The 90,169-nt window shown below is 63.8% G+C and carries 68 protein-coding genes; 26 read left to right on the forward strand and 42 right to left on the reverse strand.

From position 1 onward, the window contains the following. The first annotated feature begins 652 nt into the window (after positions 1-652). From CHB97_RS21960 to CHB97_RS21970, 3 genes are all read left to right on the forward strand, one after another. Entirely contained in the window at positions 653-2,110 is a 1,458-nt protein-coding gene (locus CHB97_RS21960) for a HAMP domain-containing sensor histidine kinase (RefSeq protein ID WP_089290163.1), read from the forward strand. After that, a complete protein-coding gene (locus CHB97_RS21965) occupies positions 2,103-2,810 on the forward strand; it encodes a response regulator transcription factor (RefSeq protein ID WP_089290164.1) in 708 nt (235 codons plus the stop codon). Before CHB97_RS21960 ends, CHB97_RS21965 begins: the two co-directional genes overlap by 8 nt. 268 nt (positions 2,811-3,078) lie before the next feature. Beyond that, positions 3,079-5,088 (forward strand): methyl-accepting chemotaxis protein, encoded by a 2,010-nt coding sequence (locus CHB97_RS21970; RefSeq protein ID WP_160106146.1) that lies wholly within the window; start codon positions 3,079-3,081, stop codon positions 5,086-5,088. A gap of 223 nt (positions 5,089-5,311) precedes the next feature. On the opposite strand, the gene CHB97_RS21975 is transcribed toward CHB97_RS21970, so the two are convergent. Together CHB97_RS21975 and CHB97_RS21980 are read right to left on the reverse strand one after the other, a co-directional pair. Next, on the reverse strand, positions 5,312-5,842 hold the full coding sequence (locus CHB97_RS21975; RefSeq protein ID WP_089290166.1) for a nucleoside 2-deoxyribosyltransferase: 531 nt from the start codon (positions 5,840-5,842) through the stop codon (positions 5,312-5,314). After that, entirely contained in the window at positions 5,839-7,803 is a 1,965-nt protein-coding gene (locus CHB97_RS21980) for a bifunctional 2',3'-cyclic-nucleotide 2'-phosphodiesterase/3'-nucleotidase (protein ID WP_244559667.1), read from the reverse strand. Before CHB97_RS21980 ends, CHB97_RS21975 begins: the two co-directional genes overlap by 4 nt. 289 nt (positions 7,804-8,092) lie before the next feature. Between CHB97_RS21980 and CHB97_RS21985 the strand changes: the two genes are divergently transcribed. After that, on the forward strand, positions 8,093-11,338 hold the full coding sequence (locus tag CHB97_RS21985) for a TonB-dependent receptor (protein WP_089290167.1): 3,246 nt from the start codon (positions 8,093-8,095) through the stop codon (positions 11,336-11,338). 130 nt (positions 11,339-11,468) lie between these two features. Further along, positions 11,469-11,822, forward strand: coding sequence for a PilZ domain-containing protein (locus tag CHB97_RS21990; protein ID WP_143271128.1), 354 nt, complete (start codon positions 11,469-11,471; stop codon positions 11,820-11,822). Between the two features lie 16 nt (positions 11,823-11,838). On the opposite strand, the gene CHB97_RS21995 is transcribed toward CHB97_RS21990, so the two are convergent. The 7 genes from CHB97_RS21995 to CHB97_RS22025 all read right to left on the reverse strand — a co-directional run bounded on the left by CHB97_RS21995 (position 11,839) and on the right by CHB97_RS22025 (position 25,504). Continuing rightward, on the reverse strand, positions 11,839-15,336 hold the full coding sequence (locus CHB97_RS21995; RefSeq protein ID WP_089290169.1) for a PAS domain-containing hybrid sensor histidine kinase/response regulator: 3,498 nt from the start codon (positions 15,334-15,336) through the stop codon (positions 11,839-11,841). 278 nt (positions 15,337-15,614) lie between these two features. Further along, positions 15,615-17,564 carry a methyl-accepting chemotaxis protein gene (locus CHB97_RS22000; protein WP_160106148.1) on the reverse strand — a complete coding sequence of 650 codons (1,950 nt, stop codon included), beginning with the start codon at positions 17,562-17,564 and terminating at the stop codon, positions 15,615-15,617. A 212-nt stretch (positions 17,565-17,776) separates the two neighbouring features. Further along, positions 17,777-20,863 carry a beta-phosphoglucomutase gene (gene pgmB, locus CHB97_RS26915; RefSeq protein ID WP_089290171.1) on the reverse strand — a complete coding sequence of 1,029 codons (3,087 nt, stop codon included), beginning with the start codon at positions 20,861-20,863 and terminating at the stop codon, positions 17,777-17,779. Between the two features lie 137 nt (positions 20,864-21,000). Beyond that, positions 21,001-21,681 carry a hypothetical protein gene (locus tag CHB97_RS22010; RefSeq protein ID WP_089290172.1) on the reverse strand — a complete coding sequence of 227 codons (681 nt, stop codon included), beginning with the start codon at positions 21,679-21,681 and terminating at the stop codon, positions 21,001-21,003. Between the two features lie 155 nt (positions 21,682-21,836). Next, positions 21,837-23,249 carry a pyruvate kinase gene (gene pyk, locus CHB97_RS22015; protein WP_089290173.1) on the reverse strand — a complete coding sequence of 471 codons (1,413 nt, stop codon included), beginning with the start codon at positions 23,247-23,249 and terminating at the stop codon, positions 21,837-21,839. A 187-nt stretch (positions 23,250-23,436) separates the two neighbouring features. Continuing rightward, positions 23,437-24,885 (reverse strand): DEAD/DEAH box helicase, encoded by a 1,449-nt coding sequence (locus tag CHB97_RS22020; RefSeq protein WP_089290174.1) that lies wholly within the window; start codon positions 24,883-24,885, stop codon positions 23,437-23,439. Positions 24,886-25,045: 160 nt separating this feature from the next. Then, the gene (locus CHB97_RS22025) at positions 25,046-25,504 is read right to left on the reverse strand and encodes a MarR family winged helix-turn-helix transcriptional regulator (protein WP_089290175.1); all 459 of its coding nucleotides are present in this window, start codon (positions 25,502-25,504) and stop codon (positions 25,046-25,048) included. A 217-nt stretch (positions 25,505-25,721) separates the two neighbouring features. Here CHB97_RS22025 and CHB97_RS22030 point away from each other — a divergent pair, with 217 nt between their 5' ends. Next, positions 25,722-26,141 carry an organic hydroperoxide resistance protein gene (locus tag CHB97_RS22030; protein ID WP_089290176.1) on the forward strand — a complete coding sequence of 140 codons (420 nt, stop codon included), beginning with the start codon at positions 25,722-25,724 and terminating at the stop codon, positions 26,139-26,141. Positions 26,142-26,336: 195 nt separating this feature from the next. Next, entirely contained in the window at positions 26,337-27,698 is a 1,362-nt protein-coding gene (locus CHB97_RS22035) for a phytase (RefSeq protein ID WP_089290177.1), read from the forward strand. Positions 27,699-27,744: 46 nt separating this feature from the next. Here CHB97_RS22035 and CHB97_RS22040 read toward each other — a convergent pair whose 3' ends face one another. After that, a complete protein-coding gene (locus tag CHB97_RS22040; protein ID WP_200820073.1) occupies positions 27,745-28,914 on the reverse strand; it encodes an amino acid aminotransferase in 1,170 nt (389 codons plus the stop codon). 219 nt (positions 28,915-29,133) lie between these two features. Between CHB97_RS22040 and CHB97_RS22045 the strand changes: the two genes are divergently transcribed. Continuing rightward, positions 29,134-30,285: a DUF3667 domain-containing protein gene (locus CHB97_RS22045; RefSeq protein ID WP_089290179.1), complete on the forward strand. Its 1,152-nt coding sequence runs from the start codon at positions 29,134-29,136 to the stop codon at positions 30,283-30,285. Positions 30,286-30,345: 60 nt separating this feature from the next. Here the strand turns inward: CHB97_RS22045 and CHB97_RS22050 are convergent, their stop codons facing one another. From CHB97_RS22050 to CHB97_RS22065, 4 genes are all read right to left on the reverse strand, one after another. Continuing rightward, positions 30,346-31,335, reverse strand: coding sequence for a glucokinase (locus tag CHB97_RS22050; RefSeq protein WP_089290180.1), 990 nt, complete (start codon positions 31,333-31,335; stop codon positions 30,346-30,348). A gap of 60 nt (positions 31,336-31,395) precedes the next feature. After that, positions 31,396-32,442, reverse strand: a complete 1,047-nt coding sequence (locus tag CHB97_RS22055; RefSeq protein ID WP_089290181.1) for a LacI family DNA-binding transcriptional regulator — start codon at positions 32,440-32,442, stop codon at positions 31,396-31,398. Positions 32,443-32,524: 82 nt separating this feature from the next. Continuing rightward, a complete protein-coding gene (locus CHB97_RS22060) occupies positions 32,525-33,829 on the reverse strand; it encodes a sugar MFS transporter (RefSeq protein WP_089290182.1) in 1,305 nt (434 codons plus the stop codon). Between the two features lie 239 nt (positions 33,830-34,068). Further along, positions 34,069-35,694, reverse strand: a complete 1,626-nt coding sequence (locus CHB97_RS22065) for an alpha-glucosidase (RefSeq protein ID WP_089290183.1) — start codon at positions 35,692-35,694, stop codon at positions 34,069-34,071. A gap of 287 nt (positions 35,695-35,981) precedes the next feature. Between CHB97_RS22065 and CHB97_RS22070 the strand changes: the two genes are divergently transcribed. Further along, positions 35,982-38,396 (forward strand): glucan 1,4-alpha-glucosidase, encoded by a 2,415-nt coding sequence (locus CHB97_RS22070; protein WP_200820074.1) that lies wholly within the window; start codon positions 35,982-35,984, stop codon positions 38,394-38,396. A gap of 41 nt (positions 38,397-38,437) precedes the next feature. Here CHB97_RS22070 and CHB97_RS22075 read toward each other — a convergent pair whose 3' ends face one another. Then, entirely contained in the window at positions 38,438-39,364 is a 927-nt protein-coding gene (locus CHB97_RS22075) for a Gfo/Idh/MocA family protein (protein ID WP_089290184.1), read from the reverse strand. A gap of 148 nt (positions 39,365-39,512) precedes the next feature. On the opposite strand from CHB97_RS22075, the gene CHB97_RS22080 reads away from it, so the two are divergent. From CHB97_RS22080 to CHB97_RS22090, 3 genes are all read left to right on the forward strand, one after another. Continuing rightward, complete coding sequence (locus CHB97_RS22080) at positions 39,513-40,592, forward strand: aldose epimerase family protein (protein ID WP_089290185.1); 1,080 nt, start codon at positions 39,513-39,515, stop codon at positions 40,590-40,592. A 63-nt stretch (positions 40,593-40,655) separates the two neighbouring features. Further along, complete coding sequence (locus CHB97_RS22085) at positions 40,656-41,990, forward strand: amidohydrolase family protein (RefSeq protein WP_089290186.1); 1,335 nt, start codon at positions 40,656-40,658, stop codon at positions 41,988-41,990. A gap of 160 nt (positions 41,991-42,150) precedes the next feature. After that, the gene (locus tag CHB97_RS22090; RefSeq protein ID WP_160106150.1) at positions 42,151-42,978 is read left to right on the forward strand and encodes an enoyl-CoA hydratase/isomerase family protein; all 828 of its coding nucleotides are present in this window, start codon (positions 42,151-42,153) and stop codon (positions 42,976-42,978) included. 280 nt (positions 42,979-43,258) lie between these two features. Here CHB97_RS22090 and CHB97_RS22095 read toward each other — a convergent pair whose 3' ends face one another. Next, positions 43,259-44,605 carry an MFS transporter gene (locus tag CHB97_RS22095; protein ID WP_089290188.1) on the reverse strand — a complete coding sequence of 449 codons (1,347 nt, stop codon included), beginning with the start codon at positions 44,603-44,605 and terminating at the stop codon, positions 43,259-43,261. A 327-nt stretch (positions 44,606-44,932) separates the two neighbouring features. Between CHB97_RS22095 and CHB97_RS22100 the strand changes: the two genes are divergently transcribed. Together CHB97_RS22100 and CHB97_RS22105 are read left to right on the forward strand one after the other, a co-directional pair. Next, the gene (locus tag CHB97_RS22100) at positions 44,933-45,460 is read left to right on the forward strand and encodes a MarR family winged helix-turn-helix transcriptional regulator (RefSeq protein WP_160106152.1); all 528 of its coding nucleotides are present in this window, start codon (positions 44,933-44,935) and stop codon (positions 45,458-45,460) included. Between the two features lie 144 nt (positions 45,461-45,604). Then, positions 45,605-46,159, forward strand: a complete 555-nt coding sequence (locus tag CHB97_RS22105) for a nuclear transport factor 2 family protein (RefSeq protein WP_089290190.1) — start codon at positions 45,605-45,607, stop codon at positions 46,157-46,159. 252 nt (positions 46,160-46,411) lie between these two features. Here the strand turns inward: CHB97_RS22105 and CHB97_RS22110 are convergent, their stop codons facing one another. The 3 genes from CHB97_RS22110 to CHB97_RS22115 are packed head-to-tail and all read right to left on the reverse strand — an operon-like array spanning position 46,412 to position 47,724. Continuing rightward, on the reverse strand, positions 46,412-46,843 hold the full coding sequence (locus CHB97_RS22110; protein WP_160106154.1) for a nuclear transport factor 2 family protein: 432 nt from the start codon (positions 46,841-46,843) through the stop codon (positions 46,412-46,414). Next, positions 46,840-47,232 carry a hypothetical protein gene (locus CHB97_RS26545; RefSeq protein ID WP_160106156.1) on the reverse strand — a complete coding sequence of 131 codons (393 nt, stop codon included), beginning with the start codon at positions 47,230-47,232 and terminating at the stop codon, positions 46,840-46,842. Before CHB97_RS26545 ends, CHB97_RS22110 begins: the two co-directional genes overlap by 4 nt. 3 nt (positions 47,233-47,235) lie before the next feature. After that, entirely contained in the window at positions 47,236-47,724 is a 489-nt protein-coding gene (locus CHB97_RS22115) for a DUF3237 domain-containing protein (protein WP_160106158.1), read from the reverse strand. A gap of 157 nt (positions 47,725-47,881) precedes the next feature. Between CHB97_RS22115 and CHB97_RS22120 the strand changes: the two genes are divergently transcribed. The 4 genes from CHB97_RS22120 (at position 47,882) to CHB97_RS22135 (ending at position 53,949) form a co-directional block, all read left to right on the forward strand. Next, positions 47,882-49,546: a CocE/NonD family hydrolase gene (locus tag CHB97_RS22120; RefSeq protein WP_160106160.1), complete on the forward strand. Its 1,665-nt coding sequence runs from the start codon at positions 47,882-47,884 to the stop codon at positions 49,544-49,546. A gap of 52 nt (positions 49,547-49,598) precedes the next feature. Beyond that, complete coding sequence (locus tag CHB97_RS22125) at positions 49,599-50,081, forward strand: DUF3237 family protein (protein ID WP_160106162.1); 483 nt, start codon at positions 49,599-49,601, stop codon at positions 50,079-50,081. A gap of 467 nt (positions 50,082-50,548) precedes the next feature. Next, positions 50,549-52,201, forward strand: coding sequence for an NAD-dependent malic enzyme (locus tag CHB97_RS22130; RefSeq protein ID WP_089290195.1), 1,653 nt, complete (start codon positions 50,549-50,551; stop codon positions 52,199-52,201). A 68-nt stretch (positions 52,202-52,269) separates the two neighbouring features. After that, positions 52,270-53,949, forward strand: a complete 1,680-nt coding sequence (locus CHB97_RS22135; protein ID WP_089290196.1) for an aspartate:alanine exchanger family transporter — start codon at positions 52,270-52,272, stop codon at positions 53,947-53,949. 260 nt (positions 53,950-54,209) lie between these two features. Here the strand turns inward: CHB97_RS22135 and CHB97_RS22140 are convergent, their stop codons facing one another. The 5 genes from CHB97_RS22140 to CHB97_RS22160 all read right to left on the reverse strand — a co-directional run bounded on the left by CHB97_RS22140 (position 54,210) and on the right by CHB97_RS22160 (position 59,314). Continuing rightward, positions 54,210-55,472: a LysM peptidoglycan-binding domain-containing M23 family metallopeptidase gene (locus tag CHB97_RS22140; protein WP_160106164.1), complete on the reverse strand. Its 1,263-nt coding sequence runs from the start codon at positions 55,470-55,472 to the stop codon at positions 54,210-54,212. A 2-nt stretch (positions 55,473-55,474) separates the two neighbouring features. Further along, positions 55,475-56,155: a protein-L-isoaspartate(D-aspartate) O-methyltransferase gene (locus CHB97_RS22145; protein WP_200820075.1), complete on the reverse strand. Its 681-nt coding sequence runs from the start codon at positions 56,153-56,155 to the stop codon at positions 55,475-55,477. Then, positions 56,152-56,934 (reverse strand): 5'/3'-nucleotidase SurE, encoded by a 783-nt coding sequence (gene surE / locus CHB97_RS22150; RefSeq protein WP_089290198.1) that lies wholly within the window; start codon positions 56,932-56,934, stop codon positions 56,152-56,154. Before surE ends, CHB97_RS22145 begins: the two co-directional genes overlap by 4 nt. Next, on the reverse strand, positions 56,934-58,202 hold the full coding sequence (gene serS, locus CHB97_RS22155) for a serine--tRNA ligase (protein WP_089290199.1): 1,269 nt from the start codon (positions 58,200-58,202) through the stop codon (positions 56,934-56,936). Before serS ends, surE begins: the two co-directional genes overlap by 1 nt. 98 nt (positions 58,203-58,300) lie before the next feature. Next, a complete protein-coding gene (locus CHB97_RS22160) occupies positions 58,301-59,314 on the reverse strand; it encodes an esterase-like activity of phytase family protein (RefSeq protein WP_160106166.1) in 1,014 nt (337 codons plus the stop codon). A gap of 166 nt (positions 59,315-59,480) precedes the next feature. Here CHB97_RS22160 and CHB97_RS22165 point away from each other — a divergent pair, with 166 nt between their 5' ends. After that, positions 59,481-59,741 carry a hypothetical protein gene (locus tag CHB97_RS22165; RefSeq protein WP_089290201.1) on the forward strand — a complete coding sequence of 87 codons (261 nt, stop codon included), beginning with the start codon at positions 59,481-59,483 and terminating at the stop codon, positions 59,739-59,741. A 12-nt stretch (positions 59,742-59,753) separates the two neighbouring features. Next, on the forward strand, positions 59,754-60,068 hold the full coding sequence (locus CHB97_RS22170) for a hypothetical protein (protein ID WP_089290202.1): 315 nt from the start codon (positions 59,754-59,756) through the stop codon (positions 60,066-60,068). Between the two features lie 4 nt (positions 60,069-60,072). Here CHB97_RS22170 and CHB97_RS22175 read toward each other — a convergent pair whose 3' ends face one another. Then, on the reverse strand, positions 60,073-60,606 hold the full coding sequence (locus CHB97_RS22175) for a protease complex subunit PrcB family protein (protein ID WP_089290203.1): 534 nt from the start codon (positions 60,604-60,606) through the stop codon (positions 60,073-60,075). A gap of 4 nt (positions 60,607-60,610) precedes the next feature. Next, on the reverse strand, positions 60,611-61,792 hold the full coding sequence (locus CHB97_RS22180; protein WP_089290204.1) for a M20 aminoacylase family protein: 1,182 nt from the start codon (positions 61,790-61,792) through the stop codon (positions 60,611-60,613). 205 nt (positions 61,793-61,997) lie between these two features. On the opposite strand from CHB97_RS22180, the gene CHB97_RS22185 reads away from it, so the two are divergent. Continuing rightward, the gene (locus CHB97_RS22185; protein ID WP_089290205.1) at positions 61,998-62,786 is read left to right on the forward strand and encodes a MipA/OmpV family protein; all 789 of its coding nucleotides are present in this window, start codon (positions 61,998-62,000) and stop codon (positions 62,784-62,786) included. 204 nt (positions 62,787-62,990) lie between these two features. Here the strand turns inward: CHB97_RS22185 and CHB97_RS22190 are convergent, their stop codons facing one another. The 3 genes from CHB97_RS22190 to CHB97_RS22200 form a co-directional block, all read right to left on the reverse strand. Then, positions 62,991-64,484 carry a peptide ABC transporter substrate-binding protein gene (locus CHB97_RS22190; RefSeq protein WP_089290206.1) on the reverse strand — a complete coding sequence of 498 codons (1,494 nt, stop codon included), beginning with the start codon at positions 64,482-64,484 and terminating at the stop codon, positions 62,991-62,993. Further along, on the reverse strand, positions 64,481-65,833 hold the full coding sequence (locus tag CHB97_RS22195) for a winged helix-turn-helix domain-containing protein (RefSeq protein ID WP_160106170.1): 1,353 nt from the start codon (positions 65,831-65,833) through the stop codon (positions 64,481-64,483). The genes CHB97_RS22190 and CHB97_RS22195 overlap by 4 nt, the downstream gene beginning before the upstream one ends. Before the next feature lie 66 nt (positions 65,834-65,899). Continuing rightward, a complete protein-coding gene (locus CHB97_RS22200) occupies positions 65,900-66,727 on the reverse strand; it encodes an alpha/beta fold hydrolase (RefSeq protein WP_089290208.1) in 828 nt (275 codons plus the stop codon). A 195-nt stretch (positions 66,728-66,922) separates the two neighbouring features. Here CHB97_RS22200 and CHB97_RS22205 point away from each other — a divergent pair, with 195 nt between their 5' ends. Beyond that, positions 66,923-69,415 carry a winged helix-turn-helix domain-containing protein gene (locus CHB97_RS22205; protein WP_160106172.1) on the forward strand — a complete coding sequence of 831 codons (2,493 nt, stop codon included), beginning with the start codon at positions 66,923-66,925 and terminating at the stop codon, positions 69,413-69,415. A gap of 109 nt (positions 69,416-69,524) precedes the next feature. On the opposite strand, the gene CHB97_RS22210 is transcribed toward CHB97_RS22205, so the two are convergent. Beyond that, on the reverse strand, positions 69,525-70,595 hold the full coding sequence (locus tag CHB97_RS22210; RefSeq protein WP_089290210.1) for an LLM class flavin-dependent oxidoreductase: 1,071 nt from the start codon (positions 70,593-70,595) through the stop codon (positions 69,525-69,527). A 47-nt stretch (positions 70,596-70,642) separates the two neighbouring features. Further along, complete coding sequence (locus CHB97_RS22215; protein ID WP_371333131.1) at positions 70,643-71,656, reverse strand: aldo/keto reductase family oxidoreductase; 1,014 nt, start codon at positions 71,654-71,656, stop codon at positions 70,643-70,645. On the opposite strand from CHB97_RS22215, the gene CHB97_RS22220 reads away from it, so the two are divergent. Next, entirely contained in the window at positions 71,619-72,710 is a 1,092-nt protein-coding gene (locus CHB97_RS22220) for a Gfo/Idh/MocA family protein (protein WP_244559668.1), read from the forward strand. The two genes, CHB97_RS22215 and CHB97_RS22220, sit on opposite strands and share 38 nt — an antisense overlap. 166 nt (positions 72,711-72,876) lie before the next feature. On the opposite strand, the gene CHB97_RS22225 is transcribed toward CHB97_RS22220, so the two are convergent. The 5 genes from CHB97_RS22225 to CHB97_RS22245 all read right to left on the reverse strand — a co-directional run bounded on the left by CHB97_RS22225 (position 72,877) and on the right by CHB97_RS22245 (position 78,811). Beyond that, positions 72,877-73,626 (reverse strand): ABC transporter ATP-binding protein, encoded by a 750-nt coding sequence (locus CHB97_RS22225; RefSeq protein WP_244559669.1) that lies wholly within the window; start codon positions 73,624-73,626, stop codon positions 72,877-72,879. 8 nt (positions 73,627-73,634) lie between these two features. Next, positions 73,635-74,411 (reverse strand): ABC transporter permease subunit, encoded by a 777-nt coding sequence (locus CHB97_RS22230; RefSeq protein WP_089290214.1) that lies wholly within the window; start codon positions 74,409-74,411, stop codon positions 73,635-73,637. Next, a complete protein-coding gene (locus tag CHB97_RS22235; RefSeq protein ID WP_089290215.1) occupies positions 74,408-75,388 on the reverse strand; it encodes an aliphatic sulfonate ABC transporter substrate-binding protein in 981 nt (326 codons plus the stop codon). Before CHB97_RS22235 ends, CHB97_RS22230 begins: the two co-directional genes overlap by 4 nt. A 1-nt stretch (position 75,389) precedes the next feature. Further along, positions 75,390-77,732, reverse strand: a complete 2,343-nt coding sequence (locus CHB97_RS22240) for a TonB-dependent receptor (RefSeq protein WP_089290216.1) — start codon at positions 77,730-77,732, stop codon at positions 75,390-75,392. Positions 77,733-78,046: 314 nt separating this feature from the next. Beyond that, positions 78,047-78,811: a phytanoyl-CoA dioxygenase family protein gene (locus tag CHB97_RS22245; protein ID WP_089290217.1), complete on the reverse strand. Its 765-nt coding sequence runs from the start codon at positions 78,809-78,811 to the stop codon at positions 78,047-78,049. A 105-nt stretch (positions 78,812-78,916) separates the two neighbouring features. Here CHB97_RS22245 and CHB97_RS22250 point away from each other — a divergent pair, with 105 nt between their 5' ends. Further along, positions 78,917-79,822, forward strand: a complete 906-nt coding sequence (locus CHB97_RS22250) for a LysR substrate-binding domain-containing protein (RefSeq protein ID WP_089290218.1) — start codon at positions 78,917-78,919, stop codon at positions 79,820-79,822. Here the strand turns inward: CHB97_RS22250 and CHB97_RS22255 are convergent. From CHB97_RS22255 to CHB97_RS22280, 6 genes are all read right to left on the reverse strand, one after another. After that, positions 79,814-81,145 carry a 2-hydroxycarboxylate transporter family protein gene (locus tag CHB97_RS22255; RefSeq protein WP_089290219.1) on the reverse strand — a complete coding sequence of 444 codons (1,332 nt, stop codon included), beginning with the start codon at positions 81,143-81,145 and terminating at the stop codon, positions 79,814-79,816. The two genes, CHB97_RS22250 and CHB97_RS22255, sit on opposite strands and share 9 nt — an antisense overlap. Before the next feature lie 253 nt (positions 81,146-81,398). Beyond that, the gene (gene lldD / locus CHB97_RS22260) at positions 81,399-82,547 is read right to left on the reverse strand and encodes an FMN-dependent L-lactate dehydrogenase LldD (protein ID WP_089290220.1); all 1,149 of its coding nucleotides are present in this window, start codon (positions 82,545-82,547) and stop codon (positions 81,399-81,401) included. Continuing rightward, positions 82,544-83,296 carry an FCD domain-containing protein gene (locus tag CHB97_RS22265; RefSeq protein ID WP_089290221.1) on the reverse strand — a complete coding sequence of 251 codons (753 nt, stop codon included), beginning with the start codon at positions 83,294-83,296 and terminating at the stop codon, positions 82,544-82,546. Before CHB97_RS22265 ends, lldD begins: the two co-directional genes overlap by 4 nt. 115 nt (positions 83,297-83,411) lie before the next feature. Beyond that, a complete protein-coding gene (locus tag CHB97_RS22270; RefSeq protein ID WP_089290222.1) occupies positions 83,412-84,686 on the reverse strand; it encodes an NADH-quinone oxidoreductase subunit F in 1,275 nt (424 codons plus the stop codon). 5 nt (positions 84,687-84,691) lie between these two features. Then, a complete protein-coding gene (locus CHB97_RS22275) occupies positions 84,692-86,338 on the reverse strand; it encodes an FAD-binding protein (protein ID WP_244559670.1) in 1,647 nt (548 codons plus the stop codon). A 5-nt stretch (positions 86,339-86,343) separates the two neighbouring features. Continuing rightward, entirely contained in the window at positions 86,344-86,976 is a 633-nt protein-coding gene (locus CHB97_RS22280; RefSeq protein WP_089290223.1) for a 4Fe-4S dicluster domain-containing protein, read from the reverse strand. Between the two features lie 568 nt (positions 86,977-87,544). Between CHB97_RS22280 and CHB97_RS22285 the strand changes: the two genes are divergently transcribed. Together CHB97_RS22285 and CHB97_RS22290 are read left to right on the forward strand one after the other, a co-directional pair. Further along, positions 87,545-89,431: an ATP-binding protein gene (locus CHB97_RS22285; RefSeq protein ID WP_089290224.1), complete on the forward strand. Its 1,887-nt coding sequence runs from the start codon at positions 87,545-87,547 to the stop codon at positions 89,429-89,431. Then, positions 89,424-90,080, forward strand: a complete 657-nt coding sequence (locus tag CHB97_RS22290; protein ID WP_200820076.1) for a sigma-54 dependent transcriptional regulator — start codon at positions 89,424-89,426, stop codon at positions 90,078-90,080. The genes CHB97_RS22285 and CHB97_RS22290 overlap by 8 nt, the downstream gene beginning before the upstream one ends. Positions 90,081-90,169 lie beyond the last annotated feature (89 nt).

Below are 90,169 nucleotides of genomic sequence, written 5' to 3' on the forward strand. Positions count from 1 at the left end.
GCTCCCATTGTCCGTCGCTCAAAACTGATCGATCCAAGGCTATCCTCCATTTGGTAGTCTTGAATCAGAATTTCAGCGGCGGGGGAATCCCCAATGTTATGCCGAATGTCAACAGACCCTAGAGTCCGTCTGAAATTTTTTCCTTATTTTTCAAAATGTTAATGTTTTAATCCCGTCACCCATGCTGCGGCCGGGGTCCAGTTCGTGGAGCAAAGCGCCTGTGATTCTGGACCCCGGCCGCAGCATGGGTGACGGTGGAGAGAAGTATAAAATCGCGTAAGACGTTGAAAAAAGGGAAATTTCCGGACATACACCAATGGATATTGGAGAAAGGAAGCGTTAACGGCCGGGATAAAATTAAAAAATGATCAGTTTTGCGGTTAAAAATGGATTTTTCTCGCATTTCTTCTTATATGCCATTCAAATAGTTGTGTGTATTCTAAATATTCTGCGAATTGAAAAATAAGTAGAAATTTTTGTCTCATTTCTAAACTTATTAATAATTTTAACGCGTTAATCTAAGTCAATGGCATCGAAAATGGGATGTTTCGACGTTAAAATTTGAAAATTCTTTGATCTTGTCCTTTATAATAAAAAAATTAGTGATATACATAGACAATCTTCCACCAATGATATCATAGTCTTATATGCTATGAACGCCCTGCTGATCCTGCTGTTCATCATGACCATGCTGAACGCTGCCATATCGGTGGCGATCTGGGGGGCGTATCGACATTTGGCGGGGGTTCCCCTGATTGCAGGGGGGTTCATCTTGGGGGCCCTGGCGGCGATTGCCGGGATTTTCTACAACCCGGCAGCGGGCTTTCTAACAGGAATGACGGGTTATGTTCCGGCATTGCTGATCTCTGCCTCTGTGCCCCTGTGTGTGAATGGGGTGATGGTTTTTCTGGGCGCGCCCCCCCGTCGCTGGTTGGTGCCGTTCAGCATTATCTTCACGGCGATTTACTGGCCCGCGACTCTGTTGATCAATCCGGCAGATGGCGCGCTGCGCTCCATCTGCGCAGGCAGCCTGGGGCTCATCTGTTTTGGTTCGGCTCTGCCTGTTCTCTGGCGGTTGCGGGGGGATTGCGGCTGGTTGCGCTACACGCTGCTGCCGGCCATTATTATTCATCTGGGGATACAGTATGGCTGGTCGCTTTACCGTTTGGCGCTGCGTCTGGATGGGGTGATTGACCCGCGCATGTTCTTCCCCTGGACGGTGATCGAATCCGCCATTGCCCATCATCTCTGGTTCATCTGTTTTCTGGCCATGTTGGGCGCGCGGCTGCAGCACAGCCTGCGCCAGCGCAATGCCGAGCTGGCGCACGAGGTGGAGCATCGCCGCCATCTGGAACAGCAGCTGGCGGCTACGCTGGCGGCGGAGCGCCAGCTGCACGCCGAGCATCGCCAGCTGCTGCACATTGTTGCCCATGAGATACGCACCCCCCTGGCCGGGATCGACCGCGCGACGGAGATGCTGCAGCTGACCTGCCAGGAACTGCCCCCCACCGGCCAGCGCCGGCTGACGGATATCCGCGATGGGGTGCGCCGGGTGGGAGGCTTGGTTGAACGGGTGATGGATGAGGAGCGGGCGGGGCATGTCCGCCCCCGGCCAGAGATGCTGGACGTGTCGGCCCTGCTGGGCACTGTGCTGGAAGGGCTGGCCCATATGGGGGCGGCCACGCGGGTGCAGCTGACCGCCACTTCGGCCAGCTTGCCCCTGATGGTCGATCCGGCCCTGCTCAGCGCCGTCCTGCGCAATCTGTTGGAAAATGCCCTGAAATATTCCCCTTCTGACAGTCCTGTGCTGGTCACCCTGGCCCGCGACGGCAATGGCCTGCTGTTGACCATCGCAGATCGCGGCATTGGCATTCCGCCGCTGGAACGCGCTTCCATCGGCCAGCGCTTCTATCGTGCCTCCAACACCAACCGCCAGGCCGGGACCGGGTTGGGGCTCTTCATCGTTCGCCGCTTTCTGACCGAGATGGGGGGCGACATGCGCCACGATTCCGGCCCGGATAATTGCGGCACCCTGGTCACCCTGCGCCTGCCGCCGCACCCGCCAGTGTGGACGGCCCCCCAACCGGAACGGGAGCTTGCCCATGCCTGAGATCCTGGTGGTCGAAGATGCCGACGGTCCGCGCAACGACCTGATCGATTATCTCTGCCTGAAACAATATGGCGCCAGCGGGGCCGCCGATGGGGCAGAGGCCCGCGCCCTGCTGGCGCAGCAGCGTTTTGATCTGGTCATCCTGGATATCGGGCTGCCGGATTGCCATGGCTTTGATTTGGCGCGGGAAATCCGTGACCGGTACGGGCTTTCCTGCGGCATCATCATGCTGACCGGCATGGGGGGCGTGGATGACAAGGTTGCGGGGCTGGCCAGCGGTGCCGATATCTACCTTGTCAAACATGCCAGCCTGCGGGAGGTGGAGGCCAACGTGCGCAGCCTGCTGCGCCGCCTGTCAGAGACGGTGACGGTTGCTCCTAAGCCCGCCCATGCCCGCCCCGTCACGGATTGGCGGCTGGAGGATACCAGCTGGTGCCTGACCAGCCCCCACGGCGCCCAGGTACAACTGACGGCAACGGAATTTGCCTGCATTGCCAAGTTGATGAAGGCGCGCGGCAGCGCCATTCCCCGGCAGGATCTGATCGCTGCTCTGGATCGTCCTTCCATGCGCTATAATGAACGCAATCTTGACGGGTTGATCAGTCGTCTGCGCCGAAAGGTCGCGCAATTCTGTGGGATGGAACTGCCGATCAGCGTTGTCTATGGGGTGGGATATGTATTCCGGCCTATTGCGGCCTGATGATATTGATCATATGCAAATTTATATTAATTAAATCTGCTCTATTATTTTGCATTTTGATAATTTATTCCAGACATTATTTTTAATCGAAAAATTCGTATTTTCATAAACAGGTTAAAATAGCCTTAAGTACACCCTAACCTTCTGGTCAGTATACCCCGATATGCAATGGTTTAGTTTTATATCCATGCAAGGGTTGTGCTGGCGCTCTGTGTCCGCTAAGTGTGGCGTAGAGGTCCCAGTGTGGCAAATGGGGCGGGGGAATTTCATGAAACTTGATCGTTTTAAGGTGTCGCAGCGCATTGTCGGTGGGCAGGCGCTGCTTATGATCATTCTACTGGCCATGGTCGGGCTATCCATCTGGTCCTTGTCCGGTATCAGCAGCAATTTTACCGAATATCGGCGGATCGCCCGTAATTCAAACCTGCTGGGGGCGGTGGATGCCAAAGCGGATGATGTACGCGCTTCGGTGAAGGACTTCCTGCTGGGGGGAGAGGAACAGCACAGCACCCGCGTGGCCACATTGCTGCGTGAACTGGAACAATTGCTCGCTCAGGCCGAGCAAGCGGTGATCAACCCGGAGCGTCGCAAGATGCTGGGGGAAGCCAAGGGGATTCTTGCTGATTATGAATCCCTCTTCACGCAGGTCACCAAGCTGGACCAGGAGATGGACCGCCTGACGGTGGATGTTCTGGACAAGATCGGTCCGGAAACCCGGCTGAAACTGGACGCCTTGATTGACGTGGCTGCCGCCGAGAATGACACGCGTACCGGCAGCCGTTCGGCCCAGCTGATGCAGGATTATCTGCTGGTGCGGCTGGATATGCAGCGCCTGCTGAACCGACGTGATGACAAGACCGCCGCCACCCTGGATGAACGGCTGGCAACCCTGGTGGCAGCCGAGAAAAGCTTTGGCGAACTGGCCCAGATCCCGGCGCGCCGCGCCGTGGTGACCGACATTGTCACGGGCATTAACGCCTATATGGCTGGGGTTAAGCAGAGTAAGGAATTGCTGCTGTCGCAGACCCGGCTGACGCAGGATCGGCTGGTGCCGACCGGTGACCGTTTCACCGAAGTGACCGGGCGGCTGCGCAGCTCGCAGACGGCGGCCCAGGATCAGTTGGGGCCGCAGGTCGTGGCCGGGATTGACAATTCCCGCACCACCAGCATTGCGCTGGGCATTGTGGCGGTACTGCTGGGGGCTGCCGTCTCCTGGATTATTGCCCGTTCCATTACCGGCCCGGTGGCGGCCCTGACCGGCACCATGGGCCGGCTGGCCAATGCCGACCTGACGGTCGATGTGCCCTTCACCCATCATCGTGACGAGATGGGGGACATGGCCCGCGCTGTGGAGGTCTTCAAGACCAATGGTCTGGAACGCCGCCGCCTGGAGGCGGAACAGACCGCCCAGCGGGAAGCGCGGGAGAAGCGCGCCCAGCGGCTGGAGGCACTGATGCGGGGCTTTGACAGCCAGGTTCAGTCCCTGGTCGGGCAGCTGGGGGCCGCCAGCACGCAGATGCGCGCCTCTGCCCAATCCATGTCGGCCTTGTCGGAGCAGACCAGCAACCAGTCCGTCACCGTTGCCGGCGCGGCGGAGCAGGCATCCGCCAATGTGCAGGCGGTGGCATCGGCGACGGAGGAACTTTCCGCCTCGCTGGAGGAAATCACCCGGCGTGTGGCCGAAAGCGCCCTGGTGACCCGCGAAGCCTATGAGAAGGCCGAACATACCAACGAAACCGTTGCCACCCTGTCGGAAGCGGCGGGCCGGATCGGCACCGTGGTGCAGCTGATCCAGGATATTGCCGGCCAGACCAACCTGCTGGCCCTGAATGCCACCATCGAGGCGGCGCGGGCAGGGGAGGCCGGCAAGGGCTTTGCCGTGGTGGCCAGTGAGGTGAAAAGCCTGGCCAACCAGACCGCCAAGGCAACGGAGGAGATCAGCGGCCAGGTGCAGCAGGTGCAGGATGCCACGCAGCAGGCCGTGGCGGCCATCCAGTCCATCACCGGCACCATTGCCAAGGTGAATGAAATCTCCGCCGCCATCGCCGCCGCGATTGAGGAACAGGGGGCAGCCACGCAGGAAATCGCCCGCAATGTGCAGCAGGCGGCCATCGGCACCCATGACGTGTCGTCCACCATCGTCTGCGTCCGCTCCGCGGCGGGGGAGACGGGGACGGCGGCCATCCAGGTGCTGGGCGTGGCATCCAATGTTCAGCAGCAATCCGACCAGCTGACGGATGTGGTCAGCACCTTCCTGGCGGATGTGAAAGCCGCGTAATATACCCAAGTGCCGAATTTATTCGGCACTTGGGTATATTAGAACCGGGTGCGTTTCCGTTTAAACGCGCCCGGTTCTAATGAATCGGCTTGTTGTGTGGCATTCACAAAGACATACGGAAGGGGCCGATCATTCTATGTCGCTCTGCCAAAAGGGTAACCTTCCATTTATTCTGTCGTGTTCCAGGGGGCGGTGGACCTAGGCATAGGGTGATACTCTCCCCTTAAAGTCCCCGATTGAACCAGTTGGCTGCCGCCTCTGCCGCCCGTTCGAAGCTGCCGGCCACCGGGCCGGTGGCCGGGTCGACCAGCATCAGGTTCACCGGCAGGCCGAATTCCTCCACCTCCATCTGGTCGGCATCGCGCCAGACACGGCCATCATGGGCCAGATATTGCCGTGCCTGGGTGCGTTGCAGCAGCGGGCGGATATCGCCCGCCCAGGGGAAGACCGGCTTTCCCAAAGCCGTGGCATAGCCCATTTCATAGGCCGTACCATCATCCACCGAGGGCCCGCGGAAGGGGCTGCAATTGGCGATCACGCCATCGGCCCCCCGGATCAGGTCCAGATTGGCCTGCCGGATGCGGGCGGCGAAGGCGGTGCCGGGCTCACCGGCGGCGGGTGCCAGGGCGGCATCGATGGGGAAGACCCCTTCCAGCCCCAGCTCGGCGCAGATCGCCTTCATGGCCGCCGCAGCGGCCATGGGGTCGGGCAGGAAGACGTCTGGCCCCGCCAGATAGAGGCGCGGCCGGCTCATTTCGCCCCACCCTTGGCTGACAGGTCAAACTTGAACCGGGCGAAGCCATCTTCCGCCGGCCCGATATAGGAAAGCCGCGGCTGTTCTGCCAGCAGGCCTTGCGCCTGCGGGTTTGTATCATAGGTGATGGTGACATTGGCCGGCAGCGGCACATAACTGAACGTATTGTCGGTGGTGGGGTCGATCACGCCCTTGGTCCGCACATAGTCAACAATGGCCTGCTGCACCGTATCCGGCGACTGATAGACCATGCTGCTGCCATCCAGATGCGGGAAGGTGCCGCCGCCATTGGCGCGATAGGTATTGGTGGCAACGATGAACAGCTGGTCATCCGTCACCGGCTTGCCCTGATAGGTCAGATTGACGATGCGGTGGGCATCCGGATTGATCAGCTTGCCATCCCGGTCAAACCGTTCCGGCTGGGTCAGATCGATGGCATAGGTGACGCCGTCCAGAATGTCGAAATTATAGGCCGGCACCCGGGTGTTCACCAGCGGCTGCGGGTCGCTGGATTTCGGGTTGATGACGGAGAGGGCACGCGATGACGCTTCCAGCCAGTCGCGCACCTGGGCGCCCGTCAGCTTCACCGCCGCCAGCTGGTTGGGATAGACATAGAGGTCGGCGACGTTGCGGATGGCAACCTCGCCAGCCGGGATGTCGGTATAGAAATGCACGCCGGGCCGCCCGCCGGACTTGAAGGGCGCGACCGCCGACAGGATTGGCAGCTTGGCATAATCGGTGCTGGCCAGTTCCCGCGCGATATAGGCGCGCTGGGCCTTGGCCACCAGATCCACCCCGGCGCTGTCGCCCAGATAGGAGAAATAGGAATGGATGCGGGCCGTGGTGCGGCCCACCGGGCTGCGCACATAGGCCAGCGTGCCGTCATGCGCCGGGGTCAGCAGGGTGGCTACCTCGGCATCCGGTTCGCTGCTGATGGTCTTGCCATCCTGGCGCTGCTGGATGGGGCGGGCGCTGCCGCTGCCATCCACCACCTTCCATTCCTTGCCCTGCTTTTCCAGCGTCAGCTTGATCACACCCAGATGGCTGCCATAGCTGCCAGCCATCACCAGCGGCTTGCCATTCACGGTGCCGCGCTTCAGGTCCGCCCCCGGCAAACCGTCATAATCCTTGGACGGGAAGACGCGGTGGCTGTGACCGGTGATGACGGCATCCACGCCCGGCAGTTCGGTCAGATAGTTGGAGGCGTTTTCTTCCCCGCCTTGGCGCGGGGTGAAGGACATGCCGGCATGGGACATGACGATCACCACGTCCGCCCCCTTGGCCTTCATCTCCGGCACATAGATTTTCGCCATATCCACGATGTCGCGGGTGGTGACACGGCCTTCCAGCTTGTCCTTGTCCCAGATCATGATCTGTGGTGTCAGCAGGCCCAGCAGGCCGACCTTGATGGTCTGGCTCTTGCCTTCCGCATCCACCAGCTTGCGTTCCTGGATGACATAGGCGGGGTACAGCGTCTTGTCGTTGGGCGGGTCGCTGTCAACATCCACCTTGAACACATTGCCGGCCAGCACCGGGAACCTGGCACCCGCATAGGTGGCGCCCAGCAGGTCCAGCCCGTAATTGAATTCATGGTTGCCCAGTACCGCGGCGTCATAGCCCAGCAGGTTCATCACCGCCATGGCCGGATGAACCTTGTCCTTGGTGACGCCGCGCTGGCGCGCCACCCAGTCGCCCATCGGCGTACCCTGGATCAGATCGCCATTATCCAGCAGCAGCGTATTGGGGTTCTCCGCCCGCGCCGCCCGGATCAGCTGAGTCGTCCGCACCAAGCCTACGGCGGGGTCCGGTTTATCCGCATAATAATCGTAATCCTTCAGATACATATGCAGATCGGTGGTGGCCAGAACCTGCAGCTCCACCTTGCCATTGGCCCAGGCGGTGCCACCAAGGCTGAGGAAGGTGATGCTGGTGAGAGCAGCAATACGGAAGGTCCGAATCACGGGGATTGCTCCATGCTGGGCGCTTGCTGCGCCTCGGGTTGGGTGCGCTGCAACAGGAAGGACAATATCGAACACATAGATGCAAGCCAAATTGGCAATTATTGCCCGCTGTGCGCTGCGGTACTGTGGCGCGAATGATACGCTGGCCGAGATATAGCCCGCGCGACCGCCGCACGGCGAGTTTCCAGCTGCGTTGTCATCGAACTGTAATATATGCGTTACTTAATCGTCATCTGCATCTGGTCTTGTCCGCGCCATCCATATGGCTCGGTAATTGGGGGCATTGTAAATGAGCAATCCAAACAAAAAGGCGGCCGCCGTGCTGCGTCGTCACCTGGGTTCCCTGAAGCTTGGCGCCGGCGTGGCCGCCATTGCCGTTGCTTCTGCCTGGGTTGTGCCGGCTTTCGCACAGCAGACCACCTCGTCGATGACGGGCAGCATCACCACCTCGTCCGGTGCGCCGGCCGTTGGCGCCCAGGTTGAAATCGTCCATACCCCGTCGGGCACCCGTTCCGTTACGACCGTCAACAGTGAAGGCCGCTTCCAGGCCTCCGGTCTGCGCGTCGGCGGCCCCTACACCGTGACCGTCAGCAGCGCCAACGCCCAGCCGCAGGTGGTTGACGGCGTGTTCGTGTCGCTGGGTGAGCCCTATGCCCTGGACCTGACGCTGGGTGAGAGCGTTGGCGAGATTGTTGCCACCGGGCAGCGTTCCGCCCCCACCACGGTTGGCATCGGCACCCGCTTCAGCGAGCGGCAGATTGAGAATGCCCCGACGATCAACCGCGATCTGAAGGACATCGTCCGCAACGACCCCAAGGTCTTTGTTGACGTCACCAATTCCAATGCCATCCAGATCGCCGGCTCCAACAACCGCTTCAACAGCCTGACGGTTGACGGCGTGAAGCAGAACGACGATTTCGGCCTGAATGGTGGTGGCTATCCGACCCAGCGCGCGCCGCTTTCCGTTGAAGCCATTGGCGGCCTGTCGGTTCTGACCGCCCCTTACGACGTTGAATATTCCGGCTTCCAGGGCGGTACCATCAACATCGTCACCAAGTCGGGCGAAAACACGCCGCACGGCTCCTTCTATTATTATTATGGCGATGAGAACCTGTCCGGCGACCGCAGCGGCGGCCGCCGTAACCTGATCAGCCCCTACAAGGAACGCACCTGGGGTGGTTCGCTGGGCGGCGCGCTGATCCAGGACAAGGTGTTCTTCTACGTCAATTATGAGAAGTATCGTAACCAAGCCCCGGTGATTTACGGTACGTCTGACAGCGGCCTCGGCAACCCGGTTTCCGGCATCACCACCGCGCAGGTGGAGCAGATCCGCCAGATCGCTAAGGATGTCTACGGCTACGACACGCTGGGTCTGGCGGACGGCACCCTGCCGGAAGCGGATGAGAAGATCCTCACCAAGCTGGACTGGAATATCAACGACGACCATCGTGCCTCCTTTGCCTATCAGCGCAATGAGGGCAACAACATCATCGACGCGACCTCCAGCACCAGCGCCACGCCGCGCACGCTGTCGCTGCAGTCGAATTTCTACAACCGCACCCAGATCATGAACAGCTACTCGTTCCAGCTGTTCTCCGACTGGACGTCCGATTTCTCCACCGAAGTCAAGGTGGCCCGCAAGGATGTGGAATCGCTGCGCGACCCGCTGAACGGCCTGGGTTTTGGCGAATTCCGCATCAACACCACGCCGGGCACCAGCGGTACCCAGGCCGTGTTCGGGCCGGACCTGTCCTCGCACAGCAACTATCTGACCACCACGACCGACAGCGCCAAGCTGAAGGGTACCTATCTGCTGGGCGATCACAAGATCGTCGGCGGCTACGAATACGACAAGTACGATTACTTCAACCTGTTCCTGCAGCGCTCCCTGGGCCAGTGGGAATTTGCCTCCATCGCTGATTTCCAGGCCCGCAAGGCCAGCCGCTTCCGCTACGCCAATGCGGTGTCGGGCAACGCCAATGATGCCGCGGCGAGCTGGAAATATACCCAGCACTCCTTCTACCTGCAGGATACTTGGGACATCTCCCCGGACTTCCAGCTGCAGGGCGGTCTGCGCTACGAGCTGTACAAGAGTGACGACAAGCCCGTTGCCAATGCCAATTTCGCTTCCCGTTACGGCTTCTCCAACACCGAGACGCTGGACGGCAAGGATCTGTGGCTGCCGCGCCTGGGCTTCACCTATGAGGCGACGGACAGCACCAAGTTCCGTGGTGGTGCCGGCCTGTTCTCCGGTGTCGGCCCCGCCGTCTGGCTGTCCAACAATTACAGCAATGACGGCGTAACCCAGCGCAGCCTGGACACCAATGGCGATGCGGTCACCGCGGCTATTCCGGGTCTGCTGAACGGTGTGACCGGTCAGGTGCCGACGGCGGCGGTGGCTCGCCTGTCGGCACTGGGTGAAGGCTTTGTCAATGCGCTTGACCCGAACTTCGAGATGCCGTCCTCCTGGAAGTTCAGCATGGCGGTCGACCAGAAGCTGGATATTCCGGGCCTGGGCGATAACTGGCTGATCACGGCTGAGGCGATCTATACCCGCGTCAAGGACGCGACCTTCTACAAGGATCTGCGCCTGGTCCAGACCGGCACCGCGCCGGATGGCCGCCCGATCTACAGCCAGAAGGCGCAGACCACGGTTAATTCTGCCGGTGCCACGGTTGCCCGTCCGGCCGGTTCCGATCTGGTGTTGACCAATACCGACAAGGGTAAGGGTCTGGTGCTGTCGCTGTTCGCTTCCAATAATTGGGAGACGGATTACGGCAATATCGATTTCGGTGTGGGCTATGCCTATCAGGATGTGGATGATGCCAGCCAGGGCACCAGCTCTGTCGCCAGCTCCAACTACGGGAATTTTGTAACCACCGATCCGAACTCTGATCTGCTGGGCGTTTCCTCGTACGAGCAGAAGCACCGCTTCACGTCCAACGCGACCTACAGCATCGAATATTTCGATGGCTATAAGTCGTCGATCAGCCTGTTCGGTCAGGCCTTCTCCGGCAAGCCCTACACCTACAGCTTCTCCTGCTCCTCCACGGCCAATCCGTTCGGCGATCCGGCCTGCCGTGGCAACACGTCGCGTCAGGCCCTGTATGTGCCGACCGGTGCCACTGATCCGCTGGTGAACTGGAACGCTGCCGGTTCCATCAAGCCGGCTGATATGGATGCCTATATCAGCCGCAACGGGCTGGACAAGTATCGTGGTGGCATCGTGCCGCGCGGTGCGTTTGAAAGCTCCTGGACCTATCAGGTCGATGCCAAGCTGGCCCAGGAAATCCCGAGCCCGATCGAAGGCCACAAGGCTGAGTTCACGCTGGACATCATCAACCTGACCAACCTGATCAACAAGAATTGGGGCCGTCAGCAGAGCGTGCCGTTCTTCCAGTCCATCGCCGGCCCGCAGGCCACGATTCAGAACGGCCAGTATGTCTTCACCTCCACCGGCCGCGATGTGACGGAACAGATCAACAACCGCGCTTCCGTCTGGAAGATCCAGGTTGGTGTGCGTTACCAGTTCTGATCCTAATCCGTTCAGAACAAGGGGAAGGGGCGGTCCGGCAACGGACCGCCCTTTTTCTTTATTTATGCAGAATATTTGGGTTCGGAATTTTCTACCAAGCCGGCCAAAATTGCGTCAAAATAATCACATCATGCGTATGCCAGAGAGCCCTTGTGAGCGGCGGCTGCACCCCCGCACCGTGACGCTGCCCATGTTCCTGATGGTCGCCGGTTACCCGGCGCGCCTGCTGGATTGGTCATTCGGGGGCCTGCGGGTCCGGTTGGAGCTGCCCGCGTCCGGCTTGGCCGTGGGCATGGCCGTGGATATCACCGTGCTGCGGGCCGATTGTGGCAGCTGGTCACATCTGCCGGCAACGATCCGCCACCTGGGTGACTGCAAGGATGGCTCGATCGGGCTGGAATTGCTGGATCGCCCCCATGCCTTTCCCATCTTGCTGGAACTGCTGAATGACAGCGTTGATCCACTGCCGTCAGCGTCTTTCTGATCCCGGCAATTGACGATCAGGCGGCTGGTCGCCGCCGTTCGGCTGTCATCTGGGTCAGCAGGGCGCGCAAGGCACCAGGCCGCACGGGCTTGTAGATGATACGCGCACCTACCGCCGTCACCGCTTCCCGCACGGCGTCGCTGCGGTCGGCGGTGACCACGGCGGCTGGCAGGGTCTCGCCAAAGCGGGCGCGCACCAGCGCCAAGGCGTCCAGCCCGCTGGCGCCGTGATCCAGATGGAAATCGGTCAGCAGCACATCCGGTTTGGCATCGCCCAGGGCGGCCAGGGCGGCCTCCCCCGTCTTGCCCCAGACCACCTGGCAATCCCAGCCGGTCAGCAGGGCGCGGGTGGCCTCCGCGATGGCGGGCTCATTTTCCACACACAGCACCAGCGTGCCCTGCAACCCCGTCACCTGCACGGCACTGGTGGGGCGGCTTGGCGCCGCCGGGGTGGTCGCCAGCGGCACCTCCACGAAAAAACAGCTGCCTTTGCCAACGGTGGAGCGCAGGCCTATCCGGTGGCCCAGGATGGCGGCAAAGCGCTCCACAATGGAAAGCCCCAGGCCCAGCCCCTTGTCCCGGTCGCCAGGGCCGGTGTCCAGCTGGCGGAATTCCTGGAAAATCTCCCGCTGGCGTTCGGGGGGAATGCCGGGGCCGGTGTCCCACACCTCAATCCGCAGATGGTCGCCCACCCGCCGGCAGCCCAGCAGGATGCGGCCCTTGGGCGTATAGCGCAGCGCATTGGCCAGGAAATTCTGCAGGATGCGGCGCAGCAGCACCGCGTCGGTATCCACGCTGGCAAGGCAGGGCACGCGGCGCAGGCGCAGCCCATGCCGGTCGGCCACCACGCCCAGCTCCTCCGCCAGCGGGCGCAGGATATCGTCCACCATCACGGCGGTGCGGTTGGGCTTCACCACCCCGGTATCCAGTTTGGTGACATCCAGCAGATCGCCCAGCAGCTGTTCCACCGACCGCAGGGCGGCATCCGCCTGGGTCACCAGCGGGTCTTGCCCGCGCTCCAGCGCGGCGGAGATGAACAGGCGGGCGGCGTGCAGTGGCTGCAACAGATCGTGGCTGACGGCGGCCAGCAGGCGGGTCTTCGCCTGGTTGGCGCGGTCGGCCTCCTGTTTGGCGGCGGCCAGGTCGGTGGTGCGTTCGGCGATGCCGCGCTCCAGCCCCTCATTGGCCGCCCTTAACGCCTCTGCCGCGCGGTGCTTGTCGGTGATGTCATTATAGACGGCGACGAACCCGCCGTCGGGCATGGGGTTGGAACTGATTTCCAGCACCGTGCCATCGGGCCGTGTGCGGTGGAACACGTCATCCTGGTCGCGGCGTTTCGGGTCCAGCCGGCGCATGAACAGGCTTTCCACCTCACCCTCGCGCCCGAATTCCCCCCGGCTTTGCAGATAGGCCACCAGCTGGCCCAGCGGCGTGCCGACAGTGATCAACCCCTCCGGCACATCCAGCAGCTCCAGGAACCGGTAATTCCACAGCAGCAGGCGGAAATCCTTGTCCACCGCGCAGATGCCCTTGCCGACATTCTCCAGGGTGGAGCGCAGCAGCATATGCTGGTCCAGAATGGCGCGTGATGCCTCGTCGATGATCGACCGCGCATCGGAGCGGGAGAGCCGCCGGTCAGACAGCAGGCTGGCCACAACCACACGGGCCGAGGCGCTGCCAATGGCGCCGGCCAGCAGCCATTCGGTGGCCTGGATCGCCTCTTCATCGATGCGGGCTTCCAGCGCTACCTTGAACTGGTCCGACCGCGGGTTGGACAGCTGCGTCAGGTCGAGAAAGACGGCATCCGCCCGTTTGGCGCCGACATAACGGGCGGCCAGCTCATGCAAATCGGCCAGGATGGCGCCGCGCGGCGCCTGCCGCCCGTCCCGCGCGTCGGAGCGCTGGGACACAAAGCGCCGCGCCTGCTGTTTTTCCAGGTCGGACTGTCGGGTGAAGAAGGAGACCAGCACCAGCGCCAGCAGATTCAGCCCCAGGCTGACCAGCGCGCCATGGGCCAGCGTGTCCAGATCATGGATGCCGCCCAGCCCGGCGGGCGTCAGCCAGGAGATGCCGAACAGTCCCTCATCCATCATCGAACCAGGGATCAGCCCAGCCACCACAAAACTGGGTACCAGCACCGTATAGGCCCAGGTGATGAAGCCCGCCCCCAGCCCGGCAATGGCGCCGGCCTTGGTGACGCGCCGGAAGAACAGGCCCAGCAGCAGGGGCGGGGCGAACTGCGCCACCCCCGCAAAGGAAACCGTGCCGATGGTGGCCAGCGGAAAGGTGGTGCCGATGAACAGGTAATAGAAATAGGCCATGGTCAGCAGGGCCAGCACGGTCAACCGCCGCACGGTCAGCAGCATGGGCTTGGGATCATCCTGCCAGCGCTTCATGGCCGGGCGATAGGCCATCAGCACCGGCACGATGATATCGTTGCAGACCATGGTGGAAAGCGCCACCGCCCCGACAATGATCATGCTGGTGGCGGCCGACAGGCCGCCGATGAAGGCCAGCAGCGCCATGCCGGGATGCCCCAGTTCCAGCGGAATGGTCACCAGGAACGTGTCGGCATTGACGCTGCCATCGGGGTACATCAGCAACCCCGCCAGTGCTACCGGCATGACGAACAGGTTGATCCCCACCAGATAGGCTGGGAACAGCCAGGAGGCCGTACGTATATCCCCGACATGGGTGTTTTCCACCACTGCCACATGAAACTGACGCGGCAGGCAGATGATGGCGAGTGCGGCCAGCAGCGTCATGGTCCACCAGCCGCCATCCAGATGCGGGGTCAGAATCTCACGCAGTTCCGGTCGTTCCATCGCCTGATCGAAAATCTCCCACGGGCCGCCGGCCACGGCGAAAACGATCCCGCCGCCCACCACCAGGGCCGCCAGCAGCTTCACCAGACTTTCCGCGGCAATGGCGGTCATCAGCCCGCGATGATGTTCATTGGCGTGGATGTTGCGCACCCCGAACAGGATGGCGAACAGGGCCATGGTACAGGTGATGATGAAGGTGTTCTGGCCCGGCTTGTCCAGCAGGGGGCCGCCGAACATATTGCCGGAAATCGCCTCCAGGCTGATGGTGATGGCCTTCAGCTGCAAGGCGAAATAGGGCAGCACCGTCAGCACGGCGATGAAGGTGACAAAGGCCGCCAGCACCCGGCTTTTGCCATAACGGGCGGAGATGAAGTCGGAGATGGAGACAGTGTTTTCCGCCTTCGCCACCCGCACCATCTTGGCCAGGATGGGCCAGCCCAGCCCGATCATCAGGATGGGGCCGACATAGATGGACAGGAAATCAAACCCGCCATTGGCCGCCCGACCCACGGCCCCGTAAAAGGTCCAGGAGGTGCAATAGACGGCCAGCGACAGGGCATAGAGCAGGGGGGCACGCCCCCCCTGTGCCGCACCCGAATGCTTGTCCGCCAACCGGTCGCCCTGCCAGGCGATGCCGAACAGGGCGGCCAGATAGACCAGCGACAGGGTAAGGACCAGCCAGCTTTGCATCTTGTTCCGGGGCGGGGGTGGCGTAGAAGGGTAACTTACACCGCCCCGCCCCGGTAACGCAGATGGATTTTACGGTGCGCCGGGGGCTGTGCTTTATACCCGTGGCACGAAATCATGACCGATGGTCAAGCTCTCGTGCCCCTCCATCGCCGGCGCCAGCATCCGCTGGCTTGGCTACGCCGCTACCAAGCGGCCCGGCGGCGGTTGCAGCATTACCAACGGTCATGAATGATGATCGTTGGTTTCATACTAAGGGGCATGGGACATGCCCCTTAGTATTACGCCGCCCGGATGGCCGCGAAGAAGCGGGTGATCTCATCCTGCAACATTGTGGCGTTGCGGGCGAGGTTGGAGGAGGCGAGAGAGACCTGACGGGACATCTCGCCCGCTTCCTCTGCCGCCCCCGTCACCTGCCCCATGGCATCATCCACCTGCACTACGCTGCCCGCCGCGTCCGACACGCTGCCGGCAATTTCAGAGGTGGCGGCGGATTGCTGTTCCACCGCATGGGCGATCTCTTCGGCGATCTGGTTCTGGCCGGCGATGGCGGCGCTGACCTGCCGGATGGCGGCAACCGACTGTTCCGCCACCTTCTGGATTTCGCCGACCAGCCCGGTGATGTCGTCGGTGGCGCGGGCCGTCTGGGTGGCCAGGGCCTTCACTTCCCCTGCCACCACGGCAAAGCCCTTGCCGGCCTCCCCGGCGCGGGCGGCTTCAATCGTGGCGTTGAGTGCCAGCAGATTGGTCTGGGCGGCAATGTTGGAGATCAGGCCCACCACTTCGCCGATGCGCTGGGCGGCACTGGCCAGACTGGCCAGCGTATGGTCGGCCTGTTCGGCCTGTTCCATGGTCTGGCCGGCGGACTGGCTGGACCGGCTGGCCTGGCGCTGGATTTCGCCGATGGAACCGGACAATTCCTCCGCGGCGGCAGCCACGGCCTGGATCTTGTCGCTGGCGGCGTTGGTGGCCCCGGTGGCCGCCTGCGACTGGCGCAGCGTCTCCCCGGAAATGCCGGACATCTGCGCTGCTGTGGCTTCCAGCTCGGTGGAGGCCGACGACATCTCCCGGATGGCCAGGGAGGCGGTGACGTCGAAATCGGCGATCAGCCGTTCCAGTTCGGCCGTATGGCGGTCGCGGGCGGCGCGCTGGTCGGCCTCCACCGCGCGCAGGCGGGCGGCCTCCTGGCCGGCCTGTTTCAGCACGGCAACCGACCGGGCCATGGCGCCCAGTTCATCCTGGCGGGTGGCATGGGGCACATCGGCGCTGTAATCCTCCCGCGCGAACAGGCCGATGGCGTGGCCCAGTTCGGCCAGCGGGTGCAGGATCTGACGCGTCACGATCAGGATGGCCAGCCCCACCATGCAGAGCCCGACCAGCACCACCAGACTGGCGCCCGTCAGGCCCCAGCCGCGGGCGCTGCGCAGGGCCGTTGCCTTGGCGCTAGTGGCCTGTTCTAGTTTCTGACGGGCCTGGATTACCGTGTCAATGGCGGCGCTGGCGGATTTGAACCAACCCTGGCTGTCCACCGGATAGGCGGCACCCGACGCAGCAGCGGCCAGTACCTGCTTCAACTCTGTATCAATGCGGGCGGTCGCCTGGGCGGCTACGCTGACGGCATCGCGGAAAGCCGGGTCCAGCCGGCTGGCCCGTGCTTCGGCCCCGGCCAGACTGATGGTGATGGCCCCGCTGGCATGGCCGATGGCCCCCAGCTGGGCCGGGGTTGGGGGCTTGCCAGTGGTAATGATGCCAGCCACCATGCCGCGCTGCCGGCCCAGATGTTCGGCCACCACCGCCAGATCGGTGGTCACGGCCAGACCTTCGGCCAAAGCGGCCTCGTCCGACAGGGCAATGCCGGCAATATCCTGCCGGGCCTGGGCCAGCAGATTTTCGATGACACCGGTGGCCGTGGCGAACCAGGGGCCGGGTTCCCGCGCGCCGGTTCCATCCATGGCTGCGGTCGCCTTGGTCCTGGCGCTGTCCAGGCTGGAAAGGGCGGACTGCAGCGGCCCGGCTTTCTGCCCGGCCTGTTGCATGGCGGCCCGGACATTGACCAGGGCGGCATCCACCGCCTGGCGCGCCTTGTCCACCGCCGCGCGCTGTTCGGCGCTGGTGGCAGCGCCCGCGATGGCCGCATTCGTGCTGCCCCGTTCCACTGCAAGTTTTCCGGCGGCATCCAGCATGATGGCGGCCTGCCGGTTACTATCCGATGCTTGTTCAGCCGTACTCATTCCCTGCCAGGCGAAGAAACCCTGAACAAGAGATTGCGTCAGCGAAAGCAGGGCCAGAACAGTGACAATTCCAACAACTTTTATTTTAATGCTAAGGCGCATGATCGTTCCCTCTCTTACTCCCTGTAGGGGATTAAGGGAACTTCGTTAACGATTCCATAACCGCACCCACCCGCCTCCGTACTTATGAGATAGATCAATTCGGCGAGCCTTTAAGCAGTCTTAAGCGATGATTTGCCCTCTCTATTGTCTGCGGCAGCGACCACATCCGGCAGGTCGATCTCCCCGACACGGGGGAATACCGTGTCGGCCTGCTTCAGCAACGCCCGGTCGCCGATGCCGATGGCGACCATGCCGGCGGCCTTGATGGCGGTGATGCCGGCCTGGCTGTCTTCAATGCCGATACATTCACCGGGTGCAACCCCCAGGGCAGCGGCCACCGACAGGAAGATGTCGGGGGCCGGCTTGGGGTGGGCGATGGCCCCGGCATCGGCCACATGGTCCAGCAGGTCCAGGATGCCCAGCCTGTCCAGCAGCGCGGGGGCATTGCGGCTGGCCGAGGCGACGCCGATCTTCAGCCCCGCCGCCCGCGCCTGGGCCAGCAGCGGCCGCACGCCGTCAAACAGGTCGGCCGGGCTGTAGCCGGCGATGATCGCCTGATAATAGCCGTTCTTGGTGTCGGTGGCCTTTTGCCGTGCTGCTGGCGAAAGGGTCAGGCCCGACCCGTCCAGCAGCATGGTCAGCGACGTGTCGCGGTCGATGCCTTTCATCGCTTCATTCCGGCGGCGGTCGAAGGGCACGCCCAGATCGTCGGCCAGCCGCTTCCACGCCTGATAATGCGCCTCTGCCGTGTCGGTCAGCACCCCGTCCAGATCAAAGATCAAGGCGCGGGCCGGCCAGGGGAAGGGGGAGAGCGCCAGGCAGTGGCTTTCCCCGGCGGTCAGGGAGAAAGGCTTGCCATAATGGTGAAGGGTCAGGGGCGCGCCCTCCAGCAGGCTGTAACAGGCGCCCGCCGCCGTCACCTGCAGCCGCAGCCGCCGCCCTTGCCAGAGGATGCCGAAGCCATAGGCGGCCCAGCCGGCAGGCAGGGTGGGGCGGAACCGGGCGATGCCGCCATGCCAGCGCAGGCCGCCAAAGCCCCAGGCGATGCCCAGCCAGCTCCCCGCCATGGCGGCCATATGTACGCCATGGCTGGCATTGCCATGCAGATCGTCCAGGTCCACCCGGGCGGTCTGGTGATAATAGGCCAGCGCCTTTTCCGCCTCCCCCAGTTCGGCGGCGATGATGGCATGGGTGCTGGGGGACAGCGTGCTGTCATGCACGGTGATCGGTTCATAATAGGCGAAATTGCGCCGCTTCAGCCCGCTATCCATGGCCTGCCCGGCCAGCAGCATGGCCTGTACCACATCGGCCTGCTTGCAGACCTGATGGCGGTACAGGGCCAGCGGATGGAAATGCAGCAGCAGGGGGAATTTATCCAACGGCGTGCCGGCGAAATCCCACAGCGGCTTGTCCAGGAAATCATCATCCTGCGGGGAGACGCCTAGCAGCGGGTCGGTGGGCAGATACATGGCATCTGCTGCCCGCTGCCAGAGATCGGCCTCCGCCGGCATCAACCCGATCTGCCCTGCCAGAACCGCCAGCCGGTCGGGCGCTTCCCGCGCCATGCGGCGGTAAAGGTCGGCGGCATGGGCCAGATGCGCCTGCGCCATGCTGTTGGTGTAAAAATTATTATTCACCAATGCCGTATATTCATCCGGCCCCGTCACCTCATGGATGGTGAAGACACCGCCCTTGCGCGGGTTGAAACGGCCGATCTGCGGCCAGATGCGTACCGTTTCAAACAGCATTTCCGCCAGATGGGTGTAAAGGAAGGTGCTGTCGCCCGTCACCTCCTCATAAAAGCGCACGGCAAAGGCGATATCGGCGTTGATATGATATTGCGCCGACCCGCTGGGATAATGGGCTGAACATTCATCCCCGGCGATGGTGCGCCAGGGGTAAAGCGCGCCGGTCGCATGGCCCATGGCCCGCGCATGGGCGCGGGCCCGTTCCAGCCCGCGCACGCGATATTCCAGCATCCGCCGCGCCAACCCCGGATCAGTCAGGGCCAGGGCGGGCAGCACGAAGGTTTCAGTATCCCAGAAATAATGACCCTCATAGCCTTCGCCCGTCAGCCCCTTGGCGGCGATGGAACTGGTGCCGGTGCGGCCGGTCGATTGGAACAGGTGGAACAGGTTGAAGCGGATGGCCTGTTGCAGGGCCGGGTCGCCCTCGATCGTCACATCGGCATCGCCCCAGAACTTGTCCAGTTCCTGGCGCTGACGGCGGGCGATACCATCCCAGCCCATGGCGCGGGCGGCGGCCAGCACGCCGCCCGTTTCCTCAAACAGGGCCTGGGCGATCTCCGGCCCGGCCTGTTCGGCGGTGCCATAGGCGACGAATTTCTCGATGGTCAATTCCTGTCCGGGTGTCAATGTGCCGCTGAACGGCTCCACCAGGGAATGCAGGGTCTGCCAGACCGGTTCCGCCGCAAGCCCCGGCCCCGGCCGGTGGGTCTGGCGGATGACGGCGATGCGCTGGCTGAAGCGGGCCTGCTGCACCAACCCCGCCGGCACGCCATTCTGTTCCACCGGCTGGCTGTCCACCCCGCCATGGCCCAGGGTGACGCCGATGCGCGGATCGTCGCCCTGTTTCTCCGCCCGCTTGCCCCATTGAATGCTGGAGAGCAGGGCCACTGGCCCGCTGTAATCCAGTGAGCGCACGGTCAGCCGCACCGCCATCAATTGCGGATGGGCGAGGGAGACCAGACGCTGACCCTCGATCTCTACCCTGGCCCCCTTGGGGCTGGTCCAGCGCAGGATGCGGCCCATGGTGCCGGCCTGCAGGTCCAGTTCACACAACAGCCCGTCCAGCAGGCCATCGCGTATATCCACCGGCTCATCCCCCAGCACGACGCGGATATATTTGCCATCCGCCACCGGCACGCGGGTGTCAGTGGCCGTGGCGAAGCCGGGGAACCGTTCATGATAATGGATCGGCGCCTGTTCGAAGAAATCGGCCAGAAAGGTGGCGTCGGTCAGGCTGGGCACCTCGTCAATGCCACCCCGGACGCCCAGGGTGCCATTGGCCAGGGCGAACAGGCTTTCATTCTGAGCCGCCTTTTCCGGATCATAGCCGGTACGCCGGATCACCCATCCGGTATCGCCGGGCAGTTCCGGTACGGCTGTCATGGCCTCCAGCGGCCGGCCCGGTTGCGGACCCATGGCCGGGCGGGTGGGGGGCACCCATTCCTGCACGCAAACCTCCTTCAACAGCGAAGGGCCCCGTCGGCGATCGGTTGCGGTCAGCACCGGGCGATGGGGCCTTGCCGGGGTATAACCCCGTTGAAGGGTGGTTGTTTCACAAGGCAGGTGTGGGGGAAGCGGGAGGGCGGTTATGCCGGCGGCGTCTCCGCCCGCCGCTTCTGGCGGGTGCGGGTCCACATCATCCAGCCCATGCCGATGGCCTGCAGGACCAGTCCGGTGATCACCACGAACATGGCCGGGCCGACGACACCATTATCGATCCCCAGCCGGAACCCGTTGATGGTGAACAGGATCAGCCGCACGGTCGGCATGATGATCCAGGCGAGATAGGGCAGGGCGATGGCCAGGGTCGGCCCCCGCAGGGCCGGGTCATGATGGCGCAGCAGCAAGATCAGGATCGGCGCGACCAGCAGAATCTGCGCCAGCATGGACAGCCCCATGATGACCCCGATCAGCGGGCCATAGGCGGTGGCAATGACCATCAGCATGATGATGGTGACCGCCCCCACCAGCAGGCCGGGCCAGATTGCCGGCGACTGGCCCAGAAACCGGCAATGGCCGATATAATCCAGCAATATTGCCAGATATATCAGCAGAAAGCCCGGCAGGAACAGCAGGCGCAGTTCCGGCTGGGTGGCGACCACATGTACGGCTGCACCCAGTGCCAGCGTCAGGCGGGCAATGGCCCAGGTGCCAACGCCGCGCAAATATGGATTACCCAGGCGAAAAAAGGCCAGCAGCGCGGCGGTGGCCAGGGCCACGGCCGTCATGTTCAGGAACAGCGGTGCCAGATTCAGGCTGGCTGGCAATCAAGGCTCCTGCGCACAGACAATGGCCCAATCATACAAATGTCGGACCTGCTGTTATGCCTACCTCGAAAGGATAGGAAAGTCAGCCCTTGATCGGCAGGGTGCCCCATAATCTTGCCGGGGCGGCTGCACGCCCGCCCCGGCCTTCGCACGCATCAAATCTTGGCGATGCGCAGATTGTTGGTGCTGCCGGACTGGCCAAAGGGAATGCCGGCCACGATGACGATACGCTGACCGCTCTGCGCGAAATCGGATGTCACGGCCAGTTCCTTGGCGCGGGTCACCATTTCCTCGTAATTGCCGACATCGCCGGTCTGGATGGCGTGCGCGCCCCAGACCAGGGCCAGACGGCGGGCGACATCGGCATTGGGGGTGGCGGCCAGCACGGCCACATCCGGCCGGTTGCGGGCGATACGGGCCACCGTATTGCCGCTGGCGGTGAAGGCGAAAATGGCGGCGGCCTTGATGGTGTCGGCCAGATCGGCAGCCGCCCCGGCCACAGCATGGGACGGGGTGCTGTCCAGCGCCGGCTCCAGTGCTGTGACGATGGGGCGATAGGCGCTGTGCCGTTCGGTGGAAGCGATGATTCGGCTCATCATCTCCACCGATTCCACCGGATATTGGCCCGATGCGCTTTCCGCCGACAGCATCACCGCATCGGCGCCATCATAGACGGCGGTGGCGACGTCGGAGGCTTCGGCGCGGGTGGGGGTGGGGGCGGCCACCATGCTGTCCAGCATCTGGGTGGCGACGATCACCGGCTTGGCGGCCAGACGCGCGGCGCGCACCAGTTCCTTCTGGCGGCCGGGCACCTGCTCGGGCGGGATTTCCACGCCCAGATCGCCGCGCGCCACCATGATGGCATCCGACAGGCGGATGATATCGTCGATCTTTTCCAGCGCCTGCGGCTTTTCGATCTTGGCCACCAGCCCGGCGCGGTCACCGATCAAGCCCTTGGCCTCCATCACGTCGGACGGGCGCTGCACGAAGGACAGGGCCACCCAATCCACGCCGAGCGACAGGCCGAAGGCCAGATCGGCGCGGTCCTTTTCCGTCAGCGGCGATAGGTCCAGCGCCGTGCCCGGCAGGTTGACGCCCTTGCGGTTGGAAATGACGCCATCCACCATCACTTCGGCGTCAATGGCATTGTCGGTGACGCCGCGCACGGTGACGCGCACCCGCCCGTCATCGATCAGCAGATCCTGGCCCGGCATGATGGCGGCGAAGATTTCCGGGTGGGGCAGGGGGATATTCTGCTTGGTCCCCGGCTCCTTGCCCAGAACGAAGCGCACCCGCTCGCCCTTCACCAGCTCTTCCTTGCCATTAACAAGAGTGCCGATGCGGATCTTCGGGCCCTGCAGATCCTGCAGGATGCCGATGGGGCGGCCGACTTCCTTTTCCAGGGCGCGGATGGCGGCATGGACCTTGGCATGGTCCTCATGCGTGCCATGGCTGAAATTCAGCCGGAACACATCGGCCCCGGCCAGGAACAGTTCGCGCAGCTTTTCCGGCGTATTGCTGGCCGGGCCGACGGTGGCGACGATCTTGGCGTGACGATGGCGACGCATGGGGACGGTGCTTCCTTCCTGAAACGGATTGGCGGCCGACGGGTGCGGCCACTCGTTATCCCTTTCTACCACCGATCCGGGCGGATTTGATCCCCCAACATGCGGGATGGGGCAAAAAATGTAACCCCATTACAAGAATCGGCGCTTGAAAGGGATGTGGCGTTTCAGGAAGCAAGCCAGCGGGGTCTTACCCCGCTGAGGGGCGCGGGCCGCGCGGACCCCGCTGGGCATTGCCATTGCCTGCGCCGCTGGCGGCGGCCGGCTTGGCACCGGCACCACCGCCGCCACCGTTACCACGGTGCCGGCGACGGCGGCGGGCGGGATCGCCCTGCTTCTCTCCACCGGCCTCTTCTGTGGCGCGCGGGGCTGGCCGGGCGGCGCGGGGCGCATCACCCCGGTTGCCGGCTGGCTTGGCCTGGGTCGGGCGGGCGCCTTCCGGCCGGGGACGGCGCGGGCGTTGCGGCTGGGCCGGCCGATCGGGCTTGGGTGTCGGCAGGGCGGCAGCGGCGGCCGGCAGCATCGTATCGGGGGCGATGGTCTGGCGTGTCAGCTTCTCAATCGCCCGCAGCAGCGGCCGCTCACCGGGGGTGACCAGGGAGACGGCGCGGCCTTCCCGACCCGCCCGGCCGGTGCGGCCGATGCGGTGCACATAGGCTTCGGCCACTTCCGGCAGGTCGAAATTGAACACATGGGTCACACCATCCACATCAATGCCGCGTGCAGCAATGTCGGTGGCGACCAGCGCGCGGGTTTCGCCATCGCGGAAGGCGTTCAGCGCCCGTTCGCGGGCATTTTGCGACTTGTTGGCGTGATAGGCGGCGGCCTCGATCCCCGCACCGGCCAGCTGGGCGGCCAGCCGGTTGGCGCCATGCTTGGTGCGGGTGAAGATGATCGCCCCCTTCACCGCCGGGTCGCGCAGCAGCGCCACCAGGGTGGGGGCCTTCTGTGCCGGTTCCAGCATGATGACGGACTGGGCGATACGCTCCACCGTGGTGGAAGGCGGTGTCACCTCCACCCGAACATGTTCGCGCAGCAGGCCGGCGGCCAGGGTGGAAACCTGATCGGGCATGGTGGCGGAGAAGAACATGGTCTGCCGCTTCTTCGGCAGGGCGGCGACGATCTTCTTCACCGCCGGCAGGAAGCCCATGTCCAGCATCCGGTCGGCTTCATCCAGCACGAAATATTCCACCGCATCCAGCCGGCACTTGCCCTGTGCCATCAGGTCGATCAGGCGGCCGGGCGTGGCCACCAGGATATCGATCCCGGCCGAAAGCTGGCGGATTTGCGGATTGATGGAAACGCCGCCATGCACGACGGCGATATTCTTGTCCAGCTGGATGCCCAGCAGGTCGAATACAGCGCTGACCTGAATGCCCAGTTCGCGGGTGGGCACCACCACCAGGGCGCGCGGCGCGCCGGGGCGCGCCCGGCCGCCACTGTTGGCCAGCGCTTGCAGCACGGGCAGGGCGAAGGCGGCGGTCTTGCCGGTGCCCGTCTGGGCCAGACCCAGAACATCGCGCCCGGCCAGGGCTGCCGGCAGGGCGGCGGCCTGGATGGGGGTAGGCTTGGAATAACCGGCGGCAATCAGACCAGCATTCAGGGGAGCCGTCAGGCCCAGCGTCGAGAAATCATCCATGGAGAACTGAAAATCCTTGTAAGCTCTGCCGGCCGCGCATGTCGCGGCCGCCCGGCTTCTTTGGGGCCGCCGGTGCCCATCCTCGCTGTATGCAGGCCATGGCGCCCCCAACACAAGCGGGCTTTCCGGCCCGCTGGCATGTGTGGAACGGCGGTAGGTGTTAACCCTTGCCCGTGGTGGATTGCTCCAGCGCCGCCGCCAACCGCTTCAGCGTGCTGCGCAGTTCCACAATATCGGGCAGGTCCATGCCGGTGGCATGGCCAATTTCCAGCGGGATGCGGCGGGCCTTTTCCCGCATGGCGCGGCCCTCTTCCGTCAGGTCGATGCGCACCACCCGTTCATCGGCCGTATCCCGCCGGCGGGTGACGATGCCCTGAGCCTCCAGCCGCTTCAGCAACGGGGTCAGGGTGGCGCTGTCCAGCCCCAGCCGCTCCCCCAATACCCGCACGGGCAGCCCGTCCCCCTCCCACAGTACCAGCATCACCAGATATTGCGGATAGGTCAGGCCCAGCGCATCAAGCCGGGGGCGATAGGCCCGCGTCATGGCGTGGGACGCCGAATAGAGCGAGAAGCAAAGCTGCTCCGACAGCAACAAAGGGTCGCGGGCGTCGTTTTCCATGGGATGGGTCGTTTCAAGGCTCGTCTGGTCAAGCCGACCATAACACGACTGCTGCCAAAGCGGCACCAGCATCAAAAACGCATAGCAAGCGATCTATTCGCGCCCGATCAAAATGCTTGCGAGCGATCAATTATCGTGCGATCTATATCCCATCAAACGGGGCGCGCTGCGGCGGCCCGCCTGCCAACCGAAACAAGACCGACCAGGAGATATCATCATGAAGATCCTTTATACCGCGACGGCCAAGGCAACCGGTGGCCGTGATGGTCGCGCCACCTCTGACGACGGCCTGCTGGATGTGGCGCTGGCCGCGCCCAAGGCGCTCGGCGGGGCCGGTGGCGCCACCAACCCGGAACAGCTGTTCGCCGCCGGCTATTCGGCCTGTTTCATCGGCGCGCTGAAATTTGTCGGCGGGCGTGACAAGATCGCCGTGCCGGCCGATGTCTCGGTCACCGCCAATGTCGGCATCGGCCCGCGTGATGATGGCGAAGGGTTCGGCCTGGATGTGACGCTGAATGTCAGCCTGCCGGGCCTGGATGCCGCTGCGGCGGAAGATCTGGTGGCCCGTGCGCACAAGGTCTGCCCCTACAGCCATGCCACCCGTGGCAATATCAATGTGGCCACCAAGCTGGTTTGATCCGGCCTTGAGGCACCCCAAAACCCCCGTGGCGCCCGCCACGGGGGTTTTTGTTTTCACGAAACTGTCTTGGTCCCTGTGATAGCTCTGGGCTTTGCCGTTCAGGCAGCGTTCAGGTCGGCCCCGCCAGGATGCCGCCATCCAGACAGGGCCGGTCCCGGCCCCGGTTGATCGCATGAGACCAAGGAGTTGACGATGAAGGCCCCCTCCGCCGCCCTGTTGACGGCGCTGCTGCTGCTGTCCGCCTGTTCACCGGAAAAGAAAGCGGAAGTGCCCCCGGCACCGCCCGCCAGCGCGTCGCAGGCCGGACCGGTGGCGGTGGCAGAGGCCGCGCCGGTGCTGGAGGTGGCCCCTGGCCAGCCCGATGATGAGCGGAAGGGCGATGCCGACGATCCGGCCTTCTGGCTGAACCCGGCCGATCCGGCCAAAAGCCTGGTGATCGGCGCGGTGAAGAATGCCGGCCTGCGCGTCTATGACCTGTCGGGCAAGCTGGTGCAGCGTCTCGATCCTATCGCCGATGGCCGTTACAATAATGTGGATGTCGCCTATGGGCTGAAGCGTCCGGACGGCAGCCGTATCGATATCGCTGTGGCCAGCGACCGGGGCGGCGACCGGTTGATCGTCTGGCGCATTGACCCTACGGCCCCGGGCGGCCCGTTGGTCGATATCACCGACCTGTCCCAGGGCCAGGTCTTCCCCACCCGCCGTGCGCCGGACGGTTCGGGGGAGGTGGAAAATCCCGTTACCGACCAGCACAGCGCCTATGGCCTGACGCTCTGGCATGACAAGGCCACCGATACGGTCAGCGCCATCATTGCCCAGCGCAAGGAAGGCCGGCTGGTGCAGCAGCGGCTGGTGGTGAAACAGGACGGCACGGTTGGCCATGAATGGGTGCGGGCCTGGGATTTCCCCTATAGCCACAAGGGCCAGGATCTGACGACCAAGGAATGGTCGCCGCAATTTGAAGGCATGGTGGTGGATGAGGAACGGTCGATCCTGTTCGCTGGGCAGGAGGATGTGGGCCTGTGGCGGGTGAACCTTGCCACCGGCGTGGCAGACGACAAGCCCTTCTATGAAACCCGGGGGGCGACCGACAGCCCGTTCAATAATCCCGACAGCCGGGTCGTGCGGGATGTGGAAGGGCTGGCGCTGTATCGCGGGGCCAATGGTCAGGGCTATCTGGTGGTCTCCAGCCAGGGCAGCGCCCATGGCGATGATCCCAAGTCGGATGGGGCCGGGCTGGATGATACATTCGCCGTGTTCGAACGTGGCGGCGATAACCGCTATCTCGGTTCCTTCCGCATCATGGCCGCCAATGGCGTGGATGGGGTACAGGAATGCGACGGGGCGGAGATCGTCTCCTTCGTGCTGCCCGGATATCCGCAGGGCCTGCTAATGGTGCAGGATGGCTATAATGACGATCTGAACGGGATGAGCGGCAAACCCGCCTCCACCAATTTCAAGTTCGTCTCCTGGGCGGATGTTGTCAGCGCTTTCCCCGTACCGCTGCCGGTGCAGCCGGGCGGGCATGACCCGCGGGCCGGTTTTGTGCCGTAACGATCAGAAAAAAGGGGGCCGCGATTCGGCGGCTCCCTATTAACGCTCACACGCAGGCGGCCACCGCCTGGGCAAAGCGGCTGGCGGTTTCCACCGTCAGCCCGGCAATGTTGATGCGGCCCGAACCGGCCATATAGACGGCATGTTCGGTGCGCAGCCGGGCCACCACCGGCGGCGACAAGGGCAGCAGGCTGAACATGCCATGCTGTTCATTGACATGGGCCAGCGCCCCGCCATGGCTGGCCAGCGCACGGCGCACGGCGCGCAGCCGGTCGCGCATCTGGTCCAGCTCCACCTTCCAGTCGGCGGTCAGGGCCGGATCGTCCAGCAGCAGGGCGATGGCGGCGGCGCCATGGTCGGGCGGCATGGACCAATTGGCGCGGGCCAGCAGCAGCATGTTGGAATTCACCCGCTCCGCATCGGCGGCATCGGCCACCTGGGCGAACAGGGCGCCGACCCGTTCCCGGTAGACGCCGAAATTCTTGTCGCAGGAATAGGCGACCAGCGCCTCCGGGCAGCGCTGCAGCACCAGCCGCACGCCGGCCGCATCCTCTTCCATCCCCTGGCCCAGCCCCTGATAGGCCAGATCCAGCAGGGGGAACAGGCCGCGCGCCTGCATCAGCTCGGCCACCGCCGCCCATTGCTCCAGGTTCAGGTCGGCGCCGGTGGGGTTGTGGCAGCAACCATGCAGCAGCACCACATCCCCGGTTACCGCCTTGTCCAGGGCCGCCATCATCTCATCAAAGCACAGGCGCTGGCTGGCCACATCGAAATGGCGGAACGTCTCCACCTTCAACCCGGCGGCCCCCATGACCGGCGGATGGTTGGGCCAGGTCGGCGTGCCGACAAAGACGCGGGCACCGGGACGCGAGGCGGCGATCAGTTCCGCCGCCAGCCGCAACGCGCCGGTGCCGCCCGGCGTTTGCACGCCGGTCAGCCGGGCGGCATCCACCGTATTGCCAAAGGCAAGCTTGGCCATGTGGCGGGTGAAGGCGACATTGCCCTCTGGTCCCAGATAGGACTTGCTGTCCTGGCTTTCCAGCAGGCGGCGTTCCGCCGCCTTGACCGAGCGCATCACGGGGGTGTGGCCATCATCATCACGATAGACGCCGACCCCCAGATCCAGCTTCTGCGGGCGCGGATCGTCGCGGTAAAGCCCGATCAGGGCCAGAAGCGCGTCAGCGGGCTGCGGGCGCAGCGGGGCGAAGAAGGACATGGTTCGCAAAGCCATCCGTTTGGGGAGCAGGGAGCGGAATCATAGCCCCATCGGGCGGCAATTTCCCTGCGATATCGCCGGGAAACAGCCCTGTCCCCATCGCAAACCATCGCCCTTCCTGGGGAAAATTGCGCAAGCGCCGCGCTTCTCCCAAGTAAGCGCTTGAAAGCCGGGCGGCCGCACTGGCACCTTCCCTTGTTGGGGGTATCGGGGGGTAACATGAGTGGGGATTTCGAATCGGTGGGGGCCATGGCCACCGCCGGGCTGGCGGCATCGGTGCTGGAGCCTGATCAGGCCCATGGCAAGGGGCATGGCCATGGCAATTGTGCTAATTGCGGCACCGCCCTGGTGGGCAGCTTCTGCCATGCTTGCGGGCAGGTGGGGCATGTCCACCGTTCCATGCTGCATATTGTGGAGGAATTCTTCCACGGCATCCTGCATTTCGACGGCAAGGTCTGGCACACGCTGCCCGCCCTGATCCTGTGGCCGGGCCGGCTGACGCGTGATTACATCCAGGGCCACCGGGTCCGCTATGTCTCCCCGCTGGCCCTGTTCCTGTTCACCGTCTTCATGATGTTCATGGTATTTTCCCTGGCCGGCGTCGCCAAGCTGCCGGAAGGCGGGGTGGCGGCGGATAACAGGGGTGTCGCCACCGCCCTGGCCAGCCTGGAAGAGGACTTGGCCGATGCTAGGGCCAAGCTGGACGCTGCCACCGTGAAACTGGCAGAGGTGGAAGGGGCTGGTGGCGATGTGGCATCGGCAAAACAAGCCCAGGCCAAGGCGCAAGCGGATGTGGCCGACGCGCAGACGGCCCTGGAAGCGGTAAAACAGACGGTATCTGCGACGGCTGGCCCCGCCGCGCCGGACGGCAAGGAACTGGACCGCAACACGCAGCTGGGCCAAGTCTTGAGCAAGAATACCAATCTGAATATCGGCAATCCGGCGTTTGAAGCCAAGATCAAGCACAAGCTGGAGAACCCGGACCTGCTGCTCTACAAGCTGCAGAATACGGCCTATAAATTTTCCTGGATGCTGATCCCGATCTCGCTGCCTTTCCTTTGGCTGCTGTTCTTTTGGCGTCGTGATGTGGTCATGTATGACCACGCCATCTTCGCGCTTTATTCCCTGTCTTTCATGTCACTGCTGTTTATCGCTTTGTCGCTCCTGCTGAAAAGCAGCAGTGGTTGGGCGTCCAGCCTGACGGATATTCTGCTGCTGGCCCCACCGGTGCACATGTTCTTCCACCTGAAGGGCACCTATGCCCTGGGGGTTGGCGGCGCCCTGTGGCGCACCGTTGCCCTGTTGCTCATCACCGCCATCACCAGCAGCCTGTTCCTGCTGTTCATCCTGTCGATGGGGGTGTTGGGGTGATTGCTTCCCTGTTGCCGATGGCTTTCCAGGAAAAGGCCATCGGCAACGGTCAGCGTTAGATCACCCCCCATGCGCCGCGCGGCGGACCTTGGCGGCAAGGCCCAGGAAGGCCGGGTAGGGGTGGGTGACGACATAGGTGGGCACCGGCCCCAGGAAGGCGCGCATCCGGCCCTTTTCCACAAAGCGCTTGCGGAAGCGGCTGTGGCTGAACCAGCCCAGGAAACGGGGGATGATGCCGCCGGCAATATAGACCCCGCCGCGCGCCCCCACCGACAGGGTGAGATTGCCGGCGATGGAGCCCAGCATGGCGCAGAACATGTCCAGCGCCTCCACACAAACCTGATCGCGGCCGGCCACTGCGCGGTCGGAAATCTCCGCCGCCGTCAGCTTCTTCGGCTCCACCCCTTCCAGGAATGCCAGTGTTTCGTACAGGTTCACCAGACCGGGACCGCAGACGACGCGTTCAGCCGAGACATGCTCATATTGTTTGCGCAACTGCGCCAGCACCGCACTTTCGCGGTCGGTGATGGGGGGCATGGTGACATGGCCGCCCTCGGTCGCCAGGGCCGTCCAATGGCCATTGTCGCCCGGTACAAGGGCGGAGACGCCCAACCCGCTGCCGGGCCCCAGCACGGCGATGGGGTGGCCGGCCACGGGCGCGCCGTCGCCCACCTGCACCTTGTCCTCTTCCCCCAGTTCGGGGATGGCCAGGGCCACGGCGGTGAAATCATTGATCACATCCAGATGCGTCAGCCCCAGATCGTGCTGCACGCCCTTGATGGAGAATTCCCAGGCCAGATTGGTCATGCGGATCAGGTCGCCCAGGATGGGGGAGGCGACGGCGAAGGCGGCCACCTTGGGCGCCACCGGCAGTTTCTGTTCCAGCAGATAGAAACGGGCCGCATCGGTCAGCGTCGGGTAATCGGCGCAGCGCAGCACCTGTTCGGCATAGGGCGCGCCATTTTCACCCACCAGGGCGAAACGGGCATTGGTGCCGCCGATATCGGCGATCAGGAAGGGGGCCTGGTTGGTCGCGGTGCCGTCGGTCATATCTGGCTTCCTGGCAGGGCTGGGGCTGGATGGGAAAAATGTTTATGAGAGGGAACAAACTCAACTGGGCGCGCGGGCGGTGGATGCCCGGATGATCAGCTTATGGTCAAGGTGACGGTGGGGCAGGGGATTGTCCCACACGCCGGCATCCTTGCGGCGGATCAGTTCCACCAGCATGTCGGCCGCCGCTTCCGCCATGGCCGTGACCGGCTGATGGATGGTGGTCAGTTGCGGCCAGACCTGCGCGGCGATGGGCATATCGTCGAAACCGACGATGGAAAGCTGTTCCGGCACGGCAATGGAAAGCTGGCGGGCGGCGGCAATGGCACCGGCCGCCATTTCATCATTGCTGGCCAGAATGGCGGTGGGGCGGTCAGGCCGGTTCAACATGCGCATGGCGCATTCCATACCGGTTTCAAAGGAGAATTCGCCCTGTTCCACCAGATCGGGCACCGGGGCCAGCCCCCGGTCGGCCAGCGCCTCGCAGAAACCGGCATAGCGCAGGCGGGTGGCGGCGTGGGCCTGCTTACCCTTGATGAAGCCGATGCGGCGATGGCCCAGGGCCAGCAGATGATCGGCCAGATCGCGCGTCGCCTGCCATTCATCAATGCGCACGATGGGGGAGGTGTCGATATCCCGGTCGGGCGCGATGCGCACATAGGGTACGGCGGCGCGCTGAAGCACATTCAGGATGATCGGATTGTCCGTCACCGGCGGCAGCAGCACCACGCCGGCCATGCGGACCTGATTGACCAGCATCCCCGCCCGGTCGGCCACGTCAGCCGCCTTATAGTCGATTTCCTCGACCAGCAGATGGTATCCGGCCAGCCGGCAGCGGTTCAACATACCCAACTGGATATCGTGGGTATATTGGCCGCCGGTATCGCCATAGAACAGGCCGATCAGGAAGGACCGTTCACCAGCCAGGGAGCGGGCCGACATGCTGGGCTGATAGCCCAGCTGGGTGACGGCCGCCATCACCTTTTCCCGCACCGCGTCGCGGACGTTCGGCTCCTTGTTCATCACCCGCGATACGGTCTTGATCGACACGCCGGCCAGATCGGCCACATCATTGATGGTGGGCTTGCGGGTGCGGGGCGGGGCCATGCGTCTCTCCGACAGGGGCGCTTCCAAGTGGGGCGGGATGCTGCCGGCCAGGAAGGGCCGCCGACATCCCGCCCTGGTACGTTTACTTGGCCAGCGCCACGCCCGCCTTGGCCTGCCGGCCGACGCGGTTTTCCAGCACCGACCGGGCGCAGAGCATGGCGAAGACGATGATGGAGAGATAGCACAGCACCGGCACGAACAGGGCGGCGTGCAGGTTGGTCATGTCGGCGATCTTGCCGGTGAGCACCGGCACCAGCGCCCCGCCGACAATGGCCAGACACAGCAGGCCCGAGGCGGCCGGCGTCTGGTCATCCATGTCCTTCACCGAGAGCGAGAAGATGGTGGGGAACATGATGGAGTTGAACAGGCCGATCCCCAGCACGGCATAGGCGGAGACAACACCCGTGGTCAGGGCCGAGACGGTGGCAAGGGCTGCCGCGATCAGGGCGCAGACGGCCAGCACGCGGGCCGGCGACACCTTGGACATCACCACGGAACCGATGAAGCGGCCAACCATGGCCCCGCCCCAATAATAGGCCAGATAATGGGTGGCGCTATGTTCCGGCAGGGCCAGCGTGCTTTCCAGGCCCAGATAATTGATCATCAGGCTGCCGATGGCCACTTCCGCACCGACATAGGTGAAGATGCAGAGCGCGCCAAAGGCCAGACGCGGATTTTCCGACAAGGACGGCATGTGCCAGTGGCTGGTCTCCCGGCGTTCCACCTTCTCATTGCCGCGCAGGGTCCAGAAGGCGATGGCGATGGCGAACATCACGCCGGCCAGTATCAGACAGGGTGTTTCCAGCACGCGCAGGGCGGTGGCGGCATCAACACCCGTCGCCGGGGCCGCACCGTCGGTCACCGCGTCGAAAATGATATAGCCGGCGACCAGCGGGGCGATCATGGTCGCCACCGAATTGAAGGCCTGGGCCAGGGTCAGGCGCTGCGGTGCCGTGGCGGCCGGCCCCAGGCCGGAGGCCAGCGGGTTCATCACCACCTGGATCATCGTCACGCCGGTGGCGATGACGAACAGGGCTGCCAGGAAGACCCAGAACTTGGCGATTTCAATGGCGGGAATGAACAGCAGGATGCCGATACCCACCGTGCTGAAACCGACAATGGCCCCGCGCAGATAGCCCAGACGGTCCAGCACGCGGCTGGCTGGCAGGGAGATCAGGAAATAGGCCATGAAATAGCAGAACTGGGTGAGCATCGCCTCGGTATAGCTAAGCTCGAACGCGCCTTTGAACTTTGCCACCAGCGGATCGACCAGCACGGTGACAAAGCCGACAATGAAGAACAGCATGAAGGTGAAGGGCAACATTTTGGTCGCCACCGGGAAGGTGGACGAACCCCCCGTGGCGGCTGAGGAAACGGACTGCGCCAAGGCGACCTCCCTAACGGATTATTGCCGGTTTGATTGACCGTACCATGTGGCAAAGCATGACAACGCTGTCGACAGAATTCCGCCGAACGGTCAGCATTTTTCTCGCTTTTTGTAATTAAGCAACAAAAATTGCATAGGGTTTGGTTATTTTGCTGCGTTGCAGCATGGTTCTCTTGCGAGTGCGTCCAGCGTTCGCCTTGGTTTCTTTGTGGTAACCGGTGGACAACATGCTGCAACTGCTAAATGGCCTCGACAATAAGGGCAGCAAAGGCAGGTAATTCCGTTTCGGTCAATCGCGCACCATTGATCGCCTGCAGCGTCTGCCACGCGGACATATCGGGCAGCTGCAAGGGGACTGATTCCGCCGACAGGTTGAACAGGCAGAGCAGCCGGCGATTGCCATAGGTCCGTTCCATGCCCAGCAGGGGCGGGGGCAAATCGCGGAAGCTGGTTTCCCCCCAGCGCAGCGCCGGGTCTTCCCGCCGCAGGGCCAGCAGCCGGCGGGTGACATGCAAGGTGCTGTCGGGGTCGGCCTCCTGCCGATCCACCGCCAGGGGGCGGTGGCGCGGGTCAAGCGGCAACCAGGGTTTGGCCCGGCTGAACCCGCCCTGTGGCGCCTCGGCCAGCCACGGCATCGGCGTGCGCGCACCATCGCGGCCCAGCGTATGGGGCCAGTTGGCGATGGCTTCCGGGTCCACCAGATCGTCAAACGCCACCTCCGCCTGCGGCAGCCCCAACTCCTCCCCGTAATAAAGGAACAGGGTGCCGGGCAGGCAGAGCAGCAGGGCATTCAACAACTTGGCCTGTGCGGGGGTGGCTGCCCCCATGGCCCAGCGGCTGAGCGCGCGCGGTGCATCATGGTTGGAGAAGGTCCAGGACGGCCAGGCCCCGCCCGATGCCTGTTGCCAGCCCTCAATCACCTGCCGGGGCAGGGCGGCATCCAGCGCCCAGCGATAGAGGAAGGCGAAATTATAGGCCGTGTGGCAGCACTTGCCGGGCTGTGTGTAATCCGCCACCAGGGAGAAGGGGGCTTCCCCCAGTTCCGCCACCATGAAGCGGTCGCCATAGCCATCCACCAGCCGGCGCAATTCCTCAATGAAATCCAGCGTTTCGGGCTGGGAGATATTGTGCAGTGCCTGCTGGAACTCCACCGGCCGTTTCGGTGCTGTGGCCGCCTTGTTGGGCGGGTTGTCGCGCAGCAACCGGTCATGGGTGAAGAAATTGGCGGCGTCCAGCCGCAACCCGTCCGCCCCCCGGTCCAGCCAGAAACGAGCGATATTCTTGATGGCTTCCTGCACGGCCGGGTGATGCACATTCAGGTCCGGCTGAGAGGACAGGAAATTATGCATGTAATATTGCCGACGGCGGGCATCCCAGGTCCAGGCCGGTCCGCCGAAGATGGATTGCCAATTGTTGGGCGGGCTGCCATCGGGCTTGGCATCCTGCCAGACATACCAGTCGGCATGGTCATTGCGCCGATCCTGCCGGCTGGCCTGGAACCAGGGATGGTCTGCCGCCGTGTGGGAATAGACCTGATCGATCACCAGCCGCAGGCCCAGCGCATGGGCGCGTTCCACCAGGGCATCCCAATCCGCCATGGTCCCGAAAATCGGATCGATATCGCAATGATCGGATATATCGTAACCGAAATCATCCATGGGTGACTTGAAGAAAGGCGAGATCCAGACACTGTCCACGCCCAGGGCGGCAATATAATCCAGCCGGCCCAGCAGGCCCGGCAGATCGCCGATGCCATCGCCATTGCTGTCGGCGAAGCTGCGCAGATAGACGTGATAGATGACGCCGCCCTGCCACCAGGGATGGCCGGGCCCTGCCGGGCTGGCCTGCTGTTGCTGATCAACCATGATGGATGTCCGAGTTCCGCTTCCAAGTCGGGTTGCACTCGGGGTTTGTTCCTGCTGTCGTTGGTGCTGTTACCCACCACCGACGGTTCCCCCCAATTTATCCGATCCGATCATAGGGGGCGGCTTCCGGCACCTCCAGCAGGCGCATACGTATTCGCCGAAAGGGTGCGCCGCAGCACATACGTATTCAGGCCGCGCCAGCCGGCCGGCTTGGGTCATCAATGGGATAGCCAAGGCGGCGGCGCAGGGTGCCGGGGCCGGCAACAAGCGTTGAAATGGGGAGTGAGATGAACAGGAAGATGATGGCGCGCCAGGTACTTGGCCCCTTTGCCGCCCTGCTGCTGGCGGGCACCGGTCTGGCGGCCCCGGTGGAACAGGTGGCGCCCGGCGCCCCCGGTGCCGCCGCCACCTGGGCCTATTCCGGCAAGACCGGCATCGGCACATCCTACGAATCCTATCAGAATGGGCGCTATCAGGATGGCGGGGCCACCGGCCCGGTCTCCCGCGTCTGGTTCTCCCTGGCCCATGGCATCGTTACGGAGACGATGCGCGGCCAGATCCATGAGGCGCAGTTGCGCGAGCTGCAATTTGCCATCAAGGGCGACGGTTTCCTGCATCTGGAAGCGGGCGATATGGACAGCCATATCGACTATCTGCACCAGGATGCGCAGGGCCGCCCGCTGTCGCTGGCCTATCGCATCATCAACCGCGACCGCCAGGGCCGGTATGAGGTGGAGAAACATGTCTTCACCGACCCCGACCGTGATGTGCTGTTCATCCGCACCATTTTCCGGGCGCTGACGGCCGATATCACCCCGGTGCTGCTGGCCGATCCGCAGATGGCGGGCACCGGCGGCGGTGACCGGGCGGACAGCAGCGGCGGCACCCTGGATGCGTGGGAAGGGGCCAATGCCCTGTCCATTCGTTCCGCTACCGGTTTTACCCGCACATCTGTTGGCTTTGTCGGGGCATCGGATGGGCTGACGGGCCTGCGTCGCGATGGCGTGCTGCCCGCCTATCAGACCAGTGGCACCCGCACCGGCAATGTCGCCCTGGCAGGCGAACTGCCCAAGGTGGCCAAGGGGACGGAGCGGGTGCAGGATATCGTCATCGGTTTCGGGGCTGACAAGGCGGCCGCAGCGGCGGCGGCAGATGCCAGCCTGCGCCGTGGCTATAGCGCCGTGCTGGCCGCCTATAATGGCGAAGGCGATGCGGTGGGCTGGGAGGATTATCTGGCCAGCCTCGCCCCGCTGCCCGATCTGGCCGCCACGGCCACCGATGGCGGCAAGCTTGCCTATGTCAGCGCCATGGTGTTGAAGGCGCAGGAGGATAAGACCCATGCCGGGGCGCTGATCGCCTCGCTCTCCGCGCCCTGGGGCGACACGGTGTCGGCGGAGACATTCGCCACCGGTTACAAGGCGGTGTGGCCGCGCGATTTCTATCAATGCGCCATGGCGTTGCTGGCGTTGGGCGACAAGCAGACCCCGCTGGCCGCCTTCAATTATCTGAAAACCATCCAGGTCCGCCCGGATACCAAGGGCAACAAGGGCGCGACCGGCTGGTTCCTGCAAAAGACCCATGTGGATGGCACGCGCGAATGGGTGGCGGTGCAGTTGGACCAGACGGCCATGCCCATCATGCTGGGCTGGAAACTGGCGCAGGCCGGCGTGCTGGACAAGGCCACGCTGAACGCGATGTGGGCGGATATGCTGAAGCCGGCCGCCGATTTCCTGGTCACGGGCGGTAAGCCCGGCATCGACTGGAACAATAAGGACACCGTCACCCCGCCCGCCACCCAGCAAGAACGGTGGGAGGAACAGGGCGGCTATTCCCCCTCCACCACGGCGGCCGTGGTGGCCGGTCTGGTGGCGGCGGCGGAGATTGCCGAGGGGGCCGGCGATCCGCAATCCGCCGCCCGCTACCGCGAAAAGGCCGATGCCATCAATGCCCGGATCGAGGCGACGATGTTCACCACCAGCGGCCCCTATAAAGAGCGCGGCGGCAATGGCCGCTATTTCCTGCGCATCACCCAGAATGACAATCCCAATGACAAGGGGCCGCTGACTGCCCGCAACGGCAAACAGGCGCTGACAGAGGATATCTATCTGGATGCCGGTTTCCTGGAACTGGTGCGTTATGGCGTGCGCCGGGCCGACGCGCCTTCCATCCTGGACAGTCTGCCGGAACTGGATGATACGGGCCTGCCCGATGAGGTGCGGGTGAAGTACCTGTTCAAATTCCCCGGCGATGACGGCATCTATCCCGGCTGGCGCCGCTATGGCAATGACGGTTATGGGGAAGATGTGCGCAACGGCGCCAATTACGGCACCGGGGAACTGGAAGGCGGCATGGGGGCCGGCCAGCGCGGCCGCGTCTGGCCCATTTTCACCGGCGAACGCGGGCATTATGAACTGGCAGCGGCCAGCCTGAAGCCCGGTGGGGCGACGCCGGCCGATATCGACGCCATCCGCCGCACCTATGCGCGCGGCATGGAGAAATTCGCCAATGAAGGGCTGATGATCCCGGAACAGGTCTGGGATGGGGTGGGCGTTGCCCCGCCCGGCTATAGCCTGGGCCAGGGCACCAATTCCGCCACGCCCTTGGCCTGGAGCCATGCGGAATATGTGAAACTGCTGCGGTCGCTGCATGACCGCCGGGTCTGGGACTGGTACGCGCCGGTGGCGGCGCGTTACGCAAAATAACCCAACGGGGCGGCGGGGCGTAACCCGCCGCCCCGTTCCGTTTACCAGTGGAAGGCGTCAACCGTGCGGCGATCGCCGCGCAGGAAAGCGTCAGCCACCAGATGCAGCGGCGCTATATCGGCATCGATGCCAGCATTGGGCACCAGCTCGGCAAAGCGACGGTACAGGCCGGGATATTCCTGTTCCTTCTGTTCCACCTGCGCCACGCCATCAATGGACATGGCCGCCCCGCCGCGCGACAGGGCCAGCACGCCGTCTTCGGCCTCCACCGTGATATCCCAGCTTTGCGGGCCGGTCTGCAGCCAGTGGAAATCGGCAGTCACCGGCAGGCCCGCCACATCCTTGAAGGACAGGGCGGCCGTCACCGGGGATTGCCGGTTGGCTGGGAAATCCAGCGTCGCCTGTTGCAGGATCAGCGGGTTGGGCAGGATGGCGGTGATGATCGACAGGGCATTGATGCCGGGGTCGAACACGCCCAGCCCACCCGGTTCCCACACCCAATCCTGGCCGGGGTGCCAATGGCGCACATCTTCCCGCCAGGTGATATGCACGCGGCGCAACCGGCGCTGGGCAATCCATTCCTTGGCCGGAATGACCGCCGGGGCGTAACGGGAATGCCAGGTGGCCATCAGCGCCAGTTTGCGCTGACGGGCCAGATCGATCAGATCATGCACCTCCGTCACCGTGGCGCCGGGCGGCTTTTCCATCATCACATGGCGCCCGCTTTCCAGCACGAAACGGGCAATCTCATGCCGGCTCTGCGGGGGGGTGCAGATGGAGACGGCCTCAATCTCCGGATGGGCGGCCAGCATTTCCGCCACATCATGATAGCTGGGCAGCCCATCGACCGTGGCGTGGCGGCTGGCCACGGCTACCAGATCGAAATCCGGGTTGGCATGAATGGCGGGGAAATGCTGGTCGCGGGCGATCTTGCCAACACCGACCAGCCCGAGCTTGATAGCAGCCATGGGCGGTTTCCAATCCTTCCTGTTCGGCCTGTCACTGCCCCGGCGGTGCGGCCGGGGCAAGGCGACCGTTTCATTGGCATCATTTATATGATTAGTTCGGCAACACCAACCATAAACAATGGCCCCCCAGCAGACGGGAATGATCGGGATGGAAACAAGAACGGCGGAATGCAGGCCCTTCGGCCAATTGAAACGGGGGGACAGCGTTGATTGCATTACCCTGCGTAATGGGGCGCTGTCGGCCAGCATCCTGACCATGGGCGCCACGTTGCAGGGGCTGGTGGTGCCGGACCGGGCGGGAGAGCCGGCCGATATTGTTCTGGGGCATGACGATCCGCAGGTCTATCTGGATCATGCCTGCTATCTGGGCAGCGTCGTCGGCCGCTATGCCAACCGCATTGCCGGCGGCCGTTTCAGCCTGGATGGGCAACCATGCCAAGTGGATGTGAATAACGGTCCCAACAGCCTGCATGGCGGGACCGGCGGCTTCCATCAACGAATCTGGCAGGTGGCGGGGCTGACGGCCGATCCGGTACCGCAGGTAACCCTTTGCCTGGACAGCCCGGATGGCGACCAGGGTTTCCCCGGTCAGTTGCGCGCCAGCGCCACCTATCGCCTGCATGAAGACCGGCTGGAACTGCTGCTGGAGGCGGTCAGCAACGCCCCCACCATCGTCAACCTGACCGGCCATGCCTATTTCAACCTAGCCGGTCAGGCGGCGGGGCGGGACATCAGCGGCCATCATCTGGAAATCGCCGCTGACAGCTTTCTGCCGGTGGATGCCACCGCCATCCCCAGCGGTCCGCCTCAGCCGGTGGCCGGCGGCTGGTTTGATTTCACCCGGCCCCGGCGGGTGGGCGCGGGGCTGGAAGGCGGCGGCGATCCGCAACTGGCGCTGGGTCATGGCTATGACCATGATTTTGTGCTGCGCGCCGGCCGTCAGCCGGAACCAACCTTCGCGGCCCGCCTGTCGGAGCCGGAAAGCGGCCGGGTGGTGGAGGTCTGGACAACCGAACCCGGCTTGCAATTCTATACCGGCAATTTCCTACCCGATGGCTTGCCCGGCAAGGGGGGCGCCACCTATGGCCGGCGCGGCGGCCTGTGCCTGGAGCCGCAGACCCATCCGGATACGCCCAACCGCCCGGAATTTCCCCCCTGCCGGCTGGCCCCCGGCCAGATTTACCGCCACCGGATTCTTTATCGTTTCAGCAGCGATGCGGGGGCTTGATCAGCCCCCGTTTCTACCGCATCCAGACTATCCCGCAACCAATGATAAGAAAAGGACAGGGTCATGAAACGGGGCAAGATTGCTACATGGATGGCCGGGCTGCTGCTGTCGGCCGCCTGCCTGCCAGCCATGGCGGAGACCAGCATCATCCATGCCGGCCATCTGCTGGCCGTGCCGGGTGAAAAGGTGCTGGAACAGCAGAGCATCATCGTCAGTGATGGGCGCATCAAGGATGTGCGCCCCGGCTATCTGGATGCGGCGGCGGCAGGGGTGGCCGATGCCAAGGTGATCGATCTGAAGGATGCCTGGGTGCTGCCCGGCCTGATCGACCTGCATGTGCATTTCGGCGGGGAGCTGGGGCCCGGCAGCCAGTTGGAAGAGGTGCAGGAAGACCCGGAAGAGACGGTGCTGAAAGGGGTTGCCTATGCCGGGCGCACCCTGCAGGCCGGCTTCACCACGGTGCGGGAACTGGGATCGCCGGCCCGCACCGGCTTTGCGCTCCGTGATGCCATCAACCAGGGTGCGGTGGAGGGGCCGACCATCTATGCCGCCGGGCACATGATTTCCATCACCGCCGGCCATGGCGACGCCAATGGTTTCAGCGAGGCGGTGACCCATGCGCTGCGGCCGGAAAGCGTGTGCAACGGCGCGGATGATTGCCGCCGCGCCGTGCGCGAACAGATCCGCATGGGGGCCGATGTCATCAAGCTGGCCACCACCGGCGGCGTTTTGTCCAACATCGCCGCCGGCACCGGACAACAGATGTTCGATGACGAGATCAAGGCCATCATCGACACCGCCCATCTGATGGGCAAGCGCGTCGCCTCCCACGCCCATGCCGCGGCTGGCATCAATGCCGCGCTGCGGGCCGGCGTGGATACGGTGGAACATGGCAGCTACCTGGATGCCGAGTCCATCAAGCTGTTCCGCCAGACCGGCGCCTATCTGGTGCCGACCCTGCTGGCCGGCCATACGGTGACGGAGCTGGCGCGCAACAGCACCACCCTGACCCCCGCCCAAAAGGAAAAGGCCCTGGAGGTGGGGCCGAAGATGCAAGCCTCCTTCGGGGGGGCGGTGAAGGCCGGGGTGAAGGTGGGTTTCGGCACCGACAGCGGTGTCAGCCACCATGGGCTGAATGCGCAGGAATTCAAGCTGATGGTGGATGCCGGCATGGCGCCGGCCGACGCCATTCGTTCCGCGACCGTAACGGCGGCGGAGGTGCTTGAAAAACAAAACAGAATTGGTGCCATCCGTACTGGTCTGGATGCCGATATCATCGCCGTGACGCGCGATCCGCTGGCCGATGTCACCGCCCTGCAGCAGGTGGCCTTTGTCATGCGGCGCGGTCTGGTGCATCGCAGCGGCGGCCAGCCGATTGCCTTCGTCCCGGTCCCGTAACTCACTATATCGATTCGATCTAACCTTCAAACTGGCGTGCCAAAGAATATTCCCCATTGGCCTATTGATGGGGCAATGTTGTTATATCAGGAAACAAACGGCGATGCCGGTAAGGGCAGAGAGACCGTTACACCCTGTCTATCGCGTTGGGAGGTGCAACATGGGATCGGATTGCCTGATCTATACCCGCCATGCCACAGAAGGTGTGGCGGAGATCATTTTCAATCGGCCCGCCGTGCTGAATGCCATGAATGTGGAAATGGCGGCCACGCTGGCCGGCATGGCGACGGAGGCGGCCAACGACCCGGCGGTGCGGGTGCTGGTACTGACCGGCCGTGGTACCAGCTTCATGTCGGGCGGGGACATCCCGGCCTTCCACAAGATGCTGTCGGCCCCGGCCGCTGAACGGCGGGATTATTTCACCAAGCTGATGGATTTCACCCATCAGTCCATCACCGCCCTGCGCCGCATGGAAAAGCCGGTGATTGCCGGGGTGCATGGCACGGCGGCGGGCCCCGGCCTGGGCATTGTGCTGGCCTGCGATCTGGTGGTGGCATCCGACCGGGCGGTCTTCCAGATGGCCTATGGTCCCCTGGGCACTACGCCCGATGGTGGGGCCACCCATTCGCTGCCCCGTCTGGTCGGTTCCCGCCGGGCGGCCGAACTGGCCCTGCTGGACCGTCGGCTGACGGCGGCAGAGGCGCTGGAACTGGGTATGGTCAACCGCGTCTGCCCGGCCTCGCGTCTGGCGGAGGAAACGCGCTGCACCGCCCGTCAGCTGGCCTTTGGCGCGGCCACGGCGTCGGGGCGGACCAAGCGGCTGCTCTATCTGTCGCTGGAACATAATTTCCAGCAGCAATTGACGGCGGAACGGGAAACCTTCCTGGCCGCCATCGACAGTGCTGAATTTGCCGAGGGCATCACCGCCTTCGTGGAACGCCGCCGCCCGCAATTCAGCCGCTGTGTCATGCCGGCCTGCGCTGAGTAGTACCAATCTCCCTTGATCACGGCCGATCGAGGGAGATTTTATGTTCCCTCAGGAGCCGGCCTCCAACCCGCCTAAAGGTCAACCTTTAGGCGGGTTGGTATAGGGCGTCGTGGTTCTTGTGCAACAGGATGGTGCGCGGTACGCACCTATATCGGCCGAAGTCGGTGGGTGCGGGTTAGCCTCGAATGGTCCGGCAATGTCTCACCCAGGCAATTGTCGATAAACCAGCCGACTGCCAGATCGACCTGTGTCTCCCGCAGCAACCGCCGGACCGGAACGGTCACGCGGCGACGGGCTTTCCAGCCGGCGCGCCATCGCGCCGGATCGGCTTCAGCAGCAGGACCAGCAGCGCCACGGTGACGGGCGGTATGGCGATCATGGCCAGCGTGATTTCCAGCGTGAAGGAGGAGGCCAGCGCCACGCCGCCGAACAGCGGGGCCATGATTCCGCCAATGCGTCCGGCCCCGCCGGCCCAGCCGATGCCTGTGCTGCGCAGGGCGGTCGGGTAGATCTGGGTCATCAGCATGTTCAGTCCCGCCTGACCACCCGACTGGCAGAAGCTCCAACAGACCAGCAGCAGCACGAAACCGACCGTGCCGAACGGCACATGGCCCATCAGGATCAGCGTCACCGCGATGCCGATATAATAAAGCGGGATCAGCCGGGTAGCCCCGATCCGGTCCATCAGGAAGCCGATGGTCACCGTTCCGATCATGCCGCCGATGAAGCCGGTCATGGAAACGATGGCGAAACGCTGGATGGAGACGCCGCCCATTTCCTGGAAGAAGGTGGGCAACCAAGCTGCCAGCAGCGCAATATTGCCCATGGACAGGACGCAGGCGGCAAACAGGATGGCACTGGTGCGGGCGCGCCCGTCGCGGAACACGTCGATGACATGCGCCTTCACCTTCTTTCCACCGGTTTCCGCCGTCACGAACTGTTCCGCCCCCGTCAGGACCAGATGGCGGTCCATCCAGCTGATGGTGCGGGCAATGGCCGGGTGGCCGGGGTCACGACCAACGCGGTAGGTGAGCGATTCCGGCAGGAACAGCAGCAGCACCGGCGCCAGGGCCAGCGGCATCAACCCGCCCAGCCAGAAGCCGCTTTCCCAGCCATAATGCGGCACCAGCAGGGCGACGGCGGCCCCGGCGGCACTGCCGGCGCTGTATCCGGCAATGCCGATGGCGATGAACAGCGAGCGCCAGCGCTTGGGCGTGAATTCCGCCAGCAGCGCCATGGTGGTGGGCACGACACTGGCCAGGAACAGGCCCGACAGACCACGCAGGATGCCCACCATCATCAGCGAGGTGGAAAAAACGGTGATGGTGGTCAGCAGGCCGAAAATGATGAAGGCAATGACCAGCATCCGCTTGCGCCCGTAATAGTCCGACAGCGGACTGATGACGAAGGCACCGATGGCCAGACCGGTCTGCTGCAGCACGAACACGATGGTCATGCTGGCCGGGGTCGTGCCGAAATCACCGGCGATGGCGGGCGCGATCTTGCCCACCATAAAGATGTCGAACCCGTCGATGAACATGGCCAGCGTGGTCAGGAAAAGCACAAGGCATTGCGGCAGGCCGATCTTGCGCTGGTCGATAAAGCTCTGCACGTCGAACGCGGACATGAAGCAGCACTCCCTCCCTGAAGGGTGCCGGGTGGTTTCCGGCTATGTCATTGTGTTTGAAATGCTGGCCTGTTGACGAATGGCTGAAGGCCGTCCGCGTCGACCAGTCTTTGATGAATCAATAATATCCCCTGTTCCCCTTCAGCGCCAGCCCCCTTGACCCTGGTTGTGAAAAATATCGGCTCTCCCCTCCAGCCTGGAGGGTCGGCCACCAGAACGCTGGAATAACATTGAGTGATCAACTAACAATGGGATTGGATCAGCCGTTGCTGACACTCAACGGGGGAAAGGCGACTTATGAAAAGGCAGTCCAGAACGGATGCGAGCTTGGGCCGCAGCACGGTGGAGACCGAAGCGGCGGACCCGGACAAGGGGGGGACGGCCCGCACGCCGCTTGAACTGCCAGGATGGAATGTCCCGAACCTGCAATTCTCCACCTTCCGGGTGACGCTGCTGGCCAAGGTGATTGACCGGCTGACAATCCGGCGGCTGGCGGAGCGGGGGGAACTCACCTATGCCGAATGGCGGGTGCTGGCCCGGCTGGGCACCATGCCGGAGGGGGGCACCGTGGGCCAGGTTGCCGACCTGGCCTGGGTCGACCGGGCCGAGGTCAGCCGTGCCGCCCGTTCGCTGGAGGAACGCGGATATACAAGGCGCCACGAAAACCCCAACGATCTGCGCACACCCATCCTGTTTCTCACCAAAACCGGGGAGAAACTGTACAAGGCGACGCTGAAGGAACGCGTCGCCTTCCATGAATCGCTGTTGGTCGACCTGTCGCCGGAGGAGCGGGTGGTGCTGGACGAGCTGTTATCCCGCATTGGCGACCGGCTGGCGCATCTGGTGAAAACCTAGCCCTTTGTCAGCGACCGATTTCAAACATTGTTGATCCATCAATATAAAAGTTCATTGAGTTATCAATGAACAGATGTTACGCTTGAACCCTGTTTCGCCCGGCGTCGCGCTGGCACGCGCGGGCCATTTCCGGAAGAGGGATCGATGGCAGAGGTCTGCTGGCCGGACGGTGTTCCGGCGGTGATGCCGGCTGAGGATCGGGCCGAAATCACCGAGCTTTTCGCCCGTTATGCCTGGGGGCTGGACCTGGCCGATGAGGAACAGGTGCTGGACACCTTTGCCGAGGATGGGGAGTTCGACCATCTCTGGCAGGGCAAGGCGCAGGGCCGCGCGGCGATCCGCGCCCATCTGCGCAGCCTCTGGTATGATCGGCAGCATTGGTGGTTCGGCCGCCAGCATCTGTTCAACCATTTCATCATGGATCCGCGTCCGGAAGGGGCGCGGGTGCGCTGCTTTTTCCAGATTATCCAGTTCAACGCCGATTACGGCAGCAATTTCATCTTCGGCATCGGCACGCGGGACGACCGGCTGGTGAAACGCCATGGCCGCTGGAAGTTCCACCGTCTGTTCGTCAATGCCTGGACGAAGGCCGATCAGGTACCCTGGAGGGGCGAACGCACCATGGTGTCGCGCCCCTTCAACGCCCCGCCCCCGGCCGATTGCCGGCCGTTCAGCGTACAGTCGCAGGACCCTTGGTGATGGGGGGATGGTGCCACTCCATGACCATATCGGGGCATTGGGCACGGCATTCTCGGCCGCGCAGGTACAGGCTTCCATGGCGCTGTTCCGACCATTGCAGCCGGCCGTTGACGCGGCCCGATGGTTCAGCCCTTCATATCCAGGAAGGGGCCCCCGCCGGCCAGCCGTCTGTGCAACCTTGAAGGTGGTGTTGTCGGTGATGTTGCCACCCGGTCGATGCGGGCTCCCTGTGCTGGGCCGGCTAGAACGATATCAGGCAGGATCGCCGCGTCGTTTCCAGACCCGGCGGAACACAGCGGCGCGAATGCGGCTGAAATGGTCCCGGTCAATATCGTAGACGGCGAAGCTGTTAATATACATCCGCTCGCCCTGTCGCAGCGGGCCGGAGGTGAAATCCGGCACGTCTGTGACGGCCAGGAACTCCGATTCCAGTTCGGCGGCCAGTCGTGTCTCGCTGGCGAAGCAGTCCAGTACCGTGATGGTCCGCCGGGTCACGCGGCGAATGCCGGTATAGAAGCGGACGATCTCTGCACGCCCCTGCAATACCCGCCCATTGCCGATGGTCAGGCGGATATTGTCGGCATAATAGGAACAGGCGGTGGCGAAATCGCCATCATTGAAGGCGGCGATATAGCGGGTGAAGGCGGCGGTGGCATCCGGCGCAAAGCGGCTGGGCTGGGTCATGGGGGTGCCTTGTAGGGGGCGGCGCGGATGCGTGTGAAGCGGCCGTCGGCAATATCGAAGATCACGAAGCTGACCATTGCCCTCCGCTCCCCTGCGGCAAGGGGGGCGTCGGGGAAATCTGGCACATCGCACAGCGCCTCCAGCACCGTGCTGATTTCCGCCGCAATCCGCCCCGGCCGGTCGACATAGCCCAGCAGCGCCAGCGTCCGCCGCACCCGGCCCTGCCATTGCCGGTGGAAGCCCATCACCGCCACGGCGGAGCCATGCTCCACCGCCCCGTCCGTCATATGCAGGTCCGGGGCATAAAACGGGGCCACCCGCGCCAAATCATCGCGGTTCAGGGCGTCGATATAATCATCGAACCATTGTCGCTGGTCGAACGCGACCATGGCTCACAGCACCGCGTAATAGCGGAACAGCGAATGGTCAGGCTCATCCTCCGGCCTCACCTTCGGCCGGCGCTGCCCCACGCCCACAATGACCGTGCGGTTCAGCCATTCATGCGGCCCGTCCGGCGCCCGGAAATAGGGGGTGCAGCGGAAATAAGGCGTCAGCGGCGGATAACCCGGCCTTTGCAGGGGGCCATGCACATAGCCCAGATTGCGGATATAGATCAGCGCCCCGTCATCGGCCTGGATCATGTAATGGGCATTCAGTTCGACCACGCCGTCGGCGCGGACCACGGGCCAGTCAGCACCGCTGTGATCCACCAGCGTGCCGTTCAGGCGGGGGCCGCTGACCTTGCAGCCCTCCCCAATGGACGTGTAGCCGTGGTTGGGACCGCCCTGGTGAATCGCCCCCGTCATCCAACGGCGGTCGAAATTGATGCGGATGTCGAAAACATGCTCATACCGCAGGGCCAGCGGATCATTGTCCGTCATGTGATATCCTCCCGTCACTTGTTGAGAAATCAATATTCTCATCGATCCGCTCTTGCAAGGGGGTGATTTTCAATTATGATGATTAATCAATAAATGACGAGTGGCGGCCATGGCCCCCGCCCGAACAAAGCCAAAAGAACAAGGGACGGAGACGGAGATGCCCGATGCGGTGGAACTGAAGATGCTTGCCGGCCGTGACCCGGCCGCAAATCCCTATAAGCCGCCCCTGCCGCCGAAGGATTATGCGCGGATCGTCGAAGATGGCCTGGTGTTTGACCGCAACCTGCCGGTCAGAATGCGCGACGGCGTGACGATCTATGTGGATCTGTACCGCCCGGCGGGGGAGGCGGGGGAGCGCGATCTGCCGGTGCTGCTGGCCTGGAGCCCCTATGGCAAGCATGGCAAGGCAGCCAATCTCTGGCCGCCGGCGGGGATTGAGGCGGGTTGGAATTCCCGCCACACGGCGTTTGAGGCGCCGGACCCGGCCCATTGGTGCCGTCACGGCTATGCCATCTGCTATCCTGATCCGCGCGGTGCCTGGCTTTCCGAAGGGGAATTGCGGCACAATGGCATTGGCGAAGCCGAAGATTGTTACGATCTGATCGAATGGCTGGGGGTACAGCCCTGGTGCAACGGCAAGGTCGGGATGACAGGCGTATCCTATCTGGCCTGCATCCAGTATCTGGTGGCACCGCTGAAGCCGCCGCATCTGGCCGCGCTGAACCCCTGGGAAGGCTTTTCCGACTGGTATCGGGAATTTGCCTATCATGGTGGCATCCGCGAGACGAACTTCGTCGAGCGCGCCACCATGAGCCTGAACTGGTCCACCACCCGCACGGAGGACACGGCCAGCAACGTGAAGGCCCATCCGCTGATCGATGCCTATTGGCACAGCAAGGCGCTGGATCTGGAGGCCATTGATCTGCCCACCTTCATCGTGGCCAGCTGGTCCGATCATGGCCTGCACACGCGCGGCACGTTGGAGGCCTATAAAAGGATGGCGTCCCACCAGAAATGGCTGCTGGTGCATGGCCAGAAGAAATGGCGACATTATTACATGCCGGAAAATGTGGCCCTGCAGCAGCAGTTCTTTGATCAGTTTCTGAAGGGAAAAGATACGGGCGTGCTGTACTGGGCGCCGGTGCGCCTTCAGGTGCGGGACAGGGGCAGCGATGGCCCCTTTCGGGAGGAGGCGGCATGGCCGCTGGCACGCACCCTGTATCAACCGCTCTCTCTGGATGCAGCCACCGGCAGGCTTGAAGCTGCCGCCGTGGTGGGGGAGGGGGAAGCGCGCTATGATGCCCAAACGGGACAAGTGCGCTTCGACATTGTTTTTGACCGGGAAACCGAACTGACCGGCCATTTCAAGCTGCGCCTGTGGGTGCAGGCGGACGGGGCCGATGACATGGACCTGTTCGTCGGGCTGGACAAGATCGACCGGTCAGGCGACCGGGTGCCCTTCACCTTCTATGCGCTTTACGATGACGGGCCGTTGGCCCTGGGCTGGCTGCGGGCGTCGCACCGGGAACTGGACGAGGACAGGTCCACCCCCTGGCAGCCCGTTCACCGCCATGAAAGGGAAATACCCTTGCCGCCCGGCGCCCCCTTCCCCGTGGAGATCGAGATCTGGCCGACATCCGTGCGTTTTGCTGCGGGTGAAGGGCTGCGCCTGACGGTGCAGGGACGCGACATTTATGACGATGACCGTTATGGCCTGGCCTTTGCGCGGCATGATGATCTGCGCAACCAGGGTGTCCATCTGATCAAGACGGGCGGTGTGCATGATTCACACCTGCTGGTGCCCGTGATCCCCGTCGATTGACTGCATTATCTGCCGCGCCTTTGGTGCCTTTCCGTCAGAAGAGGAAATGAAAGTGACCGATCCCCATCCCTTTGCCCCGCGTTTCGAATTCGCCTTCTCCATTGGCATCACGCTGACCAAGCCCCATTGGCTGCGGCCCACGACCATGGGGGCGACGCGTGCCGCCATCTATGCCGCCGAGGGAACCGTGGAAGGGCCAGGGATAAACGGGCGCGTCGTGCCGATGAGCGGCGGTGACTGGCCGCTGCTGCGTCCCGACGGCGTGATTGATTTCGATGCGCGTTATCTGCTGGAACTGGATGATGGCACGATCATCTATCTCCAGAACCGGGGCTATCGCTGGGCCTATACGCCGGAGGTGGCAGAACGGATGTCGCGCAATGAACCGGTGGATCCGTCCGATTATTACATGCGCGTCTCCCCAAAATTTGATGTGCCGGCGGGCCCTTATGACTGGCTGGCCAAGCATATCTTTGTTGGGGTGGCCGAGAAGATCCCCGGTGCCAACCGCATCCATTATTTCAAGATCCTGTAATCCCTGCCGATGGCCGGCAACGACCGGGTGGCCAGCCTGATTTATGGCCACCTGACCGGCGGATGTTATGACTGCACCACCACGCATCTGGCCCCACACCCTGAGCAACCCAAAATGCTGAAGAGCGGCATACATGAATTCGGCCGGGCAATGCCGTAAAGGCGGGCGATCAGGCGGCCGGCACCCTACCCCGATGCAGGGGCTGGCCGTCAAGGCCCGAACCCATTCCAGGCAGGTGTGGCGTAGCGGAAAGCCAGTGTTCGGCGCGCCGTACGCCCCCGTGAACCCATCGTCGGATTTCCGATGATCGCGCTGGCTTCTACAATTGAAAAATCATAAATATCTTAATTAAATCAGTAATTTAATTTCATCTTCTCGGCTTGGCACGCCCGTTGCGATGCAGCGACCCGACCGGGCACTGCTTCATAGCAACCGGCCTGATGCATTCACCGAGAAGGAAGACCGAGATGTCCAGCAACGTTGTTGTCAAAGTCGAAAAGGCCTCCAAGGGTAACCTGACCGGGCTTAATCTTCTGCATGACCCGGTTCGCAACAAGGGGACGGCCTATACCCGCGATGAACGTTTTCAGCGTGGTCTTGAAGGTCTGCTGCCGCACGCGGTGGAAACCCTGGACCGGCAGGTGGAACGCGTTCTCGATCACCTGGACCATGTGAAGGATGAGCTGGATCAGTACAGCTATCTGATGGATTTGGAAGCGCGGAACGAGACGGTCTTCTACAAGACCGTCATGTCAGACCCCAAGCGCTTCATTCCGATCCTCTATGATCCCACGGTGGCGGATGCCTGCGAAGCTTTCGGCAATCTCTATCGCCGGCCGCGCGGCATGTATATCACCCGCCACATGAAGGGCCGGATGGCGCAGGTGCTGCGCAACTGGCCGGAAAAGGATGTCCGCTTCGTCTGCGTCTCCACCGGTGGCCGCATTCTGGGCCTGGGCGATATCGGCGCCAATGGCATGGGCATTCCGATCGGCAAGCTGCAGCTCTATACCGCCTGCGCCGCGGTTCCGCCGCAGGTTCTGCTGCCCGTTCTGTTCGACATCGGCACCACGAACGAGCATCTGCGGGCCGATCCCTATTATCTGGGAACCCGCGAAGCCCCGGTGTCAGAGGCGGAGCTGGACGAGCTGACGGAAGAATTTGTTCAGGCCGTCGCGGAAGTGTTCCCCGGTTGCTGCGTCCATTTCGAAGATTGGAAGGGCACCGACGCTATCCGGATGCTGGACCGCTACAAGGACAAGATCCTCTGCTACAACGATGATATCCAGGGCACGGCCGCGGTGGCGCTGGCCGGTATCGCCGCCGGTCTGAAGCAGACGGGCGGCAAGCTGACCAACCAGCGCATCCTGTTCCTGGGGGCCGGTTCCGCGGGCCTTGGCATTGCCAAACTGGTTGCCGCCGAATTGCAGACCCTGGGTCTGTCCCCCGAAGAAGCGCGCAAGCGGGTGCGTCTGTTCGACGTCAATGGCCTGATCGAATCCTCCCGTCCCGACCTGACGGAAACCCAGAAGCTGTGGGCACAGAATGAAAAGCCCTCGCAGAATTTCGTCGAGGTCATCGAGCAGTTCAAGCCGACCATCCTGATCGGCGTTTCCACCAAGGCCCGCGCCTTCACCAAGGAAGTGATCGAGGCCATGGCGCGGCTGAACGAACGGCCGATCATCTTCGCCCTGTCCAACCCGACCCACAAGGCCGAATGCACGGCCGAGGAAGCCTATACTTGGTCCAAGGGCAAGGCCCTGTTCGCCGCTGGCGTGCAGTTCGATGAGGTGACCTATGAAGGGCATACCTATCGGCCGGGCCAGGCCAATAATTTCTACATCTACCCGGCCATCGGCCTTGCCACCTATGCCGCCCGCCCGACCCGCCTGAATGACGAATGCTTCATCGTGGCCGCCCATGCGACGGCCGATCAGGTCGGCCCCTCCATGCAGGCCAAGGGCATGTTGTTCCCCAGCCAGGATCACATCCTGGAAACGGAGATCACCACGGCCACCCGCATCGTCGAATACATGTTCAATGCCGGTCTGGCCACCGTTGAACGCCCCGCCGAGATCCGGTCGTGGATTGAGAGCCTGCTCTACAACCCGGCCTACTGATCCGAGGTGCCATTTCCCCGGCCGGGACGCGATCAGCATCCCGGCCGGGTAACGGGAAAGATCTTGTCATGCACTACTTCGTCGAAACACTGCAAAAATACCCGGAGATCGCCCTATTCCTGACCATTGGCATCGGATTCTGGATCGGCAATTTCAAGATGGGCAAGTTCAATCTTGGGGTTGTGACCAGCACGCTTCTGGCCGGCCTGCTGGTCGGACAGGTCGGGATCAAGCTGCCCGGCGTCCTGCAATCCACCTTCTTTGCCATGTTCCTGTTCTCGGTTGGCTATTCGGTCGGGCCGCAATTCATCCGTGCGCTACGCAGTGATGGTCTGCCGCAGGTTGTCTTTGCGATCATCATCTGCCTGGTCGGTACCGGCACGGCCATCGCGCTGGGCAAGCTGCTGGGCTATAATGGTGCCCTGACGGCCGGCCTGCTTTCCGGCGGCTACACCAATTCGACGGTGCTGGGTGTGGCCACCGATCTGATCAACCAGTCGGGCCTGCCGGACGTCGATCTGAAGGCATCGCTGGCGCTGCTGCCGGTTGCCTATGCCGTCACCTATCCTTTCGGCACCATCGGTTCAGCCTATGCGCTGGCCAATTTCGCGCCCAAGCTGCTGGGCTTTGATCTGGCCAAGGTTTGCCAGGAATATGAAGCGGCCCATGGCGGCAAGAAGGTGGGCACCACGGCTTACCGTGAATATTCTGCCCGCGCCGTCCGCCTCAGCAGCGGCGCGTTGATTGGCAAGACGGTTGAACAGGTGGAGAAGATGTTCGGCAACGAAATCTTCATCCGTCGGATGCGATCGGTGGAGGGCGGTGCCATCATCGATTGCCAGCGTGATACGGTGCTCACCGAGAATGCCATCCTGGCTGTTTCCGGCAGCCTGTCGGCCCTGCTGGCCTATGCCCATGAATTTGGTCCGGAGCTGAAGGATGTGCCGCTGCTGGACTTCTCGACCGAGCTGCTGGACCTTGTCGTCACCAACAAGGCCTATGCCGGCAAGACGCTGGGCGAACTGATCCACAGCCTGTTCGGGGAGCCTGGCCGCGGCGTCTTCCTGACCAAATATACCCGCTCTGACGTTGTCATGAGCATGAACGAGAATACCAAGATCCAGCGCGGTGATGTGCTGACCATCCTGGGCGCCAAGGCCGATGTGGCCAAGATTGCCAAGGAACTGGGTTATGCCGACCGCCCGGTGGAAGGTTCGGACATGGCCTTCATGGCTTTCGGTATCGTGCTGGGCTCGCTGATCGGTGCCTTCACCCTGCGCATTGGTGGCATCCCGCTGTCGCTGGGTACGGCCGTCGGCGCCATCGTCGCCGGTATCATCTCCGGTTACCTGCGGTCAACGATGCGCACCTTCGGGCATATTCCCGGCCCGGCCATCTGGGTGTTCAACAATGTCGGCCTGAACGGCTTCATCGCCTGTATCGGTCTCAATGCCGCCCTGGGCTTCGTCGGTGGCATACAGAATTACGGCTTTGCCCTGTTCCTGGCCGGCACGCTGGTCACGCTGGTGCCGATCATCGTCGGCGTCCTGCTGGGGCATTATGTGTTCAAGTTCCACCCCGGCATCATGCTTGGCGCCGTTGCCGGCGCCCGTTCCACCACCGCCGCACTGGGCGCGTTGCAGGAAATGTCCAAGAGCAATGTGCCGGTCGTCGGCTATGCCACGGGCTATGCCACCTCCCGCCTTGTCATGGCATTGCTGACCATCGTTGTCGTCAACGTCTTCTGATCAAAGTGCGGTGTGGACATAATACCGGCGGCACCAGCATCCGCTGGCTTGGCTACGCCACACGAGCGGCGCTGCGGCGGTCGCAGCATTACCATCGGTCGAGAATTTTGACCGATGGTACAAGCCGCCCCTTGAGACACCGTCACACACATTACGCAAAAACGAGAGTGTGTTTCCGGTCTCCGGAAACACACTCCAAAGCATAAGTACTGTGGCTTCAGGGCCTGCATCCCCTGGGTCATTATCGATGACCCAGGGGATTATTTTTCCAGCTGCCCCATCGGGTCGACCACCTGATCGCCCTTGCGCACGGCGAAATGCAGTTGCGGAAAGCGGACATTGCCGGTCTGGCCCACCGTGCCGATGGACTGGCCGCGCGTCACCCGCTGACCCTGCTGCACGCCGATATCGGCCAGATGGGCATAGACGGTGACCCACCCACCATCATGGCGGATCAGCACCAGATTGCCGAAGGATTTCAGCTGATTGCCGGCATAGGCGACGATGCCGGCCTCTGCCGCGGCCACGGCCGTGCCTTGGGCGGCGGCAATATTGATGCCGTCATTGCGCAAGCCACCGGGCTTGGCGCCATAGGTGGAGATGATCTCCCCCCGCAGCGGCCACAAGAAGCGGGCAGCGGTGCGCGGCGGCGGTGCCTCGTCCGGCTTGGCCAGCGGGGTGGCGGTGGCCACCTGGGGGGCTGGCGTGGGGGCCGGTTGCGTGGCCGCCGGCGGTGTTGGCGCTGCCGGGGCCGGGGTCACCGGTGCCGGCTGACGGTTGGCGGGCAGCACCGGTGCGGTGCCACTGCTGGCGGTTCCATTGCCGTTGCCGGCATGGGGGACGACGGCGGCCGGCGGCGGGGCTAGGGTTTCCGCCTCCACCCCGCGCTTGCCGGCTGCCGGTGTCGTGCTGGTGGCCACCGGTGCCGTCACGGTCGGGCGGACCGGTGCCGGGGTTACCGGTTTGGCTGTCGCCGGGGCCGATGGGTCCAGCGGCACCGCCTCCACAGCGGGGCGGGTGGCGCGGGCTGGCGGGGCGGAACTGGTGGCCGGCGGCATGTCCGGCTTGCGGGCTGGTGCCGGCGCCGTGCTGGTGCTGGCCACCTGCGCCGGGACGCTGCCGCCACCGCTGCCCGGCATTTGCAATTGCTGACCCACCCGCACCATATAGGGCGGCTGCAGGCCATTCAGACGGATGATTTCCGCCATATCGACATTCATCTGCCGGGCGATGCCATAGACCGTATCACCCGCCTTCACCTGATAGGTGCGGGGTGTCGGCAGGCTCAGCCGCTGGCCGGGATGCAGCGTATAGGGCGGGGCCAGCCCGTTCAGGCTGATCAGCGCCTCGGGCGAAACATGGTATTGGGCGGCCAGCGACTGCACCGTGTCGCCGCGCGAAACGAAGATGGCATTGGCCGGCGCTGCCGGCGGCGCGGCGTGGGGCAAGTCCCCTTCCGTGGAACAGCCGGACAGCAGGCCCAGGGCCAGCAGGGGAACAGCGATGGTGGTGGCCAGACGCATCGTCAGCCCACGCCGCTTTGCGGCGGATAAGATGCGATATCCGGTAACAGGGGGACGAATCGAACGGGCCACAATTCCTCTCGCTGCAATCCACATTCGCCGTCACCATCCGCCAGGGGCCGCCGGAAACGGACAACCCTCAGCGCACGGTGATCGGGGCCTAGCGGTATGACCATGATACCACCGGGCGCCAGTTGATCCACCAGATCGGGCGGGGGATGGCCGATACAGCCGGCCGTCACCAAAATCCGCTCGAACGGGGCTGCCTCCGGCCAGCCGCGCCGGCCATCGGCCAGCCGGGCCGTGACATTGGGCAGCCGCAGGGCGGCGAACCGTGCCTCTGCCTCTTGCAACAGGGGCTGGTGCCGCTCGACCGTATACACGTGCCGGGCGATCTTGGCCAGAATGGCGGCCTGATAGCCGCTTCCCGTGCCGATTTCCAGCACCTTATCGTTCGCCCCTGCCGCCAGCGCCTGGCTCATCAGCCCTACCACCTGTGGCTGGCTGATGGTCTGGCCATGGCCGATGGGCAGGGCGGTATCCTCATAGGCCTGATCACGGAACGGGGCTGGCACGAACAGTTCGCGCGGTACCAGCTCCACCGCCCGCAGCACATTGACATCGGTGATGCCCTGGCGGCGCAGCAACATCAGCAGCCTGATCTTGCTGGCCGCCCGGTTCACGCCAAGGCCCCCTTCAACGCCTCCAGACAGGCGTAATGCGTCAGGTCCAGATAGATCGGCGTGACCGAGATGCCGCCATGGGAAACGACATGCACATCGGTATCCGCCGGTACCTCTGTTTCCCCGCGCGCCATGCCGATCCAGAAATAACGCCGGCCGCGCGGGTCGATCCGCTCATCCAGCTCATCCCCGATCTTGCGGTTGCCATGGCGCACCACATGCACGCCGGTCACCTCATCGGGCGGCACGGCGGGGTAATTCACATTCATCAGCACATGGCGCGGCCAGTCCACCGCCATGATTTTGCGAACGATATCGGCACCATGGCGTTCCGCCACCGACCAGTCGGGCGGGCTGTCCGGGCGGGTCCGCTGGCTCATGGCGATGGCGCGCACGCCCAGCAACGTCGCCTCCATCGCACAGGCAATCGTGCCGGAATAGGTGACATCCTCTCCCAGATTGCTGCCATGGTTGATGCCAGACAGCACCAGGGTCGGTTTGCGGTCCTGCATCAGGTGGTTGATGGCCAGCAGCACGCAATCAGTGGGCGTGCCATCCACCGTATAGCGTTTCGGCCCCACTTCCCGCAGGCGCAGGGGCCGATGCATGGTCAGGCTGTGGCTGGCGCCGGATTGCTCCGTCTCCGGCGCCACCACCCAGACATCATCGGTCAGCGACCGGGCGATCTGTTCCAGTACGCCCAGCCCAGCGGCATGAATGCCATCATCATTGCTGACCAGGATGCGCGCGCCGGTGAAATCAAAGCTGGGATTGCTCATCACGCGGTGATCCGTTCCAGCCCGCCCATATAGGGGCGCAACGCTTCCGGCACCAGGATGGAGCCATCGGCCTGCTGGTAATTTTCCAGCACGGCGATCAGGCAGCGGCCCACGGCCACGCCCGACCCGTTCAGCGTGTGCAGGAACTGGGTGTTCTTGTCGCCCTTGGCGCGGAAGCGGGCCTTCATGCGGCGGGCCTGGAAATCCCCGCAATTGGAGCAGCTGGAGATTTCACGGTACATGCCCTGGCCGGGCAACCAGACCTCAATATCGTAGGTCTTCTGGGCGGAGAAGCCCATATCGCCGGTGCAGAGCGTGACGGTGCGGAAGGGCAGGCCCAGCCGCTTCAGCACGGTTTCGGCGGCATCCGTCATCCGTTCATGTTCCGCCGCCGACTGGTCGGGTCGGGTGATGGAGACCATTTCCACCTTATAGAACTGGTGCTGGCGGATCATGCCGCGCGTATCGCGTCCGGCCGACCCGGCTTCGGACCGGAAGCAGGGGGTGCGGGCGGTCAGGCGCAGCGGCAGTTCGTCGGCATCCAGAATGGCGTCATTGACCAGATTGGTCAGCGGCACCTCTGCCGTCGGGATCAGCCAGAAACCATTGGTGGTCTGGAACAGGTCTTCGGTGAATTTCGGCAGCTGCGCGGTGCCGAAGGCCGCATCATCCTTCACCAGCAGGGGCGGGGACACTTCCTCGAACCCGTACTCGTTGGTGTGGATATCCAGCATGAAATCGCCCAGCGCCCGTTCCAGCCGGGCCAGCTTGCCGCGCAGCACGGTGAAGCGCGCACCCGACAGCTTGGCGGCCAGATCAAAGCTCATCAGGCCCAGCGCTTCGCCCAGCTCGAAATGCTGCTTGGCATTGGCGATCTCTACAGGCGTGCCAATGCGGCGGATTTCCACATTGTCATGCTCATCCTTGCCCGCCGGCACATCATCGGCCGGGATGTTGGGCAGGCTGGCCAGGATGCCATCCAGTTCGGCGCCCAGTTCCTTTTCCTGCTGTTCCAGGGCGGGCAGCTTTTCCTTCAGCGCCGCCACCTCATCCAGCAAAGGCTGGGCATCGCGCCCTTCCTTCTTATAGGTGCCGATCAGCTTGGAGGCTTCGTTGCGGCGGGCCTGCAATTCCTGGAATTCGGTCTGCAGGGCGCGGCGGCGCTGGTCCAGTGCCAGAATGTCGGACGACTGGGCGGACAGTCCGCGCCGGGCCAGGCCACGGTCGAAAGCATCGGGATTGTCGCGGATGGAACGAAGGTCGTGCATGACAGCGCCAGTTGAAGCCTAGGGGGGAACAAAGAGTGCATGGCCCTTATAGGGGCAGCAGGGGGGTGCCGTCCAGGGACAGCGGTTGTGAAGCCCGTTCAGGGCTTCCATTCGAACATCATCATGATGGTTCTTTGCAGCACAAAGAAATTATCATCGGAGATAATGTGGATGAAGACGCCGCCATCTTTGGAGCGGCGGACATCGATTCCCTCAAAATTATCGGTCAGCAGGGGCGGGTCCAGCCGGGCGATCTCCCGTCCCGCCAGGGTGCCGCCGGCGACCGTCCCCGCCGCCAGGGCCTTGGCATCAATATGCATGATGCGGTTGCCCCAGCCCCCCAACATGCCGACGCGCCGTTCCAGCACCAGGATGCCGCCATCCGGCAGGTTTGCCGCATCCACCGGCAGGAAGGGCGGGTGGCCCTGATAGCGGCATTCCACCCAGTTGCCGGATCGGCCGATCCAAGCCCGGTGCAGACCTTTCTCCCCCTGGGCTTCCCCTTCCGCGATCAGCAGCAGCCGGCTGTCCGGCAGCATCAGGGCAGTTTCCAGCCCGGCATTGAAATCCAGCTCTTTCAAGCCCGCCGGGCCGTCCAGCGGCACCGGCGTCACCCCGGCCAGGGCCGGGCCATAGCGCAGCAGGCGATGCTCGCGCTCAAACCCGACAACCCAGCCATCCCCGGGCCAGGGGCCGATCAGGGCCAGTGATTCGCTGTCATTCTTGCCGCCCTGCAGCACGCTGCCGTCACTTTCCAGCAAGGTGCCCAGGGTGAAATCACCCATGCCGGCCAATGTTCCATCCGACCGGTAGGAGAGCCGGCCCGCCACCTTGTCCCCCCGGTCGGAGATGGCGACGAACTGCCCGCCATCGGGGCTGACCCGCAGGGCGGACAGCCCGCCAATGGCCTTGCGCGGCCCCTGCAGCGCCACGGCACCCTTGAACACCAGTTCCCCCACGCGCTGCGGCTGGATGCCGGACGCTTCGGTTTCCAGCAGCTGCACCGGCACGGAATAGGGCAGCGGATCGCCACTGGCACAGCCGGTCAGGCCCAGCGGTGCCAGCAGCAGACAGAAGGCAAGGTGAAGCAGGCGACGGGGGGAGAGGGCCATGGGCGGGCGGGTTTCCCTTGTGGGGGCGGGACGGGCGGGCATGAAACAGGGTGGTGCCTGTCCCGGTCAAGCCATCATGCCTGTTCAATCTTCTTTCGCAGCGCCGCATGGGCAGCTATCCTGCTACCCAACCTTTGGCATTCCACAAGATCAGGTACCCGACATCATGAGCGAGATCGACGCCCTGCCGACCCCGCCGCCGGCCATCGATTCTGAGCGGCTGGACCGCCTGGAAGCCCGCATCGCCGAACTGGAAGCCAGGCTGGCGGCGGCGGAAACCAAGCCAGAATCGGATAATGTCCGCGTTCTGAAGGCGGAATTGAATTTCAGCAGCAGTGATCTGGCGGCGTGGCTGCGGTACAACCCGGTGATGGCGTTGGTGATTGCCATCGTCGGGTTCGTCATCCTGTTGCATCTCCTAAGTTAAGGTGCCCGTCCCATGGCCAATTACAATTTCGAAACTACGGTGAAATTCAAGAACCGTGGCGACATGGATAAGGCGGAGGATTGGATACAGGCCAATATCAAGGGCCTGTGGGCGCTTGAGTTCATCGGTATGCAAGAGCAGATGAGCGTGGATACCGGTATGCGCAGTCAGGTGCTGCTGGTGTTGTTCAAATTCGGCCGGAAGGAGGATTTTGAACGGTTCTGCCATGAATATGTGCAGGGCAAGCCGGCCCTGCCACAGACGAAGCCGCAGGCCAAGCCAGCGCCGAAAAAGTCCAAGGGCCTGTTGGGCTGGCTGTTCAGCTGAACAATCAGGGCAGCTTATTATACCGCACGCCGGCTTCGCTGCGGTCCACCATGATCACCGCATAGGGGCTGGTCAGCACCTGTGTGGTCATCTGCCCCTCAGGCGGTGATTTCTCCCGGAACTCCACCACCAGCCGGTCGCGCTGTGCCACCTGGCGTTCCGAGCGCACGCGCAATATATCCACCGAATAGCCGGTGGTGGTGCGCGTGCCCAGGAAAATACCCAGCGCCATCAGCTCATTCGGCAGACCGCCCGGCGGCGGGCGGCCCACCAGATCCCATAGCGCCGCCCATTCGGCCGGGGTGCGGGCCACCAGAAAGGCCTGGGCCTGGGCGCGGCTGGTCTCCCCCGACCAGAGTGCCCGCCCCACCAGGGGCGGGGCCTTGCCGCCAATATCCGCCACGCTGGGTGCCAGCGTTTCCCCCGCCAGCCAGCTGCTGGTATCGGTGGCACAACCGGTCAGTAAGGGGGCGACCAGGGCAGACAGGGCCAGAACCCGGCCCCAATCGCCCTTACCCCGCCAGCATGTCGGCATCATCACCTCAAGCCGCCTTTGGCAGTGCCGTTTCCACCAGCGTCGCCCAATAGCTGGTGCCCAGCGGCAGGATTTCGTCATTGAAATCATAGCGCGGGTTGTGCAGCTGGCAGCCCAGCGCCGACCCGCCCTGGCCAACCCAGACATAGCAGCCGGGCCGTTCCAGCAGCATGAAGGCGAAATCCTCGGCCCCCATGCTGGGGCCGACATCGCTGTAAACCTTGTCTTCGCCGACAAGTTGCTTCGCCACGGCGGCGGCCAGATCGGTGGGGGCACCGGCATGGTTGACCGTGGGCGGATAGCCCCGGCGATAGGTCATGGTGGCGCTGCTGCCAAAGGTGACCGGTACGGTTTCCACGATATGGCGCAGGCGCGCCTCCAGCATGTCCCGCACTTCATGGCTGAGCGCGCGGACGGTGCCGCGCATCACCACTTCCTCCGGGATTACATTATAGGCGCTGCCGGCATGGATCTGGGTGATGGAAATGACGCCGCTTTCAATCGGGCTGACATTGCGGCTGACAATGCTCTGCACCGCCGTCACGATATGGGCGGCGATGACGATCGGGTCGATCGTGTGGTGGGGCAAGGCGGCATGGCCACCCTTGCCGGCCACCTTGATTTCAAACTGGTCGGCCCCGGCCATGATCGGGCCGGATTTCACCACCATCTCCCCCGGCGGCAGGTCGGGCCAGTTATGCATCCCGAAGACCATGTCACAGGGGAAACGCTGGAACAGCCCTTCTTCCACCATGCGGCGGCCGCCACCCAGCCCTTCCTCGGCCGGCTGGAAGATGAAATTCACCGTGCCGCTGAAATTGCGGGTTTCCGCCAGATAGCGGGCAGCCCCCAGCAGCATGGTGGTGTGGCCGTCATGGCCGCAGCCATGCATCTTGCCCGGCACCTTGCTGGCATGGGCGAATTCGTTCGCTTCCTGCATGGGCAGGGCATCCATGTCGGCGCGCAGGCCGATGGCTTTGCCATTGGGGCCACCCTGGCCATGCAGCACACCGATGACACCGGTGCCGGCGATGCCGGTATGCACCTCCACCCCGAATTCCTTCAGCTTCTCCACCACGAAGGCAGAGGTCTTGAATTCCTCAAACCCGGTTTCGGGGTTTTCGTGAATATGCCGACGCCACTCGGTCATGTCGGCATGGAAATCGGCGATACGGTTAATGATCGGCATGGTCCCTTGCTCCTGACGCAGCACCACCCCGTTTACGTGGGTATGGCGCGGCCATCTGTCGGACAGATTAGGGCGAAGCTTTCCAATGGGGAAGGGGCAAACGTTCCTGATGGTGATCCGCATCATAGTGCAGCGCGTATATTCTCCATCAAGAAACGTCCGTGGGCGGTAACCGGCCCATCTGGCAGTTGGAGAAAAACGGAAAATGTCCACGAAACTGTTATTCCCCTTGATGGCCGGGGTGGCGCTGTGCGTGCTGGCCCTGGGCAGCGCCCAGGCGCAGCAGGCGCCGAAGAAACAGGGCTGGCAGGTGCGGCTGGGGATGCTGGGGGCGGCGACGCCGGATTATGAAGGATCGGACGATTATCGATTCCGCCCCTTTCCCGATATCGAAATCACCTATGACAACACATTCTTCCTGGATCGGCGTGGCGTGGGGGCCAACCTGATCCAGTCCGGCCCGCTGACGACAGGGGTGACACTGGGCTATGATGGCGGGCGCAAGGAAAGGCGCAACCGCGCCCTGCGCGGGCTGGGCAATGTGGGTGATACGGCGGTGGCGGGCGCCTTTGCCAATTACCAGATCGGGCGCTGGATGCTGACCGCCGATGTCAATACCGACCTGCTGGGCGATGGGCATGATGGCACCACGGCCGACCTTGGCTTTTCCTATGTAATGCGGCCCAGCAATGACATGATGATCATCATCGGGCCGTCGGTCACCTGGGCCAGCGACAATTACATGCAAAGCTATTTCGGCATCAATGCGGCGCAGGCCGCCCGTTCCGGCCGCGCCGTCTACCGCGCCGAGGCGGGGTTCAAGGATGCCGGGCTACTGGGGTTTGGCACGTACAAGCTGACCCAGAACTGGTCATTGACCGCCGTGGCCGGCTACAGCCGCCTGTTGGGCGATGCTGCCGACAGCCCGCTGGTGGATCGTGACGGCAGCGCCAACCAGTTCTTCGGCGGTTTGGGCGTCTCCTACAGCTTTTAGAGTCCGTGGCGTTCAACCGATTAACCTTCAGGGAGGTTGATCCTACACCAACCCGCCTAAAGGTTGACCTTTAGGCGGGTTGGTGGCCGGCGACTGCCGGCTCAGCACCTCGTGGCGCGCAAGCCAAGCTGCCGGATGGCAGCGCCCGGCGCATGAGAGAACGAAAAATCTCCCTGGATCGGTCACGATTAAGGGAGATTGGTATTAATCCGTCGCCAACGACAGCTGACTGGCAGGGTGGATGTCATAGACATTATCCTGCCAGCCGCGCAGGGCGGGGGATACCAGTCGCTGGGAACTGCCAAAACTGATCGGGATGATGCGGCCGCTCTCCAGGATTTGCCGTTCCAGCGCCCGCAGCCCTGCCTCATCGGCTGGCAATACCGTGCCGGGCGGCAGAAAGGCGGCCAGCGCGTAGGACGGGGCATAGGAAATCCAGCTATTCAGCACGAAACCGTTGAAATCGCCGCTGGCGCCCCGTTGGGTGATGATGCGGGATTCCTGCCCGACCAGATCGGTTTCCACCCCCAAAACCTGCTTCCATTGCGCGGCAATTGCCACCACGCGCTGGCGCACCGGCTCGGTTGCGGCGTGCAGGATTTCCACCTTCGGCGGCGGCCGGTCGGGGCCATAGCCGGCACGGGCCAGCGCATCGCGAGCGGCCTGCTGGCGGGCCGTGTTGGTCAGAATGTCGGCGGCGGCCTGTCCGCCGTCACGCCACAGGCCGGGCGGCACCAGCCCATGGGCTGGGATGGCGCGGCCCTGGCTGGGGGCGGTCAGCTGGTCGCGGTCCAGCGCCAGCGCCAGGGCGGTCAGAAAGGCCGGATTGTCCCGCCATGCCGGCCCGTTCTGGTTGGCGCGCAGATAGGTCAGCATGGTCCAGGGATGGATATGCAGGCTCCCCGGCATTTCCTGTCGTGCCCAACCCACCATCGCCCCGGGCAGGCTGCTGGTGACATGCAGGGCGCCGGTACGGAACAGGTTCAGTTCCATTTCCGGCCCGTCGCTGACCACCAGTTCCACCGCCGCCGTTGCCGCCGGTGCAGGGTAATAATCATTGCGGACCAGATGATAGGCGCTGTGCAGCTGATGCCCGGCCAGCCGGTAGGGGCCATTGCAGACCAGCCTGTCCGCGGCGGCGAAACCATTCCCCGCCTTTTCCAAGGTCGGGCCATGCACCGGCAGGCTGATGCGGTGGGCCAGCACCATGTCGAAATCGGCCGATGGACGGGCCAGCCGCACTTCCAGCCTGTTGGCATCCGGGGCCTGGATGCCCAGCTGTTCCGGTGGCAGCTGGCCCAGGCGGATGGCGGTGGCATTGGCCACCCCGTCCAGCAGATCGGCGATGCCCGATGCCGTGGCCGGGTCCACCGCCCGGCGCCAGCCGCGCACAAAATCATCCGCGGTCAGCCGGTCGCCATTCCACCAGCTTGCATCACGGCGCAGATGGAAGGTCCAGGTCAGCCCATCGGCGCTCTGCTCCCAGCGCTCCGCCACGCCCGGCACCGTGCGGCCCGATCCATCGCGGGTCAGCAGCCCTTCGCACAGTTCCTGCAATACCCGCCCCGCCCCCAGGGTCAGGCCGCGATGCGGGTCCAGCGTTTCCGGCTCCGGCCCGATGCCGATGCGCAGAATATCTGCCCCCGTCGCCGGGCCGGCCAGGGCAAGCGCCAGTACGGCAAGGGCGGCCCGCCTCATGATGGCGCGCGCAGCCCCTGGGCGAAGGCGCGCACCAGCGGGTTCAGGCTGAACCCGTCGCCCGCCCGTTCCAGCATGGATTTTTCCTGCAGGGTGGCAAGCCCGCCGGCCAGCGGTATGGTGCTATCGCTGTACAGGGCGTGATCGGCCTCCTCCTGGCTGAATTCATCATCCAGGTCGGACAGCAGACGCAAAGCCCGCCTTTCCGTTCCGCTCAACAGATTGAAGGCCCACCCCATGGCGGCGCCCAGCGACTGGTGCCGCGCCGGGCCGGGCCGGCGCATACCGGGCAGGGCGCGCATCGGGTCGCGGCTGGCCTGTTCGGTGGCATTCAGCCCCAGCAGACCGCTGGCGCGGGCGGCGATTTCCACCCCCAGCGGCACCCCGCCCAGATGGCGACAGATATTGGCGATGGCGTCTGCCACCCCGCTGTCAGGCTGGAAATTCAGCCCGGCGGCGCTGGCCGCTTCCACAAATAGGGCGTTGGCGCCGTTGGGCTGGGCGGCATCGGCCGCTGATACGCCAAGCGGTGACAGGCGCACGCAGCAGGGCCGCAACCGGCGATGGGCAACGTGAGAGGTGATCAGCACCGCCGCCTGCGGGCAGGCCTCCAGCAGGCGGCGGATGAAATCCAGCGCGCCATCGCCCAGCAGTTCCGCCCCGTCCAGCAACAGCAGACAGGCACGGTTATGGATCCGTTCCAGCAAGGCCGGTACCGGGCCAGCACTGCCACCCAAGGCCAGGGCCATGCCGATACGGCTGGCCAGCGCGTCGGCGTCGGCAATCGCCAATCCGGACAGTGGTACCAGCCATTGCCCATCACCGAAATCATCTGCCAGCAACCGGGCCGCGGCACAGGCCAGCCGGGTCTTGCCGGTGCCGGACAGACCGGAAATCAACAGCAGCCGGTCGCGCCGTACCCGTTTCAGCACATTGCCCAGTTCCACTTCCCGCCCGGTCAGCGCCCCCAGCATATGCGGGATATTGCCGATGGGGCGGGCCGCACCGGTTGCCGGCATGGCCAGCCGATAGCCACGGCCATGCACGGTGAGGATGATGGAAGCGTTGCTGTCACCGATGGCGGCGCGTAAGCCGGAAATCTGGACCGCTACATTGGCGGGATCAACAATCTGCCCCGGCCATACCCGGTCCAGCAATTGGGCGGGGGAGACATCGCGCCCGATATTTTCTGCCAGAATGGCCAGCAGGCTGGTCGCGCGGCGCCCCAGCGGCACGGGCACGCCGCTCCGACAGGTCAGCCGGCCATTGGCCGGATGGAAGCGAAAGGCCCCAATCGGGATTTCCGAGGCAGCGGCCCCCGGCAATCCATCCCCCGTTTCCGGCAGCATCCCATCCCCCATCTGCCCGATTGAGGTTGCGCCACCCGGCCGGATGACGCAACCTCAACGTTAACCTTAATTGGACGCGAAGGCCAGCAGGTCGGCACTCAGCCGATCCTTATGCGTGTCGGTTACCCCGTGCGGCCCGCCTTCGTAAACCTTCAGTTCCGCATGGGGCAGCAGCTTCTTCACCGCCCGGCCCGCGGCGTCGATGGGCACCACCTGATCGGCATCGCCATGGATGACCAGGGTGGGTAGCCCGTCGAACTTCTTCAGGTCTTCCGTGAAGTCGGTTTCAGAGAAGGCCTTGATGCAGTCATAGGTCGCCTTGTGGCTGGCCATCATGCCCTGCATCCAGAAACTGTCCATCATGCCCTGCGACGGCTTGGCACCCGGCAGGTTGAAGCCGAAGAAGGGGCCGCTGGCGATATCCTTGTAAAGCTGCGACCGGTCGGCCAAGCTGGCGGTGCGCAGGCCATCGAACACCTCCATCGGGGTGCCGGCCGGGTTGGCATCCGTCTTCAGCATCAGCGGCGGCACAGCCCCCACCAGCGCCACCTTGGACACGCGGGCGCGGCCATGGCGGGCGATATAGCGGGTGACCTCGCCGCCACCGGTGGAAAAGCCGACCAGCACGGCATCACGCACATCCAGCGCCTCCAGCACCTGGGCCAGATCGTCGGCATAGGTATCCATGTCGTGGCCGTGCCAGGGCTGGCTGGAACGGCCATGGCCGCGCCGGTCATGGGCGATGGTTCGCAGACCGTTGGAAGCCAGATGCAGCATCTGCGCCTCCCAGCTATCCGCGTTCAGCGGCCAACCATGGCTGAACACAACAGGGCGCCCGCTGCCCCAATCCTTGTAATAGAGCTGCGTGCCATCATCGGTGGTGATCGTACCCATGGCCATTCTCCGCCTTTGTGCTGGTTGCTGTCTGCCGGAGGGTGGAAGCCCGTTGCTCCACCCCTGATCGACAGCGGAACTATTCAGCGGAAAAAGAAATTCGGCGTGTTAAAAGACATAAAATCAGTCTCGCTGGAATGTGTCATAAGCTAGAGCCACGCCATCACAGGCCCCGTTGCCCAGCCGAGTATGAGTATGCCTTTCGAGAAGCCTGACCATTACCTGCTGGATACCGGGCGCCGCCGCCTTTTGCGCAATGGTGAGGTGGTCGCCTTGGGCGACCGTGCCTTTGACCTGTTGCTGGCCTTGGCGGGGGCGGACGGCAAGGCTCTGTCGGCGGATGAACTGACGGCCCTGGTCTGGCCGGGCCTGTCGGTCAGCGCTGGCAATCTGCGGGTTCAGGTGCGGGCCCTGCGCAAGGCGTTGGGCGATAGCGCGGTGGAGAATGTGCCGGGCGTGGGTTACCGCCTGACCCTGTTGCTGGACCCGGTGTTGCCCAATGCGGGCGAGAACCCGGCGGAAGAACTGGTCGGGCGTGATGGTGACCTGGGGCGCCTGCGCGAATTGCTGGCCCGGTCGCGGCTGGTCAGCATCATCGGCCCTGGCGGGGTGGGCAAAACCTGTCTGGCCCTGGCGGGGGCTGCCGCGTGTGAGGGGCTGCGGGTGGTGCATGTGGAACTGGCGCCGGTGCGTCAGCCTGGGTTGGTGCCGGTGGTGACGGCGGCGGCCCTGTCCATCCGCCTGTTGAAGGCCGATGTCGTGGACGCCATCCGGGCGGCGCTGGCCGGCCAGCCCACCCTGCTGCTGCTGGACAATGCCGAACATCTGCTGGATGAGGTGGGGGAGTTCGCGGAAAACCTGCTGGGCACCTGCCCTGACCTGCACCTGTTGCTGACCAGCCGGGAGCCGTTGAATATCAGCGGTGAATTGCTGCTGAACCTCTGCCCCCTGGCCTGTCCGCCGGCGGAAGAGATGGCCGCGGCAGCCATCCGGTCCTATCCCGCCGTGGCGCTGGTGCTACGCAACCATGCCCAGGCGGGTTGGCCTTCCTTGGCGGATGACCAGATGCCAGCCCTGGCCAGGCTTTGCCGCCAGTTGGACGGGCTGCCCTTGGCCCTGGTGCTGCTGGCCGCGCAGTTGCGCGATTGTCTGGTGGCGGATGTCTCGGCGGCCCTGGCAGGGCGGCTGCAGAACCTGCCGCTGGAGGGCACGTTCCATTACCGCCATGACAGTCTGGCCCATATGCTGGACTGGAGCTTTGATCTGCTGTCTGATGATGAACGGCTGTTGCTGTCGCGGCTGGCCGTGTTCAGCGGTTCCTGGCCGGTGGCGGCGGCGGTGGCGGTCTGCGGGGCCGCGCCGCTGACGCCGGCCATGGTGCCGGGGCTGGTGGCTGGTCTGGTTTCCCGTTCCCTGGTGGCGGGACCATTGCAGACGCAAGGGGCAGGGCTGCGCCTGCTGGAAACCATCCGCCAATATATCATCGCCCGCGATCCCGGCCGGATTGAACGGGAGAGGCTGAACCATGCCCTGTTGGGCTGGTTACCAGACGTGCTGGAAGAATATCATGTCCAGTCGGAGCAGGTGGGGGTGATCGCGGCCAAGCTGGATGTCGATATTGCCGATGTGCGCGCCATCCTGGATTGGGCGCTGGGAGGGCAGGACATTCAACGCGGGCAGGAGCTGGTGGTTGCGATGATCCGGGTCTGGAACGTGCGCGGCCTCTATACGGAGGGGGCCCGTTACCTGGTGCGTGCCTGGGATGCCTGTGACGCGGATACGCCCCCCGCCTTGCGTGGCATTATCGGCTTGTTGCTGTATGGGGAGGGGATACCGCTGCAGCTGCCCCATCACCAGCAGCGCCCCTGGTTCATGCGCGAAGAATTCCCCGCGGCCATCGCGGCGTTGCGCCCTATCCAGCATCAGCAGCCCCGCTGGTTCATCAATGCCTTCATGAGCGCTGGCTGGATGAAGCGTTATCAGGGAGAGCTGGAAGCTGCATTGACCCTGTGGGAAGAGGCGTTGGTGGTTTGCGAACGTCACGCGTTGGCAAACCTGCAATCCACGATTCTATCATTGATCGGCACGACGGCTGCGTTGATCGGTGACTTGACCAAGGCCCGCAGCTCGCTGGAACTCGCCATGGAAATCGGCCTGAGGATCGGGCTCTATCCCGCCCTTCCTGCCATGCGGATGGCAGAGGTGGAGTTTGCCGCCGGTGATTACGACCGGGCGGTGGCCGTGGCGCGTGAAATCCTGGTTCAAGGACGGGGGATCACGCCTGCGCTGGAACTGACCCTCTATGCCAATCTCGCCTCTTACCTTGTGGTCAAAGGCGATTTGCCGGCGGCGATAGAGGAGGCGCTGACGGGGTTGCGTCTGCTGCTGCGGCAAAAATATACCTATTCCATCGGATGGACGCTGGAACGCGGGGCGCTGATCGCCGCCAGGCTGGGGCGACGCGAGTTGGCGGCCGAATTGATGGCTGGGGCGGATGCCTTCGTCGCCAGCATGAACCTGACGCGCGGGGGGCCGGAACTGGCGATCCATCATCTGCTGCGGGCTGAACTGGGGCCGCCGGGGGAGGTGCCCCTGCTGCCGCCTGAGCAATTGTTGCAGAAACTGCTGGCCTTTTATGAAGGGGCGGTGGCCGCCGTGACGGGGGATGCAGAAGCCCGTCCGAATTAACCATGGAGCAGCCTTGCTGACGGGCCGGAAATGCCCTTCCGGCCCCGACACATGACATCGTGACATCTGATCAAAATATCGTAGCCGGGGCCGGGGGACGCAGATGTTTCTATGCCGCCTGCTGCCATTGGCGCAGTTGTGGCAAGACATGGCGGCCGAACAGGTCACATTCGGCTGCGTGCGGATAGCCGGACAGCACAAAGGCTTCCAGCCCCAGCGCGTGATAGGCCTTCAGCTTGGCCAGCACCTGATCGGGATCGCCGACAATGGCCGCCCCACAGCCCGAGCGGGCGCGGCCGATACCGGTCCAGAGATTTTCCTCGATATAGCCATCCTGCTGGCTGGCAGCCTCCCGCAGTTCGGCCTGACGGCGGACGCCGTAGGATTGGGAATCCAGCGATTTTGCCCGGATGGCCGCTCCGGTATCCGCATCCAGCTTGGATAGCAGCCGATCGGCGGCGGCGCGGGCCTCCGCCTCGGTTTCCCGCACCACCACATGCACGCGATAGCCGAAGCGCAGGCTTCGGCCGTGCTGGCTGGCACGCGCCCGCAGATCGCTGATGATGCCGGCAATGCCGTCCAGCGTGTCGGGCCACATCAGATAGACGTCGGCCGCCTTGGCCGCGGCCTCCCGCGCCTCCGTCGACAGGCCACCGAAATAGAGCGGGGGGCAGCGGCCGGAAACGGTGCGGACGCGCGGCGGATCCAGTTTCAGTTTGTAGAATTCCCCCTGGTGATCCAGCGGCTGGCCATTCAGCAGCGTGCGCAGGATATTCATCACCTCCACCGTGCGGTCATAGCGGGGGCCAGCCGGCAGGCTCTCCCCCGGCAGGTCGCTAGAGATGATGTTGACGGTCAGCCGCCCGCCCAGCATCTGGTCGAGCGTGGCCACCTGCCGGGCGATCTGCGGCGGCCAGAACTCCCCGCAGCGGATGGCCAGCAGCAGCTTGATCTGCTTCAGCAGCGGCGCGATGCCGCCGGCAAAGGCGACATTGTCGATGCCAAGCTGATAGCCGGACGGCAGCAGCAGATTGTCATAGCCCAGCTTGTCCGCCGTCTGGGCGATGGTGCGGCAATGGTCGAAGCTGGATTGCAGGGACGGGTCGGGCTGACCCAGGAACTCAAAATCATCGTCGCACAGGGCGGAGAACCAGGCGACTTCAAGCGGGCGGCTGGACATGCGGGCGGACCTTTCGCAAAGGGTGCGTATCGGGCGGTCGGGCTGGATCAGGGCAACGGCGCGCCCAGGGCCGCCTGCAGCACGGCGTACCAGTCGGCATCGGTGAACTGCACCTTGAAGGCGTCCGATGCCTCCCGGATGCGGGCCGGTGTCTGGCTGCCGATCAGCGGGATCGGCCGCGACGGGTGGGCCAGAATCCAGGCATAGGCAACCGCCGACCGGCCCACGCCATTGGCGGCGGCGATCCGGTCCAGTTCAGCGATGACGGCCAGGGTGCGCGCGTCATCCGTGGCACCCAGCAGGCGACCGCCGGCCAGCGGCGACCAGGCCAGCACGGCCAGATCGCGTTCCATCGCCTGATCCAGCACCCCGTCAAACAGGATATCCACGGCGCGGGGGGAGAATTCCGGCTGGATGGACACCAGCTTGAACGGCAGATGCGCCTGCAGCGCCGCCACCTGGGCCGGGCTGTGGTTGGAAACGCCGGCGGCCTTGATCTTGCCGTCCTGGTGCAGCTTGTCCAGCGCGGCCGCCACCTCCGCCGGGTGGGCCAGCAGATCGGGGCGATGCACCTGATAAAGGTCGATCACATCCGTCTTCAGGCGGGCCAGCGAGGCCTCTGCCGCGCGGATCAGGTAATCACCCCGCGAGATATAGGGGATGCCGGGGATGATGCCGCCCTTGGTGGCCAGCACGATCTTGTCGCGCAGGCTGGGCGTGGTCTTCAGCACCTGACCGAACAGGGCCTCTGCCGCGCCAAAGGTTTCCAGATTATCCGGGCCATAGACATCGGCGGTGTCGAATAAAGTAATGCCGCTATCCAATGCCGCTACAGCAAGATCGCGCGCAGAGTCAATATTTGTTCCACGAAAGCGCCACATTCCCCAGCCAAATGGAGAAATGGACGGTGTATTTTCAATAATGGAGCGATATTCTTGATGGACAACGATCTTATTCACTGGTAGTTCTCCTTCATATCCATTCGGATGGCTGTGCATCTCTCGATGGGAATTGGGTGACTTGATGTCTAAGTTGCGGTTCGCGCTGATCGGTACCGGCATGATGGGTGTCGAACATCTGACCAATCTGGCCTTGTTCGCGGAGGCTGAACTGGTGGCGCTGGTGGACCCGGAACCGTCCTCCCTGCGCTATGCGGCGGCGGCGCTGGGGGAACGGGCGGCGGGCGTGGCGCAGTTCGCCAATGTGCCGGACCTGCTGGCGGCGGGGCTGAATCTCGATGCTGTCATCATTTCTTCCCCCAACCATACGCACCATGATGTGCTGGGGCCGCTGTTCGGCACCGACCTGCATATCCTGTGCGAAAAGCCGCTCTGTTCCGATCTCGACGATGCCAAGCGGGTGGCCGACCGGGCAGCCGCGCACCGGGGTGTGTTCTGGGTCGGTATGGAATACCGCTTCATGCCGCCGGCAGCGGAGTTCATCCGCCAGATTCATGATGGCAAGGTGGGCCGGTTGGTGATGCTGGCCATGCGCGAACACCGGTTCCCCTTTCTGCAGAAGGTGGGTGACTGGAACCGGTTCAGCCGCAATACCGGCGGCACCATGGTGGAGAAATGCTGCCATTTCTTCGACCTGATGCGCCTGATCGTGCAGGCGGAACCGGTGCGCATCCATTGTTCGGGGGCCATGGACGTCAACCATCTGGACGAGCGCTATGGCGGCGAACGGCCGGATATCATCGATAACAGCTACACCATCGTTGATTTCGACAATGGTGTACGCGCCCTGCTGGACCTCTGCATGTTCGCCGATGGGGCCGAACAGCAGGAGGAGATTGCCGCCACCGGCGACAAGGCCAAGCTGGAAGTCTTCGTACCGTCCGGCGAACTGGTCTTCAGCCCGCGCGTCGGTTTCCGCCAGCCCAAGCGGGTGGAGCGTCGCATCATCGGCGTGGATGAAACGGTGCTGGCCGCCGGCTCCCACCATGGCGCCACCTATTTCCAGCAGCGCGCCTTCATCGATGCCATCCAGAAGGGCGCGCCGGTGCAGGTGACAGCGCGCGACGGGCTGCGCGCGGTTGCCATCGGCACGGCGGCGGAGATCAGCGCGCGGGAGAAGCGCGTGGTGGAATTCGCCGAACTGAATGTGGGGTGAGGCTGCACATCGCCGATAAGCATGGCTTGTCGGCGATGTGCACGGCGGCGACCGCCGCCGCGCGCCACGTGGCGCGTAGCCGAGCCGCCGGATGGCGGCGCTGGCGACTGAAGCCCGGTGATCGGTCCCGATCACCGGGACATAAGACGAAAAATGCGTCATGGCGTCAGCGGGCTTCCGCTGACGCCGGCGCATCCAGCAGCCGTTCCAGGATCGCCCCTTCCAGGGCGGCGAAGGCGGCATCGCCCCGGCGGCGGGGGCGGGGCAGGTCGATGGGCTGGTCCAGCGCCACCCGCCCCGCATCAATCAGCAGCACCCGGTCGGCCAATGCCACCGCTTCCCCCACATCATGGGTGACAAGCAAGGCAGTGAAGCCCTGGGCCTGCCAGACATTTTCCAGCAGGGACTGCATTTCGATCCGGGTCAGCGCGTCCAGCGCGCCCAGCGGCTCGTCCAGGGCCAGCAGTGTCGGGTGGCTGACCAGGGCGCGGGCCAGCGCCACGCGCTGACGCTGACCGCCTGACAGGGTGCTGGGCCAGTCATCGGCCTTGGCTGCTAGCCCGACATCGGCCAGGGCTTCGCGCGCGGCAGCTACCCCCTCCGGCCCGTCACCGCGTTCGCCCAGGCCCACGGCCACATTGGCGGCAACACTCGCCCAGGGCAGCAGGCGCGGTTCCTGGAACACCAGTCGCGCATGGGCGGCGTCGCTGTCGCTGCTCACGTGGCCGGTGCTGGCCGGTTCCAGGCCCAGGATCACCCGTAGCAGCGTGCTTTTCCCGCAGCCGCTTTTGCCGATGATGGCAACGAAGCTGCCCGGTTCGATGGACAGGTCGACACCATGCAGTACGTCCGTCTCACCAAACCGCTTGCTCACCTGGGAGAGGGTGAGGGCGGCACCCTTATGCTTGCTCATCATCCCCTCCATCACCGGCGATAGGCCGGGTTCCAGCGCAGGAAGCGCCGTTCCAGCGCCTTGGTGGCGCTGTCCGCCAGCTTGCCCAACAGGGCGTAGATCAGGATCGACAGCACCACCACATCGGTGCGCATGAACTCCCGCGCCGCCATGGCCATATGGCCGATGCCGGATTTGGCGGCGATGGTTTCCGCCACGATCAGCGTCAGCCACATGATGCCCAGCGCATAGCGCAGGCCCACCAGGATGGCGGGCAGGGCACCCGGCAGGATGACGCGGCGGAACAGCCGCCGGGGCGACATGCCATAGACCCGCCCCATCTCAATCAATTGCGGATCGACATTGCGGATGCCGTGCAGCGTGTTCAGATAGATGGGGAAGAACACCCCCAGCGCCACCAGGAACAGCCGCGCCTCCTCCTCGATCCCGAACCAGATGATCACCATGGGGATCAGGGCCAGATGCGGCACGTTGCGCACCATCTGCAAGGTCGGGTCCAGCAACCGCTCACTGATCCGGGACAGGCCGGTCAGCAGGCCGAGGCCAAAACCGATGCCACCGCCGATCACCAGCCCGGCGAGTGCCCGCAATGTGCTGACGCCCAGATTGGCCGGCAGGGTGCCATCCAGGGTCAAGGCCCAGCCGGCGGCCAGCACCGCAGACGGGGCAGGCAGGATAGTGGCCGGCAGCCAGCCCAGGCTGGCGCTGACCTGCCACAGAAACAGCAGAACCCCCGGCACAATCCAGGCCAGGGGGAAGCGTTCCTTGCGATCTTGATAGCGGCTCATGCGCCTTTCCATCCCGTCCAGGCGGCATCGGCGATTTTCACGGGCACAGGGATGATGCCCAGCCGGTGGAACCGGTCGGCCACCGCCTGCTGGGCGGCGATCACCTCCGCCGTGATGGGCGTATAGGCGAAATCCGCCCGTTCCACCGTGTCACGCAGCAGGTCCAGCGGCAGGCCGGTTTCTTTGGCCATCAGTTCCGCCATCGCCCCCCGGTTCTGTTCGGCCCAGTGACCATCGGCGGCCAGCGCGTCGAGCGCTGCCGCCAGCAGGGCAGGGCGTTTGGCGGCGAAATCGCGGTGGGCCAGGGCATAGGCGGCCCCGCCGGTGCCCAACGCCCCGCCGGGCAGCAGGATGCGGGCATTATTCTGCTGCTGCGCCAGCGTGTAATAGGGATCCCAGATCACCCAGCCATCAATCCCGCCCTGGGCGAAGGCCGCCGCCGCATCGGCGGGGCCCAGATTGACCACCTGCACGTCATCCAGCGTCAGCCCGGCACTTTCCAGCACCACAGCCGCGATATTGTGGGCCGACGAACCGCGCGTGAAGGCCAGCTTGCGCCCCTTCAGGTCGGCGATGCTGTTGATGCCGGAATTGGCTTGGGTGAGGATGCCCCCCGCCTTGCCGGACAGTTTCTGCACGGCGGCATAAAGCAGCGGCGCACCGGCGGCCTGGGCGAAGATGGGCGGGGTGTCGCCCGTCCCGCCCAGATCGATCCCGCCCACGGCAAGCGCTTCCAACAGCGGCGGGCCGGCGGCGAATTCCAGCCATTCCACCTTGGCGGCACCCGCCCGCAGCAGCGCCTTGTCGAATTCGCCGCGCTGCTTGGCCAGCAGAAACACACCGTTCTTCTGATAGCCGACACGGACCACCGCCGCCCCGTCATCCCCCTTGCCACAGCCGGCCAGCAGGGCCAGCCCGCCAAGCCCGGCGGCGGATAAAAGGGACCGTCGGGAAAGTCTGTTGGAAGCCTGCACCATATTAATCCCCAAACTTCACGCGCAAGGAAACGCCGGCATAGCGGTCCGCCTCACGCGGGATAACGTAACGCAGGGCCCCGCCCGGACCACCGGTGGTAATCTGGAGCGGGAAGCTCTGGTCGAACAGGTTGTTCACGAACAGCGACAACCGGTAACGGTCCGTCTTGTCCGAAATGGCGATGCCGACATTCACCAGATCATAGGAGTGGATATAGAGCAGCGGGTTGTTGCCCAGGTCAGAGGTCTGGCCGCTGGTGTAGCTGTAGGTGCCGGTCAGGTGGAAATCGACGGGCAGATTGTCAGGCGCGATGGTGTAATCGCCGCTGACCGACAGTTTCCATTTCGGGGCCAGCGGCAGCGGTTCGCCCTTGCGGGCATTGCTGAGCACGCCGCTGGCATCGCGGAACTTGTCGATCTGCGCGTCGGTATAGGCGACACCGGCCGACAGGTTGAAATCCTGCGTCACGCGGAACTGGCTGTCCAGCTCGATCCCCTTGGTGGAAACCTCGCCGGCATTGGTCAGGCGGGTGATGACGATACCGTTCAGCGTGTCGAAATTATTGGCCTGGAAATTATCATATTTCGACCAGAAGCCGGCGATATTCACCAGGGCGCGGCGGCCGAACAGTTCCGATTTCAGCCCGACCTCATAGGCATCCACGGTTTCCGCCTCAATCAGGTTGCGCTGGTTGGCGGCCTGATTGAAGAAGACGTTGAAGGCCGGGCCCTTATAGCCCCGGCTGTAGGTGGCATAGGTCGATACCGCCTCGCTCACCTGATAGGCAAGGCCGGCCTTGCCGGAAATATTGTCCTTCGACGCCTCGTCCTGCCAGCCGGAAAGATCGCGGCGGATACCCGGCAGATCAATGGGGGCCGTGGACGGGATGCGATTGTGATAGGTTTCCAGCCTATCATGGGTCAGCCGCAGACCGGCGATGGCTGACAAGTCATCAGTCAGCCGCAGCGTGCCCTGGGTGAAGCCGGCCACGCTCTCGCTCTTTGATCCGAAGGTGGCGGTGGAGGTGCCGGCCACATAGGTGGAGGCACCGGGCAGGCAGGGGCGCAGCCCCGTGGCATCCACCGCCAGGGTGGTGGCGGTGCAGACGGTGGTATCGCGGGTGAAGGTGCGGTCGGCCTTGGCGTTGGCGTAATAGACACCCGCCACATATTCCAGCGTCTGGCCGGAGGGGGAGGCAAGGCGCAGTTCCTGGCTGAAGGTGCGGCTGTCCTGCGGGCCGTAATCATGCAACTGGGCAAAGGCATTGCCGACATAGGCGGCGGTGCGGTCCAGCCAATCGCCTTCGCGCTGGCCCCAGATATCCCATTCCCGCCAGGCGGTGATGGAGGTGATGGTATGGTCACCCAGCGTATAATCGGCCTGGGCGGAGAAGCCCCAGCCTTCTTCCTGCGACAGGCTGGCTTCATTATGGCGGACCTGCCGGGTCTTGTCGCCGCGCAGATCAACGCCGGACAGCAGCGACAGCAAGGCCGCCTGGTTGGGGCCGGCCGTGGGGCTGCTGCCGATCACTTCGGCCAGGCTGTCATCATCGGCCTTGCGGTAATCGCCGATGAAGGTCCATTTCAGGTTTTCCGTGGCATCCCATTCCACCACGCCGCGCACGCCCTTGCGGTCATAGCCATTGACCTTGGACTTCTTGGCGGCCGGATCGGCGGTATAGAGGTTGGTGATATTGCCATCATAGGTGCCGGTGAAACCGGTCAACCGGGCGCGCACCGTTTCGGACAAGGGCAGGTCGACCGCGACCTTGCCCTTATATTCCCGGCCCTGCGCGGCGGTCAGTTCGACCGTGCCGCCGAATTTATCGCCCGGCCGCTTGGTCACCAGATTGACCACGCCGGCAGAGGCATTCTTGCCGAACAAAGTGCCCTGGGGCCCGCGCAGCACCTCGATCCGCTCCACATCATACAGGTCGCCGAAGGCTTCGCCGGCGCGGGCCAGCACCACCCCATCCAGCACGAAGGCGACGCTGCTTTCCGCCGCGATGGCGAAATTGATGGTGCCGACCCCGCGCAGGAACAGCGAACTGTCCAGCGCCGTGCCGCCCTTGCGGAAATTCAGCGACGGGATCAGCGTCTGCAACCCTTCGATATTGGTACCGGGCCGATTGTCCAGCACGCTGGCCGGGACAACGGCGACGGAGGCCGGCACGTCCTGCAGGTTCTGGGTCCGCTTCTGCGCGGTGACGATGATCTCTTCCAGCACAAGGGGGGCATCGCCGCTGGCCTGGGCCAGGGCGAGCAGCGGGGCCAGCGCGGTCGCACCGATCAGCAGCGAACCGGTAAGGGCGCGGTGGGTCCAGAGCGTCAAGGTCTTTTGTGTCATTTCTTTTCAGGCTCCCCAGAATTCAACACAAGCATCGTGTGACGTGGCCGGGATCGTGCCGTTTCATTCCTATATCGTCAATAGGAATTAAATGGAAAAAATGTGGAATACAAATAATTACAAAATTCTTAGTGTTGTATTTTAAAATGCCAAACGCCCGGTCATGAAATTCATGCCGGGGGTGAAGGGAAATGGGCATCCGGAAGGGATGCGCGGGGCCGGATTGATTGGGATGGATCATCATTCTTGGCCGCCCGCTGGTCGGATAACCTGCGGATGCCCTTTCATCTCCTTGCTCTTATTGTGAAACCTGTTCAGCCGAAGGTCACCTGCCGCCCGCTGCGCAGCAACGGGATGGCGTCGCGGCGCAAATGTCGGGTACCCGGGTTCAGGATGACTTCCGGGCTGTACTGCGCCAGATAGACCCGCCGCATCCGGTCGCTGTGGTTCGGGCCGGAGGCGTGCAGCAGCCGGGAAGAAAAGGCAACGACGCTGCCGGCGGGTGCCTCAATCACCACACCTTGGTCATCACCGGTCCAGCCGACCAGATCGTTGGTTCCCGGCTGGCGGAGATGGGGCAGGATACCGTCGCGGCTGGCCGGCACGCGGCTGAAGGGCAGCAGGCGGATGGTGCCATTTTCCAATGTCGCATCATCCAGCGGGCACCAGCAGGTGAGATAGGGGGCGTGATCCGCCGGCCCGCCATTGCCAACGACATAGCCGCTATCCTGGTGCCAGGCGAAGGCCATGCCGCCGCCGGACCCCTTCACCACATATTGGTCATAGAAAAAATAGGCTTCATCCCCCAGGGTGGTGCGGCAGATATCGGCCATCACTGGGGCAAACAGCATCCGGCGCAGGGCCGGCTGCACCCGCTGGCACTCCCCGGCGAAATAGCGATTGCCCCGGTGGGTGATCCCGTCGCTATCCACCCCCAGCGCATCCAGATGCGCATCGGCGCGGGCCACCATCTCCGCACATTGGCTGCGCAGGATATCCAGCAATTCGCCTTCCAGCACCCGTTCGAACACGGCATAGCCTTCCTGGCGGAACTGTTCGCGCTGTGCTTCGAAACCCATATTCACACTTCATGAAGTGTTGTTATTGAAAATATCCTCTTACAAAATGGGGTATTCGCTCCAATCCAATTGCTTTGGTCGCCCATACGTGAATACTATGGGCGCATGAGAATGCGACAGATTGAGGCGTTTCGGGCAGTGATGATGAGCGGCGGGGTAACCGCCGCGGCCGCCATGCTGTCCATTTCCCAGCCCTCGGTCAGTCGGCTGATTGCCGATCTGGAACATGCGGTCGGGTTTCAGCTTTTCGACCGGCGGGGCAGCCGGATGCACCCGACCAAGCAGGCCGAGACCCTGTTTGAGGCGGTACAGCGTTCCTTCACCGGTCTGGATATGCTGGCCCAGGCCGCGCGCCGCATCCGGGCGCATCCGGTGGGCACCGTGCGGCTGGCTGTCTTGCCGACCTTCGCCATCACCATCCTGCCGCCGGTCCTGGCGGATTTCCAGGCGCTTTACCCCGATGTGAAGGTGACGGTGGAGGTATTGGGCCATCGCGCTGTTGAGGATCGCCTGTTTCTGGGACAGGCCGATCTGGGGATCGGCGTCACCGCCCCGCCGCGCGACGGCATCCGCACTGAATTGCTGGCCCGTGCCCCTTATCTTTGCGCCTTGCCGCCGGCCCACCGCCTGACCGCGCAGGCCCTGGTGCGGATCAGCGACCTTGCTGGGGAGCGGTTCATCGGCCCGATGCATGAGGCCGATGCCTTGTGGAACGGTATCGATGCCGCCCTGCTGGCTGCGGGGGTGGAGTCGGTGCGGATGCTGGAGTGCCAGCAATCCATGCCCATGTACGCCTATGTTGCGGCGGGACTGGGTGTCTCGATCGTGGAGCCGTTTTCCGCCCGGCTCTATCGCCGGCTGGGGGTGGTGACCCGCCCGGTGGACCCCGTCATCAGCCTGGATTTCACCTTCCTGGAGCCGGATATCGGCCCCACCCCGCCGCCCATCCAATGGCTGCGGGATGCCATCCGGCGGGAGGCGGCGGCGGCCATCAGTGAGGGTTTATTGTAGCGCCTTCAGCAGGAAGGCTGCCAGCACCACCATGCCGGCCCCGCCGATGCGGGTGGAAATCTGGGCAAAGGGCATCAGCCCCATGCGGTTGGCGGCGGAGAGAATGGCGACGTCGCCCGTGCCGCCCAGGCCGGAATGGCAGCAGGTGACGATGGCGGCCTCCAGCTCGTACATGCCAAGCCATTTGCCGACGAACCAGCCGGAAATGACCATGCCCAGCACCGTTGAAAGGCAGATGACGAAATAGGCCGGGTGGAAGGCGGCCAGCAGGTCGTTCCACGGCACATAAAGCGTGCCCAGCCCCACCAGCAGCGGAAAGGTCATGGTCATGGTCATGAAACGATGCATCTGGTGGGCGCCACTCTCAACCCGGCTGGGGATGATGCCGGAAACCTTCAGCAGGGCCGCCCCGATGATCATCACAATGGGGCCGGGAATGCCCAGATCGGGCGACAGGAAGGCCCCCAGGATGAACATGCAGCAGGATAACAGCAGGCCCGCGCCCATCAGGGGAAGGTCGATCTTATGATCCACCGCCATCTCGGCCAGAAGATCATTATCGCCACCGCTGCGGACCAGCAGCCCCCTGCCGGAATGCTGCGGCCTGATTTCCCCGATATGGCGCAGCACCCCGGCGCTGATGATGGCGACCACATTGCCGATCAGCGCCGCCGGGATCAGCGTGGCAATCAAGGCCGGTTGCGCCTGGCCGGTAATCTCCGCATAGGCCAGCGACAGTGGCAGGATGCCTTCGCCGATGCCGCCGGCAATGATCGGCATGACGATGAAAAAGAATGTATGCTTCACCTCATAGCCGAAGGCGAGACCGGCCAGGGAGCCGGCGATGATGGCGGCAGCCGTGCCCACGGCCAGCGGCACGAACATTTTGAGAAAGCCCTTGATCAGAACCCGCCGGTTCATGCCCAGCATCGATCCGGTGACCAGGCAGGCAATATAGAGATAGAGGAAGTTCGAGGTCTTCATCACGGCTGCAATGGCCTGATGCAGCGCAGGGTTCATGATCTGATAGGCCAGCAATGCCGAGGGAACGAACAGGCAGAGAATGGCCGAGCCGCCGATATGTTTCAGCACGGGCAGGCGGGAACCCAATTCCCCCAAGGGCAGGCCCAGCAGCATGATGGCAGCAAAACCACCGATCATGTCGGCCGGCAATCGCCCGGCTGCCGATCCGCCCAGAACCACGGTGGCGATGGCAAGATAAAGCGGCAGGGGTACGGGCCCCACCTGCCAGGATTTCCAGGCCGCAAGCCCCGTTACCCGGGCCCCGCTGGCGGGTCTGCCGTCATCTTCTTTTCCGGCCATGTTTTCCTCCGATAACCAAATGCCGACACGGCAGATCGGCTGCATGGGCTTTGCTGGACGCACATGGCGTGCCAGTTCGGAGGTCTCTTTTAATATGTTGTTTTTACAGGGATTTATCTTGAGCGAAGACGTTTATATGCGTCTTTCCGACCAATGGCCTTGACCGGCGTTCGGCTATCCGAACGTAAGAGGGGCGCAGGTGATGGCTTAGCCTCGCCTGCGCCCCTGTCCTGGAAAGCCCTGTGCTGCGTAATCAGGCGGCGGCCACCGCCTTCACCAGACTGTCGGCCGAAATCTCGGCGATGGAGCGGGCGCCGGTCAGCGTCATCGCCACCTGCATTTCCTTGGCGAACAGATCCAGCAGGTTTTCGACACCGGCGGCACCGGCCGCCGCCAACGCATAAACAAAGGCGCGGCCGATCATGACGCCATCCGCCCCCTGCGCCAGCATCCGCACCACATCCAGCCCAGAGCGGATGCCGGAATCCGCCAGAATGGTCAGGTCACCCTTCACCGCATCGGCAATGGCCGGCAGGGCTTTGGCGGAGGAGAGCACGCCGTCAAGCTGCCGCCCGCCATGATTGGAGACGACAATGCCATCGGCGCCAAAGCGAACGGCGTCGCGGGCATCATCGGGGTCCAGAATGCCCTTGATGATCATCGGGCCTTTCCAGAAATCCCGAATCCATTCCAGATCCTGCCAGCCGATGGAGGGGTCAAAATTTTGGCCGAGCCAGCCGACATAGTCGGCCAGATTGGTCTTCTGCTGTCGATAGGCGGAGACATTGCCCAGATCATGTGGCCGGCCGAACAGGCCGACATCGAACGCCCAGGTGGGGTGCATCACCGCCTGGATCATGCGCCGCAGGGGGGCATTGGGGCCCGACATGCCGGAATGGGCATCGCGGTAGCGGCTGCCAGGGACCGGCATGTCAACGGTGAAGACCAGTTTGCGGATACCCGCCGCCCAGGCGCGTTCCAGCGCGTTCTTCATGAAGCCGCGATCCCGCAGCACATAAAGCTGGAACCAGATCGGGCGGTCCACGGCCGCCTGCACTTCTTCAATCGGACAGACGGAGACGGTGGAGAGCGTCAGCGGAATGCCTTTCTTGGCGGCGGCGCGGGCCGCCTGCACTTCGCCGCGCCGCGCATACATGCCGGTCAGGCCGACTGGGGCCAGCGCCACCGGCATGGACACTTTCTCATCAAAGAAGCTGGTGGAAATATCCACCGATCCGACGCTTTTCAGCACCCGCTGGCGCAGGGCCAGATCGGACAGATCCTCCACATTCTTGCCCAGCGTGCGTTCAGCATTGGCCCCGCCATCAATGTAATGGAACAGGAAGGGCGGCAGGCGACGGCGGGCAGCCTCTCTGTAATCGGTCGATGAGGATATGATCATGCTGGCAGTTCCCCCTGGGGTAATTTGTTGCGCAGGGCCCCGGCCCGGCGCGCACGTGCGGTTTCCGTTTCGATGCGGCGCAGGCTGTCTTCCACGAAGCAGAGATGATCCGTGGCGGCCTGGCGTGCATCATCGGCCCGCCCGGCCAGGATCGCCGCGGCAATGGCCTGATGCTGGTGGTTCAGCTTTTCCGCCGTATCGGGCAGGAGATGCAGCTTGCTGAGGCTCTCGGCGATGCTGACCCGCATCAGGTCGAACAGCCCGGAAATCACCTGCCGCAGCACCAGATTATGCGACGCCTCGGCAATCGCCATGTGAAAGGCGGCGTCGGCGCGCGATTGGGTCTCCGGGTCGGCGGCCCCGGCACAGACGGCGCCCAGGGCCGCCTGCAGGTGCTGCCGGTCCCGATCATCGGCGCGCAGGGCCGCGTGATAGGCGGCGTCCGCCTCCAGCGACTTGCGGATTTCCATGACATCCTGCCAATAGCCGCCCTCTGCCTGGGCAAGCGGCTGCAGGGGCTGCATCGCCTGTTCCAGGGCCCGTTCGGCACTGCCGGGGGCGACGAAATTCCCGCCGCCCCGGCGGCTGACAATCAGGCCGCGGCTGATCAGTTGCTGCATCGCCTCCCGCAGCCGTGAGCGGGAGACGCCCAGTTCCGCCGCCAGCGTCCGTTCTGGTGGCAGGCGCGCGCCCGGCGCCAGCTGGCGCGCGGCAATCAAGGCCCTGATCTGATCCGTCAATGGGGACATGGATGCTTCTCCTGATATTGGTCATACCAAAATCCGAAGAATTTGCAAGGGATGCCGTGCAAATCAGCCATGTTCCGGCTATCCATCACACCGGGACCATATTTGGTAGGACCAGTCAGGTTTGTTGGTTGGCTTTTGGCGCCCCGCCCGCTGCTGCCGGCCGCTGATATTCTTCCGGAAAGGTCTGCAGCGCGCTTTTCACCACCGTCACCGCCCCGTCGATCAGCGCGCAGCGGCCGCTGCCCGGCAGCAGGGCGCAGAGATGGTCCAGCGCGCCGACATCGGCAGCTGTACCCCGGCCTGTGGCGATCCGGTCCAGCAGCCGGGCCATCTGGAACGTGCCGCACTTGCAGGATGGGCATTGGCCGCAGGAGCCGGTGGCGAAGAATTCAACATAATCGGCGACCTTGCGGACGATGCTGGTGCCTTCCGACATGACGATCATGGCACCGGTGCCGAGCCGGGATTGCCGCGCCCGTACCGAATCGAAATCCAGCGCCACATCAAGGTCACGCGCCGTCAGCAGCGTGTTGGAAGGGCCGCCGGTGAACACGGCCTTGAAGGCACGCCCATCCAGCATCCCGCCGCCATAGGTGAAAACCAGATCCCGCAGGCTGGTCCCCATCGGCAATTCATAGAGCCCCGGATTCAGCACATCTCCGGAAAGCGAATAAAGCTTCGTCCCGCACGCCTCGCCTTTGCCCAGGGCGCGGTACCAGTCCGCGCCATTGTTCAAGATATGCGGCACATTGGCCAGTGTTTCGGTGTTGTTGATCAGGGTTGGCTGGCCGCCCACCCCCTTTTCAAAGGGGAAGGGCGGTTTGCGGCTGGGGAAGGGGAAACCCTGGTTCAGCCAGGACACCACCGCCGTTTCCTCCCCGCCAATATACCGGCCGGAACTGGCGATCACCTCCAGCTTGACCGGCTGCCCGATGATCGGTTCAAGGCCGGCCAGCAGGTCGCTGCCCTGCCATTGCGCCACGGCGGCGCGCATTTCGGCGATGCTGTCCGCCTGATGCGGGTTGACATAGAAGATGACATGGCTGGCCTTGATGGCGATGGCCGCGATCAGCGCCCCTTCGATTACCTGATGCGGTGTCCAGCGCAGCAGGTGGCGATCCTTGAAGGTACCGGGCTCATCCTCATTGCCGTTGCAGACGACATATTTCGTCTCCGCCACCATGGCGGCCGCTGCCGTCCATTTCCGCCAGGTTGGAAAGCCGGCCCCACCCATGCCCCGCAGGTCGGCGGCCTGCAGGGTGGGGATGATGGCGGCAGGCTGGCTTGCAGCCATTATCAGCCCGACGCCACCGCCCGCATTGCGCCAGCGGTTCAGATCGGCCCCCACCTGGATGGCGGGATGCAGCAGCACGTGATTTAACGGTTGCATGATGGTCAGCCTTTCCGCGCCGTGGCCATATGGGCCCGCAGGTCGAAATTTCCGTATGCCGGATAGAGCAGGGGCGACCGTGGCCCGTTGATCAAGCCGGCATAGGTCAGTTGCCGCTGCCAGTCCCGCACATGTTCCAGCCCGACCCTGCCGGTGAGCGGCGTTCCCGCCAGCGTGGCGGCGGCCTTTCCCGCCTCCCGGCCGAAGACCAGGATGTCGAGCAGGGCATTGCCCATCAGCCGGTTGCGGCCATGGATGCCGCCCGCCACCTCGCCGGCACAATAAAGGCCGGGCACAGCCGTTGCCCCGTGCCGGTCAATCTCCACCCCGCCATTCTGGTAATGCAGCGTCGGGCGGATCAGCAACGGCTCCCGCCGGGGGTCGATGCCGCAGCGATCGGCCAGATGCGCCAGGGAGACAAGCTGCCGGGACAGAAGGTCCGGCTTTTCGGCCAGCAGGCCGGGCGTATCGAGCAGGACGCCCACCTGCCCATCGCGCACCACGCCCCGGCCCTCGGCACATTCGCGCAGGATGGCGGCGGTCACCAGATCGCGGGGGGCCAGCTCATCAATGAACCGTTCCCCAAGACCATTGATCAGCTTCGCCCCCAGGGAGCGGACCGCCTCTGAAATCAGGCCGCCGGCCAGATGCTGCGGCCAGGCTATGCCGGTCGGATGGAACTGGAAGGAATCCATGTCCCGCACCCTGGCACCGATCCGATAGGCCAGCGCCAGACCATCCGCCGTGGCGCCATAATGATTGGAGGTGGCAAAGCCCTGCAGGTGCAGGCGGCCGGCCCCGCCGGTCGCCAGGATGACGGCGCGGGCGCGGATGATGCGCAGGGTGGCATGTTCAAGATCATACAGCACGGCCCCGGCGCAGTGCCCATGATCGTTGGACAGCAGTTCCACCGCCGGATGCCGGTTGAGGATGGTCACGCCGCGATCAAGCTCCACCGCTTCGCGCAGCACCCGCATCATTTCCAGCCCGGTGAAATCACGATAGCTGAGAATGCGGGCCGCCGTGGTGCCGCCGGCACGCTTGCGCAGCAGGCGCGCGCCGGGCGTCGGGCTGTCCGCCAGATCGAAATGCATCCCCAGTTGGATAAGCCAGCGGATGATGGCCGGTGCCTGGCCGACCAGCCGTTCCACCAGGGCCGGATCGGCCGCCTGATGGCCGCCCTTCAAAGTATCGTCATAATGCCGTTGCAGGCTGTCATCGTCACCGACGGCTGCCTGTATGCCGCCCTCCGCCATTACCGTATTGCTGTCGCCGACCCGCAGCTTGGCCGCCAGGATGACGTCGGCACCGGCTTCCCGGGCGGCAAGGGCCGCCGCCACACCGGCACCCCCGCCGCCAATGACGAGAATATCCGTGGTGACCGGCGCAAGGGCGGCCAGATCGACATCGCCGATCAGCGCATTGCCCTGGATGATGCGGGCCAGCAGCGGATGACAGCGAGCGCCTTTGCTGGCCCCCACCATCAGCCGGCAGGTGGCCTGGGCGGCATAATCGGGATGAAACCGTTCCAGCAACGTCTGTGGCGGGCTGTCCGACGGCCGCATCGGCTGCCCCGGCATGGTTTGCCATGTCTGAAGGGCCACGCTGAAAGGAATGGCCGCCATGGGGGCCGCCATGGGTTCAGTGCGCATGGCCATCACTCCTTTTCCGTTGCGTCGGGCGTCATCGCCCCGCGCTCAATCTCATTCAGGCGCCGGATCAGGTCGGACGGGCGCAGGGTCAGCGCCGCGATGGCGCGGCGTACCATCAGCCCCAGATGGTTCGGCCAGATGCCTTCCGGGCAGGCGAGCGTGCAGAGATTGCACATGACACATTGTTCGAAGATGGCCGCCGCCGCGGCAAAATCCCCGGCAACCGACAGCGCCACGCCCTGCTGCACCGACAGCCCCTTCGGGCAGGCACGGTCACAGCCGCTGCAATGGCGGCAATGGGCGGCTTCCGGGAAATGGCGATCCACCGCGTCTGACAATTGCCAGAGATCCTGGATGGCCGCGATGTCATAGCGGTGCGGTTTGTCGGGGGTGAAGTAAACAATGAAGCTGACCTGCATGGCGGCCTCTGCCCGGGTTTCGCAGGCAAGGGCGGTGGCGATCTGCTTTTCGCCCTCCCGGCGCACCAGGCAGCGGCAGGCGCCGCAGACACCCTGTCCCATGCAGCCGACATTGGCAGTCAGAGCCGTTCCGTCGGCCATAGCCGCCTGCAGGATGGAGGCGGGGGCCGCTACGGCCACATCCCGCCCATCAATTCTCAAATGAATGATCTCATCCATCGCTTGTCTCTCCTCTGCCGCCCGGCGCTGCGGCTCTTTCCAGCGCAAGGGACGTGCCAGGGCAGGGGGAGGTGATGATCAGCTTGAATTTGCGGGATTTTTTGTCAGGCTCGCAGCGGGCAGGGGCGGGCCACCGTTCGCTTCTCCGTGCATCGCCCTGATCCGGGGTCGGATATCCGCCGGTGTTTGCGCTCAAAACCCCTGGGTCAGCCGGGACGTTCGGTTACCCGAACGCCCCCGCCATCATCCGTCGGCTTTCCGGACAAGGTCGGGTGGTGGCCGGAAAATCGGCAATAAAATCAAATCCCTTCGGTCAAAGGGTTACATGGCCCGCCATTTGCTGTGTGCGTTGCTTGTTAGGTGCAACGTTAGCGCATCGAACCGACCGGCGCATGATCTGCATCAACGTCATGCTTTGGCGAAATGCTAGATTACGCGAACTGCACAATGAAGGGTGATCGGCGCCGTGGTTGCTTTGAACGCTGGCGATAGCGGCTTTTTGCTGCGCGAGGTGCCGTGCCGTTATGCGGGGCGATGCCAGGGCGCATGTCGACATGCAGGCGACAGGATGTTCGATCCCGATATTTTCACTGACATGGACTGTACGCGCCGGGAACGCCGCCGCAGCTTTGTGATGTTTGCCACGGCGGTGGCATTGGTCATGTTGCTGGGGTTCGTCGCCACCTATCTGTCGGCGGAGCGGGCTGGCCGCCATGATCTGATGGCGGCCAGCAATGATCAACTGCACCGCGCCTTTACCAAGTTCGAACGCGAAATCGACAAGCTCGGCATTCTGCCACTGACCATGGCTATGGATCAGCGGGTCGGTTCCTTCCTGGCTGCCACCGACCGGGGGGCGCAGGCCGGCGAGATCAACCATTATCTCGCCACGCTGAATATGGCGGCGGGAACCTTGCAGATCTATCTGATCGATGCCGGCGGCACGGTGATCGCGTCCAGCAACTGGAAGGATTCCAGCAGTTTTGTCGGCCGCAACATTTCCTATCGGCCTTATGTGCAGAATGCGAAGGCCGGTTCGGTGACCGGCTATTACGGTATCGGCACCACGGCCAATACACCGGGTTACTATCTGGCCACGGCGGTGGAACGCGATGGCGTCCGGGTCGGGACGGTGGCGGTCAAGCTTGATCTGGAACAGCTGGAGCATGACTGGCTGAATGGCATGGACCAGTTGATGTTCATGACGGACGCGAACCGTGTCATCGTCCTGTCCTCCCGCGCGGCGTGGAAATATCACAGCCTGGGTCCGCTGGACGCCGCCAAGATCGCTGAACTGAACCAGACGCAACAATATAACAGTCACGTGATGGATGCGCTTGACTGGCAGGTGCGGCCCCGCCACGCCGACGGCACCCTGTTCGTGACAGTGGGGGATGGGCAGGAAACCCGGTCCTATCTTGCCGACACGCTTTATGTGCCGCCGGTTGGCATGGACCTCACCGTGCTGGTCGATTACTCCAGCGTGAAATATCGGGCGGCGGAAGCGGCGGTGACCGTTGCCCTGCTGATCTTGGTCGCCGCCTTGATCATGCGCTTTGCCAATCAGCGCCGGCTGACGATCCAGGAACGCCTGCTGGCCCGCAAGGTGCTGCAAGAGGCTTATGAACACCTCAAAGGCCGGTTCGAGGATCGCAATCGGCAATTGAACGCAGCGAATGAAGAGCTGCGCCGCGAAGTGGCCGAACGGATCGCCGCGGCCCGCAAACTGCAAAGCTTTCAGGATGAATTGATCCGCACGGAAAATCTGGCGGTGATCGGCCAGCTCTCGGCCGGCTTGGCGCATGAGATCAACCAGCCGCTGGCGGCCCTGTCCACCCTGTCGGAAAATGCCATCCGCTTTCTGGAACTGAATGATACGGGCACGGTGAAGCATAATCTTGGCCGCATCTGCGATCTGGTCCGCCGCATGGGCGTGCTGACAGGGCAGTTGCGGTCCTTTGCCCGTCGTACCGATGGCGAGGTGGAGCCGGTCAATCTGGAATTGTCAGTGGAGAGCGCCATCGCCCTACTCGGCCACCGCCTGAAGAAGGAAAATGTCCAGGTGGCACTGCTGAAGCCGGCGCACCCCGTGCAGGCCATCGCCGATGGCGTGCGGCTGGAGCAGGTGCTTGTCAACCTGATCAGTAACGCCATGGATGCGTTGAGCGGTAATGGCGAACCCAAGGTGGGCATCGCCTTTTTCCAGGAGGGGGATCGCGCCATTATCGATGTGACCGATAATGGCCATGGTCTGAGTGCGGACGTGCTGGCCAAGCTGTTCGAGCCCTTCTTCACCACCAAGAAAACCAGTGGGCTTGGTCTCGGCCTTGCCATTTCACAAGACATCATCAGAGGTTTCGGCGGCGACCTGACGGCGGCAAACCGCGATTGCGGCGGGGCCCTGTTCCGCATTGTGCTGCCGGCCGCCCCGACCAAGGAGTTTCCCCATGAATGAGAGCCAGGTCATCGTCATCGAGGATGACGAGGATGTGCGCCTTGGCTGCCTGCAGGCGCTAAGACTGGAAGGGATCAAGGCCATCGGCGTCGAAAGCGTCGAAACGGCGAAGCGGACCATCCCGAAGAATTATCCCGGCGTCATTGTCTCCGATATTCGTCTGCCAGGCATGGATGGCATCAGCTATCTGGCCAAACTGACCGAGTCTGACCCGGACCTGCCGGTGATCATGATTACCGGCCATGGCGATGTGGCGACGGCGGTGCAGGCCATGCGCGACGGCGCCTATGATTTCATCCAGAAGCCCTTTGCTTCACAGCAATTTGTCGGCGTTGTGCAACGGGCGTTGGAGAAGCGGCGGCTGGTGATGGAAACCCGGACCCTGCGTCGGCAGCTTGCGACCAAGGGCAGCCTGGAAAGCCGCATTGTCGGCCGCTCCCCCGCCGTGGTGGAACTGCGCGAACTGGTGGAATCTGTCGGCGCTGTCCCTTCGGAAGTGATGATCCTGGGGGAGACGGGCACCGGCAAGGAACTGATCGCCCGCTGCCTGCATGATCTTTCCGGCCGCACCGGTCCCTTTGTGGCCTTGAACTGCGGGGGACTGCCGGAAACGCTGTTTGAAAGCGAGATTTTCGGGCATGAGGTGTAAAAGCATGGATTTGATCTGACAGTCACGCTCACCGATGCGGGTGTCCGGTGATGTTGAGCTGTCCGACGTTCACGCGGCAGCGATCTGCT

Source organism: Azospirillum sp. RU38E (genome assembly GCF_900188385.1).
Lineage (GTDB): Bacteria > Pseudomonadota > Alphaproteobacteria > Azospirillales > Azospirillaceae > Niveispirillum.

Coding starts and splice junctions, on each gene's coding strand:
- CHB97_RS22250 (WP_089290218.1), top strand. CDS start 78,917: ATGAGAATGCGACAGATTGAGGCGTTTCGGGCAGTGATGATGAGCGGC.
- CHB97_RS22280 (WP_089290223.1), bottom strand. CDS start 86,976: ATGGATGAGATCATTCATTTGAGAATTGATGGGCGGGATGTGGCCGTA.
- CHB97_RS22000 (WP_160106148.1), bottom strand. CDS start 17,564: ATGAGTACGGCTGAACAAGCATCGGATAGTAACCGGCAGGCCGCCATC.
- CHB97_RS22220 (WP_244559668.1), top strand. CDS start 71,619: ATGTCTAAGTTGCGGTTCGCGCTGATCGGTACCGGCATGATGGGTGTC.
- CHB97_RS22030 (WP_089290176.1), top strand. CDS start 25,722: ATGAAGATCCTTTATACCGCGACGGCCAAGGCAACCGGTGGCCGTGAT.
- lldD (WP_089290220.1), bottom strand. CDS start 82,547: ATGATCATATCCTCATCGACCGATTACAGAGAGGCTGCCCGCCGTCGC.
- CHB97_RS22285 (WP_089290224.1), top strand. CDS start 87,545: ATGTTCGATCCCGATATTTTCACTGACATGGACTGTACGCGCCGGGAA.
- CHB97_RS22290 (WP_200820076.1), top strand. CDS start 89,424: ATGAATGAGAGCCAGGTCATCGTCATCGAGGATGACGAGGATGTGCGC.
- CHB97_RS21990 (WP_143271128.1), top strand. CDS start 11,469: ATGCGTATGCCAGAGAGCCCTTGTGAGCGGCGGCTGCACCCCCGCACC.
- CHB97_RS22075 (WP_089290184.1), bottom strand. CDS start 39,364: ATGGCTGCTATCAAGCTCGGGCTGGTCGGTGTTGGCAAGATCGCCCGC.
- CHB97_RS22265 (WP_089290221.1), bottom strand. CDS start 83,296: ATGTCCCCATTGACGGATCAGATCAGGGCCTTGATTGCCGCGCGCCAG.
- CHB97_RS22160 (WP_160106166.1), bottom strand. CDS start 59,314: ATGGCCCTCTCCCCCCGTCGCCTGCTTCACCTTGCCTTCTGTCTGCTG.
- CHB97_RS22225 (WP_244559669.1), bottom strand. CDS start 73,626: ATGATGAGCAAGCATAAGGGTGCCGCCCTCACCCTCTCCCAGGTGAGC.
- CHB97_RS22235 (WP_089290215.1), bottom strand. CDS start 75,388: ATGGTGCAGGCTTCCAACAGACTTTCCCGACGGTCCCTTTTATCCGCC.
- CHB97_RS21985 (WP_089290167.1), top strand. CDS start 8,093: ATGAGCAATCCAAACAAAAAGGCGGCCGCCGTGCTGCGTCGTCACCTG.
- CHB97_RS22115 (WP_160106158.1), bottom strand. CDS start 47,724: ATGACGGACAATGATCCGCTGGCCCTGCGGTATGAGCATGTTTTCGAC.
- CHB97_RS22040 (WP_200820073.1), bottom strand. CDS start 28,914: ATGTCCTTCTTCGCCCCGCTGCGCCCGCAGCCCGCTGACGCGCTTCTG.
- CHB97_RS22070 (WP_200820074.1), top strand. CDS start 35,982: ATGAACAGGAAGATGATGGCGCGCCAGGTACTTGGCCCCTTTGCCGCC.
- CHB97_RS22120 (WP_160106160.1), top strand. CDS start 47,882: ATGCCCGATGCGGTGGAACTGAAGATGCTTGCCGGCCGTGACCCGGCC.
- CHB97_RS22270 (WP_089290222.1), bottom strand. CDS start 84,686: ATGCAACCGTTAAATCACGTGCTGCTGCATCCCGCCATCCAGGTGGGG.
- CHB97_RS22195 (WP_160106170.1), bottom strand. CDS start 65,833: ATGCTGCCGGAAACGGGGGATGGATTGCCGGGGGCCGCTGCCTCGGAA.
- CHB97_RS22245 (WP_089290217.1), bottom strand. CDS start 78,811: ATGGGTTTCGAAGCACAGCGCGAACAGTTCCGCCAGGAAGGCTATGCC.
- CHB97_RS22095 (WP_089290188.1), bottom strand. CDS start 44,605: ATGTCCGCGTTCGACGTGCAGAGCTTTATCGACCAGCGCAAGATCGGC.
- CHB97_RS22055 (WP_089290181.1), bottom strand. CDS start 32,442: ATGGCCCCGCCCCGCACCCGCAAGCCCACCATCAATGATGTGGCCGAT.
- CHB97_RS22140 (WP_160106164.1), bottom strand. CDS start 55,472: ATGCGTCTGGCCACCACCATCGCTGTTCCCCTGCTGGCCCTGGGCCTG.
- serS (WP_089290199.1), bottom strand. CDS start 58,202: ATGCACGACCTTCGTTCCATCCGCGACAATCCCGATGCTTTCGACCGT.
- CHB97_RS21960 (WP_089290163.1), top strand. CDS start 653: ATGAACGCCCTGCTGATCCTGCTGTTCATCATGACCATGCTGAACGCT.
- CHB97_RS22190 (WP_089290206.1), bottom strand. CDS start 64,484: ATGAGGCGGGCCGCCCTTGCCGTACTGGCGCTTGCCCTGGCCGGCCCG.
- CHB97_RS22175 (WP_089290203.1), bottom strand. CDS start 60,606: ATGATGCCGACATGCTGGCGGGGTAAGGGCGATTGGGGCCGGGTTCTG.
- CHB97_RS22065 (WP_089290183.1), bottom strand. CDS start 35,694: ATGGTTGATCAGCAACAGCAGGCCAGCCCGGCAGGGCCCGGCCATCCC.
- CHB97_RS22085 (WP_089290186.1), top strand. CDS start 40,656: ATGAAACGGGGCAAGATTGCTACATGGATGGCCGGGCTGCTGCTGTCG.
- CHB97_RS22215 (WP_371333131.1), bottom strand. CDS start 71,656: ATGCCGGTACCGATCAGCGCGAACCGCAACTTAGACATCAAGTCACCC.
- CHB97_RS22110 (WP_160106154.1), bottom strand. CDS start 46,843: ATGACCCAGCCCAGCCGCTTTGCGCCGGATGCCACCGCCGCCTTCACC.
- CHB97_RS22080 (WP_089290185.1), top strand. CDS start 39,513: ATGGAAACAAGAACGGCGGAATGCAGGCCCTTCGGCCAATTGAAACGG.
- CHB97_RS21995 (WP_089290169.1), bottom strand. CDS start 15,336: ATGCAAAGCTGGCTGGTCCTTACCCTGTCGCTGGTCTATCTGGCCGCC.
- pyk (WP_089290173.1), bottom strand. CDS start 23,249: ATGCGTCGCCATCGTCACGCCAAGATCGTCGCCACCGTCGGCCCGGCC.
- CHB97_RS22200 (WP_089290208.1), bottom strand. CDS start 66,727: ATGGGTACGATCACCACCGATGATGGCACGCAGCTCTATTACAAGGAT.
- CHB97_RS22255 (WP_089290219.1), bottom strand. CDS start 81,145: ATGGCCGGAAAAGAAGATGACGGCAGACCCGCCAGCGGGGCCCGGGTA.
- CHB97_RS22105 (WP_089290190.1), top strand. CDS start 45,605: ATGGCAGAGGTCTGCTGGCCGGACGGTGTTCCGGCGGTGATGCCGGCT.
- CHB97_RS26545 (WP_160106156.1), bottom strand. CDS start 47,232: ATGGTCGCGTTCGACCAGCGACAATGGTTCGATGATTATATCGACGCC.
- surE (WP_089290198.1), bottom strand. CDS start 56,934: ATGAGCAATCCCAGCTTTGATTTCACCGGCGCGCGCATCCTGGTCAGC.
- CHB97_RS22205 (WP_160106172.1), top strand. CDS start 66,923: ATGCCTTTCGAGAAGCCTGACCATTACCTGCTGGATACCGGGCGCCGC.
- CHB97_RS22020 (WP_089290174.1), bottom strand. CDS start 24,885: ATGGATGATTTCTCGACGCTGGGCCTGACGGCTCCCCTGAATGCTGGT.
- CHB97_RS22035 (WP_089290177.1), top strand. CDS start 26,337: ATGAAGGCCCCCTCCGCCGCCCTGTTGACGGCGCTGCTGCTGCTGTCC.
- CHB97_RS22170 (WP_089290202.1), top strand. CDS start 59,754: ATGGCCAATTACAATTTCGAAACTACGGTGAAATTCAAGAACCGTGGC.
- CHB97_RS22240 (WP_089290216.1), bottom strand. CDS start 77,732: ATGACACAAAAGACCTTGACGCTCTGGACCCACCGCGCCCTTACCGGT.
- CHB97_RS21965 (WP_089290164.1), top strand. CDS start 2,103: ATGCCTGAGATCCTGGTGGTCGAAGATGCCGACGGTCCGCGCAACGAC.
- CHB97_RS21975 (WP_089290166.1), bottom strand. CDS start 5,842: ATGAGCCGGCCGCGCCTCTATCTGGCGGGGCCAGACGTCTTCCTGCCC.
- CHB97_RS22210 (WP_089290210.1), bottom strand. CDS start 70,595: ATGTCCAGCCGCCCGCTTGAAGTCGCCTGGTTCTCCGCCCTGTGCGAC.
- CHB97_RS22090 (WP_160106150.1), top strand. CDS start 42,151: ATGGGATCGGATTGCCTGATCTATACCCGCCATGCCACAGAAGGTGTG.
- CHB97_RS22050 (WP_089290180.1), bottom strand. CDS start 31,335: ATGACCGACGGCACCGCGACCAACCAGGCCCCCTTCCTGATCGCCGAT.
- CHB97_RS22180 (WP_089290204.1), bottom strand. CDS start 61,792: ATGCCGATCATTAACCGTATCGCCGATTTCCATGCCGACATGACCGAG.
- CHB97_RS21970 (WP_160106146.1), top strand. CDS start 3,079: ATGAAACTTGATCGTTTTAAGGTGTCGCAGCGCATTGTCGGTGGGCAG.
- CHB97_RS22135 (WP_089290196.1), top strand. CDS start 52,270: ATGCACTACTTCGTCGAAACACTGCAAAAATACCCGGAGATCGCCCTA.
- CHB97_RS22130 (WP_089290195.1), top strand. CDS start 50,549: ATGTCCAGCAACGTTGTTGTCAAAGTCGAAAAGGCCTCCAAGGGTAAC.
- CHB97_RS22025 (WP_089290175.1), bottom strand. CDS start 25,504: ATGGAAAACGACGCCCGCGACCCTTTGTTGCTGTCGGAGCAGCTTTGC.
- CHB97_RS22275 (WP_244559670.1), bottom strand. CDS start 86,338: ATGCGCACTGAACCCATGGCGGCCCCCATGGCGGCCATTCCTTTCAGC.
- CHB97_RS22165 (WP_089290201.1), top strand. CDS start 59,481: ATGAGCGAGATCGACGCCCTGCCGACCCCGCCGCCGGCCATCGATTCT.
- CHB97_RS22045 (WP_089290179.1), top strand. CDS start 29,134: ATGAGTGGGGATTTCGAATCGGTGGGGGCCATGGCCACCGCCGGGCTG.
- CHB97_RS22185 (WP_089290205.1), top strand. CDS start 61,998: ATGTCCACGAAACTGTTATTCCCCTTGATGGCCGGGGTGGCGCTGTGC.
- CHB97_RS22230 (WP_089290214.1), bottom strand. CDS start 74,411: ATGAGCCGCTATCAAGATCGCAAGGAACGCTTCCCCCTGGCCTGGATT.